The 108,855-nt window shown below is 64.4% G+C and carries 117 protein-coding genes (2 of these 117 running past the window's edge); 50 read left to right on the top strand and 67 right to left on the bottom strand.

Translation table 11 applies throughout. The annotated features are described in order from the left end of the window. The 4 genes in view from LOM8899_RS12725 to LOM8899_RS12710 are tightly spaced (each overlapping or abutting the next) and all read right to left on the bottom strand, a layout consistent with a single transcriptional unit that may run on beyond the window. Positions 1-357, bottom strand: the start of a protein-coding gene (locus LOM8899_RS12725) for an OmpA family protein (RefSeq protein WP_093992584.1). The gene continues 585 nt to the left of window position 1, outside the view; the window shows 357 of its 942 coding nt (coding positions 1-357); it begins with the start codon at positions 355-357; its stop codon lies off the left edge, out of view. Next, entirely contained in the window at positions 354-938 is a 585-nt protein-coding gene (locus LOM8899_RS12720) for a peroxidase-related enzyme (protein WP_093992583.1), read from the bottom strand. Before LOM8899_RS12720 ends, LOM8899_RS12725 begins: the two co-directional genes overlap by 4 nt. Beyond that, positions 913-1,659 (bottom strand): GNAT family N-acetyltransferase, encoded by a 747-nt coding sequence (locus tag LOM8899_RS12715; protein WP_093992582.1) that lies wholly within the window; start codon positions 1,657-1,659, stop codon positions 913-915. The genes LOM8899_RS12720 and LOM8899_RS12715 overlap by 26 nt, the downstream gene beginning before the upstream one ends. Further along, positions 1,656-2,384: a competence/damage-inducible protein A gene (locus tag LOM8899_RS12710; RefSeq protein WP_093992581.1), complete on the bottom strand. Its 729-nt coding sequence runs from the start codon at positions 2,382-2,384 to the stop codon at positions 1,656-1,658. Before LOM8899_RS12710 ends, LOM8899_RS12715 begins: the two co-directional genes overlap by 4 nt. Before the next feature lie 43 nt (positions 2,385-2,427). Here LOM8899_RS12710 and sfsA point away from each other — a divergent pair, with 43 nt between their 5' ends. Both sfsA and map read left to right on the top strand, forming a co-directional pair. Further along, positions 2,428-3,141, top strand: coding sequence for a DNA/RNA nuclease SfsA (sfsA, locus tag LOM8899_RS12705; protein WP_093992580.1), 714 nt, complete (start codon positions 2,428-2,430; stop codon positions 3,139-3,141). Positions 3,142-3,251: 110 nt separating this feature from the next. Next, a complete protein-coding gene (gene map / locus LOM8899_RS12700; RefSeq protein ID WP_093992579.1) occupies positions 3,252-4,058 on the top strand; it encodes a type I methionyl aminopeptidase in 807 nt (268 codons plus the stop codon). 2 nt (positions 4,059-4,060) lie between these two features. Here the strand turns inward: map and LOM8899_RS12695 are convergent, their stop codons facing one another. The 4 genes from LOM8899_RS12695 to LOM8899_RS12685 are packed head-to-tail and all read right to left on the bottom strand — an operon-like array spanning position 4,061 to position 6,418. Beyond that, a complete protein-coding gene (locus LOM8899_RS12695) occupies positions 4,061-4,438 on the bottom strand; it encodes a hypothetical protein (RefSeq protein ID WP_093992578.1) in 378 nt (125 codons plus the stop codon). Then, positions 4,431-4,604 (bottom strand): hypothetical protein, encoded by a 174-nt coding sequence (locus tag LOM8899_RS23410; protein ID WP_168770539.1) that lies wholly within the window; start codon positions 4,602-4,604, stop codon positions 4,431-4,433. The genes LOM8899_RS12695 and LOM8899_RS23410 overlap by 8 nt, the downstream gene beginning before the upstream one ends. A gap of 45 nt (positions 4,605-4,649) precedes the next feature. Then, positions 4,650-5,213 carry an RsmD family RNA methyltransferase gene (locus LOM8899_RS12690; protein WP_093992577.1) on the bottom strand — a complete coding sequence of 188 codons (564 nt, stop codon included), beginning with the start codon at positions 5,211-5,213 and terminating at the stop codon, positions 4,650-4,652. After that, positions 5,210-6,418, bottom strand: a complete 1,209-nt coding sequence (locus LOM8899_RS12685) for an NAD(P)/FAD-dependent oxidoreductase (RefSeq protein WP_093992694.1) — start codon at positions 6,416-6,418, stop codon at positions 5,210-5,212. The genes LOM8899_RS12690 and LOM8899_RS12685 overlap by 4 nt, the downstream gene beginning before the upstream one ends. Before the next feature lie 89 nt (positions 6,419-6,507). Between LOM8899_RS12685 and LOM8899_RS12680 the strand changes: the two genes are divergently transcribed. Further along, a complete protein-coding gene (locus LOM8899_RS12680; protein WP_093992693.1) occupies positions 6,508-6,996 on the top strand; it encodes a peroxiredoxin in 489 nt (162 codons plus the stop codon). A 78-nt stretch (positions 6,997-7,074) separates the two neighbouring features. On the opposite strand, the gene LOM8899_RS12675 is transcribed toward LOM8899_RS12680, so the two are convergent. Genes LOM8899_RS12675 through LOM8899_RS12650 form a run of 6 tightly spaced genes read right to left on the bottom strand, consistent with a single transcriptional unit; the run spans position 7,075 to position 12,902 of the window. Further along, on the bottom strand, positions 7,075-7,371 hold the full coding sequence (locus tag LOM8899_RS12675) for a 4a-hydroxytetrahydrobiopterin dehydratase (RefSeq protein WP_093992576.1): 297 nt from the start codon (positions 7,369-7,371) through the stop codon (positions 7,075-7,077). After that, complete coding sequence (locus LOM8899_RS12670) at positions 7,368-8,558, bottom strand: GNAT family N-acetyltransferase (protein WP_093992575.1); 1,191 nt, start codon at positions 8,556-8,558, stop codon at positions 7,368-7,370. Before LOM8899_RS12670 ends, LOM8899_RS12675 begins: the two co-directional genes overlap by 4 nt. A gap of 31 nt (positions 8,559-8,589) precedes the next feature. Continuing rightward, positions 8,590-9,342, bottom strand: a complete 753-nt coding sequence (locus LOM8899_RS12665; RefSeq protein WP_093992574.1) for a glycerophosphodiester phosphodiesterase family protein — start codon at positions 9,340-9,342, stop codon at positions 8,590-8,592. Next, complete coding sequence (locus tag LOM8899_RS12660; RefSeq protein WP_093992573.1) at positions 9,339-9,803, bottom strand: RidA family protein; 465 nt, start codon at positions 9,801-9,803, stop codon at positions 9,339-9,341. Before LOM8899_RS12660 ends, LOM8899_RS12665 begins: the two co-directional genes overlap by 4 nt. A gap of 55 nt (positions 9,804-9,858) precedes the next feature. Further along, on the bottom strand, positions 9,859-11,157 hold the full coding sequence (locus LOM8899_RS12655; RefSeq protein ID WP_093992572.1) for an HlyD family type I secretion periplasmic adaptor subunit: 1,299 nt from the start codon (positions 11,155-11,157) through the stop codon (positions 9,859-9,861). After that, positions 11,154-12,902 (bottom strand): type I secretion system permease/ATPase, encoded by a 1,749-nt coding sequence (locus LOM8899_RS12650; RefSeq protein WP_093992571.1) that lies wholly within the window; start codon positions 12,900-12,902, stop codon positions 11,154-11,156. Before LOM8899_RS12650 ends, LOM8899_RS12655 begins: the two co-directional genes overlap by 4 nt. Before the next feature lie 218 nt (positions 12,903-13,120). On the opposite strand from LOM8899_RS12650, the gene LOM8899_RS12645 reads away from it, so the two are divergent. The 3 genes from LOM8899_RS12645 to LOM8899_RS12635 are packed head-to-tail and all read left to right on the top strand — an operon-like array spanning position 13,121 to position 14,825. Beyond that, positions 13,121-13,867, top strand: coding sequence for an MlaA family lipoprotein (locus tag LOM8899_RS12645; RefSeq protein WP_245820522.1), 747 nt, complete (start codon positions 13,121-13,123; stop codon positions 13,865-13,867). Next, the gene (locus LOM8899_RS12640) at positions 13,867-14,475 is read left to right on the top strand and encodes an MlaC/ttg2D family ABC transporter substrate-binding protein (protein ID WP_211096200.1); all 609 of its coding nucleotides are present in this window, start codon (positions 13,867-13,869) and stop codon (positions 14,473-14,475) included. Before LOM8899_RS12645 ends, LOM8899_RS12640 begins: the two co-directional genes overlap by 1 nt. Beyond that, positions 14,472-14,825: a hypothetical protein gene (locus LOM8899_RS12635; protein ID WP_093992568.1), complete on the top strand. Its 354-nt coding sequence runs from the start codon at positions 14,472-14,474 to the stop codon at positions 14,823-14,825. Before LOM8899_RS12640 ends, LOM8899_RS12635 begins: the two co-directional genes overlap by 4 nt. A gap of 45 nt (positions 14,826-14,870) precedes the next feature. Here the strand turns inward: LOM8899_RS12635 and LOM8899_RS12630 are convergent, their stop codons facing one another. Next, positions 14,871-17,111 carry a transglycosylase domain-containing protein gene (locus LOM8899_RS12630; RefSeq protein ID WP_093992567.1) on the bottom strand — a complete coding sequence of 747 codons (2,241 nt, stop codon included), beginning with the start codon at positions 17,109-17,111 and terminating at the stop codon, positions 14,871-14,873. A gap of 303 nt (positions 17,112-17,414) precedes the next feature. Between LOM8899_RS12630 and LOM8899_RS12625 the strand changes: the two genes are divergently transcribed. Together LOM8899_RS12625 and LOM8899_RS12620 are read left to right on the top strand one after the other, a co-directional pair. Beyond that, entirely contained in the window at positions 17,415-17,753 is a 339-nt protein-coding gene (locus LOM8899_RS12625; protein WP_093992692.1) for a P-II family nitrogen regulator, read from the top strand. Positions 17,754-17,780: 27 nt separating this feature from the next. Further along, the gene (locus tag LOM8899_RS12620) at positions 17,781-19,160 is read left to right on the top strand and encodes an ammonium transporter AmtB (RefSeq protein ID WP_093992566.1); all 1,380 of its coding nucleotides are present in this window, start codon (positions 17,781-17,783) and stop codon (positions 19,158-19,160) included. 183 nt (positions 19,161-19,343) lie between these two features. On the opposite strand, the gene LOM8899_RS12615 is transcribed toward LOM8899_RS12620, so the two are convergent. The 4 genes from LOM8899_RS12615 to LOM8899_RS12600 all read right to left on the bottom strand — a co-directional run bounded on the left by LOM8899_RS12615 (position 19,344) and on the right by LOM8899_RS12600 (position 22,914). Then, a complete protein-coding gene (locus tag LOM8899_RS12615) occupies positions 19,344-20,528 on the bottom strand; it encodes an amino acid aminotransferase (protein ID WP_093992565.1) in 1,185 nt (394 codons plus the stop codon). After that, positions 20,528-21,394, bottom strand: coding sequence for a 3-mercaptopyruvate sulfurtransferase (sseA, locus tag LOM8899_RS12610; RefSeq protein ID WP_093992691.1), 867 nt, complete (start codon positions 21,392-21,394; stop codon positions 20,528-20,530). Before sseA ends, LOM8899_RS12615 begins: the two co-directional genes overlap by 1 nt. A 133-nt stretch (positions 21,395-21,527) precedes the next feature. Continuing rightward, positions 21,528-21,839 carry a hypothetical protein gene (locus tag LOM8899_RS12605; protein WP_093992564.1) on the bottom strand — a complete coding sequence of 104 codons (312 nt, stop codon included), beginning with the start codon at positions 21,837-21,839 and terminating at the stop codon, positions 21,528-21,530. A gap of 151 nt (positions 21,840-21,990) precedes the next feature. Then, complete coding sequence (locus tag LOM8899_RS12600; protein WP_093992563.1) at positions 21,991-22,914, bottom strand: LysR family transcriptional regulator; 924 nt, start codon at positions 22,912-22,914, stop codon at positions 21,991-21,993. A gap of 91 nt (positions 22,915-23,005) precedes the next feature. Here LOM8899_RS12600 and LOM8899_RS12595 point away from each other — a divergent pair, with 91 nt between their 5' ends. Continuing rightward, complete coding sequence (locus LOM8899_RS12595; RefSeq protein WP_093992562.1) at positions 23,006-23,212, top strand: hypothetical protein; 207 nt, start codon at positions 23,006-23,008, stop codon at positions 23,210-23,212. 9 nt (positions 23,213-23,221) lie between these two features. Here the strand turns inward: LOM8899_RS12595 and smpB are convergent, their stop codons facing one another. After that, positions 23,222-23,698 carry an SsrA-binding protein SmpB gene (smpB, locus tag LOM8899_RS12590; protein ID WP_093992690.1) on the bottom strand — a complete coding sequence of 159 codons (477 nt, stop codon included), beginning with the start codon at positions 23,696-23,698 and terminating at the stop codon, positions 23,222-23,224. 193 nt (positions 23,699-23,891) lie between these two features. Here smpB and LOM8899_RS12585 point away from each other — a divergent pair, with 193 nt between their 5' ends. From LOM8899_RS12585 to LOM8899_RS12570, 4 genes are all read left to right on the top strand, one after another. Continuing rightward, positions 23,892-24,335 carry an ion channel gene (locus LOM8899_RS12585; RefSeq protein ID WP_093992561.1) on the top strand — a complete coding sequence of 148 codons (444 nt, stop codon included), beginning with the start codon at positions 23,892-23,894 and terminating at the stop codon, positions 24,333-24,335. Continuing rightward, entirely contained in the window at positions 24,332-25,534 is a 1,203-nt protein-coding gene (locus tag LOM8899_RS12580; RefSeq protein ID WP_093992560.1) for a winged helix-turn-helix domain-containing protein, read from the top strand. Before LOM8899_RS12585 ends, LOM8899_RS12580 begins: the two co-directional genes overlap by 4 nt. 207 nt (positions 25,535-25,741) lie before the next feature. Further along, entirely contained in the window at positions 25,742-26,311 is a 570-nt protein-coding gene (locus LOM8899_RS12575; protein WP_093992559.1) for a hypothetical protein, read from the top strand. Positions 26,312-26,519: 208 nt separating this feature from the next. Further along, on the top strand, positions 26,520-27,821 hold the full coding sequence (locus LOM8899_RS12570) for a hypothetical protein (protein ID WP_093992558.1): 1,302 nt from the start codon (positions 26,520-26,522) through the stop codon (positions 27,819-27,821). A gap of 25 nt (positions 27,822-27,846) precedes the next feature. Here LOM8899_RS12570 and dapA read toward each other — a convergent pair whose 3' ends face one another. Then, positions 27,847-28,719, bottom strand: a complete 873-nt coding sequence (gene dapA, locus LOM8899_RS12565; RefSeq protein ID WP_093992689.1) for a 4-hydroxy-tetrahydrodipicolinate synthase — start codon at positions 28,717-28,719, stop codon at positions 27,847-27,849. 153 nt (positions 28,720-28,872) lie between these two features. Here dapA and LOM8899_RS12560 point away from each other — a divergent pair, with 153 nt between their 5' ends. The 3 genes from LOM8899_RS12560 (at position 28,873) to LOM8899_RS12550 (ending at position 32,869) form a co-directional block, all read left to right on the top strand. Continuing rightward, complete coding sequence (locus LOM8899_RS12560) at positions 28,873-31,035, top strand: lytic transglycosylase domain-containing protein (protein WP_245820521.1); 2,163 nt, start codon at positions 28,873-28,875, stop codon at positions 31,033-31,035. 213 nt (positions 31,036-31,248) lie between these two features. After that, positions 31,249-32,100, top strand: coding sequence for a hypothetical protein (locus LOM8899_RS12555; RefSeq protein WP_093992557.1), 852 nt, complete (start codon positions 31,249-31,251; stop codon positions 32,098-32,100). 247 nt (positions 32,101-32,347) lie between these two features. Beyond that, on the top strand, positions 32,348-32,869 hold the full coding sequence (locus LOM8899_RS12550) for a winged helix DNA-binding protein (RefSeq protein WP_245820520.1): 522 nt from the start codon (positions 32,348-32,350) through the stop codon (positions 32,867-32,869). Here the strand turns inward: LOM8899_RS12550 and LOM8899_RS12545 are convergent. The 3 genes from LOM8899_RS12545 to LOM8899_RS12535 all read right to left on the bottom strand — a co-directional run bounded on the left by LOM8899_RS12545 (position 32,866) and on the right by LOM8899_RS12535 (position 35,723). Next, positions 32,866-34,167, bottom strand: a complete 1,302-nt coding sequence (locus LOM8899_RS12545) for a TRAP transporter large permease (RefSeq protein ID WP_093992556.1) — start codon at positions 34,165-34,167, stop codon at positions 32,866-32,868. The two genes, LOM8899_RS12550 and LOM8899_RS12545, sit on opposite strands and share 4 nt — an antisense overlap. Before the next feature lie 3 nt (positions 34,168-34,170). Next, positions 34,171-34,695 (bottom strand): TRAP transporter small permease, encoded by a 525-nt coding sequence (locus LOM8899_RS12540; protein WP_093992555.1) that lies wholly within the window; start codon positions 34,693-34,695, stop codon positions 34,171-34,173. A 68-nt stretch (positions 34,696-34,763) separates the two neighbouring features. Beyond that, positions 34,764-35,723: a TRAP transporter substrate-binding protein gene (locus LOM8899_RS12535; protein ID WP_093992554.1), complete on the bottom strand. Its 960-nt coding sequence runs from the start codon at positions 35,721-35,723 to the stop codon at positions 34,764-34,766. 121 nt (positions 35,724-35,844) lie between these two features. On the opposite strand from LOM8899_RS12535, the gene LOM8899_RS12530 reads away from it, so the two are divergent. Beyond that, positions 35,845-39,447 carry a hydantoinase B/oxoprolinase family protein gene (locus LOM8899_RS12530; RefSeq protein ID WP_093992553.1) on the top strand — a complete coding sequence of 1,201 codons (3,603 nt, stop codon included), beginning with the start codon at positions 35,845-35,847 and terminating at the stop codon, positions 39,445-39,447. Positions 39,448-39,584: 137 nt separating this feature from the next. On the opposite strand, the gene LOM8899_RS12525 is transcribed toward LOM8899_RS12530, so the two are convergent. After that, on the bottom strand, positions 39,585-40,466 hold the full coding sequence (locus tag LOM8899_RS12525; protein ID WP_211096199.1) for a DMT family transporter: 882 nt from the start codon (positions 40,464-40,466) through the stop codon (positions 39,585-39,587). Further along, positions 40,466-41,140: a tRNA (5-methylaminomethyl-2-thiouridine)(34)-methyltransferase MnmC2 gene (mnmC2, locus tag LOM8899_RS12520; RefSeq protein ID WP_093992685.1), complete on the bottom strand. Its 675-nt coding sequence runs from the start codon at positions 41,138-41,140 to the stop codon at positions 40,466-40,468. Before mnmC2 ends, LOM8899_RS12525 begins: the two co-directional genes overlap by 1 nt. 48 nt (positions 41,141-41,188) lie before the next feature. Here mnmC2 and LOM8899_RS12515 point away from each other — a divergent pair, with 48 nt between their 5' ends. Next, positions 41,189-42,214, top strand: coding sequence for an NAD(P)/FAD-dependent oxidoreductase (locus LOM8899_RS12515; RefSeq protein ID WP_093992552.1), 1,026 nt, complete (start codon positions 41,189-41,191; stop codon positions 42,212-42,214). Between the two features lie 66 nt (positions 42,215-42,280). Here the strand turns inward: LOM8899_RS12515 and LOM8899_RS12510 are convergent, their stop codons facing one another. Then, positions 42,281-43,075 carry an HTD2 family dehydratase gene (locus tag LOM8899_RS12510; protein ID WP_093992551.1) on the bottom strand — a complete coding sequence of 265 codons (795 nt, stop codon included), beginning with the start codon at positions 43,073-43,075 and terminating at the stop codon, positions 42,281-42,283. A gap of 38 nt (positions 43,076-43,113) precedes the next feature. Here LOM8899_RS12510 and LOM8899_RS12505 point away from each other — a divergent pair, with 38 nt between their 5' ends. Both LOM8899_RS12505 and LOM8899_RS12500 read left to right on the top strand, forming a co-directional pair. Then, on the top strand, positions 43,114-43,551 hold the full coding sequence (locus LOM8899_RS12505; protein WP_093992550.1) for a VOC family protein: 438 nt from the start codon (positions 43,114-43,116) through the stop codon (positions 43,549-43,551). An 8-nt stretch (positions 43,552-43,559) separates the two neighbouring features. Further along, entirely contained in the window at positions 43,560-45,230 is a 1,671-nt protein-coding gene (locus tag LOM8899_RS12500) for a thiamine pyrophosphate-binding protein (protein ID WP_093992549.1), read from the top strand. Here the strand turns inward: LOM8899_RS12500 and LOM8899_RS12495 are convergent. The 8 genes from LOM8899_RS12495 to zapE all read right to left on the bottom strand — a co-directional run bounded on the left by LOM8899_RS12495 (position 45,227) and on the right by zapE (position 50,990). Next, positions 45,227-46,096, bottom strand: a complete 870-nt coding sequence (locus LOM8899_RS12495) for a cobalamin B12-binding domain-containing protein (protein WP_168770538.1) — start codon at positions 46,094-46,096, stop codon at positions 45,227-45,229. The two genes, LOM8899_RS12500 and LOM8899_RS12495, sit on opposite strands and share 4 nt — an antisense overlap. 132 nt (positions 46,097-46,228) lie before the next feature. Beyond that, positions 46,229-46,837: a cob(I)yrinic acid a,c-diamide adenosyltransferase gene (cobO, locus tag LOM8899_RS12490; protein WP_093992684.1), complete on the bottom strand. Its 609-nt coding sequence runs from the start codon at positions 46,835-46,837 to the stop codon at positions 46,229-46,231. 17 nt (positions 46,838-46,854) lie between these two features. Next, a complete protein-coding gene (locus LOM8899_RS12485; protein ID WP_245820519.1) occupies positions 46,855-47,322 on the bottom strand; it encodes a GNAT family N-acetyltransferase in 468 nt (155 codons plus the stop codon). Next, positions 47,319-47,858: an NYN domain-containing protein gene (locus tag LOM8899_RS12480; protein WP_093992547.1), complete on the bottom strand. Its 540-nt coding sequence runs from the start codon at positions 47,856-47,858 to the stop codon at positions 47,319-47,321. The genes LOM8899_RS12485 and LOM8899_RS12480 overlap by 4 nt, the downstream gene beginning before the upstream one ends. An 18-nt stretch (positions 47,859-47,876) precedes the next feature. Next, entirely contained in the window at positions 47,877-48,482 is a 606-nt protein-coding gene (locus LOM8899_RS12475; protein WP_093992682.1) for a nucleotidyltransferase family protein, read from the bottom strand. A 63-nt stretch (positions 48,483-48,545) separates the two neighbouring features. Beyond that, positions 48,546-49,190: a hypothetical protein gene (locus LOM8899_RS12470; protein ID WP_133065027.1), complete on the bottom strand. Its 645-nt coding sequence runs from the start codon at positions 49,188-49,190 to the stop codon at positions 48,546-48,548. A 9-nt stretch (positions 49,191-49,199) separates the two neighbouring features. Then, the gene (locus tag LOM8899_RS12465; protein WP_093992545.1) at positions 49,200-49,703 is read right to left on the bottom strand and encodes a P-loop nucleotide/nucleoside kinase family protein; all 504 of its coding nucleotides are present in this window, start codon (positions 49,701-49,703) and stop codon (positions 49,200-49,202) included. Between the two features lie 219 nt (positions 49,704-49,922). Beyond that, on the bottom strand, positions 49,923-50,990 hold the full coding sequence (gene zapE, locus LOM8899_RS12460) for a cell division protein ZapE (RefSeq protein ID WP_093992544.1): 1,068 nt from the start codon (positions 50,988-50,990) through the stop codon (positions 49,923-49,925). A 122-nt stretch (positions 50,991-51,112) separates the two neighbouring features. Between zapE and LOM8899_RS12455 the strand changes: the two genes are divergently transcribed. The 3 genes from LOM8899_RS12455 to LOM8899_RS12445 all read left to right on the top strand — a co-directional run bounded on the left by LOM8899_RS12455 (position 51,113) and on the right by LOM8899_RS12445 (position 54,493). Then, the gene (locus tag LOM8899_RS12455) at positions 51,113-51,895 is read left to right on the top strand and encodes a HalD/BesD family halogenase (protein ID WP_093992543.1); all 783 of its coding nucleotides are present in this window, start codon (positions 51,113-51,115) and stop codon (positions 51,893-51,895) included. A 160-nt stretch (positions 51,896-52,055) separates the two neighbouring features. Beyond that, positions 52,056-53,291, top strand: coding sequence for an MFS transporter (locus tag LOM8899_RS12450; RefSeq protein WP_093992542.1), 1,236 nt, complete (start codon positions 52,056-52,058; stop codon positions 53,289-53,291). A gap of 203 nt (positions 53,292-53,494) precedes the next feature. Further along, positions 53,495-54,493, top strand: a complete 999-nt coding sequence (locus tag LOM8899_RS12445) for a diguanylate cyclase (protein ID WP_168770537.1) — start codon at positions 53,495-53,497, stop codon at positions 54,491-54,493. Here the strand turns inward: LOM8899_RS12445 and LOM8899_RS12440 are convergent. The 8 genes from LOM8899_RS12440 to mbfA all read right to left on the bottom strand — a co-directional run bounded on the left by LOM8899_RS12440 (position 54,490) and on the right by mbfA (position 61,119). Next, positions 54,490-55,419 (bottom strand): alpha/beta fold hydrolase, encoded by a 930-nt coding sequence (locus LOM8899_RS12440; protein ID WP_093992681.1) that lies wholly within the window; start codon positions 55,417-55,419, stop codon positions 54,490-54,492. The genes LOM8899_RS12445 and LOM8899_RS12440 overlap by 4 nt on opposite strands. Continuing rightward, positions 55,416-56,327 carry an ornithine cyclodeaminase family protein gene (locus LOM8899_RS12435; RefSeq protein ID WP_093992540.1) on the bottom strand — a complete coding sequence of 304 codons (912 nt, stop codon included), beginning with the start codon at positions 56,325-56,327 and terminating at the stop codon, positions 55,416-55,418. Before LOM8899_RS12435 ends, LOM8899_RS12440 begins: the two co-directional genes overlap by 4 nt. Beyond that, complete coding sequence (locus tag LOM8899_RS12430) at positions 56,324-56,947, bottom strand: HAD family hydrolase (RefSeq protein ID WP_093992539.1); 624 nt, start codon at positions 56,945-56,947, stop codon at positions 56,324-56,326. Before LOM8899_RS12430 ends, LOM8899_RS12435 begins: the two co-directional genes overlap by 4 nt. 110 nt (positions 56,948-57,057) lie before the next feature. After that, positions 57,058-57,507, bottom strand: a complete 450-nt coding sequence (locus LOM8899_RS12425; protein WP_093992538.1) for a YaiI/YqxD family protein — start codon at positions 57,505-57,507, stop codon at positions 57,058-57,060. After that, on the bottom strand, positions 57,504-58,334 hold the full coding sequence (gene fghA / locus LOM8899_RS12420; RefSeq protein WP_093992537.1) for an S-formylglutathione hydrolase: 831 nt from the start codon (positions 58,332-58,334) through the stop codon (positions 57,504-57,506). The genes LOM8899_RS12425 and fghA overlap by 4 nt, the downstream gene beginning before the upstream one ends. A gap of 51 nt (positions 58,335-58,385) precedes the next feature. Then, a complete protein-coding gene (locus LOM8899_RS12415; protein ID WP_093992680.1) occupies positions 58,386-59,321 on the bottom strand; it encodes an AEC family transporter in 936 nt (311 codons plus the stop codon). 108 nt (positions 59,322-59,429) lie between these two features. Beyond that, entirely contained in the window at positions 59,430-60,128 is a 699-nt protein-coding gene (locus LOM8899_RS12410; protein WP_093992536.1) for a nitroreductase family protein, read from the bottom strand. Positions 60,129-60,141: 13 nt separating this feature from the next. Next, positions 60,142-61,119 (bottom strand): iron exporter MbfA, encoded by a 978-nt coding sequence (mbfA, locus tag LOM8899_RS12405; RefSeq protein WP_093992535.1) that lies wholly within the window; start codon positions 61,117-61,119, stop codon positions 60,142-60,144. Positions 61,120-61,324: 205 nt separating this feature from the next. Here mbfA and LOM8899_RS12400 point away from each other — a divergent pair, with 205 nt between their 5' ends. Beyond that, complete coding sequence (locus LOM8899_RS12400; protein ID WP_093992534.1) at positions 61,325-61,945, top strand: TetR/AcrR family transcriptional regulator; 621 nt, start codon at positions 61,325-61,327, stop codon at positions 61,943-61,945. 30 nt (positions 61,946-61,975) lie between these two features. Here the strand turns inward: LOM8899_RS12400 and LOM8899_RS12395 are convergent, their stop codons facing one another. The 3 genes from LOM8899_RS12395 to LOM8899_RS12385 form a co-directional block, all read right to left on the bottom strand. After that, positions 61,976-62,707, bottom strand: coding sequence for an NYN domain-containing protein (locus LOM8899_RS12395; protein ID WP_093992533.1), 732 nt, complete (start codon positions 62,705-62,707; stop codon positions 61,976-61,978). Between the two features lie 107 nt (positions 62,708-62,814). Beyond that, positions 62,815-63,867 (bottom strand): serine hydrolase domain-containing protein, encoded by a 1,053-nt coding sequence (locus LOM8899_RS12390; protein WP_168770536.1) that lies wholly within the window; start codon positions 63,865-63,867, stop codon positions 62,815-62,817. Positions 63,868-63,874: 7 nt separating this feature from the next. Then, complete coding sequence (locus LOM8899_RS12385; protein ID WP_093992679.1) at positions 63,875-65,005, bottom strand: S-(hydroxymethyl)glutathione dehydrogenase/class III alcohol dehydrogenase; 1,131 nt, start codon at positions 65,003-65,005, stop codon at positions 63,875-63,877. A gap of 110 nt (positions 65,006-65,115) precedes the next feature. Between LOM8899_RS12385 and LOM8899_RS12380 the strand changes: the two genes are divergently transcribed. From LOM8899_RS12380 to LOM8899_RS12370, 3 genes are all read left to right on the top strand, one after another. After that, positions 65,116-65,412: an I78 family peptidase inhibitor gene (locus LOM8899_RS12380; protein ID WP_093992531.1), complete on the top strand. Its 297-nt coding sequence runs from the start codon at positions 65,116-65,118 to the stop codon at positions 65,410-65,412. After that, on the top strand, positions 65,412-65,714 hold the full coding sequence (locus LOM8899_RS12375; RefSeq protein ID WP_093992530.1) for an I78 family peptidase inhibitor: 303 nt from the start codon (positions 65,412-65,414) through the stop codon (positions 65,712-65,714). Before LOM8899_RS12380 ends, LOM8899_RS12375 begins: the two co-directional genes overlap by 1 nt. A gap of 249 nt (positions 65,715-65,963) precedes the next feature. Beyond that, on the top strand, positions 65,964-66,308 hold the full coding sequence (locus LOM8899_RS12370) for a DUF2794 domain-containing protein (protein ID WP_370739341.1): 345 nt from the start codon (positions 65,964-65,966) through the stop codon (positions 66,306-66,308). 118 nt (positions 66,309-66,426) lie between these two features. On the opposite strand, the gene LOM8899_RS12365 is transcribed toward LOM8899_RS12370, so the two are convergent. From LOM8899_RS12365 to LOM8899_RS12355, 3 genes are all read right to left on the bottom strand, one after another. Continuing rightward, entirely contained in the window at positions 66,427-67,248 is an 822-nt protein-coding gene (locus tag LOM8899_RS12365; protein ID WP_245820518.1) for a C40 family peptidase, read from the bottom strand. A gap of 2 nt (positions 67,249-67,250) precedes the next feature. Then, positions 67,251-68,636 (bottom strand): leucyl aminopeptidase family protein, encoded by a 1,386-nt coding sequence (locus tag LOM8899_RS12360; RefSeq protein WP_093992529.1) that lies wholly within the window; start codon positions 68,634-68,636, stop codon positions 67,251-67,253. Positions 68,637-68,801: 165 nt separating this feature from the next. Next, positions 68,802-69,161: a hypothetical protein gene (locus LOM8899_RS12355; protein WP_133065026.1), complete on the bottom strand. Its 360-nt coding sequence runs from the start codon at positions 69,159-69,161 to the stop codon at positions 68,802-68,804. 210 nt (positions 69,162-69,371) lie between these two features. Between LOM8899_RS12355 and LOM8899_RS12350 the strand changes: the two genes are divergently transcribed. Together LOM8899_RS12350 and LOM8899_RS12345 are read left to right on the top strand one after the other, a co-directional pair. Next, positions 69,372-70,019, top strand: coding sequence for a carbonic anhydrase (locus tag LOM8899_RS12350; RefSeq protein ID WP_093992676.1), 648 nt, complete (start codon positions 69,372-69,374; stop codon positions 70,017-70,019). A gap of 34 nt (positions 70,020-70,053) precedes the next feature. Continuing rightward, complete coding sequence (locus LOM8899_RS12345) at positions 70,054-70,548, top strand: hypothetical protein (protein ID WP_093992527.1); 495 nt, start codon at positions 70,054-70,056, stop codon at positions 70,546-70,548. Between the two features lie 735 nt (positions 70,549-71,283). Here LOM8899_RS12345 and LOM8899_RS12340 read toward each other — a convergent pair. Then, positions 71,284-72,306 (bottom strand): aspartate-semialdehyde dehydrogenase, encoded by a 1,023-nt coding sequence (locus LOM8899_RS12340; RefSeq protein WP_093992526.1) that lies wholly within the window; start codon positions 72,304-72,306, stop codon positions 71,284-71,286. A 154-nt stretch (positions 72,307-72,460) separates the two neighbouring features. On the opposite strand from LOM8899_RS12340, the gene LOM8899_RS12335 reads away from it, so the two are divergent. Further along, entirely contained in the window at positions 72,461-73,708 is a 1,248-nt protein-coding gene (locus LOM8899_RS12335) for a Coenzyme F420 hydrogenase/dehydrogenase, beta subunit C-terminal domain (RefSeq protein ID WP_093992525.1), read from the top strand. A gap of 60 nt (positions 73,709-73,768) precedes the next feature. On the opposite strand, the gene LOM8899_RS12330 is transcribed toward LOM8899_RS12335, so the two are convergent. Further along, the gene (locus LOM8899_RS12330; RefSeq protein ID WP_093992675.1) at positions 73,769-74,422 is read right to left on the bottom strand and encodes a YggS family pyridoxal phosphate-dependent enzyme; all 654 of its coding nucleotides are present in this window, start codon (positions 74,420-74,422) and stop codon (positions 73,769-73,771) included. 236 nt (positions 74,423-74,658) lie between these two features. On the opposite strand from LOM8899_RS12330, the gene LOM8899_RS12325 reads away from it, so the two are divergent. The 4 genes from LOM8899_RS12325 to holA all read left to right on the top strand — a co-directional run bounded on the left by LOM8899_RS12325 (position 74,659) and on the right by holA (position 80,258). Next, entirely contained in the window at positions 74,659-75,711 is a 1,053-nt protein-coding gene (locus LOM8899_RS12325; RefSeq protein WP_093992524.1) for a porin, read from the top strand. 419 nt (positions 75,712-76,130) lie between these two features. Then, positions 76,131-78,743 carry a leucine--tRNA ligase gene (leuS, locus tag LOM8899_RS12320; RefSeq protein ID WP_093992523.1) on the top strand — a complete coding sequence of 871 codons (2,613 nt, stop codon included), beginning with the start codon at positions 76,131-76,133 and terminating at the stop codon, positions 78,741-78,743. Next, entirely contained in the window at positions 78,730-79,230 is a 501-nt protein-coding gene (lptE, locus tag LOM8899_RS12315; RefSeq protein ID WP_093992522.1) for an LPS assembly lipoprotein LptE, read from the top strand. Before leuS ends, lptE begins: the two co-directional genes overlap by 14 nt. Beyond that, entirely contained in the window at positions 79,227-80,258 is a 1,032-nt protein-coding gene (gene holA, locus LOM8899_RS12310) for a DNA polymerase III subunit delta (RefSeq protein WP_093992521.1), read from the top strand. The genes lptE and holA overlap by 4 nt, the downstream gene beginning before the upstream one ends. Positions 80,259-80,364: 106 nt before the next feature. Here holA and LOM8899_RS12305 read toward each other — a convergent pair whose 3' ends face one another. The 4 genes from LOM8899_RS12305 to LOM8899_RS12290 all read right to left on the bottom strand — a co-directional run bounded on the left by LOM8899_RS12305 (position 80,365) and on the right by LOM8899_RS12290 (position 83,972). Beyond that, on the bottom strand, positions 80,365-80,565 hold the full coding sequence (locus LOM8899_RS12305) for a hypothetical protein (RefSeq protein ID WP_093992520.1): 201 nt from the start codon (positions 80,563-80,565) through the stop codon (positions 80,365-80,367). A gap of 331 nt (positions 80,566-80,896) precedes the next feature. After that, positions 80,897-81,109 (bottom strand): hypothetical protein, encoded by a 213-nt coding sequence (locus tag LOM8899_RS12300; protein ID WP_093992519.1) that lies wholly within the window; start codon positions 81,107-81,109, stop codon positions 80,897-80,899. 101 nt (positions 81,110-81,210) lie between these two features. Continuing rightward, entirely contained in the window at positions 81,211-81,855 is a 645-nt protein-coding gene (locus LOM8899_RS12295; protein ID WP_093992518.1) for a YjbF family lipoprotein, read from the bottom strand. Beyond that, a complete protein-coding gene (locus LOM8899_RS12290; protein WP_093992517.1) occupies positions 81,852-83,972 on the bottom strand; it encodes a YjbH domain-containing protein in 2,121 nt (706 codons plus the stop codon). The genes LOM8899_RS12295 and LOM8899_RS12290 overlap by 4 nt, the downstream gene beginning before the upstream one ends. A gap of 151 nt (positions 83,973-84,123) precedes the next feature. Between LOM8899_RS12290 and LOM8899_RS12285 the strand changes: the two genes are divergently transcribed. Continuing rightward, positions 84,124-84,717, top strand: coding sequence for a glutathione S-transferase family protein (locus tag LOM8899_RS12285; RefSeq protein WP_093992516.1), 594 nt, complete (start codon positions 84,124-84,126; stop codon positions 84,715-84,717). On the opposite strand, the gene LOM8899_RS12280 is transcribed toward LOM8899_RS12285, so the two are convergent. Together LOM8899_RS12280 and LOM8899_RS12275 are read right to left on the bottom strand one after the other, a co-directional pair. After that, the gene (locus LOM8899_RS12280; protein WP_093992515.1) at positions 84,714-85,868 is read right to left on the bottom strand and encodes a TIGR03862 family flavoprotein; all 1,155 of its coding nucleotides are present in this window, start codon (positions 85,866-85,868) and stop codon (positions 84,714-84,716) included. The genes LOM8899_RS12285 and LOM8899_RS12280 overlap by 4 nt on opposite strands. Further along, positions 85,865-87,187, bottom strand: a complete 1,323-nt coding sequence (locus LOM8899_RS12275; protein ID WP_093992514.1) for a mechanosensitive ion channel family protein — start codon at positions 87,185-87,187, stop codon at positions 85,865-85,867. The genes LOM8899_RS12280 and LOM8899_RS12275 overlap by 4 nt, the downstream gene beginning before the upstream one ends. An 86-nt stretch (positions 87,188-87,273) precedes the next feature. Here LOM8899_RS12275 and LOM8899_RS12270 point away from each other — a divergent pair, with 86 nt between their 5' ends. After that, complete coding sequence (locus LOM8899_RS12270) at positions 87,274-87,567, top strand: HNH endonuclease family protein (RefSeq protein WP_093992674.1); 294 nt, start codon at positions 87,274-87,276, stop codon at positions 87,565-87,567. Between the two features lie 63 nt (positions 87,568-87,630). After that, entirely contained in the window at positions 87,631-88,020 is a 390-nt protein-coding gene (locus LOM8899_RS12265; protein WP_093992513.1) for a SpoIIAA family protein, read from the top strand. 17 nt (positions 88,021-88,037) lie between these two features. On the opposite strand, the gene LOM8899_RS12260 is transcribed toward LOM8899_RS12265, so the two are convergent. Then, entirely contained in the window at positions 88,038-88,787 is a 750-nt protein-coding gene (locus LOM8899_RS12260) for an SDR family oxidoreductase (protein ID WP_093992512.1), read from the bottom strand. A gap of 127 nt (positions 88,788-88,914) precedes the next feature. On the opposite strand from LOM8899_RS12260, the gene LOM8899_RS12255 reads away from it, so the two are divergent. The 7 genes from LOM8899_RS12255 (at position 88,915) to lpxK (ending at position 96,836) form a co-directional block, all read left to right on the top strand. Beyond that, entirely contained in the window at positions 88,915-90,414 is a 1,500-nt protein-coding gene (locus LOM8899_RS12255; RefSeq protein WP_168770535.1) for a DUF2125 domain-containing protein, read from the top strand. 74 nt (positions 90,415-90,488) lie between these two features. Beyond that, positions 90,489-92,009, top strand: a complete 1,521-nt coding sequence (locus LOM8899_RS12250; RefSeq protein WP_093992510.1) for a DUF2125 domain-containing protein — start codon at positions 90,489-90,491, stop codon at positions 92,007-92,009. A 73-nt stretch (positions 92,010-92,082) separates the two neighbouring features. After that, a complete protein-coding gene (locus tag LOM8899_RS12245) occupies positions 92,083-93,429 on the top strand; it encodes a TldD/PmbA family protein (protein WP_093992509.1) in 1,347 nt (448 codons plus the stop codon). Continuing rightward, positions 93,416-94,192 (top strand): inositol monophosphatase family protein, encoded by a 777-nt coding sequence (locus tag LOM8899_RS12240; RefSeq protein WP_093992508.1) that lies wholly within the window; start codon positions 93,416-93,418, stop codon positions 94,190-94,192. The genes LOM8899_RS12245 and LOM8899_RS12240 overlap by 14 nt, the downstream gene beginning before the upstream one ends. A 128-nt stretch (positions 94,193-94,320) precedes the next feature. Then, positions 94,321-94,566 carry a DUF4170 domain-containing protein gene (locus tag LOM8899_RS12235; RefSeq protein WP_093992507.1) on the top strand — a complete coding sequence of 82 codons (246 nt, stop codon included), beginning with the start codon at positions 94,321-94,323 and terminating at the stop codon, positions 94,564-94,566. 26 nt (positions 94,567-94,592) lie between these two features. Continuing rightward, positions 94,593-95,810 (top strand): 3-deoxy-D-manno-octulosonic acid transferase, encoded by a 1,218-nt coding sequence (locus LOM8899_RS12230; protein WP_093992506.1) that lies wholly within the window; start codon positions 94,593-94,595, stop codon positions 95,808-95,810. Further along, complete coding sequence (gene lpxK / locus LOM8899_RS12225; RefSeq protein WP_093992505.1) at positions 95,811-96,836, top strand: tetraacyldisaccharide 4'-kinase; 1,026 nt, start codon at positions 95,811-95,813, stop codon at positions 96,834-96,836. A gap of 90 nt (positions 96,837-96,926) precedes the next feature. Here the strand turns inward: lpxK and LOM8899_RS12220 are convergent, their stop codons facing one another. Beyond that, positions 96,927-97,598, bottom strand: coding sequence for a DsbA family protein (locus LOM8899_RS12220; protein ID WP_093992504.1), 672 nt, complete (start codon positions 97,596-97,598; stop codon positions 96,927-96,929). A 13-nt stretch (positions 97,599-97,611) separates the two neighbouring features. Next, the gene (locus LOM8899_RS12215; RefSeq protein ID WP_093992503.1) at positions 97,612-98,124 is read right to left on the bottom strand and encodes a DUF721 domain-containing protein; all 513 of its coding nucleotides are present in this window, start codon (positions 98,122-98,124) and stop codon (positions 97,612-97,614) included. A 138-nt stretch (positions 98,125-98,262) separates the two neighbouring features. Here LOM8899_RS12215 and LOM8899_RS12210 point away from each other — a divergent pair, with 138 nt between their 5' ends. Both LOM8899_RS12210 and LOM8899_RS12205 read left to right on the top strand, forming a co-directional pair. Then, positions 98,263-99,264 (top strand): A/G-specific adenine glycosylase, encoded by a 1,002-nt coding sequence (locus tag LOM8899_RS12210; protein WP_093992673.1) that lies wholly within the window; start codon positions 98,263-98,265, stop codon positions 99,262-99,264. A 153-nt stretch (positions 99,265-99,417) separates the two neighbouring features. Next, the gene (locus LOM8899_RS12205; RefSeq protein ID WP_093992502.1) at positions 99,418-100,566 is read left to right on the top strand and encodes an alkane 1-monooxygenase; all 1,149 of its coding nucleotides are present in this window, start codon (positions 99,418-99,420) and stop codon (positions 100,564-100,566) included. Positions 100,567-100,932: 366 nt separating this feature from the next. Here the strand turns inward: LOM8899_RS12205 and LOM8899_RS12200 are convergent, their stop codons facing one another. The 3 genes from LOM8899_RS12200 to LOM8899_RS12190 form a co-directional block, all read right to left on the bottom strand. Then, positions 100,933-102,036 carry a site-specific DNA-methyltransferase gene (locus LOM8899_RS12200; RefSeq protein ID WP_093992501.1) on the bottom strand — a complete coding sequence of 368 codons (1,104 nt, stop codon included), beginning with the start codon at positions 102,034-102,036 and terminating at the stop codon, positions 100,933-100,935. A gap of 87 nt (positions 102,037-102,123) precedes the next feature. Next, positions 102,124-102,756, bottom strand: coding sequence for a ribonuclease HII (rnhB, locus tag LOM8899_RS12195; RefSeq protein WP_093992500.1), 633 nt, complete (start codon positions 102,754-102,756; stop codon positions 102,124-102,126). Positions 102,757-102,963: 207 nt separating this feature from the next. After that, positions 102,964-103,479 (bottom strand): hypothetical protein, encoded by a 516-nt coding sequence (locus LOM8899_RS12190; RefSeq protein WP_093992499.1) that lies wholly within the window; start codon positions 103,477-103,479, stop codon positions 102,964-102,966. Between the two features lie 192 nt (positions 103,480-103,671). On the opposite strand from LOM8899_RS12190, the gene LOM8899_RS12185 reads away from it, so the two are divergent. Further along, entirely contained in the window at positions 103,672-103,953 is a 282-nt protein-coding gene (locus LOM8899_RS12185) for a hypothetical protein (RefSeq protein WP_093992498.1), read from the top strand. After that, entirely contained in the window at positions 103,925-104,629 is a 705-nt protein-coding gene (locus tag LOM8899_RS12180; RefSeq protein ID WP_211096198.1) for a winged helix-turn-helix domain-containing protein, read from the top strand. The genes LOM8899_RS12185 and LOM8899_RS12180 overlap by 29 nt, the downstream gene beginning before the upstream one ends. Positions 104,630-104,684: 55 nt before the next feature. On the opposite strand, the gene LOM8899_RS12175 is transcribed toward LOM8899_RS12180, so the two are convergent. From LOM8899_RS12175 to hemN, 3 genes are all read right to left on the bottom strand, one after another. Then, the gene (locus LOM8899_RS12175) at positions 104,685-105,038 is read right to left on the bottom strand and encodes a hypothetical protein (protein WP_133065025.1); all 354 of its coding nucleotides are present in this window, start codon (positions 105,036-105,038) and stop codon (positions 104,685-104,687) included. Positions 105,039-105,240: 202 nt separating this feature from the next. Then, positions 105,241-105,645, bottom strand: coding sequence for a rhodanese-like domain-containing protein (locus tag LOM8899_RS12170; protein WP_093992495.1), 405 nt, complete (start codon positions 105,643-105,645; stop codon positions 105,241-105,243). Between the two features lie 130 nt (positions 105,646-105,775). Next, entirely contained in the window at positions 105,776-107,131 is a 1,356-nt protein-coding gene (hemN, locus tag LOM8899_RS12165) for an oxygen-independent coproporphyrinogen III oxidase (RefSeq protein ID WP_093992494.1), read from the bottom strand. Positions 107,132-107,182: 51 nt separating this feature from the next. On the opposite strand from hemN, the gene fnrL reads away from it, so the two are divergent. After that, positions 107,183-107,914, top strand: a complete 732-nt coding sequence (gene fnrL / locus LOM8899_RS12160) for a transcriptional regulator FnrL (protein ID WP_093992493.1) — start codon at positions 107,183-107,185, stop codon at positions 107,912-107,914. On the opposite strand, the gene LOM8899_RS12155 is transcribed toward fnrL, so the two are convergent. Then, positions 107,911-108,504 carry a class I SAM-dependent DNA methyltransferase gene (locus LOM8899_RS12155; protein ID WP_093992492.1) on the bottom strand — a complete coding sequence of 198 codons (594 nt, stop codon included), beginning with the start codon at positions 108,502-108,504 and terminating at the stop codon, positions 107,911-107,913. The genes fnrL and LOM8899_RS12155 overlap by 4 nt on opposite strands. A 281-nt stretch (positions 108,505-108,785) precedes the next feature. On the opposite strand from LOM8899_RS12155, the gene ccoN reads away from it, so the two are divergent. Continuing rightward, a protein-coding gene (gene ccoN / locus LOM8899_RS12150; protein WP_093992491.1) for a cytochrome-c oxidase, cbb3-type subunit I crosses the window boundary here: on the top strand, positions 108,786-108,855 show its beginning. It continues 1,532 nt past the right edge of the window; only the first 70 of its 1,602 coding nucleotides appear in the window; it begins with the start codon at positions 108,786-108,788; its stop codon lies beyond the right edge, outside the window.

Below are 108,855 nucleotides of genomic sequence, written 5' to 3'. Positions count from 1 at the left end.
CGGGGCGGGCAGCACCGATGTGGCAAAGCGGAAATCAAAGCCGCCGCACCCCTCGGTCTCGCACTCCAGCAGCGGCTCAAAGCCCTGAGCGAACAATTGATCCCGAAGGGGGGCGAGGATCTGCAAGGTGCTCAGCCCCTCCGCCTCGATCCGCCACGCCTGACGGATGATCGCCCCTTCCAGCGCGACGGCAGGCAAGATGCCCTCGCCGAACGGCTCCAAAGGGACCGCATAACTGCCCAGCGGCGTGGTTTGCTCCATGGTCAGCTCGGCGTTGGAGGGAAACTCCAACGCCTGCGCCCAGCCGATCGCGGGCAGACCAAGGGTCAGAACCAATGCGGGCAGCGCTGATTTCATCGGGCCTGCGTGTGGTAATCGTCGTTGGGGCGCATATCGACAGCCGACGCCATGCGGTTGGACATGTTGTAGAACGACGCCACCGACGCGATGTCCCAGATATCGCGCTCGTTAAAGCCGACCTGGCGCAAGGCATCGCGGTCGGTCTCGACGATGGTGTGGCTGGCAAGGGTCATCTTCTCGGCAAAGAGAAGCATCGCGGACTGGCGGGCATCGAGCGGGGCCACACGCCAGTTCATCACCAGCATCTCACCGAGCTTGGGGTCGCCCGAAAGCTGGCGAACTGCCGCGCCATGGGCGGTCAGGCAATAAAAGCACCGATTCACCGCCGAAACGACGACGGCGATCATCTCGCGTTCCAGCTTGGACAGGCCCGAAGCGCCCAGCATCAGATCGTTGTACATCGCGGTAAAGGCGTTGAGCTTGTCGATATCAAAGGCGTAGGAACGCAGGACGTTGGGGATCATCCCCAGCTTTTCGACGCATTTGTCGAAATAGGCCTGCGTTTCAGGGGGAAGCGGGTCCACTTGCGGCAAATCGAGCGCCGTCGGCGCGTCAGCAGCGAAGGGTGGCTGGGTCATCTTTGGCATCCGTCTTGATCCGGTAGTGATACTGTCCCACAGGCTCCATCCCAAGGGAAGCATAGAGGGCATGTGCGCCCGTATTGGCCTGCGTGACGACAAGGCTGAAGGTTTCGGCGCCCTGCCCCTTGGCCCAAAATGCACAGGCGGTCAGCATCCGGGCGGCCACGCCCTTGCGGCGATGCAGGCCGCTGGTTTCCAAGGCATGCAGCATCGCGTGGGGGCCGTGGCAGGCGACAAAGGCACAGCCCGCGGGGGTGTCGTCGACACGGCCGAGAATGGTGGTCTTGGGGCCGGTCACGCGGTCCATCACGGCCAATCGGGCGGGGCCGATCCCGCCGGCGGCCCAGATCTCGCGCTGCACGGCGAGCGGGGGCCAAACCTCAAAGGTGCTCACCGGCGGCGGCCGCTGAGCGGTCAGGGCCGAGACCGGGGCGACAAATCCGACGACCGGGTCTTTGATCACATAGCCCTCGGCCTCCAACAGGGCGTCGAGGGCGTCGTCACCGGCGCGGATCATGAAGATCTTGGGCTGGCCCAGAGCTTCCATCTCGGCTTCGGCCTGTGGCAGATCGGCGGCGGTCACCGGGGCGGTGATCGTCGCAGCACTCACCCGGCTGCCGCCACCAAGGCCGGTGCGGATGAGAAACGGACCCACCTGCCGGACAGAGGCCGAAGGCCACGTCGCCTCGATGACGGCATAGAGCGTCTCCGGCGTCATTCGGGAAACAGCTCCTTCAAGCGGGTCATGGCGGCGTCGACCTCGGCGGCATCCTGACCCCGGATCACGATATTCGCGCCGTAAACGCCATCCTTCTGAAACGGATAAGAGCCGATCGACAAGGCGGGATACTCGGCGGCCAGTTTGCCCAAGGGACCGGCAATATCGCCCTCACCGCGCTGAATGCGCAGGGTCTGCGAAATCAGAGGGGCGCCTCCGGTCAGGGTCGGCAGCACGCTGGCGACCATCGCTTGAAAGACGGACGGGACACCGGCCATCACGTGAACGTTGCCAAGGATAAAGCCTGGGGCGACGCTGACCGGATTGTCGATCAAGGCGGCACCATCCGGGATGCGGGCCATGCGCAGACGGGCCTCGTTCAACTCGGAGCCGGTCTTGGCGTAGTGGGCGGCCAGCAGGGCGCGAGCGTCGTCGCGAACGTCGATCGGCACGTCAAAGGCAGCGGCGATGCAATCGGCCGTGATGTCGTCATGGGTCGGGCCAATACCACCGCTGGTAAAGACCACGCCATAAGCCGACGACAGAGCCTTGACGGCGGCGACGATCGCGTCGCGGTCGTCGGACACGATGCGAACCTCGCGCAGGTCGATGCCCTGCTTGGTCAATTCGCCGGCGAGGTGGTGCATGTTGGCGTCGCGGGTGCGGCCGGACAGGATTTCGTCGCCGATCACCAGCATGGCGGCGGTCGGGTTTTGGGTGGTCATCAAACGTCTCCCCTCAGGTTTCGATATGGTATAGGACGCGGCCATGCGCTTTGCCACTCCCCTGCTGCCCGCCCGGCTGATCCGCCGCTACAAACGGTTCCTCGCTGATATCGAGCTTGAGGACGGGAGCGAGGCGACCGCGCATTGCGCCAACCCCGGCTCGATGATGGGGCTGGCGATGCCCGGATCGCGGATATGGGTCGAGCCGAACCACGATCCCAGGAAAAAGCTGAAGTACGGCTGGCGGCTGGTCGAGCATGACGGCGGGCATTTCACCGGGGTCGACACCTCGGTGCCGAACCGGGCGCTGAAAGCGGCGCTCATGGCGAACGAGGTCGAGGGGCTAAGCGGCTATGATCTTGTGCGACCGGAGGTGAAATACGGCGACAACAGCCGGATCGACTTTCTTCTGACAGGCGCCGGGCGGCGGGATGCCTATGTCGAGGTGAAGAGCGTGACGCTCTCGCGGCAACCGGGGTTGGCGGAATTTCCCGACAGCGTCACCGCCAGAGGGGCAAAGCATCTGGTGGAACTGGCGCAAATGGCCGGGCTGGGACACCGGGCGGTGATGCTGTTTCTGGTGCAACGAACCGATGCGGAGCGGGTGAGCCTGGCCGGCGACATCGACCCGACCTATGCGCGGGGCTTTGCCGCGGCGACGCGGGCCGGGGTCGAGGTGATCTGCCTCGGCACCCGGATCAGCCCCGACGCGGTGGAGGTCGCTGGGCCTCTGCCCTTCGTCGCGCCGCCTGACTGAGGCTGCGTCGTGAGTTTTTTGGCCAAGATGAAGGGGCAAGACAGCGCCCGGCCTCTGGCACTTTCGCGGGCTGGGTCCTATATAAGGCTGCACATTACTGGAGCAGATCATTGGACGAGCGCAAAGGCCGCCTGACGAAGGACGGCATCAGAATTTACGAGATGAGCGATTTCGCAGGGATGACGCGGGCCGGACGGCTGGCCGCGCAGATCCTAGACGACATCGCGGCGCATGTGTTTGTGGGCCAGACCACCGCAGCCATCGATGCCGAAATCACGCGCATGGTCGACGAGGCCGGTGCGACTTCGGCCACCATCGGCTACAAGGGCTATCAGCACGCCTCCTGCATCTCGGTCAATCATGTGGTGTGCCACGGCATTCCCGGTGACAAGAAGCTCAAGAACGGCGACATCCTGAACATCGACGTGACCGTCATCGTCGATGGCTGGTATGGCGACACCAGCCGGATGTATGTGGCCGGCGATCTCAGCCGCAAGTCCGAACGGCTGATCCAGGTGACCCATGACGCGCTGATGCTGGGGATCGAGGCCGCGCGGCCGGGCAACACCTTTGGCGACATCGGCCACGCCATTCAGAGCTATGTCGAATCGCAACGCATGTCCGTGGTGCGCGACTTCTGCGGGCACGGTTTGGGCCGGGTGTTCCACGCGCCGCCGAATGTGCTCCACTACGGGCGCGCCGGCTCTGGACCGCGGCTTGAGGAAGGCATGTTCTTTACCATCGAACCGATGGTCAATCTCGGACGGCCCGAGACCAAGGTGCTCAAGGACGACTGGACAGCCGTGACGCGCGACAAATCGCTCTCGGCACAGTTCGAACATTCGGTCGGGATCACCGCACAGGGCTGCGAGATCTTCACGCTGTCACCGGCCGGCAAGTTCCACCCGACCTATTGAGCCTAGCGGCCCGGGCCGGGGCGGATCCTGCGGAACGCCTCGAAATTCGGGTCACGCCTGCGCAGATCGGCGACCTTGTCGTCGCTGTTCGGCTCTTGCGTCCATGGCTGAGCGACGATCCCGCCAAAGCGGGCTTCGCCGACATGGACGGGCCGATTGTGGATCAGGCACAAGAGCCCGTAGCTGGAATAGGTCTCGTCCTGCCCTTCGATCTGCCAGACGAAACCGCCGCCCATGCTCTCATTGCCGAAATGCAGCTTGCGCCCGGCGTGATCGACGGCCAGCTCTCTGCAATCATTGCAGAAATGCCAAGGGTAGCGCAGAAACGGTTTCTGCGGCTTCCCGCAGCCGGGGCAATGATGATAGGCGATCTCAGTCATCCCGGGCGAGCCGTTTCCACAGCAGTGAGAGCACCGTCTCACCACCCAAGGGCGTCACGCAATCACCGATCAGGACGGGCGTCGAAAACGGCACCGGGGCGGGCAAAGGCACGTCCTCCGTGCGCGCGGGACGGGCGTCCCATTGGGCAAAGCTGGTATCGGTCATGGGGCGATCCTAGCGGGCCGGACCCGTTTCTCCAAGCAGGTCGGACTAGCCGCCCGGATTGGCGCGCAGCAGCGTGATATGGCTCTCGCCGTATTTGCGATGCTCTGACAGGGTGAAGCCCGGCGGGGCGGGCTGCGGGGTGCGCTCTTCCCAGACGACGACAGCACCGGGGGCGATCCAACCGCCCGCCAAGGCCGCGACAAGAGCCGGAGCGCCCATGCCCTTGCCGTAAGGCGGATCGAGAAAGACCAGATCGTGCGGCTCTCCGGCTCCGAGGGACTTGGCGTCGCGGGCGATCAGTGCCGCATCCCCGGCGCGACCGGCCCGGCGCAGGTTGTCACGGATCAGCCCGCCCGCCACCTTGCCGTCGTCGACAAAGCTGGCAAAGGCGGCCCCACGTGACAGCGCCTCCAGGCCCAGCGCGCCGGTGCCGGCGAACAGATCCAGCACGCGGGCGCCGCTGACCGGATCGCCATATCGGCCGCCCAAAAGCACGTTGAACACCGCTTCGCGCACCCGGTCGGGCGTGGGGCGCAGGCTGGCGCCCTTGTCACCGACGCCGACAGCCGCAAGGGCAAGCCCGCGATGCTGACCACCGATGATCCTCATGCCTTGAGCAGCGCCTTCATGTTGGTCTCGGGGTCGCAGATCACCTCTGGCGACGGGGACTTCCCGGCCTCGATCAAGCGCTTGCCGATCATGTAGTTGCGGGCATCGTTCATCGCGTCCACCGCGATCAACCGGCCACCGCGATAATACCAATGCGAGCGGGCCTCGCCGGTCTCTTTGACATAGACCGCATCGTATCCGGCATTCAGCCCGGCGATCTGCAGCTTGCAATCGTATTGATCCGACCAGAACCAAGGCGCGGGCGTATAGGACACGTCCTTGCCCATCATGCTCTGTGCAGCGACCTCGGCCATGTCGATGGCATTGCCCACGCTCTCAAGCCGGATGCGGTTGCCCTCGAACAGGCAGGAGGCGCAATCACCAGCGGCCCAGATATGCGGATCGGAGGTGCGGCAGTGCGGGTCGGTCGAGATGCCGTTGTCGAGGGTCAGGCCCGCCGCTTCGGCAAGGGCGGTGCCGGGCAGGATGCCCACGCCGACCACCGCGAAATCCACGTCGATCTGGCTGCCGTCCGACAGGGTTGCCCCCGTCACGCGGCCCTCGCCGGTCAAGGCGGTCAGGCCGATGCCTTCGCGCACGGTCACGCCCTGCGCGGTATGCAGGTCGCGGAAATAGTCCGAGGTTTCGGGGCAGGCGACACGCTGGAGGATCCGGTCGGCCATCTCGACGACGGTCACCTCCAGACCACGCTTTGCGCAGACCGCGGCCGCCTCAAGGCCGATATAGCCGCCACCGATGATCAGCACCCGACGGCCCTCGATCAACTCCGGGGCCATCGCGTCGGCATCGGCCAGATCGCGCATGGTGTAAACGCCGGCAAGAGTGCCACCGATGGCGGCAGGCAGGGTGCGGGGGTGCGACCCGGTCGTCAGGGCCAGCGCGTCATAGCTCAGCACCTCGCCATCGGCCAATGTGACGGTGCGGGCGGCGGGGTCGATCGACTCGGCGGTAGCCGACAGGCGCAAGGTGATGTCGTGGTCCTCGTAGAACGCGGCCGGGCGCAGATAGAGGCGCTCCTCCTCCATTTCGCCCAGCAGATAGGCCTTGGACAGCGGCGGGCGCTGATACGGCGGAACAGGCTCCGACCCGACCAGCGTGATCTGCCCGTCAAAGCCTTCGGTGCGCAGTTTGGCCACCAGACTGGCGCCCGCCTGCCCCGCGCCGATCACGACGAAATGGGTCATAAATTTGCATCCTTCCACGTGGTCAATGGCATCTGGCCGCACTATATCTGCGTCAAATACATGTGACGCAAAACCAGAAAGGCCGCAATATGACCATTACCCAAGGTGCCGCTCTCCCAGACGCCACGCTGACCGCCATGGGAAGTGACGGGCCAGAGACCGTTTCGCTCTCCGACAAGGTCAAGGGACGCAAAGTGGTGATCTTTGGACTGCCCGGTGCGTTCACCGGCACCTGCTCCACCGCGCATGTGCCCAGCTTCATCCGCACAAAGGACGCCTTCGCCGCCAAGGGCGTCGACGAGATCATCTGCGTCTCGGTCAACGATCCCTTCGTGATGGGCGCATGGGGTGAATCGACAGGGGCCACCGCCGCCGGGATCACGATGCTGGGCGATGCAGACGCATCCTTTACCAAGGCCCTGGGGATGAACTTCACCGCCCCGCCCGTCGGGCTGTTCGACCGGTCCAAGCGCTATTCGATGATGGTTGAAGACGGCAAGGTGACGATCCTGAACGAAGAAGGCAGCCCGGGCGAGTGCGAGATCTCGGCAGGCGAGACGCTGCTCGGCCAGATCTAAGTCGGCACAACGCAAACGAAAAAGACGACCGCAGGCAACTGCGGTCGTCTTTTGATGTCAGGGGTCCGCCGTTCCGCGTCAGCCCGCCAAATCGTCCATCTTCTTGGCCAGTTTGACGTCCAGATCGGACAATCCGTCCACGTCATGGGTCGCCAGCGTCACCTCGACGGTCTTGTAGACGTTGGACCATTCAGGATGGTGGTTCAGCTTCTCGGCCCAGATCGCCGCGCGGGACATAAAGCCGAAGGCTTCGACGAAATTGGCGAAGGTAAAGGTCTTGTGGATCGCCTCGCGGCCCTCGACCACGGCCCAGCCGTTGTCGCGCAACGGGGCCAACGCAGCATCCAGTGCAGCGCCTGAGAGTTTCTCGGTCATTCCTGTTCCTCCTGAATATGGCGCTTGAACGGGCCATAGCTGGTGAGCACCTCGATATCCTCGTTCACCGCATTGCGCTCGGCCCGCAGATAGCGGTCGACGGCATCACGGAAACCGGGGTCACCGATCCAATGCAGCGAATGGGTCGGCACCGGCATATAGCCGCGAGCGAGCTTGTGTTCGCCCTGTGCGCCCGCCTCAACACGGGCAAGACCGTGCCGAATGGCGAAATCGATGGCCTGATAATAGCACAGTTCGAAATGCAGAAAGGGGTGATGCTCCAGACAGCCCCAATAGCGGCCATAAAGCACGTCGCGGCCGATGAAATTCAACGCCCCCGCCACCGCCCTGCCCTCGCGGACCGCCAGCACCAGCAGCATGTCGTCGCGCAGGCTTTCCTGCGCACAGTCAAAGAATTTGCGGGTCAGATAGGGCTGGCCCCATTTGCGGGCACCGGTGTCCTGATAGAATTGCCAGAACGCATCCCAATGCTCAGGCTCGATCTGATCGCCGGTCAGGGCGATGATCTCGCCGCCAAAGCCTTGGGCGGCAGCGCGTTCCTTGCGGATGTTCTTGCGCTTGCGCGACGACAGATCGGCCAGAAAACCGTCGAAATCGGCGTAGTCATGGTTCAGCCAGTGAAACTGCTGACCGATCCGGCGCATCAGGCCCATCTCGGCACCCGCAATCGCCTCTGCTTCGGTGCAAAAGGTGGCGTGGATCGACGACAGCTGGTTCTGGCTCGCCAGTTGGACAGCGCCCTGCACCAGCGCCGAAATACCCTCCGTCTCGTGGCCGGGCTTGGTCAGAAAGCGGCGGCCGGTGGCGGGGGTAAAGGGCACCGCGATCTGCAATTTCGGATAATAGCGACCCCCGGCCTGCTCGTAGGCATGGGCCCAGTTGTGATCGAAGATGTATTCGCCCTGACTGTGGCCCTTGGCATAGAGCGGGGCGACGGCGATGATCTCGTCCCCCTTCGAGGCGCTGATATAGCGCGGTTGCCAGCCCGAACCGGGGCCGACCGATCCGCTGTCCTCCAACGCCTTGAGGAACCGGTAGGTGGTAAACGGATCGTCCGGCCTGCCGCCGTCGGCCTCTTCGGGGCAGGCGCAGGCATCCCACGCCGCCTGCCCGATTTCGTGCAGGTGGCTATGGGCGGTCACTTCGATGACAGGGGTCTCGGTCATGGTTCGGTACGTGGGCCACGGACGGATCGGGTCAAGCCGGATAGCCCTCAAATGTGACGTTGTCGGCGATCTTGCGGGCCTCGGCCTCGGCCTCCGGCGAGCGAATGGTCCAGCACAGGATCGGCACGCCCTTGGCCTTGAGGGCGGCCACATGGGGGCTGGCCAGATCGGCGGCTTCGTGGCTGATGAAGCTGGCGCCGACACGGCCGAAATCCGGGATCGCCCGCAGATGATTGCAGACCGCGCGGGGCAAGGTCGGGTTGGCCTTGGGGTCATAGCTCTCGGTGGTCAGGCCACGCGGCACGCCCGGTGCGGCCTCGGCCATCACCGCCACCGAATGCGGATTGAACGACATCACCGCAACCGGGCCGGCATAATCGGCCAGAGCCTTGGCAACCGCGCGCTCCAACGGGCCGACATCCGGACCCATCGCCCCGTCCTGATCCTTCACCTCGATCAACAGCGGCACCCGGCCGGCCACGTCGGACAGCACCTCGGCCAAGGTCGGGACCGGCTCGTCGCCTTGCAAGAGGCTCAGCTCCGCCAGTTCGGCCGCCCTGCGGCGGGCAATCGGGCCGGACACCCCCGTCAGGCGGCCAAGGTCATAGTCGTGGAACACCATCGGCACGCCGTCCGCGCTCGGCTGAACGTCGATCTCGATGCCATACCCGGCCGCGACAGCCGCACGCACTGCCGCGCGGCTGTTCTCGGGACGGCGCGCGGCGATATCGTGATAGGCGCGATGGGCAATCGGTCGCGCCAGAAAGGCAGGGGGCAGGGTCATGCTATTTCAAAGATGCCTTCGACCTCGACGGCCACGCCCAGAGGCAGCGCCACCATGCCAACGGCAGAGCGGGCATGACGGCCCTTCTCGCCCATCGCCTCGACAAAGAAGTCGGACGCGCCGTTGATCACCTTGGGGTGATCGGTGAAATCCGCCGTCGAGTTGACAAAGCCGGTCAGCTTGACGACGCGGACCAGCCGCTCCAGATCGCCGCCACAGGCCTTGGAGACCTGCGCCAGAAGCGAGATCGCGCAGCTGCGGGCGGCCGCGGCGCCAGCCTCGACATCCATGTCCTCGCCCAAACGGCCGAGGATCAGGCCATCCGGCCCCTGACTGACCTGACCGGACACATAGACGGTGTTGCCGGTGATCACAAAAGGCACATAGGTCGCCTGTGGTGGCGGGGCGTCCGGCAAGGTCACACCCATTTCCGCCAGTTTGCCAGCAATCGTTCCGTCCATGTCGCGTCTCCTTGTGATTTGCGGCGACGCTACTCCCGAGCGGAGCGAGGTGCAATCAGCCCTCGCGGAATGCCTTGGCAAAATAGTCGGCCAGCGGCTTGAGCAGGTAATCCATCGGGCTGCGCTCCTGCGTGGTCAGAAACGCCTCCACCGGCATGCCGGGGATCAGCACCATCTCGTCCGGCAGGCGCGCGGCTTCGCCCTCGTCCAGAACGATGCGGGCGCGGTAGTAGGACTGACTGGTGTTCTCATCGGTGAAGGCATCCGCCGACACCTGGGTGACGTGGCCGAACAATTCGGGGGTGCGGCGCTGATCAAAGGCGGAAAAACGCAACGCGACCTCCTGTCCGACAAACACCTGATCGATGTCCTTCGGCTCGACCTGAGAGCTGATGATCAGCGGGCGATCCTGCGGGATCACATACATCACCGGCTCCGCGGCCTGAATCACCGAACGAGGGGCAAAGACCTGCATCCCGTAGACGACGCCGCTCACCGGGGACCGGATTTCCAGACGATCCAGCTGGGTGGTCAGGGACCGGCGGCGCTCGGACAGCTCGATCTCGTTGAATTGCAGATCACGAAGGCGGGTGATGGCCTCTTCGCGGCGGACCGTGACGAGGCGAAGCAACTCGATATCCAGCTCGGTGATACGGCCCTCCGCCTCGGCGGCGGCGGCAGCCAGTTCACCGGCCTGACCCGCGATGCTCGCGGCTTCGCGGCGCAGGGCAAGAACACGGGCAACCTGAGCCAGACCGCGATCCAGCAGGCTCTGCTGGCTCTCGAGTTCCTCGGCAAGCAGGGCGAGCTGCTCGTCCAGCGCCGCCTCCTGGGCGCGAATCCCGTCGATCTGATTGCCGATCTGCTCGCGGCGACGGCGCAACTGTTCGCGCTCCTGCTCCTCGGCCTCGATGCGGGCCTCGTACAGGCGGGTCTGGCCTTCCATCAGTTCCGGGGCCACCGGATTGTCGGTCAGGCGGAGCAATTCGGGAAAGTCGATCTCCGGCATGGAATCGCGCTCGGCCTCGAACCGGGCGCGGCGGGCGAGCACCTCGAACAACTGGCCCTCGACGACGGCCAGTTCCGACGCCAGCGCCTCGGCGTCGAGCCGGATCACCACGTCACCGGCCTCGATGACATCGCCCTCCTGCACCAGAATCTCGGCAACGACGCCGCCGTCGGGGTGCTGGATCACCTGGCGGTTCTGTTCCACCTCGATCTGCCCAGAGGCGATCACCGCCCCGGTGATCTGGGCCAGCACCGCCCAGGATCCAAAGCCGCCGACGAGGAGCAAAAGCACCAGCGCGCCCATCATCATCGGGCGCGAAACGGACCACCTCTTGGGGGCGCTCATGTCACACCTGCCGGGCCGGGGGCCTTCTGGATCGCCTTGCGGTTCTTGACCATCTCTTGCAGCACGTCGTCCTTGGGGCCGAAGGCGCGGCGCACCCCGCCCTCGATCATCAACAACAGGTCGCATTCCTGAATGGCGGCGGGTCGATGGGCCATGATGAGCACGATCTTGCCCTCCGCCTTCATCGACTTGATGGCGTTGTTCAACGCCACGCTGCCATCGTTGTCCAGGTTGGAATTGGGCTCGTCGAGGACGAGCATCACCGGATCGCCATACATGGCGCGGGCAAGGCCGATACGCTGGATCTGGCCGCCCGACAGACGGCCGCCATTGGCACTGACCTTGGTGTCATAGCCCTCCGGCAGCTTCAGGATCATCTCGTGGGCGCCGGCCTTCTTGGCGGCTTTGACGACGGCGGCGTCGTCCGGATCGGGCGACAGTCGGGCGATGTTGTCCTTGATCGTGCCGTCGAACAGACCGACGCGCTGAGGCAGATAGCCGATGTGTTTGCCCAAGACATCCGGCTCGTATTGATCGAGCGCCGCACCGTCGAGGCGAATGCGTCCGGCGGCCGGGGTCAGAAACCCGGTCAGAGCCTTGGCCAGCGTCGATTTGCCGGAGCCGGACGTGCCGATCACGCCCACCGCCTGACCGGGCTTCACCGCAAAGCTGATCATCCGCAAGGTGGCGACCTGCTCTCCGGGCAGGATGACAGAGACCTGCTCCACGTCCAGCTGGGCCTTCGGACTGGGCAGCGCGGTGCGGCGGTCGCCCTCCTGCACGGCGCTCAGCAGAACGGTGAGGTTGCGCCAGCCTTCGCGGGCGCGCTGGAACAGGGCCGCCTGCCCCACGATCATCTCGATCGGGGCGAGGGCACGGCCCAGCAGGATCGACCCCGCGATCATCGCACCCGGCGAGAGCTGATTTTGCAGCACCAGAAAGGCACCAAGGCCAAGCATCGCCGATTGCAGCAGCAGGCGGACCGCCTTGATCGTCGCGGTAAAGGCACCGGTGGTGTCGGAGGCGCCGATACTGGCATCCAGCGAATGGCCACGGGCGAATTGCCAGCGGTCGAAGGCCGCCTTGCGCATCCCGAGCGACAGGATCAGTTCGGCCTCCTGACGGATCTGATTGCCCAACTGCTCGGCCTGCATGGTGGCGGAATTGGCGGACAATAGGGGGCGGCGCGAAATCAACTGATTGGCCACCGCCAGCGCAATCAGGATCACGGCCCCGACAAGCGCGAGATAGCCCATCAGTGGATGGAAAATGAAAATGCCCAGAAAGAAGAGCGGCGCGAAGGGCAGGTCGAAGACCGACATCAACGCCGGAGACACGATCAGACGCTGCACCGACTCCAGATCGCGCAGGCCGCCCTGAGCCTCGCGCTGGATACCGGGCATCGTGGCACCGCGGATCGAGGCGGCAAAGACGCGCTCGTCCATTTCGGCCTGAAACCGGGCGCCCACCCGGCCCATGACGCGGCCGCGCACGATGTCGAGCAGGCCCATCATTGCAAACAGAAACACAACCAGAACCGTCAGGGCGATCAGGGTTTCCACCGATCTCGACCCCAAAACCCGGTCATAGACATTGAGCATATAGAGCGGGCCGGTCAGCATCAATGCGTTGACAAAGAACGAGAAAATGCCAACCGACCAATAGAGATGGCGGCTCTTGGCGCGAGCGGCCCGAAGCTCGGCAGCGCCGGCTTCGGTCGACCTCGGGGCGGCATTAGCGACCATTGTAGGCTCCGTCAGTGGGCCGGTTCGGGCAACGGTCCGCCGGTCGAGACACTTTTTGACCCCGGGCGCTGTTGCGCCGGGCGATGCTGTGGCATTGATGGCGGCAAGCCGGGTCTGGGACTCTCGTTCGGATCAAATTGCAGCCTCAACGTCTAATTTTTCGCTAACGAATGCTTATGTATCCCAAACTCACCGCAACTGTCGCAGGAATTCAATCAGTGAAATTCGCTTTGCCCACGGGGCGCGGCATCCTTGCCGTGATCGCGCTGGTCGGTCTGACCGCATGTGTCGGCTATCCCGACGAAAACGGCATTCTCGATCCGTATGAGCCGGTGAACCGGCAGGTGCACGAGATCAACAAGGCGCTCGACAGCGGTATCGTGCGGCCGCTCAGCGAACAGACGGCGGCGATGCCGACAGAGCTGACGCGGCCCTTCGTGAACTTCGCCGACAACGTCGGGCTGCCGGGCAAGGCGCTGAACGGGCTGCTGCAAGGAAACGTGCCGATCCTCGCCACGAACACCATGCGGTTCATCATCAACTCGACCGTCGGGATCGGCGGCCTGCTCGATCCGGCCGGGGCGATCGGGATCACCGAGATGGACACCGATTTCGGAGCCACTCTGTCGGTCTGGGGCGTGGGCGAAGGGGCCTATGTCGAATTGCCGTTCTACGGGCCGTCCACAGAGCGGGACGCGCTCGGGCGGGTGGTGGATTTCCTGATCGATCCGCTGGACCGGGTCGGTCTGGACGTTCAGATCGACTACGGCACCTACGTGCGGGTGGCAGGGCAAGTGATCGAGCGCGGCGAGATCGGCGGCACCATCGACAGCGTGCTCTACGACAGTGCCGACAGCTACGCCCAAGCACGACTAATTTACCTCCAGAACCGCCGTTTTGAGTTAGGAGAGACAGGCGAAGCCACAGGTGACGCCGATTTTGTAGACCCGTTCGAGGATTTCTGATGACCCACAGCTTCACACGACGCCACTTCATGGGAACCGGGCTCGCGCTCGGCGCCAGCTTGGGCACGACGCTTGGCACTCCCGCTCTTGCAATCACCCAATCGGCCGCGCGCTCCCATGTGGACGGGCTGGTGGCCGAGGTGAACGCCGTGATCAGCTCCGGCGCCTCCGAGGCCCAGATGTTGCGGCGGTTCGAGCAGATCTTCGATCGCTATGCCGATGTGCCCACGATCGCCGCCTACGTGCTGGGGGTCGAACGGCGCAATGCGACGCCGGCGCAGCTGACGGCCTTCACGAATGCCTACAAGACCTATGTCGCCCGGAAATACGGGCGCCGGTTCCGGGAATTCATCGGCGGACAGATCGAGGTGCGGGGCGTGCGCGACCTGCCGCGCGGCGTCGAGGTGCAGACCATGGCCGTGCTGGTCGGGCAATCGCCCTTCGAGGTGGATTTCCACGTCGAGGACAGCCGCGGGCGGCCACTGTTTTTCAACATCGTGATCGAAGGGATCAACATGCTGTTGTCCGAGCGGGCCGAAGTCTTGGCCATGCTCGACGCACGCGGCGGTGATCTGAACCGGTTGATCGCAGAACTGCCGCAGACATGACGCGGTGGGGATTGGCGCTCGGGGCCGCCGCGATGCCCGCCCTCGCCCTTGCAGGGCCGTATGACGGTGTCTACCGGCAGGTGGCCAACGCCGAATGCGCGCTTGTCGGGGTCGACGGAGGCTCCATCGAGATCCGCGAAGGGCTGTTCTACGGGGTCGAGATGGAATGCCGGATGACCCGGCCCGTCGACGTGGTGAACATGGACGCCACGCTCTACACCATGCAATGCACCGGCGAGGCCGAAACCTGGACCGAACGGGCGATGGTCATGGATGCGGCGGACGGTGACGGGATCATCATGCTCTGGAACGGCTATGCCTTCCGCTATGACAGGTGCCCCGAATCGTAAGGTGAGGGCCGCGCCATTCGGCGCGATCGCTCACCCTACGGGTACCTAGTTCCCGTTCAGGATATTGTTCAGAACGTTCATTACGGCATCTTCGGTGCTGGATTGGTCGGTCTGCGGGGTCTGCGCCGGGCCAAAGGCGCTCTCCAGCGCGCGGTCGAGCGCCTCGTCGGTCAGCGGTCGCTCAGACGCCGACGGGTCGATCGACTGACCCGCACCGCCCGCCGGTGCGGTCATCGGCAACGGCATCGGCGTCCGGCCCTGCACCACACGCAGCATCGTTTCGCGCCAGATGTCGGCGGGCAGACCGCCACCGGTCACACCGGTCAACGGGGTGTTGTCGTCATATCCCATCCAGACGCCGATCACGTAGTCGGCGGAAAAGCCCACGAACCACGCATCGCGGGCCGCACTCGTGGTGCCGGTCTTGCCGGCCAGCTCCCAGCCGTCAATCGCCGCGCGGTTGCCGGTGCCTTGCTCGACGACGTTGTACATCATCCATGTCAGCGATCGGGCGGCCTCCTCACGGATGACGCGCTCGCCGATGCCGCCGCCGGACCCCATCATCGGCTCGCTGTCGCCCTGCAAACGCAGCTCGACAAGACCGTAAGGGGTGACCGACGAGCCACCGTTGAGGATACCGGCATAGGCGCCGGTCATCTCGATCAGGGTGCTCTCCGACGCGCCAAGAGCCAGCGCCGGCCCGGCGGCCAGATCGCTCTCGATGCCGAACATCGAGGCCACCGTGCGGACGTTCTCGCGACCGACCTGCTCGGAAATCAGCACCGCCGGGATGTTGCGGCTTTCGGCCAGCGCTTGGGTCAAGGTCACTTGGCCCTTGAACTGCCGGTCGTAATTCTGCGGTGACCACGGGCCGGATCCGGGAACGTCGATGGTCAACGGGCTGTCATCGACCAGATCGTTCGGGCTCATGCCCAGATCGAGGCCCGCGGCAAAGACGAACGGCTTGAAGGCCGATCCGGTCTGGCGCAACGCCTGCGTGGCACGGTTGAAGGCGCCCGAGGCGCGGGTGTCGCGGCCGCCGACCATCGCACGAACCGCGCCATCGGCGCTCATCACCACGATGGCGGCCTGCGCTTCCGAGCCTTCGCGAACCTCGTTGGCAAAGACATAGAGCAACGCCTCCTCGGCGGCGGCCTGAATGCGCCGGTCGAGGGTGGTGCGGATGATCACGTCCTCGGTGGTGTTCTGGGTGAAATACGACGGGCCGGTGTCCATCACGTAGTCGGCGAAATAGCCGCCCGCCTGCTCGCGCGCCTCGCTCGACAGTTCGGCGGGGTTGGTGCGGGCCTCCTCGGCGGCAGAGGCGCTGAGATAGCCCTGCTCTTCCATCAGGCCGACGACGAGAGTGGCGCGATCCTGCGAGCGCTGAAGGTTGTTGGTCGGGGCCAGCGAGGACGGAGCCTTCAGCAGTCCGGCCAGCATGGCGGCCTCGGCGGGGGTCACTTCTGCGGCGGAATGCGAGAAGTAGCGTTGCGCCGCAGCCTCGAAGCCTCGGGACCCGGCGCCCAGATAGGCGCGGTTGAGATAGATGGTGAGGATCTCGTCCTTGGTATAGGCGACCTCCATCGCCATCGCGAAGACGGCCTCCTGCACCTTGCGCCACAGGGTGGTGCGGCGGCAATCGGCCTCATAGTCGCGCTCGGTCGGCCAGACGGACTGGTCGTAGGGGCGGCCGAGGCAGAGCAGCTTGGCGGTCTGCTGGGTGATGGTTGAGCCGCCGTTGCCGGACAAGGGGCCCCGGCCTTCGCGCAGGTTGATGCGGACGGCGCTGGCGATGCCCTTGGGGTCGACGCCGGGATGCCAGTAAAAGCGGCGGTCCTCGGTGGCCACCACCGCATTGCGCAGATGCACCGACACCGTGTCGGCGGTGATCATGCCGCCAAACTGGTCGCCACGCCACGCAAACGGACGGCCCTCGCGGTCGAGCAGGGTGACAGAACCGCGGGCGCGACCGTCGACCAGATCGGTCACCGCGGGAAGCTGCATGGCGTAGTAGGTCACGCCAAGGCCGATGATGATCGACGTCACAAGGCCGATGCGCCAGCCGATGCCCCAGACGATGCGCAGGATCCAGCGCAGGATACCGGCAAAGAAACCGAGAATGCGGGCAAAGATGCCCTGTTTCTTGGCGCTGCGGCGCGGCTTCCTGGCCGGGGCCTTGCGGGCACCTGCCTTTTTCTGGTCGGCCTGAGTCGCAGGCTGCGCCTTGGCGCGATAGCGCCGCTCCGCCACCAAAGGGGGCTGCTTTCGTCCATTCCCGCTCATGATCTGCTCTGCCGGTTATGTGTTTGTCCCTGTCCTACAGGCAAAGCGGGCAAATGTCGAAGCGAGATGAGTCGGTGACGCGACGATTTTGCAGTTGCAGCGAAAGCGTTGAAACATGAATGACTTCTAAACGCGCTCAATTTTTAGGCAGCGCGACCAATTTGTGCAAAAATTGTGCAACTACGCCGGTTTTGACCCTTGGAACGGCGGCGCCATCGCTTGAGGCGACCGGGGGATTGGCTCTTTGTGCCTTCAGGCTTCCCGCCCCGCGGGGCGCAAGTGAACACAAGTAAGGGGAACAACGTGAAACTCATCATCGCAACTATCAAGCCGTTCAAGCTTGAAGAGGTGCGCGAAGCGCTCACCTCGGTGGGCGTACGGGGGATGATGGTGACCGAGATCAAGGGCTTCGGCTCGCAGTCCGGGCACACCGAAATCTACCGCGGTGCAGAATACGCCGTGAACTTCGTGCCAAAGGTCAAACTCGAGATCGTCGTGCCGGAAAGCATGGCAGATCAGGTCGTCTCGACAATCGCGACCACGGCCAAGACCGACAAGATCGGCGACGGCAAGATCTTCGTGCTCGATGTCGAAAGTGCGCTGCGCGTGCGGACCGGCGAAATCAACGACGACGCGCTCTGAGCGGGCAAGACAGTAGGAGTGGAACGAATGACAAAACAGAAATACCTGCTCGGAGGGCTGACGCTGGCTCTCGCAGCGAGCATTATCCTTCCGGGAACGGAAGCCTACGCCCAAGAGGCCGCCGAAGAAGCGGCGGTGAGCTCGACGCAGACCGACATGGTCTTCATCATGAACTCGCTGCTGTTCCTGATGGGCGGTTTCCTCGTGTTCTTCATGGCAGCCGGCTTTGCCATGCTCGAAGGTGGTCTGGTGCGGTCCAAGAACGTGACCATGCAGATGACCAAGAACGTCGCACTGTTCTCGCTGGCGTCGATCTTCTACTACCTGATCGGCTACAACCTGATGTATCCGCTGGGAAGCTGGTCGATCGGGTCGGATGAAACCGGCGGCTACCTCGGCATCCTGTTCGCCCCCGGCGTTCTCGAAGCCGTCGGCATCACCGCCGCAGAAGCAGACGACTATGGCTACGCAGCCACCGGTTCGGACTTCTTCTTCCAACTGATGTTCTGTGCGGCAACCGCGTCCATCGTGTCCGGTGCACTGGCAGAGCGGATCAAGCTCTGGCCGTTCCTGATCTTCACGATCATCCTGACGTCGATCATCTACCCGATCCAGGCCTCCTGGAAATGGGGCGGCGGCTTCCTCGACAGCCAGTATGGCTTCCTCGACTTCGCCGGTTCGACCGTCGTGCACTCCGTCGGTGGCTGGGCTGCTCTGGTCGGCGCGATCATCCTCGGACCGCGTATCGGCAAGTATGGCAAGGACGGCAAGGTCAACCCGATCATGGGTTCCAACCTGCAGATGGCGACCTTGGGGACGTTCATCCTGTGGCTCGGCTGGTTCGGTTTCAATGGCGGCTCGCAGCTGGCCATGGGCACCGTGGGCGATGTGGCTGACGTCAGCCGGATCTTCTCCAACACCAACGCAGCCGCAGCCGGTGGTGCGATCACCGCACTGATCCTGACGCAGCTCCTCTACAAGAAGCCCGACCTGACGATGGTCCTCAACGGTGCCCTCGCCGGCCTCGTGTCGATCACCGCAGAGCCGCTGACACCAAGCCTCGGTGCAGCCACGCTGATCGGTGCTGTCGGTGGTGTGATCGTGGTCTTCGCCGTGCCGTTCCTCGACAAGCTCAAGATCGACGACGTCGTCGGTGCGATCCCGGTCCACCTCTTCGCAGGTATCTGGGGCACGCTGGCCGTCGTTCTGACCAACTCCGATGCGACCATCGGCGGTCAGGTGATCTCGATCGTGATCGTGGGTCTGTTCGTTGTGGTGACCTCGGCCATCGTCTGGCTGATCCTCAAAGGGGTCATGGGTATCCGGGTCTCCGAAGAAGCCGAAATCGCCGGTCTCGACACCGCCGAGATGGGCATGGAAGCCTACCCCGAATTTACCAATCGCTGATTTACGACCCGCTGGCACCTCCTTCCTGCCAGCGGATCGCAACCTCGCCCGGGCGTTCGCGCCCGGGTTTTTTTGTGTCTGCCGGTCCGCCGGGATGGCAGGCATGGGGCGCATGGAAAAAAGGCTCCGAAGCGGTTGCTTCGGAGCCTTCTGACGTGACGCGATTGTAGAGGTCGGCGGGGTCTAGATACCCGCCGCGATGATGGCCTTGGCCAGCAGCGGAACGGTCTGGGCATTCAGCCCGGCAATGTTCATCCGGCTGTCACCGACCATATAGATGCCGTGCTCGGAGCGGAGCACCTCGACCTTCTCGGGGCTGGTGCCGAGGCGGGAAAACATGCCGCGATGGTTGGCCAGGAAATCGAACCGGTCGGAGTTGCTCTGCTGGCGCAACTCGTCGGCCAGTTGCTGACGCAGGGACAGCATCCCCAGACGGGTCTCCTCCAACTCGGCCTCCCAATCGGCACGCAGGGCCGGGTCGGTCAGGATCGTGGTGACGATGCGGGCACCGTGGTCGGGCGGAAAGGAATAGTTCTGGCGGTTCAGGAAGGCGAGGGTCGCCTGCGCCTGAGCCACCTGCTCGTCGTCGCGGCCGATGGCCATGAGCAATCCGGTCCGCTCGCGGTAGATGCCGAAGTTCTTGGAGCAGGAGGCGGCAATCAGCACCTCGTCAAAGGCACCGGCGATCAGACGGGTGGCGGCGGCATCCGCGGCCAGACCGTCGCCAAAGCCCTGATAGGCGATGTCGACGAAAGGCATCGCGCCCTTGGCCTTGAGCAGTTCAACGATGTCGTCCCACTGCTCCGGGGTCGGGTTGGCGCCGGTCGGGTTGTGACAGCACCCGTGAAGCAACACCACGTCGCCCTCGGCCACTTCGGCCAGATCCTCCATCAGCCCCGCGAAATCGACACCACGCGTGGCCTCGTCGAAATAGCGGTAGGTGGCGGACTTCATGCCCAGATAGTTGATGATCGACGGATGGTTCGGCCATGTCGGGTTCGACAGCCAGGCGGTAGCGTCCGGCGAGGCGAGCTTGATCAGTTCGAGGGCCTGACGGATCGCGCCTGTGCCGCCAGGGGTGGCCACGGCCGCAACGCGGGCACGCGGGACAGACCCGGCAAGGATCAGATCGATCATCGCATCGGCATAGGCGGGATCACCGGCCAGACCGGTATAGGCCTTGGTCGTCTGATCGGCCAAAATCCGGCGCTCGGCCTCCTTGACGGCACGCATGACGGGGGTGTTGCCCGACGCGTCCTTGTAGACTCCAACACCCAGATCGATCTTGTCGGTGCGGGGATCGGCCTTGTAGGCCGACATCAGGGCGAGGATCTTGTCAGCAGGCTGCGGTTTGAGGCTGTCGAACATCAGGCGTCTCCGGTGGCAATGGGAAGGTCGGGATACATGCCCCATTCGGACCACGATCCATCGTATAGCGAATGCTCCGCCACGCCGAGGCGCTCGAGGGCGAGCGACAGCACGGCCGCCGTCACGCCAGAGCCGCACGAGGTGATGGCGGGCTTTGTCAGGTCGACGCCGGCGGCCTCGAAGATCGGGCGCAACTCGGCCACCGGCTTCATCGTGCCGTCGGCCTGCAGCAGATCGCGGTAGAACACGTTGCGGGCGCCGGGGATGTGACCGGCGCGCAGGCCGGGGCGGGGCTCGGGGGCCTCGCCGCGAAAGCGTTCGGGGGCGCGGGCGTCGATAATGACGTGATCACCCAGCTTGGCGGCGCGGGCCACTTCGGTCACATCGCGCACCATCTGGTTCTGGCGGGTCACGGTCATGTGGCGATCACGGATGACAGGGTCGGCATCGGTCACCGGATGGCCCTCGGCCTGCCACTTGGGCAGACCGCCGTCGAGAACGGCGACATCGGTCTTGCCCATCAGGCGAAACAGCCACCAGACGCGGGCGGCGGAGAACAGGCCCATGCCGTCGTAGACCACCACCTGATGGCCGTCGCCAATGCCCATCGCCCGCATCCGGGACATGAACTTCTCGACCGGGGGCACCATATGGGGCAACTCCGACCGCTGATCCGAGATCTCGTCGATGTCAAAGAACCTGGCGCCGGGGATATGGGCCTCGGCATACTCGGCCTTCGCGTCGCGGCCCATGTCGGGCAGGTAGAAGGAGGCGTCCAAAAGGCGCAAGTCGGGGGATTTCAGATGCTCGGCCAACCATTCGGTCGAAACCAAGGTCTTGGGGTCGTCCTGATCGTGGAGTGTCATCGGCGGATCCTGCTCTGGCGCTGGCGTCACGCGGGTGACGTAACGCCAGTGGGGCGCAGAGGCAAGGCGGCTTTGCGCAAAGGGCGACCACTCGGGCCGCCCTTTGGAAGGTCGTATCGCGGTCGAGCAGGGCTCAGGATTTGGAAATCATGTTCTTGACGACGCCGACGACCGCCATCAACACGCCGCCGCCCACGGCCCCCGAGCCGATCTGCGCGACCAAGGCACCGATATCGGCACCACCCGCAGCTTCGCCGGCAGCCGCCACCATATCACCGCCGCCCGACATCATGCCGCCCAGCAAAGCGCCACCGCCAAGACCGCCGATCGCACCGACGATGGCGTTCACCGCCGGCCCCAGTGACAGGTTCTTGGCCACGCCGCCCGCCGCGGTGCCACCAACAGCGCCCGAAACCAATTGAATGATCAGAGGGAGTAGTTCCATCTTTCTTCCTTCCAGCGGGGCTGATTATTAAACATGAACCGAACGACGGCACGAGCAGCCCCAACCCATGCGGGGCGAACCCTAGCAGAAAACGCAATATATAGATAGGCGGATTGGGATGACCCCCAATTGTTGCCCCATCAAGCGGCGCTCAGGGATCGGTGCCAAGCACCTCCTCACGCTCGGCCTTCAAAAAGGCGGCATAGCGCGGGGCGAAATCGGCGACAAAGGCGCGAACTTCCGGCCTGCGATGGGCGTCCGGGCCGGTTACAAGCCAGACCGAAGCAAAGACCGGGTCGGGCGGATCAAAGCAGCGGACGAGGCCAGACCTCGTAGCGCCGATACGACCCAGAACGCCGATCCCCATGCCGGTTTGAACCGCCGCCGTCACGGATTCGAAATCCTGACAGCGGGCAACGATCTGGTCAGGCGAAATATGAGAAAGCAGCCATTGGTCAGGCTCGCTCGAGCCCTGAAGCCGCTCGTTGATGATAAACTTATGGCCAGCGGCCTCGTCGACGCTGCGGGGGAGGCCGTGGCGGTCGATATAGGCCGGCGAGGCGAAATAGCTGCAATAGACGTCGCCCATCTTGGTGCGAAACAGGCGCTCGTCAGCAATGGACCGGGCATAGCGCAACGCCACATCGGCATCGCCCTTTATCAGATCCACGGCATCCAGCGTCGCGACAAACTCAAATGTCGTGCCCGGATAGGCGTCGCGAAACCGGGCAAGGATCGAGGTCAGGTTCGTGGTCAGCGAATTCGGCGTCATGCTCAGGCGGATCGGGCGAAGCGGGGCGGTGCGCTGGCGGGCGGCCACCTCGCCGAAATCAGCCGCCGCCGCCTCGATCGCCTCAGCCAGCGGCAGCAGGGCATGGGCGGCAACCGTCGGGCGAAAACCCTTGGTCGACCGGTCAAAGAGCACAAGGCCAGTCACATGCTCCAGCACGTCGATGCGGCGCGCAACGGTCGGTTGCGCCATGCCCAGAACCTTCGACGCCGCCAATGTCGATCCCTCGCGCATCACCGCAAGGAACACGCGCACATCCGACCACTCGTGAAAGTCGCTCTTCATTTTTGTAGAGCAGCACAACGACAGCGCCAATACCAGCGTGTTTCGACGGGACGTAGTCTGACATCAGACAGCAAACACCGGAGCCGAGCCCATGATGCCCCTCAACCTGAACACCCCGCTCTTTGGCCAGTTCTTCAGCCGCCGCGTCGAACGGCAGGCCCCCGACGAACCGCCCGAGCATGAAGCCGCGATGGCACAACGCGCCCTGCTGGCGGAAATGATGAGCCGGTCGCCAGAGGCATTTCACAGCGATCTTGATATCACGATGGTCTCAGACCCGTTTTGCGGCGGGCGCTGACGGGGCAGGCTAGCTGTTCTCGCGCAGCAATCGGCCCTTCTGGCGATCCCAGTCGCGCTTGGCCTCGGTGGCGCGCTTGTCGTGGTTCTTCTTGCCCTTGGCGGTGGCGATCTTGAGCTTCACCAAGCCACGGTCGTTGAAATACATGACCAGCGGAACGATGGTCATGCCCTCGCGCTTGGTGGCGTTCCATAGGCGCGACAGCTCTTTCTTCCGAACCAAGAGCTTGCGGCGACGGCGCTCCTCGTGGCCCCAAGTCTTTGCGGGGTCATAGCGGGCGATATAGGCATTGGTCAGCCACAGCTCGCCATCCTCCACGCTCGCATAGCTTTCTGCGATGTTGGATTGGCCGGTGCGCAGGGATTTGACCTCGCTGCCCGTCAGGATGATGCCGCATTCGATATCGTCCTCGATGGCATAATCATACCGCGCACGCCGGTTCTCGGCGATCACCTTGTAGTTCTTGTTTTCGTCTTTCTTGGCCATGATAGAGGTCAGATAGGGGCTGACAGGCGCGCTGTCCATCCCCGCAGCGCAATCGAATGCCGGGCGGCAGAGCACGGTCCGGGCGGGCGCGGGGGCTTCGGGGGCACGGCGGATCAGGCCAGAGCGAGCGTCACGGCAGGGCGCAATGCGACAGGCTCTGGGCAAACCGCGCGGCGCGTTCTAACCTCCGGGCATGGTTCTGCAAATCGCCCTCGGCTCCCTGATCCTCATCGCCTCGATCGTGATCGCCGGAACGGTGTTCTGGCTGATGGAATCGTCGCTCCTGCGGGTCCGGCCCTGGCTGATCCGTAAACCGCATCGGCCCAAGCTGATCGGGCTGATCTGCATGGCCGCGCTCGGCGCGCTCGGGATCGTCACCATCGCGGTCTGGATCTGGGCGCTCACCTTCTGGAGCCTCGGGGTCTTCGACACGCTGGAAACCTGCGTCTACTTCGCGCTCGTCGTCTTCACCACGCTTGGTTACGGCGATCTGCTGCTGCCTCAGCAATGGCAGCTTCTGGGCGGCATGGCGGCGGTCAACGGGCTGATGAACATCGGGCTGCTGACCGCGCTGATGCTCGAGGCCGGGCGCTATGTGCGCACGATCCAGCTCGAAGCCTTGCGAGAACAGTCATGACCCTGCCACAGCTCGGCAACGACGCCGCCCGGCGGCTGTTCCTCGACAGGCACGGGCTGCTGCAAACCGGCGGCGGGCCGGGCAAAGGGGCGGATCTGGCCGGGGTGATCGGCGATCTGGGCTTCGTGCAGGTCGACAGCGTCAACACCTTTGCCCGGGCGCACGATCTGATCCTCTGGGCGCGGCGCGGGCAATACCGGTCGCCGGCACTGGACAGCCTCTTGGCCAAGGACCGCGCCGTATTCGAACACTGGACGCACGACGCCGCCGTCATCCCGATGGATCAGTTCCCGCACTGGCGGCACCGGTTCGACCGCGACGCCGCGTGGCTGCACAGCCGGTGGAGCGAATGGCGGCGCGAAGGTTTCCTCCAGCAGATCGACGAGGTGCGACGGCACGTCCAAGACCACGGGCATTGCACCAGCCGCGATGTCGGCAAGGACGAGGCCAAGGGATCGGGCGGCTGGTGGGACTGGCACCCGTCGAAAACCGCGCTGGAATACCTCTGGCGCACCGGCGAATGCAGCGTCGTGCGGCGGGACGGGTTTCGCAAAGTCTACGACCTCACCGAACGGGTGATCCCGCCGGATGTGCTCAAGGCGCGGACCGACGAACAAGAGACGATCGACTGGGCCTGCAACAGCGCCCTCGACAAGCTGGGCTTCGGCACCTCGGGCGAGCTTGCGGCCTTCTGGGCGCTCGCCACCCCGGCCGAGGCGAAATCATGGTGCGCCGCCGCCCTCGCGCGGGGCGAGATCATCGAGATCGAGGTGCTGGGCCACGACGGCGCGCCCCGGCGCAGCTTTACCCGACCGGGCGTGCTTGAACAGGCACGCGCCCTGCCCGACGCCTCCAGCCGGGTGCGCATCCTGTCGCCCTTCGACCCCGCGCTGCGGGATCGGAAGCGGGCCGAGCGGCTCTTCGGCTTCCACTACCGAATCGAGATTTTCGTCCCCGAAGCGCAGCGGAAATACGGCTACTACGTGTTTCCGGTGATGGAAGGGACGCAGATGATCGGCCGGATCGACATGAAGGCCGACCGAAGCACAGGGGCGCTAAACGTCACCGGCTTCTGGCCCGAACCGGGCGTCAAATGGGGCAAGGGGCGGCAATCCCGGCTTGAGGCCGAACTTGACCGGGCCAAGCGGCTTGGCGGCTGCGACCGGGTGGAGATGACCGATGGCTGGCTGCGGCAGTAATCCGGGCATGGGCGGCGCGGCACACCCGCCAACCGCACCGGGCGGCATAGGCACCTTCACGGGCAAAGGACCGGTCCCATCGGCAAGATCCTGATCCTGACCTGCGCCCTCCTCGCGACGGCTGCGGCGCTGCTCTTCGCCCTCCGGGACGGCCCGTCCGAAACCTTCGCTCTCGGTTACGACGCCGAGGCCTACCCGGCCTGGCCCGTGGTCTATGGCTTGCGGATCAACGGCGCCGCCGATCCGGTGCCCGCGACCGCCCTCTGCTGCATCGGAGAGGGCGCCGGAATAGGCGACGTGATGGGCGGAGGCAGCGGCACGATCACCACGGTGGTGCAGACGGGCGACGTGCCGGAGGTGGTGCTGGACGTGATCTGGATCGAGGTGCACTCCGACATCACCTACGAGGCACGGCTTGGCTTTTCGGCCAATGACATCGCGGGCTGGACCGGCGGCACGATCTTCGTGACCCTGTCGTTCCGACCCGGTGGCTCGGTGATCCTCTATGGCGACGGGCCGGAACTGGCCGCGACGCGACCGGGCAAGGACGTCGACCTGCGCGACGGCGATGACATGCGGGCGTTTCTGCTGTCGCCCGGTCTGGAGCGGGCGCATCGCAGGGCCGACTACAGCGTCCTGCGGCGGGTCTGCGGCACGGTCAATCCCGACCCGCCCAACGGCTTTACCTCCGGCCGGGCGAGCCTTGCCGACGCCACGCTGGCAAGGATCGACGCGACGCGTGACCTCCCCCTGCCCGCCCCCGACTGCGCCGGCTAGACGAGACAAGGGCACGCGCCAAGACGGCCCCCTCCCAATTTCCATTCATGATTCGTCTGATTTCGGATATAAGGGCGCCCATAGGTTCGGCACGATATTGAGCCGGGATCGAGCGTCAAAGCCTCCGCAATTCATCCCCGGCGGCTTGTCTCATATATTGGATCGCGAGAATTTTGCTGCTCGCTTTTGTAGTTAGGATCGTTTCACCATGCGACAGACCGCCTTCAATTTCGCCGCAAACGCCGACAGTTCAGCGGCGATGAACAGTTCACGCACATTGGCAGATTGGAACGTGCTCTTCGGCACTGCCGACGCCGATCAGATCATCGCCGGACCATCGGTCAAGGCGGTGCTTGCCGGGCGCGGCAACGACGTCGTGATCGCCAATACGCCGGACGACCGCTCTTTCTTTCTGGGCGGCCAAGGGCGCGACAGCTATGTGATCGGCGGAGACGGGACGCCGGGCGAAGTCTTTATCGGCTTTGATCCCATGACCTTGGCCAACGGCGGCGGCGATCAGATCATCCTGACGGACTTCAGCGCCGACAGCACGGTCACCGATCTCGGCGGCGGCAGCTTTCAGATCAGCGACACCGACGGAGACACCCTGATCGTCAATACGATCACCCCCGGACGATCGCAGGTCGATGCAGATGCCTTCGCCGACAGTCTCGTGTTTGCCCAAGGCAGCCTGACCGATCTGGACGGAACCGGCGATCTGCCCCGGATCGTCATTGCCGATGACGTCGGAGGAATCCGGCTCACGGACGGCGACGGCGCAAGCACCTTTGTCGTCGACGAGACGGTGCAAGGCGTCGACGCGGGCGGCGGCAACGACGTGATCCTGATCCGCCTCGGCGCAGCACCCGACACCGGCACGCCCTTCGTCTTCTCTGCCGGAGACGGCGACGACGTGGTCGAGCTGCAAGAAGAGCCAATTCTCGATTTCGCCCTTACCGGCGACGAAAACTTCGTCATTGATGGTGGCGCGGGCAACGACACTCTGTCGATAGACCTCGATGTCGACAACCTCGGAGAAATGGCGGTTGATGGCGGTGCAGGCAACGACGCAATCACCGTCGATCTGCGGGGAAGCACCAACGCCTCGATCACCGTCACGGGCGGGCAAGGTGACGACACCTTCATATTCTACAGCGCGGCCGAACCCGGAGGCCCGACCAGCGATCAGCTCGATATGACGACCGTCGCAGACGAGGGACAGGACACGCTGATCGTCTACACCGGCACAACGACGCAATCCGCAGGTGGCCGGGAGAAGTGCTATTTGGACGCCGACGGCACCGACGGGGCGCTGCTCACCCTCGTGCTGCCCGATTTCGGAGACACGGTCGAGGTCTATACGGACGCCGACGGGGCCGTGGTCTTTGTCGATCAGTCAACGGGCGCAACATTCGGATGCTACTTCTGCGACGATAACGATCTGACCGCGCGGGAACTGCTGCAAAGCGATGGCTTCGCAACAGACTTCGACACGATCCTGATCGGCTGACGCCCGGCGCCGTCCGCTCAAGTGCTCAGTTGAGCAGTCCGGCGTGCACCATCGCCGCCCGGACGCCTTCCTTGGCGCCGTCGGTCAGGGGGGCATGGGGCAGACGGACCTCGTCCGAGCACAGGCCCAGCAGCGACATCCCGTATTTCGCACCCACCAGCCCCGGCTCGGCAAAGATCGCCTCGTGGAGCGGCTGCAAACGGTCCTGAATGGCCAGCGCCTCGGCATAATTGCCCGCCAGAGTGGCCTCCTGCAATTCGGACAGCGCCTTGGGGGCGACGTTGGCGGTCACGCTGATGCAGCCGACACCGCCCTGCGCGTTGAACCCGATGGCGGTCGGATCTTCGCCCGACATCTGCACGAAATCGGTGCCGCAGGTGATACGCTGGCGGGGCACGCGGGACAGATCAGCAGTGGCATCCTTGACGCCGACGATCATCGGATGCTTGGCCAGTTCGCCCATCGTCGCCGGGCTCATGTCGACGACGGAGCGGGGCGGGATGTTGTAAATGATGATCGGCAGGCCGCAATCGGCTGCGGCGGTGAAATGGGCGATCATACCGGCCTGGGTCGGCTTGTTGTAATACGGGGTCACGACCAGAGCGGCATCGGCCCCGGCAGACTTAGCGGCCTTGACCAGACGGACCGTCTCGGCGGTGCTGTTCGAGCCCGCGCCCGCGATCACCGGGATTCGGCCCGCGGCGGCGGTGACGACCACTTCGACGACCATGTCGTGCTCTTCGTGGGTCAGGGTCGGGCTCTCGCCGGTGGTGCCGACAGGGACAAGCCCGTGGCTGCCCTGCTCGATATGCCATTCGACCAGCTTTTTCAGGGAATCAACGTCCACTTTGCCGTCCGCAAACGGCGTGACAAGTGCAGGGAAAGACCCTTTGAACATGACGCGCTTCCTTTGATAGTTGGGCGCACCCTGCGCCCGAATGAAATCGCGCGGACACTAGACCGGTTTTCCGGGATTGCCAAGTTTGTGAGTTGCGCCCTGCAACGCACACGCTACCCTCTTGGTTCGAGCATCCCGCCAGAAGGCCCGCCAATGCGCACGCTACTCCTTTGCCTTGCCCTCGCCATGCCGCTGGGGCAGCCCGCCACCGGGCAGACCGCCCCTGTCAGCGGCTTCGTCGCGGCCGCCGAGGCGATCGAGGCCGAGGATTGGGACCTGGCCTATCTTCTGGCCGAAAGCGACGGGGTCGTCGCCCGGGATCTGGTCACTTGGGCGCGGCTCCGGGCCGGGGCGGGCACCTTCGACGACTATCTGCGGTTTCTCGGGGCGCGGCCGGACTGGCCGGGGCTGGACACGCTGCGCAGCCGGGCCGAGCTGGCCATTCCCGACGGGGCGGACCCGGTGTCCGTCGTGGCCTTCTTTGGCGAGGAACTTCCGCAGACCGGGCAAGGGGCGGTGCGGATGGCCGCCGCCCTCGACGCGCTGGGGCTGACGGATCAGGCGCGCGACATGCTGATCGACACCTGGCTGACGCAGGGGCTGACCGATGCCGGACAAGAGGCGATGCTCTCGGCGCACCGGGAATTCCTCGCCCCGCACCACGCCGACAGGACCGACGCGATGCTCTGGCGCTGGCGGACCACCGACGCGGCACGAATGCTCGACCTGATCAGCGATGATCAACGGGCGCTGGCCGAGGCCCGGATCGCGCTGATCCGCAACAGTGCGAACCGGAACGCGCTGGTCGGCGCGGTGCCGGAACTGCTGCGCGACACGGCGGGGCTGGCTTACGACCGGTTCAACCGGCTGGCCGACAGCGGCGATTACACCGACGCCTCGGCGCTGCTGATGGAGCGGTCGGACAGCGCCGCTAGCCTCGGGCAGCCGTTCCGCTGGGCCAGTTGGCGGGCCACGCTGGCCCGGTGGCAAATGCGCGAAGGACGGCCCGACATGGCCTATGCGATGGCCAGCCAGCACCGGATGACAGGCGACGACATCCGCAGCGCCACCTATTCCGATCTGGAATGGCTGGCCGGCTACATCAGCCTGACCTATCTGGACGATCCGGCGCAGGCGTTGCGGCATTTTCAGGCCGTCGAGGCGGTCGTCGATACGCCGATCTCGATCGGACGGGCGGGCTACTGGCTGGGGCGGGCGCATGTGGCTCTGGGCGATGCCGCCGCCGCGGCCGAGGCCTACGGGCGGGCGGCCGAACATCAGACCTCGTTCTACGGACTGCTCGCCGCCGAACGGCTGGGAAGGCCGCTCGATCCGGCTCTGACCGGAGCGGAAGAGTTTCCCACCTGGCGCGGGGCCGAGGCGCTGTCCAGCGATCTGACGCGGGCGATGCTGCTGCTCATGCAGGCCGACCGGCGGGGCGAGGCGATCCTCTTCGTCACCGCTCAGGGGCGCAGCTTCGACAGGGTCGGGCTGGCGCAGCTGGGGGCGATGCTGACAGAGATGGACGAGCCGTTCTTCACCCTCGTCGTGGGCAAGAACGCCGCGGCGCGGGGGATCGTGCTGCCTGCAATCTACTTCCCGGTGCACCCGCTGGCCGAGATGGACCTGCCGGTCGAGCCTGCCTTGGCGCTGTCCATCGCGCGGCGGGAGAGCGAATTCAACTTCGTCGTCGGCAGCCCGGTCGGGGCGCTGGGGCTGATGCAGCTCATGCCGGGCACCGCAGAAGAGGTGGCGGGCGAGCTCGACCTGCCCTATTCGCGGGCGCGGCTGACCTCCGATTGGGTCTATAACGCCACGCTGGGCGCGCGCTATCTGGCCAATCTCGAAGAGCAGTTCGGCAAGAGCCCGGTGATGATCGCGGCAGGCTACAACGCCGGGCCGTCACGGCCCTCCACATGGATGACGCAGCGGGGCGACCCGCGCAAAGGCGAGGTCGACGTGATCGACTGGATCGAGCACATCCCCTTCACCGAGACGCGGAACTACGTGATGCGGGTAACGGAATCGATCCCGGTCTACCGGGCGCGACTGTCGGGAGAAACCGGGCCGCTGCTGTTCACGCAACTGCTGAACGGCGCTGTGCCGTTCATCCGGCCCGTGGCCCGGCCCACCGGCACGGACAGCCAAAGTGACAGCCAAAGCGACAGCGACACCAGCTCAGGCGAAACCGCCCCGGCTCCCGCGCCGGCCACGGCCGCCGATGCCGCGCCTGCCGCATCCATCGCCGCGCCCGCGGCCCCCGCCGCCCCACAAGGCCCGGCGACGATCCGGCCCATCGCGCGACCGGGCGGCTAAGAGCGGAAGGGCAAGTGCGGGCGATGACGGTCAGGGTGGCTCGATCCGCCTGCCCCGCCGCAGCGGCTCCCACCTGCGATGGTGCGACGCCATTTTTGGTTTGATTCCGCGGCAATTCGAAACCAATTTCGGAGTATCGCCGAACTGTTGCCCGGCCTCCCCTTCCCGAAACGGCCGGAACCGTCGCCTGTTGTCGTATCGGGAGGAACAGCCATGTCGACCAAGATGGTCACCAAAACCTGCAATGCCTGCCACGGATCGGGGCGCGATCCGGTCACCGGCAGAGGCAATTGCATGTTGTGCGGCGGGGTGGGCCGACGCAGCGAAATGGTCCTCGATATTCCTCCCGGCCCCAGCGGGTCGTGGGGAAAACCGACGAAAAGCGCCGCGCACAACCGCGCGGACAGCACCGACGTCTCCGCGATCGCCAGTCCTCGGGAAGGCAAGGAACTGGTCAGGTATCAAAAGCGGCTTCAGGAAGGCTCCGTAATCTCGCGGCTGTCGGGAAGCGTCCGAAGCTACCTTCTGGCGAACGGAGAATTCGTCAACACCACGCCGGGGTGGAAGGTCCCGAAACTCGAAAAGATCGCGCGGGCGGAACATTACGAGCGCGTCGACAGAGCCTATGGAAATCTCTGGACCGATGTTCTGGAACAGGCACGGCGCGAACCGGCCCTCGCCGATCTGATACCCGAGGCGGAAGACAGGCTCAGGCACCGCGAGGCCGGCTTGTTTCGGCTGCCGATCCACAAGGGGGCGTTCTTTGCCTCGTCCTCCTACGAAAAGAAGGGGCTGATAGGCACCAAGACCGTCGAGATACCGGTGCGCGACGTCAAGATCGACGAGTATGAGAAATACCTTCGCCGGTTCATTCGATTTGGCTACGCATGGCACCGGCCGCCGCTGAAAGAGACCAAAGAGCCGGACGCGCTGTGGCTGATCAACAATCCGCTGAGCGAGATTCGGCGTTCGCGGTCACGGCACCTTGGGGAAGCCTACATGATCGCCTTCATGCTTCTGCCGCAGAAGGATGCCGGCCTGATCCGGCACGTCTTCTTTCCCTGAGCGGGTTCCCACAAGCACGGCGGCAGGCCGGCCAAGGAAACACAACGAGCCGCATTCATCGCCTCGGCTTTTTGGCAGCGGGCATCGGCCCGGAAGCGGCCGTCGCCTCATCGCAGTGATTGACTGAATGAACGGACTTGACTGGTAACCTTTCGCCGCAAGACAGAAAGATTGAGTTTGCCTGCGGCCCTTTCAAAGCGCTTTTGCCTGCTCTATGTTGGCAAAACACATGCAAATGGATGACAAAATGACACTGAAGCCGGACCCAAAACGCCGTATCGTCTCGTCGCGCCACCTTGCCGAGGGCGAGGGCTGGGAAGCGTCAGAAATCGAGTATGGGATGATCATCGCCTACAACGCCTTCTCGCGCTGGATGACGCGGTGCATGTCGGCGGCGGGCAATACCGACCTCACGCCATTGGAGATACTGGTGTTGCACAACACCAATCATCGGGGGCGGGACAAGCGGTTGTCCGACATCTGTTTTCTTTTGAACATCGAAGATACGCACACCGTCAATTACGCGCTTCGCAAGTTGATGAAGATGGAGCTTCTCTCGTCCGACAAGCGCGGCAAGGAGGTGTTTTACCGCACTTCCAAGAAAGGGGCGGAGCTGTGCGAAGCATATCGGCAGGTGCGTGATCGGTGCTTTCTGGACGGGTTGGCTCACCTCGATCTGACGGGCGAACAGATGCGGGCCATGGCGGCCAGCCTGCGGGCATTGTCGGGACAATACGATCAGGCCAGCCGCGCAGCCGCTTCGCTCTAGTTGCTCATCATGTTGGGCAGGACGGTCACGATCTGCGGAAAGATCGTGATCAGAACGACGCCCAGCAACAGCAGCAGGAAGAACGGAAACGCCGCCTTGGCGATGCGCAGGATGTCGATGCCCGTGAGGCCCTGAATGACGAACAGGTTAAAGCCGACGGGGGGCGTGATCTGGCTCATCTCGACGACGATCACCAGATAGATGCCGAACCACAGCGGGTCGATGCCGACGGCCGTGATCATTGGCATGATGATAGAGGTCGTCAGCACAATGACCGAGATGCCATCGAGGAAACAGCCCAGCACGACAAAGAACAACGTCAGCACCACCAGCAGAGCTGTAACGGACAGGCCCATATCCGATATCCACGCGGCCAGATTGCGCGGCAAACCGGTGAAACCCATCGACACCGACAGGAACGCAGCACCAAGCAGGATCAACGCGATCATGCAGGACGTGCGGGTGGCCGACATGACCGCTGCTCCGAACAGCGCCCAGCTGAAAGACCCGGACGCCCACGCAAGGATGCTCGCCAGGACAACGCCCAGAGCCGCGGCATCCGTGGGCGAGGCGAGCCCGCCATAGATCGCTCCGATGACACCCCCGATCAACAGGGCCACGGGAAGCAGCCGGCGTGAGGCCATGATCTTCTGCTTGAAGGAAAACGACTCGTCGATGGGCGGGATAAGGGTCGGGTTCATCCAGGCACGAACCGCCACATAGCCTGCGAAGAGGCAGATCAGCATAAGGCCGGGCAATATGCCCGCGATGAACAGGCGGGCGATGGATTGCTCGGTCGCCACGCCATAGACGATGAGGATGATCGACGGCGGTATCAAAAGGCCCAGCGTGGCAGAGCCGGCCAGCGTGCCAAGAATCAGGCTTTCGGGATAGCCGCGCTTGGTCAGTTCTGGCACGGACATCCGCCCGATGGTCGCTGCGGTTGCAGCCGATGAGCCAGAGACAGCGGCAAAGATTGCGCAGCCAAAGACATTGACGTGCAGCAATCGACCCGGCGCACGGGCCAGCCACGGGACGAGGCCGGTGAACATGTCATCACTCATGCGGGATCGCAGAAGGATCTCTCCCATGAGGATGAACAGTGGCAGCGCGGTCAGCGCCCAACTGTGCGAATGGCCCCAAAAGGTGGATGCGATGATCAGACCCGATGGCGCATTGGAAAAGAAGACCAGCCCGGCAAGGCCGACAAGCGACAGCGAGACAGCAACCCAAACGCCGCACGCCAGCAGGGCAATCAACAGGCCAAGAAGGGTCAGACCAATCAGAGGATCACTCATGGCTCAGACCTCATCCGGTGTGGAAAGAACGGGCGCACGCGTGCGGATCAAATCGGCCAAGGTGTGAACGACTGCCACCCAGAGCAGCGCAATCCCAAAGGCGGCGACGCTTTGCGGTATCCACAAAGAGACTGGAATGATGCCGGTCGAGACGTCGCCGTAGTGCAGGCTCTCCAGCACGAGAGACGCCATGAACCACGCCGCGTAACCGATGAGGCCAATCGAGATCAGCAGCGCGAAAGCCTCGAACCAGACCTGAACGGCTGGTCGAAATCGGCTAATGACGAGGTTGACGCGGATGTGGCCGCCCGAACGCAGGGTGTGGGCCAAGGCCAGAAACGTCGCACCGGCGAGCATATATCCCGAGAAATCGGCATAGGACGGGATCGTCGATGGCAGGGCTCCGGGGAGAATGCGACCAAAGCCGTTGAGGATAATCTGCGCGCTGATCAACACGCAGATGCACAGGATCAACCCGCCTGCAAGCGCGCCGCAGATGTCGTAAAGTCTTTGTAGGAAACGGTTCATCGAACATTCGCCCTTTCAAGAAAATAGACCGACGACATCGCGTGCCGTCGGTCTGTCAGGGAGGTTTGTCAGTTCTCGTAGGCTTCAAGAACCGCCTTGGCGCTGTCGGATGCGTTGGCATTCCATGTTTCCAGCATCGTCGCCCCGATCGCTCGCAGGCCTGTCACCAGCTCTTCGCTGGGTTCGTAGACGGTGATCCCGTTTTCGGCCAGCGCTGCGGTCATGTCCGTGGCTTCGGCGGCCGACATCTCCCATCCGCGCGCCTGAGCCGTCATGGCGGCGTCCAGAACGGCGGCCTGGGTGTCGGCATCCAGCCCGTCGAACACGCGCTGGTTTACCACGACGATGTTCTTGGGAACCCATGCGTTGATCGGCGTGTAATGCGTCACGAAATCCCATGCGGTGGAGTTCACGCCAGTGGATGGCGAGGTGATCATGGCGGCGACCTGACCCGTGGCGAAGGCCTGCGGAATGTCCGAAGCCTCGATCTGGACAGGGGCCGCGCCGGCGAGCGCCGCAAACTCTTCAAGGGCGGCGTTATAGGCGCGGAAGCGCAGGCCATTGAGGTCTTCGACGGTGGCGATCTCGCCATTGGTGTAGAGACCCTGCGCAGGCCACGGCACCGAGAACAGCGGCATCAGGCCCTGCTCGGCCAAAAGCTCGGTGATAACAGGGCGCTGCGCCTCCCAAAGCTTTGCGGCGTCCTCATAGCTGGTGGCAACGAAGGGCTGGCTGTCGATACCAAAGGCCAGATCCTCGTTGGACAGGGTCGATAGAAAGAACTCGCCAATGGGGACGGAACGGTTGCGCACCGCGCTCTTGATCTCGGAGTGCGGGAACAACGATCCGGCAGAGTGGATCGTGATGTCGAGACCGCCGTCGGTCGCCGCACGAACGTCATCGGCAAACTGAATGATGTTTTGAGTGTGGAAGGTCGAGTCGCCATAGGGCGTCGGCATGTCCCAGCTTTCGGCAGTGGCCGTCGTTGCCATTGCCATGGCGGCTGCGCAGATCAGTGTGTGTTTCATAGTTTTCTCCAGTGTTGGGTTACGTTTGTCCGGTTTGCCCGAATCTGTTCACTTTCATTACATTGACAAATTGTCAGCGTTATACACATAAAGCAACAATAATTTGATTCGAGGGTAGGTCATGGATACAGTAAGCACAAATAAATGGCAGTTCTGGGTGGACCGCGGGGGCACCTTTACAGATATCGTCGCGCGCAAGCCGGACGCGACACTGAATACGCTCAAACTGTTGTCCGAAAATCCCGAGGTTTACCCTGACGCTGCGGTCTATGGCATCAAGTCCCTGTTGGGGCTCGACGGGCATTCCGAAATCCCGGCCGGACAGATTGCGGCGGTAAAGATGGGCACGACCGTTGCCACCAATGCGCTGCTGGAGCGCAAGGGGGAACGGACATTGCTGCTGATCACCAAGGGCTTCGGGGATCTCTTGCGGATCGGCTATCAGAACCGGCCCGACCTGTTCGCACTGGACATAAAGCTGCCAGAGCTTCTGTATGAAGACGTCATCGAAATCGACGAACGCATCGACGCGCAGGGCGAAATCGTTACACCGATGGACCTTCGGACGACACGCGAAACCCTGTCGCGGGCCTACGGGCAAGGCTATCGCTCCGTCGCGATTGCGCTGATGCACGGATATCGCTTCACCGATCACGAGGTGGCCCTGGGAGAGATGGCCGAACAGATCGGGTTCGATCAGGTCTCGCTCAGCAATCGGGTCAGCCCTTTGATCAAACTGGTGTCGCGCGGCGATACGGCCGTTGTCGATGCCTATCTGTCGCCGATCCTGCGGCGCTATGTCGATCAGGTTGCCACGGCGCTGAATTCGGCCTCCGGGGGCTGCGACAGCCTCATGTTCATGCAATCCAACGGCGGGCTGACGGATGCGCGGCTGTTTCAGGGCAAAGACGCCATCCTGTCCGGTCCTGCCGGCGGGGTCGTGGGCATGGTGCGCACGGCGGCCGAGGAAGGGTTCGATCGGCTGATCGGCTTCGATATGGGCGGAACGTCGACGGATGTGTGCCACTACGCCGGCGAGCTTGAACGCAGCTTCGAGACCGAAGTCGCAGGGGTGCGGATGCGCGCGCCGATGATGTCGATTCATACGGTTGCTGCGGGTGGCGGATCGATCCTGTCGTATCGAGACGGACGGATGCAGGTGGGGCCCGAGAGCGCGGGCGCCAACCCCGGCCCCGCCGCCTATCGCCGTGGCGGTCCGCTGACAGTGACCGATTGCAACGTATTGTTGGGCAAATTGCAGCCCAGCCAGTTCCCGTCCGTGTTCGGCCCCAATGCCGATCAGCCGCTGGACGCGATCGCCGTGCGCGCCAAATTCGAAGCGTTGGCGGCACAGATCGGCGGCGGCAAATCGGTCGAAGAGATCGCCGAAGGTTTCCTGCGCATCGCCGTCGAAAACATGGCCAATGCCATCAAGAAGATCAGCGTGCAGCGCGGGTATGATGTGACCAAATATACCATGAACTGCTTTGGCGGTGCGGGCGGGCAACATGCCTGTCTGGTCGCGGATGCGCTAGGGATGGAAAGCATCTTCATCCACCCGTTCGCCGGCGTCCTGTCCGCGTTCGGCATGGGGCTGGCCGATGTCCGCGCGATCAAGGAACATCAGTTCGCACAGCCAATCGACAATATCGACGAGGCAGATCGCGAGATGTCCGCTCTGACACGTCTGGCGCAGGACGAGGTGACAGAGCAAGGCATCGACACCGCTCAGGTGCGCGTCGTCAGGACGGCGCATATCAGGACCGATGGTGCCCATCAGACGCTTGAGGTGCCGTTCGGCTCCGTCAAGGAGATGTGCAGCGCGTTTGAGGCGGCCCATCAACAGCGGTTTGGCTTTGTGCCTGAATACGGGCATCTGATCATCGATCTTCTGACAGCCGAGGCCATCGGCTCCACCGGAGAGAGCGTGACTTTGCCCAATGCGCAGAATCAGAGCCGGTCGGACCTGACGGCAACCATGTTCAGCCAAGGATCATGGATCGACGCACCGCTGGTCGACCGCACGACCCTTGCCGAAGGCGATACCATCGACGGGCCGGCGATCCTGACGGAGCCGACAGGCACCAACGTGGTGGAACATGGCTGGCAGGCGGAATGCACGAAAAGCGGCAACCTGATCTTGCGTCGTGTCGTGCCGCTGGAGCGGTCCGAGGCGATCGGAACGACCGTCGATCCGGTCATGCTTGAGGTGTTCAACAACCTCTTCATGTCCATCGCAGAACAGATGGGCGCGACCTTGGCCAACACGGCCTATTCGGTAAACATCAAGGAACGTTACGATTTTTCCTGCGCGATCTTTGATGCCAACGGTGATCTGGTGGCCAATGCGCCCCATGTGCCGGTGCATCTGGGCTCCATGTCGGACAGCGTCCGCACGGTCTTGCGCCAGAATGCGGGAAACATCAGCCCCGGCGACGTCTACATGATGAACAACCCCTACAACGGCGGCACCCACCTGCCGGACGTGACCGTCATCACACCTGTGTTCGATGACGCCGGACAGACCATCATCTACACCGTCGCCTCGCGTGGGCACCACGCCGATATCGGCGGCACGACGCCGGGGTCGGCGCCTCCCGACAGCCGTCATATCGACGAAGAAGGCGTTCTGATCGACAATTTCCTGCTGGTCAAACAAGGCGTGTTGCAAGACGCCGCCGCGCGCGAATTGCTGGCATCGGGCAAGTATCCGTGTCGCAACATAGAGCAGAACATGGCCGACCTTGCCGCTCAGATCGCCGCGAATGCCACGGGCGTTCAGGAACTGACCAAGATCACCGGCCAATTCGGCCTCGACGTGGTGCACGCTTACATGGGCCATGTTCAGGACAACGCCGAAGAAAGCGTGCGCCGGGTGCTGGATGTGCTGCACGACAGCGCCTTTACCTATCCGCTCGATAGCGGGGCGCAGATCAAGGTAGCGATCTCGGTGGATAAGGCAGCGCGCGAGGCAACGGTGGATTTCACCGGCACCTCTGCTCAGGACCCGTTCAACTACAATGCGCCCAAAGCCATTTGCCATGCGGTCGTGCTGTATGTGTTTCGGACGCTGGTCGGGTCGAACATCCCGATGAACGAAGGGTGCTTGAAGCCGCTTCGGCTCATTATCCCCGAGGGGTCGATGATCAACCCGAACGCCCCCGCCGCCGTGATCTCGGGCAATACCGAGGTCAGTCAGGCCATCGCTGACGCGCTCTACGGGGCTCTGGGCGTGATTGCAGGCAGCCAAGGGACGATGAACAACTTCGTCTACGGCAACGATACCTTCCAGAACTACGAAACGATCTGCGGCGGCACCGGCGCCGGCGACGGGTTCGACGGTGCAAGTGCCGTCCACAGCCACATGACCAACACCCGGATGACCGACCCGGAAGTGCTGGAGACACGGTTTCCTGTGCGTGTGGACGCGTTCTCGATCCGGCGCGGCTCCGGCGGGGCGGGTGCATATACCGGCGGCAACGGGATCGAGCGAAGGCTGCGGTTTCTGGAGCCGATGACGGCGACCGTTCTGTCCTCTCACCGTGAAACGGCGCCCCACGGCGCATCGGGCGGACAGGCTGGCGCTGTGGGTGAGAACGCGGTCATCCGTGCTGACGGCACCGTCGAACTGTTGAAAGGCAACGACGTCGCGCAGATGGAGGCAGGGGACGTGTTCGTCCTGAAATCTCCCGGCGGTGGAGGCTACGGAACGGTGGAGCCATAGGGCGACACTTGCCTGCGGCGTCGGCGCAAGTCGCGACCATCCGGCGCGTAGAGGTGGTGGTGGCTGGCGCGTTTCAGTTGCCCAACGCAGGCATCAAGGGTCGGCGTCAGAATCCCGTTCTGACCGCCGACCCGCAATCAAGGATCAGACGCAATCACAGCGGCCTTTCGCGAGCGCAGCAGCGTGAAGATGCCCGCCGCCACGACGATCAGGGCACCGACCAGAACGTGGGTCTCCAGAGCTTCGCCAAAGACCAGAATGCCGATCGCGGTGGCGAATACCAGCTGGAGGTAGGCAAAGGGCTGGACGGTGCTGGCTTCGGCGACCTCATAGGTCTTGATCAGGGTGAAATGGCCCGCCACGCCGGTGACGCAGAGGGTGGCCATCAGGGCCCAGTCGGGAGCGGTCATCGGCTCCCAGAACCAGATGCCGACGATGGTCATAAACACGCAGCCGACGGTGCCGGTCCAGAAGAACGACGTGGCGGCGGAATCCTTGCGGGCGACATAGCGGTTGAGCAGGCCGTAAAGGGCAAACATCAGGGCGGACAACAGCGGCACCGCGGCGGCGGGGGCAAAGACCGCGACGCCCGGCTGCAGGATGACCAGCACCCCGACAAAGCCGACCGCGATGGCGGTCCAGCGGCGCCAGCCGACCTTTTCGCCCAGAACCGGGCCGGAAAGGACCGCCACGAGCAGCGGATAGGCCGCGAAGATCGCGTGGCTCTCGACCAGACCGAGCAGGGTGAAGGCCAGAACCATCACACAGATCTCGGCGGCCAGAAGCAGCCCGCGAAACGCCTGAAGGACCGGCTGAGCAGTGCTGGCGGCAGCCTTGAGAGAGCCCGACATCCGGGCCGCGATCGCGATGACGAAGGCGGCAAAGAACCAATAGCGGATCATGACGACCATCAGCACGTTGTATTCGCCCGCGAGGTGACGGGAGAGGCCGTCCTGCGCGGCAAAGATCAATGCCGTGACGGTCATCAGCAGGATGCCGAGCCTCGTATCGTTGCGCATCAGGCAGGCATCCTCGCTTGGGTCATATGACGCTTGCGGCCATAGCCCGGAACGCGGGTGACGGTAAAGCCCGCGTCTTGCAAGGCGCGGCGGACATGGCCCGCCGCCGAATAGGTCGCCGCGGTGCCGCCGGGAACCGTATGGCGCGCGACCTCGGCCATCAGGGCAGGCTCCCACAGCTCGGGGTTCTTGGCGGGGGAAAAGCCGTCCAGATACCACGCGTCGGCCCTGAGTGTGCTGGCGGGCAGGGTCCGGCGGGCATCGCCAAGGTCCAGTCTGAGCGTCGGGCCACCTGTAAGGGCGACCTGCGCGGGGTTTTCGGCCAAGCCGCCTATCAAGGTCGCGGCCTTCTCTGCCAGCCCCGGAAAGGCATCGAGGGCTTTGGCCATATCGGGCAGGCTCATGGGAAACGCCTCAAAGCTGTGGAAGGTCAGCGGATGTCTAGCTCCTGCGGCCTCCCACGCGGCCCATGTGACGAGGAAATTCAGGCCGGTCCCGAAGCCCAGTTCGCCGATCTCGATCGGCCCGTCGAACCGGGCGGGCAGGTCATTGCCCGACAGAAACACATGGGCGGTTTCTGCCAGCCCGTCGTCGAGCGAGAAATACGGGTCGTCGAATTGGCGCGAGATCGGGACGTCGGCCCGCCATTCGAGGTCTGCGTGCTGGTCCTGCATCGGTCCTGCCTCTAAGTTGCGCCGCAACAATGAGCGGAAGGGCCGGGAATGACAACGGGCAGACAGAGCATCGACGTGACGATCCGGGGGGCGGGGATTTTCGGCCTGTCCATCGCCTGGGCCTGCGCCCGGCGCGGGGCGCGGGTCCGGGTCGTCGATCCGCACGGGATCGGTGCCGGGGCCAGCGGCGGCATCGTCGGGGCGCTTAGCCCGCATACCCCCGAGAACTGGAACCCGAAGAAGGCCTTTCAACTGGAGAGCCTGTTGATGGCCCCGGACTGGTGGGCCGACGTCGCCTCTGTCGGCGGTGCCGATCCCGGCTATGGCCGGACCGGCCGGTTGCAGCCCATCGCCCACGACAAGGCCCTCGCGCTGGCACACGACCGGGGTCGGCAGGCGGCGGACCTGTGGCAGGGCAAGGCTGTCTGGCAGGTGGTCGCCGCCGACGGACTGTCGGCCTGGGCCCCGCCCAGCGCCTCGGGCTGGCTGATCCATGATACGCTCTCGGCCCGGATCCATCCGCGGCAAGCGCTTGCAGCGCTGGCCCGCGCGATTGCCGCCCGCGGTGGTGAGATCGCCGCCGAAGGGGCCGAGGAGGGCAAGGTCGTCTGGGCCACCGGGCATCACGACCTGACCTATCTGGGCGTCGACGGCGCGGCGCAAAAGGGTCAGGCGGCCCTGTTCGCGCTCTCGGCGCCGGATCGGCCGCAACTGTTCGTGGACGGTATGCACATCATCCCCCATGCCGACGGGACCGTGGCCGTCGGCTCGACCTCGGAGCGCGACTGGACAGACGCAAGCGCCACCGATGCGCTGCTGGAGGCGCTGATCGGGAAGGCCTGCGCGGTGCTGCCCGCCTTGGCCGAGGCGGCGGTGATCGAACGCTGGGCCGGTCTGCGCCCGCGAAGCGCCACCCGCGCCCCGATCATGGGGCTGCATCCCGGCCGCCCGGGGGCGTTCATCGCCAATGGCGGGTTCAAGATCGGCTTTGGCATGGCGCCGCTGATCGCCGAAGTGATGGCCGATCTGGTGCTGGAGGGCCGCGACCGGATACCGGAGGATTTCCGCGCCTGAAGCCTGAGCCTGTGTGCGGCGTCGGATTTGGATATTTGAGACCCAAAGAAGTCAGGGGCCAGTGCCTTAGCCGGCCTCGGCTTGCATACATTGCCGGCCGTCGGGGCCCCGCACCCAGAGGCTGCCGGGGGATTTCCAGCACAGCTCCGCCTCTTGGTGGTGCATCAGCGGTGCCGTGGCCCGGTAGCTGAATTCGGTGAGCCCGCCCAGTTTCGCTGCAGCCAGCAGCATCAGGTTTTGGGCGAGCAGCGGGCCGTGGACGACGAGGCCGTCATAGCCTTCGACGTCGCGGGCATAGGCTTCGTCGTAGTGGATCCGGTGTCCGTTGAAGGTGAGCGCGGAGTAGCGAAACAGGGCGGTGCTGTCGAAGCGCACGGACTGGCGGCTGTCCTCGTCGGTGCGTGCCTGTGGTGGGCTGGGCCGGGCGGCGTCATCGCCGAGGTAGACTAGCTCCTGCCATTCGGTCAGCGCCAGCGCCGACCGTTGCCGGATGTCGTGCCGGACCCGGACGAAGGCCAGCGGCCCGGCGCGGCCGTCCTTGCGGGTGACGGCTTCGATCCGGCTCTCCTTTTGGGCGCGGATGCCTGCGAGGAGCGGTCTGTGCCATTGCAGCCGACCGGCCGCCCACATTCGTCTGGGAAGCCCCAGATCGGGCAGGAAACCGCCCGTCTTTGGGTGTCCGTCCCGGCCCAGGTCGGTGGGCGGATGCGGCTCCCAGAAATAGATCTGGTGGAAGAAGGGCGGCAGCGGATCCCCGTGGCCCAATGTGCCGCCCTGCCCCAGCGTCGCCATGAGGGCCGTCGCCCGCGCCGGATCGAGCGTGTCGGAGAGGGTCTGGCTGGTCGGTCTGTGCTCTGTCATATCTGGTCCATCCTAGCCGCAAGCCGGAGCCTCCGCCAATGCCCCAGATCAGATCGCTCGACCATCTCGTGCTGACCGTGGCCGACCTTGCCGGCACCGCGGAATTTTATACCCGGGTGCTGGGGATGAGCCGACAGAGCTTTACCGGCACCGACGGCACCACGCGGGAGGCGCTGAGCTTTGGCGCGCAGAAGATCAACCTGCATCAGGCCGGGGCCGAATTCCGGCCCCACGCCACCCGGCCCACGGCCGGCTCAGCCGATCTGTGCTTTCTGACCGACACCGCGCTGACCGACTGGCAGGCGCATCTGGCCGCGCAGGGCGTGGCAGTGGAGGACGGTCCGATCCGACGCACCGGGGCGACGGGGCCGATCCTGTCGCTTTATCTGCGCGACCTCGACGGCAACCTGATCGAGATCAGTCAGCCGCTTGCCCTCGATCCGGCTCTGGATCAAGGTGCAGCGACCTACAAATGAGGCATCACATGGCACGGCACGGCGGCAAAATCCTCGCGGATCAACTGGCTCTCTTGGGGGTGCGACGAGTGTTCTCGGTGCCGGGGGAGAGCTTTCTGGCGGCGCTCGACGGGCTCTACGACAGCGGGATCGCCAATGTGGTCTGCCGTCAGGAAGGCGGGGCTGCGATGATGGCCGAAGCCTATGGCAAGATGACCGGACAGCCCGGCGTCTGCTTCGTCACCCGCGGGCCCGGGGCCTGCAACGCCGCCGCGGGGATCCATGTGGCAATGCAGGACAGCACGCCGATGGTGCTCTTCGTGGGGCAGATCGACAACCGGCAGACCGACCGCGAAACCTTTCAGGAAGTCGACTACCGGGCAATGTTCGGCGGGCTGGCCAAGTGGGTGGCGCAGGTCGATCACACCGACAGGCTGCCCGAATACATCGCCCGGGCGTGGCGGGTCGCGCTCGGCGGCAGGCCGGGGCCGGTGGTGCTCGCCCTGCCCGAGAACATGCTCAGCGATCAGGCCGACGTGCCGGATTTCGCGGGCGGCATCCTGCCAATCCAGCAGCCCGACAGGCTGGGCTTTGCGGCGATCATCGACCGGCTGCACAGCGCCAGCGATCCCCTGATCGTCGTGGGCGGGCCGCACTGGGACGCCGACAGCGCCAGCACACTCGCCCGGTTTTCCGAGACAACGGGGATTCCGGTGGCCACGGCCTTCCGGCGGCAGGACTACATCGACAACCGGCATTCGCACTATGCAGGCGATCTGAACGTCGGGATCAACCCGCGTCTGGCGGCACGGGTCCGCGCGGCGGATTGTCTGTTGCTGATCGGCACGAGGTTCGGAGATATCGAAACGCAGGGCTACACCCTCGTCGATCCGGTGCGGCACACCAAGACGATCCTGCATTGCCATGCCGATGTGGGCGAGATCGGACGGGTCTTTGGGGCCGATACCGGGATCGTGGCCACCGGGCCGCAGGCGATCCGGGGCCTGTGGGAGAGCATCCGAAACGACGACCCGTGGCAGGAGTTCACCGGGCAGGCCGCCGAGGCGCGGGCCGATTACGAGGCCTGGGCGACCCCGCAGGAAAGTCCCGGCGCGGTCAAGCAGGAACAGATCATCCACTGGCTCTCGGAAAACCTGCCCGACGACGCGATCCTGACCAACGGAGCGGGAAACTACGCCGCATGGCTGCACCGGTATTTCTGCTACAAGCAGCACGGCACGCAACTGGCGCCGACCTCCGGGTCGATGGGATACGGATTCCCGGCGGCGGTCTCGGCCTCGCTGGAATATCCGGGCAAAACAGTGGTCTGCCTCGCCGGCGACGGCTGCTTTCAGATGACGCTGAACGAGATGTCGACGGCGGTGCAGCACGGGGCCACACCGATCGTGGTGGTGGTGAACAACGGGCGCTACGGCACCATCCGGATGCATCAGGAGAAACACTACCCCGGACGGGTGTCGGGGACGGCGCTGGCCAACCCCGACTTTGCCGCGCTTGCGCGCGCCTACGGCGGGCATGGCGAGGTGGTCGAGGCGACGGCGGATTTCGCGGCGGCCTTCGGGCGGGCGCAGGCGTCCGGCACGCTGGCGGTGATCGAACTCAAGGTCGACGGCGAGGCGCTCGCGACCGGAATGACCCTTTCGGCGGCGCGGGCGGCAGGCGAGGCGGCGCAGGGCTAGACGCCCTCACCCTCGCCCTCGCCTCGGCGGGCGGCATCCTCGGCCTGCATCGTCTCCAGCCGGATGATCGCACGCAATTCGTCGAGAAGCTCCAGCGGCTCCTGCTCGGGGGGAAGCACCCCGTCGACGGCAAGCAGGTCTTGCAGGAAATCCACCTCCGCCACGACCTTGCCGGCCACGAAAATCTTGGCAAAGGGCTGTGTGATGCGCAGCGCCACGATCAATCGGGTCAAGGCACCCAGCGATCTGGCCTGAGCGGCCGAAACGCCGATGATCGCATGTTGCTCGTCGGCGAGGCTGTCGATCAGGTCGTCATGCTCCAGCCCTGTGCGCAGGGTGATCTGCCAGCTCTTGCTGCGCAGGATATCGGCGGCCATCGTGACGCCCAACGTGTGGGTCTCTCCGGGGACGGCGATCAAGAGCGCATGCTGATCGGGAAGCGGTTCGCGGCGAAGGGCGGGCGATTGCAGGCGCAGGGCGCGCATCGCGGAATAAATCCGCCCGGTGGCGACGGTCATGTCCAGAAAGGACAGGGTGTCGTCCTCCCACATCTGGCCCATCAGCCGGGCCGAGCCGGCCAGAGTGTGCAGATAGATCGCTTCGATCGGCACGCCGCTCTTCAGCTCCAGTGTCAGAATGTCGATGCACTCTTCCAAGGTGCCGTCCAGAAGGGTGCTGGTGAACCTCTGCACATCCAGCTCGCTGCGGGACTTGACGGTGCTTTGTTCGGGGCGAAACCGGGCCGCGAGGCGGACGACCACTTCGTCGGCAAGCGACCTGACTGCCTGATACGGCAGAATTTCCTTTGGATCTCCGTCAGAGGCACCGTCAAGCGTGCCTCCACTGGGCTTCGCACGATCCGTCACAACAGGCTCCCCTCCCATTGGTCGACTGGCAAATTTTGGCTGGTCTGCTACCTAGGTCGCTCGTTACATCCGTCCAGTGTCAAAGACGCCGGTCCGTCACTTTATCCTTGTCGCGGCCCCGGCATCGGCGCGTCAGAACTCGACTCCGATCTGCGCCTTGATACCAGAGCGGAACGGGTGTTTCACCAATTCCATCTCGGTCACGAGATCCGCCAGTTCGATCAGATCGTCATGGGCGTTGCGGCCGGTCAGGACGACATGGGTCATCTCCGGCTTTTCCTCCGCGAGGAAAGAGACGACCTCGTCGATGCTCACGTAATCATAGCGGATCGCGATGTTGATCTCGTCGAGAAGCACCATCGTGTTGGACGGGTCGCGGATCAATTCCTTGGCCTTGGCCCATGCGGCTTGGGCCATCTCGGTGTCGCGGGTCTTGTCCTGCGTCTCCCAAGTAAAGCCCTCGCCCATGGTGTGAAACTCGCAGATGTCGCTGAATTTGCTCAAGATCAGATCGCGCTCGCCGGTGCTCATGCCGCCCTTGATGAACTGGACCACGGCGCATTTCATGTCGTGGGCGATGCAGCGGAAAATCATGCCGAAGGCGGCCGAGGATTTGCCCTTGCCCTTGCCGGTATGGACGATGATCAGACCGCGCTTGTCGGTCTTGGTCGCCATGATCTTGTCGCGGGCGGCCTTCTTCTTGGCCATCTTGACGGCGTGGCGCTCTGTGTCGTCGGTCATCTCGGGCATCCTTTGGGTTAGGCGATACGCCTCTGATAAACGATCGCGGTCGGACGATCAAAGCCGGGATGCGCCTCGCGGGCCACCTCGGTGAATCCCATCGCCTCAAAGGCGGCCTGATTGGCGGTCAGCTCGACTCGTGTGCCCAACTCCACCGCCTCAAACCCAAGCGCCCCGGCCCGGTCGCAGGCCAGATCGACCAACCGGCGCGCCCATCCGCGTCTGCGCTCGGACGCGGCGACAGCCAGTTTGCCCAGATACAAAACCGGCGGCTTTGGGGTCAGTATCGCGCAAGCCATCACCGGCACGCCCGCCACCCAAATCTCGGCCTTGCCCGCCGTCTCGGCCAGACCCTCCAAGGTCAGGTCATGCATCGTGGAGGGCGGGTCAACCACCCCGTCCATAAAGGCATATTCGGCGCGGATCAGGGCAAGAACCTCGGCCAACGCCGGATCATCGGGGCACAGGCGACGAAGCGCGGTCACAGGGTCAACTCCACCTTGGTGCCCTTGACCGATCCCTTGACCAGCACCCCCTTGGCACGCAGGCCGGGATACTGGGCGCGCCAATCCATGAAGCGGTCGTTGGAAACAAGGCGGGCCTTCTCGGCCAAAGCGGCCTCGATGACCAGCGGATCGGCAGGCTGACCGCTCGGCGCCAGATGGATCATCTCGGCCCGCACCGGCAGCATACGCGCCAGTTCGCGCGGGCCCATGTGGCGGTTCTGCAGCTTGTATCCGACATTGGCGTCAAACCAGACGACAGGGGAAAACCCGTTCTCCTGCAACTTCGACAGAACCAGTCGCAGCGGCACCTCCGACGGGCCGTCGCCGCCCCAATGCATCACATTCGATCCGTCCACGAAAATCGGCGGCCCGCGCTTTGCGCCCCGCTTTGAGGGCAACGGCGCATCATGCCGAAAAAGGTCTCTCAGGCGTAGAACGAACGCAAGAAGCGAGCCAATCAGCGACCCTACAAGGATCAGACCAAGGACGAGTATCAGGATCTCAAAAGACGGCATAACAAGCACTCACACGGGTCAATCGGGCCAAGCAACAATCTCCAGCTCCGGCCAGACGGCGCTCTGGCGGGCGGCTTTGGCCATATGGGTCTTGCGCCCATCGCGGACCGGGTTGGGGGTCAGGCGAAAGGCAAAGATGTCCTCCAGCCCAAACGGAGCATAGACCTCAAAGCCGTCGGGGCCGAGGCGCATCCCCACCGCGTGGGTCTGGCAGACGAAATTGTCGATGCCGTCGGTGGTCTTGGTCAGCGGGTCATAGGTCTGGCCGAAATGCTGCTCATACCACAGATGCACGCGGGCCTGATTGCGCACCTCGACAGGCGGCACCTCGGCAAAGCAGGCCGAGGCACGGCGGATCGCGGCATCCTCGGCCTCATAAGAGGTGTCCGGGTCGAAATAGAACAGGTCGATATCCTTCACCCCGGTCATCTCCGGGCGGCCGGTCAGATGGTTCCAGACCTGATTGTAGATCGCCCCCGACACGATCCACCAATCGGGCAGATCAAGGGCGCGGGCGGCCTCGAAGGTGCGCATCAATACGGGGCTGGCCTGCACAATCGCGATCAACGCGGCCTCTTGGTCGGGTGCAGGCAGGCCAGAGTAGCGAAGATGCGGCGATGTCATGGTCGAATTTCTTGCCTGATCGCCCAAGGGGGTCAAGCGCCTTCACGGCAAATGGCACCCGGCTCAGGCCAGATCGGCAACGTCGGGGGTGACATGGTGGATAAACCGGCGCAGGCGATGGCTCTTGGGCAGGCCCAAGGTGTAATCAGCCGCCGCAAACACCGCCTCCCACGTTTCGGCATGGATCGGGCCGCCCATATCCACGTCATTCAAAAAACTGACGAAAAGCAGATGTGCGTCAATGCCTTGCTCTCGAAGCCACCATAGAAACGCGATGCGGTTGGCGTATTGGTAATACTGCGCGGTCCAATCGCCAGAGGCAGCAAGACCCAGATCGGCCCGGACCGCATCGAAGGCGCGTTGCACCTGCGCAAGCGACTTGTCCCCCGCCTGCGAAGGCGGCGAAAAGAACTCGCGGACATGGGCTTTGGCCTCGACAAGCACCACTCCGCCGGGCGTCACCCCCAAGGCATCCCACTGCGGCCCGCGCTGCGGCCAGAACGCCTTGAGCGGCGCGGCGAGCGACCCCAGACCAAGGCGGTCGAGAAAGGCGGCATCGCGATACTCGGCATAGTCGTCCTCCGCCAAGGGAGAGACCCACTCGATCGCGGGCAGCGCCTCGGGTCGTAGCAGATGCGGCGCGTGTTCAACCGCCTCCTGTATCCACTTCAGACTGCCGCGCGTGCCCTTTGGACTGACAACCCTCACGATGGCCCCTCACTTGTCCGCTGTTATGCGATGCAACACGATATTGAAGCCCTCGTCTAGCTGAGGCGGCACGAAATGCTTCGAGATTTGGTGGAACTGCGCCTCCGTCGCCGCAAACGGATGATCGCTGGCGGCATTGCGGGCGCGGAGCCGTTCGAGGCACACCGCCTCCGGCACATCCAGATGGTGAAGCTGATGATCCGCACCGGTCTGATCGAGGATGCCCCGCATCCACTGACGCGCCTCCACCGTGTTGGCCTGAAAATCCAGAACGACGCTCACCCCGGCGTTCAACAGCGACGCGACATGCGGGCCAACGACCTGCCGGATTCTCCCAGTGCAGCGCACGAAGTCCGCAACAGAGGTCACCTCCCCCGGATAGAGCGCACTCAGCCACGCGTCCTCGGCAATGACCACCGTGGCCTCCGCCGCACCCAGCTTGGCGGTGAGGGTCGATTTGCCCGAAGCGATCTTGCCGCACATCATGTGCAAAACGGGACGAGGATGGGACATGGCGGCAACTCGATCTGGCGTTGTGGTCTGTCGAATCCCACAGGTGTCGACGCGGGTAACCGGGCAACGGGCCGTCAATCTTCAATGACGGCACCGCGCGGTCCGGTCACACCAGCATACCGACAAACTACACCGACGCGATACCGACGTCACACCGACGGCATACCGCAGCCGATTCTGGGCGATTAACCGTTGAGTCGCGGCACGTCCGAGCGGGCGTTACGCCTCCGGCGCGCTGCCCCAATCGGCGGCCTGCATCTCGTTCAGACGGCTCGCCGTGCGGCCGAACTCAAACGATCCCTCGCCCTCCACATAGAGCATATCCGGCGCCGCCGCAGCCGAGCAAAACAGCCGCACCTTGGCCTCGTAGAGCGCGTCGATCAGGGTGACGAACCTCTTGGCCTGATTGAAGTTTTCGCTGCTCAACTGAGGAATGTCGTCGATCAGAACCACCCGCGCGGCATCCGCCAGCGCAAGGTAGTCCGCAGGGCCCAGGGGCCGGCCGCAGAGGTCATAGAAACTGGCCCGCGCGACACCGTTGTGAAACGCCGGGATCTCGACGTCGCGGCCATGAACCCGCAGGATTTGGGGGTGGGATTGGCCTTGCGTCAGCTCCTCCCAGATCTCGGCCATCGCCGCCCGCGCCTCGGCATCCACAGGCGTGAAATAGCGTTGGCTTCCCTGCAATCTGCCTTGCCTGTGATCGGTTTCACTGGTCAGCTCGACGACTTGACACTTCTCCTTTATCATATTGATAAACGGGATAAAAAGCTGTCGGTTGAGGCCGTTCTTATAGAGATCATCCGGCGGTCTGTTCGACGTGGTCACCACTGTGACACCGGCGGCAAAGAGGCGCTCGAACAGACGGCCCACCAGCATCGCATCGGTGATATCGGTGATCTGCATCTCGTCAAAGGCGAGGAAACGCACCTCGCCGGCCAGCTTGTCCGCCACGGGGGCGATCGCGTCATTGACGCCGCGCTTGCGGGCGGCCCCCATCTCGGCATGGACCCATTGCATGAAGGCATGAAAGTGCCGCCGCTGCTTTGGCACGGACACCTCGTTGTAGAGCAGATCCATCAGCATGGATTTGCCCCGGCCGACCCCGCCCCAGAGATAGACGCCGCGCACCGGCTCCGGGGCCTTCTTGAACAGGCCCTTCTTGACCGGCACCGCCAGTTCCGCTCGCACCCGCTCCAGCGGCGGCAGCACTGCAAGCTGGACAGGATCGGCGGTCAATTTGCCAGCGTCGACGCGGGCTTGATAGGCTTCGTGTAGCGTTTTCATGGCCCCTCCCTAGCGCGGCAATCGGGCAGGGAAAAGGCCCAGAGGCGGCAGGTCGGTTTTCCGATGGTCAGAGAGGGATCTGCGGCTCTAAGCTGGCCGCAGCACCTTGAAAGGAGCCGCCCGTGGAATCCCTGATCAACCTCGACGATTTCCCCCTCGATGCCCAAGGCTCTTCCGGTTGGACCGCGCTCGTCGAACGCTGCAAGGCTGCACTTGCCGCCGAGGGGATGTTCAATCTCGAAGGGTTCCTCAAACCCCAAACTTGCAAGGATATTCTCCACGATCTGCGGCCCAGGTTCGCCACCGAAGCCTTCACCCACAGCCGCAGTCACAACATCTATTTCCGCGATACGGTCGACGGTCTCGCCCCGGATCACCCGGCATTGCACAAGGTGACGACCGTCAATCACACGCTCTGCGCTGATCAGATCGGCGGCGGGCTCGACCAACTTTACCGCTGGGCGCCGTTCCGGGCGTTTCTGGCCGCCGTCATGGACAAACCGGCGCTCTACGAGATGGACGACGCCTTGGCGCGGCACAACGTCATGGCCTACCGGGCGGGCGAGGGGCTGAACTGGCACTTCGACCGCTCTGAATTCACCACGACCCTGCTGTTGCAGGCCCCCGACGCCGGCGGCAGCTTCGAATACCGCAGCGATCTGCGGACCGAAACGGACCCTAATTTCGACGGCGTCGCCAAGTTGTTGCGAGGCCACGACCCGGCCAAGCGCAGCCTCAGTCTGGCCCCCGGTACGCTCAACGTCTTTCGGGGCAAGAACACGGCCCACCGGGTGACCCCGGTCAAAGGCGACAAGGATCGGATCATCGCGGTGTTCTCCTATTTCGAGACGCCCGGTGTGCAGTTTTCGGCCAAGGAAAGGCTCGGGTTCTATGGCCGCACCTAGGGCGGTCATACCCGACGACGTCCCCACGCCCGCCCGTCGTCTGCCGCGCCGACCATATCGGGACGGCGGCGGTCACAGACCACGCCTTCCGCGCCGGATCTGCAACTGAGGCCCTCCGCGGCCAATTGACAAGCGGTTCGAACCGCGCTCCTGTCAGAGCATGTCACGCCCTGCCCCCCTCTTCTCGCCGGTCTTGCTGGCCAGTTGCATTATTCTGATCGTCTGCTTCGGGGTGCGCTCGGCCTTTGGGGTGTTTCAAATCCCGATCGCCGAGGAGTTCGGCTGGCTGCGCGCGGAATTCTCGATGGCTATCGCCATTCAGAACCTCGCTTGGGGGATCGGGCAGCCGATCTTCGGCGCACTGGCCGAGCGGATCGGAGACCGCAAGGCCATCGTGATCGGCGCCCTCACCTACGCGGCGGGACTCTTGCTCTCGACGACTGCGACCACCCCCGGCGCACATCAGTTCTACGAGATCTTCGTGGGCTTCGGCATCGCGGGGACCGGGTTCGGCGTGATCCTCGCCGTGGTCGGACGGGCCGCAAGCGCCGAAAACAGGTCGATGGCGCTGGCCGTCGCCACCGCCGCCGGATCGGGCGGGCAGATCTTCGGACCGCCGCTGGCCGAGTGGATGTTGTCGATAATGGGGTGGCAATCGGTCTTCGCAATCTTTGCGGTGATGATCCTTGGCTCGCTGCTGGCGTTGCCATTCATGCGCTCGCCGGAAGCCGCCAGCAAACTCGAATTGCAGGAAAGCATCGGGCAACTGCTGACGCGCGCCTTTAAGGATCCGTCCTATACGTTGATTTTTCTGGGATTCTTTTCCTGCGGCTATCAACTCGGCTTCATCACCGCGCATTTCCCCGCGTTCATCACCGAGATGTGCGGACCAATTACACCGGGTGGATTTCTGGCCGGAATGGGGATTACAACCACCTCTGCACTAGGGGCGGTCGCAATTTCTCTAATTGGTGTATTTAATATCGCGGGCACTCTCTTGGCCGGTTGGGCCGGAAAACGCTACGCCAAGAAGAATCTGCTGGCCTTCATCTATACCGCGCGGACCGTGATCGGGGTGTGGTTCATCCTGACCCCGATTACACCGCTCAGCGTGGTGATCTTTTCCTCGGTCATGGGCAGCCTCTGGCTGGCGACCGTGCCGCTCACGTCCGGGCTCGTCGCGCATCTATTCGGTCTGCGGTATATGGGCACGCTCTATGGAATCGTTTTCTTTTCGCACCAATTGGGCAGCTTTCTCGGGGTCTGGCTGGGCGGCAGGCTCTATGACGTGACCGGAGATTACGTGCTCGTCTGGTGGATCGGGATCGCCGTGGGTGCCTTCTCCGCCGTCATCCACCTGCCGATAAAAGAGACAAAACAGGCCGTTCCAATCTAGACTTAAACTGTTCTTGTCTTTGAGAAAAATTTTGTCGAATTTGCGCCCCGTTCGGGTAACTCACAATTAAGGATAGTCTTTGTATTTATTCTCCAGTTTCTTGGAGGGTAATTATGCCGGATCTCTCAGCAGTACTCCAACTTGTTCAAGCCCTTATTGCGGGGTTGCTGGCATCGAGTTACGGGGTGCTCAGTCGAAGGATTGTGAACCAATACCTTTTGTCGCTGACAATGGGCGCATTGTTCGGGATGGTGGCAATGATTTCCATGGTGACGCCGATCATCATCGGCGAAGGCGTGATCGTCGATCTGCGAAATCTCTTTATCGGCGTGTCCTTCGGCTACTTTGGCTGGATCGGTGGCGCAACCACCCTTGGCATTTCCATCCTCGTCCGGATGGCGATTGGCGGCGACGGTGCTTTGTCCGGGATCGTGGCAATGACGATGGCCGGGGCCGGGGGGATGGCCTGGCGGCAGTGGCTGGAGCCTGACCTGTCCTGCCCGCTCAAATCCCATCTCGCCTTGGGAAGCCTGATCACCTTGTCCCTCGGTGGCGGTTTCCTGCTGCCAGAGCCGTCGCGATCGTTTCTGCTGATCGAACTCGGGCCCACGTTGGCGTTCTGCTATGTTGGCGGCAGCGTGATCCTGGCTGGGATGCTGCGGCGGGAAATCCTGATGATGAAACAGCACGCCGCGCTGCAACTCGATGCCCAGACGGATCCGCTCACCAATTTGCCAAACCGGCGCGGGATGCAGAACATCCTCTCCGGTGTCTGCGCCAACAAGAACAGCAAGGACGCGATGGCGATGCTCTGCTTTGACATCGACCGTTTCAAGCAGATCAACGACACCTACGGGCATATCGCCGGGGATGCCGTGCTCCGCGAGGTGACCAAGCGGGTCAACGGCTGCCTGCGGGCAAGGGATCATCTGGCCCGGCACGGCGGAGACGAATTCGTCGTGCTTCAGACCGGGCTGACAAAGGAACAGGCTTTCGCCGTGGCGGAACGGTGCCGCAGCGCCGTTGCGTCAACTCCGGTCGCAATTGGAGAGATGAAGATCGACGTCACGATCAGCATCGGCGTCTATTGGGTGCCCGATTACCATGAATTCGACGCTCTGTTCGCCCGGGCTGACGAGGCGCTCTACAAGGCCAAGCAAGACGGGCGCAACGTCGTCCGCGTCTACATGGAGGCGGCCTAGCGCGACCCCCAGCTTTCGCGCAGAACGTCGCGCAGCACTTCGAGAACGGCCTTGGCGTGGGTGTAGATCATGCCGTGGCCCGCTCCTTCGACGACCTCTTGGCGGGCATTGCGGTTCAGTTGCGCCAAACTGCCCAGACCGCTGATCGGAATCACCTTGTCATCCGCGGCCCAGATCGCCACCACCGGCACGTCCTCGCGGCCCAGGCGCTTGTGCTCTTCCACCAGACGCGTCGCCAAGAGCCCGCGCCGGCCGGCCAGAACCGCGGGGAAAAACCCCTTGCGGCCGGTCTCGCGCAACTGGACCACGTCCATATCGGGCACGTCGGCATTCGGATCCTTGCCCAGCAGGATCGCGGCGCGCATCCGCACAGGCTCGTACACGCCGTGCAGCCAATCGCCCACCACGGGCCAAAGCCGCATGAAACGGTGAACCGGGTCTTCCTCCATATCCAGCCCTGCGGGGGCCAGGAGGATCACCCGCGTCACCCGTTCGGGGTGACGAGCGCCAAAGGCGGTCGCGATCGCGCCGCCCAGCGAATAGCCGACGAGGGTCACGTCGTCGGTCAGGCCCTGATCCTCGAGCAGGTCTTCCAACTGCTGAACAAAGAATTCGGCATCCTGACGGCCCGGCACCGATTCCGACCAGCCGCGCCCGAAGAGGTCATAGACCAGCACGCGATAGCCAAACCCGGCAAGGCCCCGGCCCACGCCTTCCCAGACGTCCAACGGGGTGGTCAGGCCGTGAATCGCCACCACCACCGGGCCGCGCACTGGGCCGATCCATTGATAGTGGGTGCGGCCCTGGCTCAGTTCGGCAAACTGTCCGGTCGCCTCACGCGGATCGGGGTCACTGCGCCGTGCCTCCAGCACATAGGGCAACGCGATGATTGCCGCCAGAATCGCAATCAGAACCAGCCAGATCATCGCGCCCTCCAAGCATCGAGGATATAGCGGCTGACCATCAAATCCAGATGCGCGCCGCCACCATTCTTGAATACAGTGATGTCGTCATTCTGACGGGTGAATGCGGCAAGATTGCGAAAATCGGCCGTAATGTCCGTGGCGGCGATCGCGCCGGAGGCGATCGGGGCGATCAACTCGCCGATATGCTCGACGGTGGTGCCCAGCGCATCCACGAAAATCCGGCCACGGGTCATCACCTCGTCGTCGGCCTCGCGCATGTCGGGGCGATAGGCCCCGATCAGATCGACATGCTGGCCGGGGCGCAGCCACGCCCCGTGCAGCACCGGCTCCGAGGACATGGTCGCGCAGGCGATGATGTCGGCTTCGGCCACGGCCGCCTGCAAATCATCGGCGACACGCACGCCCGGCACTTCGGCGGCAAAGCGGGACGCGCCCTCGGCAGAGCGGTTCCAGATGGTGAACTCCGCCCCCGGAAAGCCTGCGCCGTAGGCCTCCACCAAGGATCGGCCCACGGTCCCGGCGCCGACGATCAGGATTTTCCTGCTGTCGGGGCGGGCCAGCCGGGTCGCGGCCAACAGACTGTCGCCGGCGGTCTTCCACTTGGTGACGAGGTGGAAATCGACCAAGGCCTCTAGGGCGCCTGTCTCGTCCGAGAACAGGTTGACCGCGCCATTCACCATCGGCCGGCCCTGCGCCGGGTTGCCGGGCATGATCGTGCAGGCCTTGACCGCAACGCCCATCCCGTCGATCCATGCCGAACGATTGAGCAAGGTGTCGGTGCCACGATAGAGCAGGACGTCCGCGATCTTCGGCTCCGGCAGGTCATGGCCCGCCGCGATGGCGCGGGTCAGATCGATCCAGTCGAGGCAGGCCTCGCCCTCGGCAAATGGGATAACGGTCAGGGTCATGTCGCATCCTCCGCATCCAGCAGGCCGTCGGCCACGAGGCGCGCCGCCCAGCCCTTGGGGCCGTCGAACAGGTGGGTTTGCCAGCCACGGACTTCGGCGGCAGCGATGTTGTCGGCGCGATCATCAGTGAAGAGCAAGGTCTCCGGGCGCAGGCCGCAATCCTCCTCGACCATGCGGTAAATCTCGGCCTCCGGCTTGATCACGCCCATATGGCCCGAGATATAGCGGCGGTCGAATTCTTCGAGAAACGGATAGTTCGCCTCACCGATCTCGAAGGTCTGGATGCCGAAATTCGACAGGGCAAACACCGGCACGCCCTTGCGGCGCAATGCGCGGAGCAGGCGGACCGAATGGTCGATCACAGGGGCGGCCATCTCGATCCAGCGGTCGTGCCACATGCGGATCTCGGGCGTCCAGTCCGGCCACAGCTCTGCCTCGGCATAGACGGTCTCGCGGAAATGCGCGCCGCGATCCACCTTGTCGTTCATCGCGTGCAGATCGATGGCCGCAAACATCGCCTCACGGCGCTCGCGGCCGATGGCGCGGTCATAGAACCGCTCGGGCTGCCACTCGATCAACACGTTGCCAATGTCAAAGATCACCGCTTGCGGCTTGGTCATGGGGTCTGCCTCTTTACTGCACCCGCGCAGTCTAGCGGCAGGGCCATTCCGAAGGAAAGCCTTTCGGCGCCCGAACAGTCGCCCGGTCAGACGCCGGGTCAGACGCCCGATCAGACATCAGTGGCGGCCGCGCGCACTTCGCGCTCCAGCGTATCCAGAAACCGGGCCCGATCCGCCTTCGAGAACGGACGCCCCCCACCCTGCCGGAACGGATCGGCGGCGCGCAGATCGGCCATCAGATCGCGGCTCGCCAGGATGCCGCCGATGTTGCGGGCGTTCAGAACTTCACCGTTATGCTTGACCACCCGGGCACCCGCCTCGATGCAGCGGGCCGCCAGAGGAATATCGCCGGTAATCACCACATCGCCCTTTGTCGCGCGGTCCGCGATCCACATATCGGCCACATCGGGGCCATCCGGCACGATGACGGTCTCGACCAGCGGGTTGGGCTGCGGGCGGATACCGCCGTTCGAGACGACGAACATCCGCAACCCGTGGCGGGTCGCCACCCGTTCCGCCTCGGCCTTCACCGGGCAGGCATCGGCATCCACATAGATCACCCGTAAAGCGCCTCTGCGTGGAACCCGATATGGTCTTCCATGAAGGTCGAGACAAAGAAATAGCTGTGGTCATAGCCCTTTTGCAGACGCAACGTGGCCGACTGGCGGCGGACGGCGATGGCTTCGGCCAAGGCTTCGGTCTTGAGCAGATCGCCAAACTGGTCCGAGGTGCCGGTGTCGATCAGCATCGGCCCGTCGAAGCCGCGGGATTTCATCATCAGCGTCGCGTCATGCTTGGCCCACGCCGCCTCATCCGCGCCCAGATAGGCGGTCAGCTGCTTGCGGCCCCATTCGGACTGGCTCGGGTTGCAGATCGGCGCAAAGGCCGAGACCGACCGGAACCGGCCCGGCAGGCCCATCGCCAGGGTCAGCGCGCCGTGGCCGCCCATCGAATGGCCGGTGATGCCCTGACGCAGCGGGTCCACCGGAAAGGTGCCCTCGATCAGCGCCGGCAATTCCTCGGCCACATAGTCCCACATCTGGTAATGCTCGGCCCAGGGATCCTCGGTGGCATCGACATAGAAACCAGCGCCCTGGCCCAGATCATAGGCCTCGTCGTCGGCCACGCCCTCGCCGCGCGGAGAAGTATCGGGAAAGATCAGGGCGATGCCCTCGGACGCGGCCCAGGCCTGCGCCCCGGCCTTGACCATCGCGTTCTCATGGGTGCAGGTCAGGCCCGACAGATACCACAGCAACGGCACCGGGCCGTCCTCGGCCAGCTCCGGCAGGAACAGGCCAAAGGTCATCTCGGTGCCTGTGGCTTCGGACGTGTGGGAATAGACGCCCTGCACGCCGCCAAAACTTCTGTGTTCCGAAACTGTTTTCATCGCATGAACTCCGTTTGCTTGCCCCGTTCAGGGCTCGGGACCGGGCCTACCTCAGGGCATGAAGGTTGTCACCCATGCGATGACGGCCGAAACGGTCAGGATGCTGAGCGTGGTGGAAATAAAGATCGACGCCGAAACGCGATGCGGGGCCACGCCGTAGTGCTGGGCGAGCATATAGACGTTGCCCGCCACCGGCAGCGAGGCCGACGCGATCATCACAGCCGCCGCATAGGGCTCGACCGGAAAGACAAGCAGCGCCATCACCGCGACGGCCGCAGGATGCAAAACCAGCTTGCCAAAGGATAGCCACGCCGCCACGGCAATACGCTCCGCCGATTTCGTCGCCAGCGACGCGCCGATGGCAAACAGGGCTCCGGGCGTCGCGGCCGCGCCGAGGATCGAGACGAATTGCCAGATCGGCTCCGGCACCGGCAGGGTCAGGGACGACACCGCCAAACCGACACAGATCGACACGATCATCGGGTTCTTCAGCAAACCCACGCCAATGGTGCGCAGAATGCCGAATGACATCCGGCCGTCGCGGGCCCCGGTGATCAGGATCACGATGAGCGATCCGAATATGATCAGATCGACCGCCAGCATCATCATGATATGACCGATCGCCGCCTCGCCCATCAGCAGGGCCAGCATCGGTATCCCCAGAAACCCGATATTGCCGATCGCCACGCATTGCGCCTCGACAGCGGCTTCCTGCACGCCCCGGCCACGGGCAAGGGCCACAATCGTGCCCAGCGCATAGACGGCGCCCGTTCCGATCAGATAGGCCCAAAAGAACGACCAGTCGAACAGCTCGCCCAGAGACAGGTTTGCCGAAAAGCGAAACAGCATGGCCGACAGGGCAAAATAGAACACGAATTTCGTCAGATAGGCGGTGGCTTCGGGCGAGAAGAACCCCGTCCGGCCCGCGCCATAGCCAAGGCCGATGATGCCGAAGAACGGCAAGGTCTGCAAAAAGACCTCGATCATCGCGCACCCCGGCAGGACGACAGGACGCACGGCCCGCTTCTTTTGGCCCCAAATACGGCCTCGCTGCGGATTACGGCCCCGAGATACGTCTCCGGTGAAGCGCCCCCCTCACGCACCCCGAAACACCGTCATGATCTGATCGAGCGGCTTCTTGCGCTTGGCGACCTCGGGAACGGTCGCGGTCTCGGAGGGATAGCCCACCGGCAGGATCATCACGGCCTTCTCGCTGGCGGGCCGGCCACACATCTCGGGCAGGAATTTCATCGGGTTCGGGGTGTGCTCCAGACAGACCAAGCCGGCGTGATGCAGGGCGGTGATCAGCATGCCGGTCGCGATCCCGACGCTCTCGGGCACATAGTAATTCTTGTAGCGCTCGCCGTCCTCCGTCACGCCGTAGCGCTGGGCAAAGACCACGATCAGCCAGGGGGCGTCGGTCAGGTGGGGCTTGCTGGCGCCGGTGCCGATGGGCTCCAGAGCGGCCAGCCATTCCTCGCCGCCGCCGCCCGCGTAGAAGTCCTTCTCCTCGTCCTCGGCGGCGGCGCGGATGCGGGCCTTCATCGCCGGGTCGGAGATCGCCGCAAAGTGCCAGGGCTGGTGATTGGCCCCCGACGGGGCCGTGCCAGCCGCAGCGATGGCGGCGGCAATGACCGCTTCGGGAACCGGCGTATCAGCATAATCGCGGACGGAATGGCGGCGGCGCATATAGGCGAGAAACGCTTCGGCCGCGGCAACGGCGTCCTCCGCGGGCAGTTGCACCCTGTCGGGCAAGGGCAATGGCTGATAGGTCACGTCACCCTTGCGATACATTCCGTCGGTCCCGTTATCCGCTGCCGATCAACGCACCGGCGGCAAAGACCAAAGCACCGCCAAGAACCACTTGCAAGGCCGCGCGGATAAATGGGGTGTCCATAAACTTGTTTTGGATCCATGCGATGGCCCACAATTCGACAAAGACGACGATCATCGCGATGGCTGTTGCGGTCCAGAAATGCGGGATCAGATAGGGCAGCGCGTGACCCATGCCGCCGATCGTCGTCATGACGCCGGAGGCCAGACCGCGCTTCCACGGGCTGCCGCGTCCGGACAGGACGCCGTCGTCGTGAGCGGCCTCGGTAAAGCCCATGGAAATGCCCGCACCCACACTGGCCGCCGCGCCGACGAGAAAGGTCGTCCAAGTGTCTTGGGTGGCAAAGGCCACGGCAAAGATCGGGGCGAGGGTCGAGACAGAGCCGTCCATCAACCCGGCCAGACCGGGCTGCACCCATGTCAGGATGAATTGACGACGAGCGCCTTCGTCCTCCTTGGACTTGGTGTCGGGATCGAGATGGGTCTCGACGAGGTGCTCGGCGGTTTTCTGGTGGCCGGCCTCGGCGGCGGCCAGATCGCCAAGGAGCTTGCGCGTATCGGCGTCGGAGGCGGCCTTGGCGGCGGCCAGATAGAATTTCTCGGCCTGCGCTTCCATCGCCTCGACTTCGGAGCGGATGGCCTCGATGCTCAGGTTCTCGACAAGCCAGACCGGGCGGCGGGCATAGTATCCGGCAACGTGTTCGCGGCGGATCAGGGGGATCACATCGCCAAACCGCTTTTGGTGCAGGGCGATCAGGCGCTGGCGATGCTCGTCCTCCTCCTCGGCCATGCCGTCGAAGACGGCGGCAGAGGCGGGAAATTCGGCGCGGACGCGCTGGGCATAGCTGCGGTAAATGCGGCCATCGTCCTCCTCGGACGAGATCGCGAGCGCCAGAACCTCCTGTTCGGACAGGTCGGAGAAACGACGGCGGGACGAGAAACCGGGGATCATGGGAGCCTCACTTTGGAATGATTCTAAAGTAGTCAAGGACACGGCAAAGGCAAGGGCGCAAACGCCGGCGGCGCCTGCGCCCGGAACAGCGGCGAAGGCAAGCGGTGCTGACGGCGGACAAGGGCCGCTGCATGCGATCTGGGGCGCATATCGCTTGCCGGAACTGAACCGTCTCGTTTATCGTTGAGGTCACAGGAGGAGACAAATGCCGGACGGAGCATGCAACAAGGTCAGACGCGGGCGCAAGTTCGACCAGGTGCTTGCGGGCGCGCGGGACGTGTTTCTGTCCGACGGCTTCGAAGGCGCCAGCGTCGACGAGATCGCCCGCCGGGCGGGGGTCTCGAAAGCCACGCTCTACAGCTATTTCCCCGACAAGCGGCTGCTCTTCATGGAGGTCGCCAAGGCCGAATGCGTGCGGCAGGCGGATCAGGCCGTCGAGAAAATCGACATGTCCGCCCCGGTGCGGCACGTGCTGATCGAAGCGGCTCAGCAGATGCAGCGCTTCATCACCTCCGACTTCGGGTTGCGGATCTTCCGGATCTGCGTGGCCGAAAGCGAACGGTTTCCGACCTTAGGGGCGGAATTCTACGAAAGCGGCCCGGCGCTCGTGCGCAACCGGCTGATCGGGTTCTTCAAGACGGCCGCAGAGCGGGGCGAACTGAAGATCGACGACTTCGACCTTGCCGCAGACCAGTTTCAGGCATTGTGCAAGTCCGACCTACGGGAACGGTTGATCATGCAGGTCGTCACCTCCGTGTCCGAGGCCGACCGAAAGCGGATCACCGACGCCGCGGTCGACCTGTTTCTGGCGCGCTACGGGGCCTGACGGCGGGCGCGGGGGGCATCTCCGGAAATCCTAGTCGACGCGACGGACCAGCAACTGGTTGCCGTCGCCGCGCTTGGTCTCGAACACCTTGAGGTCTTGGACCAGATCGCTCAGCTTCTTGTGGCCATATGTCCGGGTGTCGAAATCCGGATTGGCAGCCGTGATGTATTGACCCAAGGTGCCGAGGGCATACCACTCCTCCTCTTGGTCAATCGCATCCATCGCACGAATGATCAGGTCGCGGGCTTCGAGAAGCGGCGCTGGGGTGGGCTTTGTCTGAGGCTTGTCCTCCGACCGGGCCTGATGCGGCGGAGCCGAACTGCCGCCGAGGTTTTCGAGAAAGATGAACCGCTTGCAGGCCTTGCGGAACGCCTCGGGGGTCTTTTGCTGGCCGATGCCATAGACGTCGAGGCCCTGCTCGCGGACGCGGCTGGCGAGCCGCGTGAAATCGCTGTCGGAGGACACCAGCACGAAACCGTCGAACCGTCCGGTGTGCAGAATGTCCATCGCGTCGATGACGAGGCTGATGTCGCTGGAGTTCTTGCCCACGGTATTGGCGGGCGAATGATGCGGGACGAGGCCGTGCTCGGCCTGCACCTTGTTCCACCCGGCCATCTGCTGGCTGGAGAAATCCCCGTAGCACCGACGCACCGAGGCTTCGCCGAGGCTCGCGATCTCTTCAAAGATCGCGCCGGCATGCTTGGGCGAGGTATTGTCCGCGTCGATCAGCACGGCAAGAAGCGGGCGGGCGGTGTTGGGCATGGTCTGACCTTTCAGGGGCGTCGTGCGATGGTCCCACCCATGTCGTGCCGGTATCGCGGGCCGGGCACGTCGGATGGATATTTTTGACCCAAAGAAGCAGGGGCCGCTTAGACCACTGAGTGGGCGATGGCGTCCAGGATGGCAAGCTCTTCCGCACGGAGTTGGTCGCTGTCGTCCTCGAGCGGCAGGCCGTTCAACCCGTAGGTGAAGGCCAGATCACGCTCCGCATCATACCAGACCCCGCCTATGAAACCATAGGCATTGGCAAAATGCCCGATCAGAGGGCGCGGATAGAATTCCGGTGCATCGAAGATTTGCAACCCCGCTCCATAGCTCTCGAAGACCGGCGTCCGGCCGTCCTCGCCCGACCAGAGCGCGGTGGCGTCCATCTTTGGCAGCGCCTGCGCCAAGGTCAGGCAATCGGCCAGTGACGCCCGCAGCCCGCCTTGCGCCGAGAATTGGGTGACGTCCTGCGCCCAGCGGTAGGGGCTGAGCCCATGCCCCGAGCCGTCTAACCGACAAACGCCGCTGTCCGCCACCGCGTCGTCGATCTGGGCGATCAGACTGTCGCCGTCGCGCCGATAGGTGGCGAGCCGGTCGCGCCGCGCCGGCGCCGGCACGCCGGACCAGTTGAACCCCGCACCCATGCCCAAGGGGCCGAGCACATGCCTCGCCGCCAGTTCGTCGAACCGTGCGCCGCCCAGCGCCTCGGCTGCGGCGGCCACGAGGATGTAGCCGAGGTTGCAATACTCGGCACGCTGCCCCGGCGGGGTCTGGGTGAAGCAGCTCGTCTCGGCGAGCCAATCCTGCAGCCGCACGCCGGGCGGGATGAGATAGCCCGCCGCATCGGTCAATCCCGCGCTGTGGCTGAGCACATGGGCCAAGGTGATCGGCTGATCCGGGAAGGCCGGGTTGCGCAGGGCAAAGCCCAGAACCTCTCCGATATCCCGATCCAGATCGCCGCCCGCCACGGCCATGAGCGTCTGGCCCGTCACGATCTTGGAGATCGAGGCGACCCGATACATCGTGCGCTCTGTCGCGGCGAGACCTGGGGCCGTGGCGATATGAAAGCGCGATGGCGAGGCTCCGACCCGGATCCCCACCGCCGCAAAGGCAAAGGGCGGCGCAAGACGGCCCGTCAAGGCGTCGAGCGCGGCCATTGGCGGATCAGTAGACCACGACCGAGCGGATGCTCTCGCCCGCATGCATCAGATCAAAACCCTTGTTAATGTCGTCGAGGGCCAGTTTGTGGGTGATCATCGGATCGATCTCGATCTTGCCCTCCATGTACCAGTCGACGATCTTGGGCACATCTGTCCGGCCACGAGCGCCGCCAAAGGCGGTGCCTTTCCACGTGCGGCCAGTGACGAGCTGGAACGGACGGGTCGAAATCTCGGCACCCGCAGGGGCCACACCGATGATGATCGATTCGCCCCAGCCGCGGTGGCTGCATTCCAATGCCTGCCGCATGACGTTGACGTTGCCGGTGCAGTCGAAGGTGTAGTCGGCCCCGCCGATCAGATCGCCCCGACGCTTGGTCATGTTGACGATATAGGGGACGATATCCTCGCCGATCTCGGTCGGGTTGATGAAATGGGTCATCCCGAATTTCTCGCCCCATTCCTTGCGATCGTTGTTGATGTCGACGCCGATGATCATGTCGGCACCGGCAAGGCGCAGGCCCTGCAACACGTTGAGGCCGATCCCGCCGAGGCCAAAGACCACGGCGGTCGAGCCGACCTCGACCTGCGCGGTATTGATGACGGCGCCGACGCCGGTGGTCACACCGCAGCCGATGTAGCAAATCTTGTCGAAGGGGGCGTCTTCGCGAACCTTGGCCAGCGCGATTTCGGGCATGACGGTGTGGTTGGCAAAGGTCGAGCAGCCCATGTAGTGCAGGATCGGATCACCGTCCAAGGTGCTGAAGCGGGTGGAGCCGTCAGGCATGACGCCCTGACCCTGCGTGGCGCGGATCGAGGTGCAGAGATTGGTCTTGGGATGCAGACAGCTCGGGCATTCGCGGCATTCCGGGGTGTAGAGCGGGATGACGTGATCGCCGGGCTTGAGGCTGGTGACGCCCGCGCCCACCTCCAGCACGACGCCCGCGCCTTCGTGGCCCAGAATCGCCGGGAACAGCCCTTCCGGATCGGCGCCGGAGAGGGTGAATTCGTCGGTGTGGCAAATGCCGGTGGCCTTGATTTCAACGAGAACTTCGCCAGCCCGGGGGCCTTCGAGGTTCACGTCCATCACTTCCAGCGGCTTGCCTGCGGCAATGGCGACGGCGGCTCGGGTACGCATTTTGATGATCTCCTTGTTGTTGGCGACACGTTCCGCGAAATGGCCGAGAAGTTCAACCTTCCGCGCACGGCCACTTGCCAAAACTTGGCCGGATCACGCATGATGACGGGATGACCAGATTGACTTTCCCCATACTCGCCGTCGTCCTGGCCGGCCTGACCGCCGGCTGCACCGAAACGCCCGGATCGGGGCCCGCGATCTGTATCGCGGAGTCCTATCAGGACCTTGTCGGAGGCAGCGAGCGAGACGCGCTCGATACCTTGGTCGACGTCGTGCTCTTCAGCACGAACGAGATCGACATCCGCTACATCCGGCCTGGAGATGCGGTGACCGAGGATTTCCGGCCGGAGCGGACGAATATCGAACTCGACGGCAACGACATCGTCACGCGGGTCTATTGCGGCTGATGGAACGGCGGGCGGGATCATTCGCTGTCTTCGGGCTTCTGGCCCTGCTTGCGGCTTGTGCGCCCGGAACGGCGCCGACGCCGCCCGGCCCCGCGATCCCCGCGGTCGAAGACGACACCTGCGGGGCGGCGCCCTATGCCCGGCTGATCGGGCAGGACGCGACCGCGCTAGAGCGCGAGTTGATCATGCGGCAGGTCAGGGTGATCCGGCCGGGCATGGTGGTGACGATGGATTTCAGCGCCCAGCGGATCAATTTCGAGATCGACGACAACAACCGGATCGCCCGTATCTATTGCGGCTAGGCTGACGATTTCGGGGGGCGGTCAAAGACCAATAACGACAAGTTCCCCCGGCATGATGGCCTGGGTGGGGGCAATAAACCGCCACACCGGGGGTGCTTGTCGCATGGATCATGATTGCCCGACAAATGTGGTCGGAGTTGGCACGCAAAGTGGCAAACCCGTGATCATTTCCGGTCAATCTCCGGGCAGAGGCAGGTTTGTGACGCCGAAACGCTTGATCTGGACCGCGATTGCCGCAAGTCTGAGAGCATGAACATGCTCCCGCCACAGCCGCTTGGCCCGCAGTCGACGCCCGATCAGGTGGCGTTTCACCGCACCGAACTCGGGCCGATCCTGTCGCTCTATGGCCGGATGGTGGCCGCCGGGGAATGGAGGGACTACGGCATTTCCTGTCTGCGCGACGTGGCGGTGTTCTCGGTGTTTCGCCGAACCGCCGAGAACCCGCTCTACCGGATCGAGAAACGGCCCAAGCTGCGGCTCAAGCAGGGGCAATATGCGGTGATCGGCATGGACGGTCAGGTGCTCAAGCGGGGCAACGAACTGCGGCAGGTGCTGCGGGTGCTGGAGCGCAAGCTGATCCGATCCGTCGAGTGAGGGCAGCGGGGAGCGCCCCCCGAGCGGCGTGACCTCTGGGCGGTCGCGCGGGAAATCCTTCGGATTTGCGCCAAGGCGCCCGTATTTTTGGCCAAAAGAAGCCCAAGGACAGTTCGGATCAGAGCCGTTTGCGCGAGATGACCTCTCCATCGCCCTGTGCCTTGATCCGCAGGATCGCGGCGTCGATCGGCTCGTAGGCGACGGCCATGTGGTGGGCGTTGGCATGGAGCAGGGTGTCGGCATCGACGAGCATCCCGATATGCCCCTTCCACCAGTAAAGATCGCCGCGTTGGCGCGGGGCGTCGGGGGACAGCTCTTGGCCCAATGCCGTCCGTTGCAGATCACTGTCACCCGGACAGGGGATATCGCAGGCGGTCAGCGCCGCCTGCACGAGGCCGGAACAATCGATCCCGAGGATCGAATTGCCGCCCCAGAGGTAGGGCACACCAAAGAACAGTTGCGCCACGGTGGCAGGGTCGGTGAACGACCTGTCGAGCGGGCGCAGGTGCTTCTTGGGGATATAGCCGTCCGGCGTTTCCCACATCTTCTGCCGCTCGGCCGTGACGGTGACGCGCGCGCCGAAACTCAGATGCGCCAGATCGGCGGATTTGAAGCTCTCGGTCTCGTAGAGATGCGTCGCGGGGGTGCTGACCCGGTGGGTGGCCGGGCGCGGGTCGGCGATGTCACTGGCGCGCAAGTAGCCGACGTAGCCGTCCTTGTCGGCCTGCACGAAGGCAAAGCCGTCGCGCTCTTCGAACACGGTGATCGTCTCGCCCCAGATCAGCTGCCGGTCGCGCCCCTTGCCGGGCGTTGCGCACAGATCGGCCACCGGCACGGCGATGCGGGCAGGGGTGCCTTGGGTGAACCGCTCCGCCTCGACCTTGCCCGCCAGAGACATCGCCGCGACCCGCCCATTGGCCGGGGTCAGCCGCCTGTCCACGGTCAGAGGCCCAGCAGGTCGGGCAGCGCCTCGAGCAACGCCCGCGCGCCCATGCCGACGCCGCCCTTGGGGCGGGCGGGCGCCGCGGCCGGCTGCCAGCCGTAGATGTCGAAATGCACATAGCGGTCGGGGGCAAAGCGGCGCAGGAACAGCGCCGCCGTGATCGACCCTGCCATGCCGCCGCTCGGGGCGTTGTCGAGATCCGCGATGCCGGGCTCGATCATCGCTTCGTAGGGGTCGTGGAAGGGCATCCGCCAGACCGGGTCGCGGCTGGCCTCGGCCCCGGCGACGATGGCCTGCGCATCCGCGTCGTGCTGGGCAAAGAACGGCGCCAGATCGGGGCCGACGGCGACCCGGGCCGCGCCGGTCAACGTTGCCATCGACACGGTCAACGCGTCTCCCCCCTCGGCGGCGAGGGCCAGCGCATCGGCCAGAACCAAGCGGCCCTCGGCGTCGGTGTTGTTGATCTCGACCGTCTTGCCATCGCGGCCGGTCAGCACGTCTCCGGGGCGGAAGGCATCTGAGCCGATCGCATTCTCGACCGCCGGAATTAGCACCCGAAGACGCAGCTTCAGCCCCAGCGCCATGATCATATGGGCAAGGCCCAGCACCGTGGCCGCGCCGCCCATGTCCTTCTTCATGAGACCCATCGACGCGCCGGGTTTGATGTTGAGCCCGCCGGTGTCGAAGCACACGCCCTTGCCGACCAGCACCAGCGCCGGACCGGCCTCACCCCAGCGCATGTCGATGAGCCTCGGCGCGCGGTGCGGCGCGGCGGCGCGGCCGACCGTGTGGATCAGCGGGAAATTGGCGGCGAGCAGATCCTCGCCCGTGGTCACCGTCATGCTCGCGCCATGGCTCTTGGCCAGGGTCGCGGCGGCGGCCTCCAACTCGGCAGGACCCATATCGTTGGACGGGGTGTTGATCAGATCGCGGGTCAGCGCCTCGCCCGCTGCGATCGCCTCAATCCGGGCGGCGTCGACGCCCTCGGGCGCGACAAGCTCCGCCGCCGGCGCACTGGCCGATTTGTAGCGGGTAAACCGATAGCCTTCGAGCAGCCAGCCAAGCGCGAACTCGGCCCGATCGGCCGAAGCGGGCGCGTCTGCCAGATGGTAGATCCCCTTGGGCAAAAGGCTCGCCGCCTTGGCGGCCAGAAACCGGCCTCGGCGCTGGGCTTTTGCATCGCCAAGACCCACGATCGCGGCGACAACCCGGCCATCCGGGCTGGGCAGAGCGATGCACTCGCTCGGGCCGGCGGCAAAGCCCTGCGCCTTCAGCCATGCCTGCGCGGCGGGATCGAAGCCATCGCTGATCGAGGGCAGACCCTCGGGATCGGTGATATACAGGGGGATGCTGTCGGGGCTGGCGGCGGCAAAGGCGAGGGTCATGGGATTCCTTGAAGCTCAGGCCCTCTCCGTCGGGGCCGCCACAGAGCGTAACGTCCTGATCCGCGGCTGCAAGACCCCGTCTGGCCCCTGCCCCGGCCTACGTCCTCCGCGGGTCTGCCCGTGCTCCTGTCGGCCCCCTTTTTGCGCCCGACCCCGGCCGACGGGTCAGTGCCCGGGCAGGCTCATCGCACCGACCTCCGACATGACGATTTCGCCAATCCGGCTCAACCGGGCGACGGTGGCGGCCAGCGCGGTGGCATTGGATTGTTGCAGGCAATCCAGCACGTGATCGGCGGCGCGGCGCATCTCGGGCAGGCCCACCTCCATCGACAGGCGGCGAATGCGGCGGGCCGCGACGGCCATCGCCTCGAACCCACACGCGGCATGGGCGATCGCCACGGCATGGATCTGATGGGTCAGATCCTCGTGGGCACGGGCGATCGTGGCACCGGCTAGCTTCGGCCCCAAGGCGGCATGCAGCCGAGCGAGCGCCTCGTAGTCGACGCGAAGATCGGTCGTTGGCATCAATCGACAAACCGCCGGGGCGCCGGTCTGCCAGTTCATATCGGGTGTGGGGCTGTGTTTCATATTGGCAAAGTTAGCGCGAGAAAGTTCCTCAATGGTTGCCAAGCGCGGGAAGAGTCATGCAATTATTGCTCGAAATTCCCGAAAATGCGGCCTATCCGAAAGGCCGTGACCATCGTTCGGAACCAAGCCACTCTGGAAAGTGACAAAATGACCCTCGCCAAACCTCTGCCCGAATACCTTGTTCGCCGGTATCACGGCTGGAAAGCCACCACCTTTGCCGAGAACAAGGGCTGGTACAAAAGGCTGGCCGAAGACGGGCAAAGGCCGCGCGCCATGGTGATTTCGTGCTGCGACAGCCGGGTGCACGTCACCTCGATCTTCGGGGCCGATCAGGGCGAATTCTTCATTCACCGCAACATCGCCAATCTGGTGCCGCCCTATGCGCCCGACAGCGATCACCACGGCACCTCGGCGGCCGTCGAATACGCGGTGCGGACGCTGCGGGTGAATCACCTGATCGTCATGGGGCATTCGGGCTGCGGCGGGGTGCAGGGCTGCTACGACATGTGCTCGGGCGACGCCCCCGAGCTCGAGGAAACCAGCAGCTTCGTCGGACGATGGATGGACATTTTGCGGCCCGGCTTCGAAAAGCTCGAGGCCGGCGACAGGCAGGATCGGCTCACCGCGCTCGAGAAAACCTCGGTGCTGATCTCGATCGAGAACCTGATGGGCTTTCCCTTCGTGCGCGAGGCGGTCGAAGACGGAACGCTCACCCTGCACGGGGTCTGGAACGACATCGCCGACGGCAGCCTCGAAAGCTACGACCCCGAGACAGACCGGTTCGTCGCGATTTAGGGGAACATTAACCAGCCTCGGTCCAATCTGAGGCATGGGATATCGCACCGTCACAGTCCATCTGCCCGAATCGCTGCTCTGCGCCGCAGAGGCGATGGCGCATGGCGAGGCGATCTCCGTGGCGCAGCTCGTGCGGCAGGCGCTGGCGGGCAAGGTCGGGCACGACGCGCAGGCCGATCAGGCGCATCTGCACCGGGTGTTGTCGCTCAAGGGGCGGCTGACCGGGGAATTTACCGCCGCGCGGTCCTGGTCCGATCTGCAATCGCGACTGCGGGCGAAGGGCTACTTGCTGATCGAGGCCGGCGGCGGGCTCACCCTCGCGACGGCGGGCGACGAAACCGCGCTCTGCAGGGCCTCCGAACTCGGGTTCGATATCGCGACCCTGATCCGCAAGTTCGGAACCGGCTTTCCCGGCGCTCGGCATGCTTGGCTGTCGGATCGGCTGCACACCGGCGATGACGAGGCGGACGACGACTTCGACGTGATCGACTGGTCCGACGGCCACGCAGGCAGACATCCCTCCGCCTAGCATGTAGGACGTCCCGCCATGTGTCGGCAGGTGGGGCCTTAACTGGCCTGATGCAGGGGTAGCCCCGGCTTGACGCCCCTCCCAAAGCGTCAAGCCGGCTTGTGTCGAGCCACTCGTCGCAACCGCGCCTTCCCCATCTAGAGGGCGGCAGCAACCAGAGGCCCAGGCCAGTGCCGCCCTCTGTGAGGCAGGGCCACCCGCAGGAGCAATCGGTTCCCGTCCGAGCTACACTGCGTAACCCAATGCTACACCAGCACCGAACCGAGATAAGGACCGCGAAGGCACAGCCCGCCGCGCAAATGGACAGAAGCGACTATCCTTTCGGATAGGAGCGGGCTTGCGCTCCGCCCGAGCACCAACGCGCACCGGATCAAACGCGCAGCATGCGAGACCAAGACAAGGCAAGAGAGGCGGGAAAGACCCCGAAGACTGCCCCGCCCCAACCGGCTGTTTCGCACGTCGATGCCTGCGTCACGCAACTGCCCCGGTTCAGGGAATGGCAGCACGAAGCGGACACTTCGCACGTGCCCACGCATAGGCGCTGGCCTATGAACTGTCCGGAAAAGGCCGGCCCAAACGTTTCAAAGGTACCGAACGCCGGATTGGATCACCCGGTGGCGTAGGGCAATGCATCATGCCAATGCGCGTAATGACGGGCCGGAACATTCCCGGCCCCGCAACGGACGGTGCGTTCGGCGCTGAAAAGGCTCCACTAGAGCCTTTTCCGGGCGCACCTCACCCTTTCTTAAGACACTTCTGCCCGAGAACCTCGGCGATCTGCACCGCGTTCAGCGCGGCCCCCTTGCGCAGGTTGTCGGACACGCACCACAGGTTCAGCCCGTTATCAATGGTCGGGTCCTGCCGGATGCGGCTGATGTAGGTGGCGAAATCGCCGACGCATTCGATCGGGCTCACGTAGCCGCCGTCTTCGCGCTTGTCGACGACCATGATGCCGGGCGCTTCGCGCAGGATATCGCGGGCCTCGTCCTCGTCGAGATGCTCCTCGAACTCGATGTTCACCGCCTCGGAGTGGCCGACAAAGACCGGAACGCGGACGCAGGTGGCGGTCAGCTTGATGTTCTTGTCGAGGATCTTCTTGGTCTCGACGACCATCTTCCACTCTTCCTTGGTCTGGCCATCCTCCATGAACACGTCGATATGGGGGATCACGTTAAAGGCGATCTGCTTGGTGAACTTGGTCGGCGGCTTGTCGTCGGTGGGGTTGTAGATGCTCTTGGTCTGATCCCAGAGCTCGTCCATGCCCTCTTTGCCCGCGCCGGAGACGGACTGATAGGTGCTGACGACGACGCGCTTGATCGTGGCACGGTCATGCAGCGGCTTGAGCGCCACCACCAATTGCGCGGTCGAGCAGTTGGGATTGGCGATGATGTTCTTCTTGGAATAGCCCATGACCGCATCGGCATTCACTTCCGGCACGACCAGCGGGACGTCCGGGTCCATCCGGTAGAGCGAGGAGTTGTCGATCACGACGCAGCCCTGACCGGCGGCAAGGGGGGCGTATTTCTTGGTCGCTTCCGATCCCACGGCAAACAGGGCGATATCCCAGCCGGTGAAATCGAAGGTGTCCAGATCCTTCGTCTTGAGCGTGCGGTCCCCAAAGCTGACCTCAGAGCCGAGCGACCGGCGGCTGGCCAGCACGGCAATCTCGTCAATCGGGAATTCGCGCTCGGCCAGAATGTTCAGCATTTCGCGGCCGACATTCCCGGTGGCACCGACAACAACTACTTTATAGCCCATGGGTCTCGCATCCTTCTGCAATCGCTGGCGCTATAGATCATGCCGGGGACAGGTGAAAGGGGGCACTGCGTCCAGGGCCGGTGAAACGGCGGCGGAGCAGAGCAATGTGTAAACCAAACTGGACAGATCGGTCAGAGCGCCTACACTGCCACGGATGACGCATCACCCCGGCCACACCCTGCCCGCCACGCCCGTCTTCGCGGCGCCAGCCCCGCGCGGGCTCTGCACCGATTGCGGGTTGTCGCGGATGCGCAACGCCAAGGACTGCGGCAAGGCGTGCCAGTTCATCAAGCCGGACTACCCCGAGTCCGAGACGCGGGTGCACGGGCGCGCGGCGCAAACCGACGGAGACGAGCGATTCTTCGGGGTCTCCACGGTGATGCACAAGGCCGCTCTCGTTCCCGCGCGCGAGGGGGCGCAGTGGACCGGGCTCACAACACGGCTGGCAGAACGGCTCTTGCAGACCGGCAAGGTCGACGCCGTGCTCTGCATGGTGCCGGATGCAAAGGACCGCTGGAAACCGCAGCCCGCCATCATCACCGACCCGGCCGCCATGGCGCGGGCACGAGGGATGCGGATGGGTTACGCCCCGCTCTTGGCGCTGCTGGAGCCGGCCCGCGCGGCCGGGCACAAAAGACTCGCCGTGATCGGCATTCCCTGCCAAATCTACGCCCTGCGTCAGATTGAGGCGCAATTGGGGTTCGAGCGGATCTACGTAATCGGCACCCCCTGCTCGGACAACACGACCACCGAGAACTTTCACGAATTCCTCGGGCTGCTCAGCGACGCGCCCGAAACAGTGACCTACCTCGAATTTCGGGCCGACTATCATGTCGAGCTGCGATTCGACGACGGGCGGCGCGAGGCGATCCCCTTCCTCAAGCTGCCGCTGTCCACGCTGCGGCCGGACTTCTTCCCGCTCACCTGCAAGACCTGCGTGGACTACACCAACCGGCTGGCGGACATCACAGTCGGCTACATGGCGGGCGAGGGAGAGCAGTGGCTGATCGTGCGAAATGCCCGCGGGCAGGAGATGCTCGACGGGCTGAAAGGCGAAGTACGGCTCGCCGCGCCCGGGAGCAAGGGCAACCGGGCACCCGCGGTAAAAGGCTTCGTCGCCAACACCAGACGTGCGGCGGGCGGGCTGCCCCTGCGGCGAATGCCCGACTGGTTGCGGCCCATCGTGGCGTGGCTGCAACCGCGCACCGGGCCGCGCGGGCTGGAATTCGCACGCGCGCGCGTAGAGATGAAGGCGGTGGAAACCGTTCTGCACCTGCGCAGGTCAGGCCGCGCCAAGATGAAGAACATGGTGCCGGATCACGTCTGGGCTCTGGCCCGCGCCTATGATCTCGCCGCGGAGCCGGGCGAACGGCCGGCCCAGTCACCGACGGGCAAAGACTAGCCGCCCGTCCGGCTTCTTTTGGCCCCAAATACGGCCGCCGGAGGCGGAAACCGCGGCAGATCACCCCGCGACCCGCTCCCCGAATATCGCAGAGCCCACCCGCACATGCGTCGCACCATGACGAATCGCGGTCTCGAAATCGCTGCTCATCCCCATCGACAGCCCGCTCAACCCGTTTCGCGCGGCCATCTCGGCGAGCATCTGAAAGTGCGGCGCCGGATTGTCCTCGGCGGGCGGGATGCACATCAGCCCCACCACGGGCAGGTCCATGCCCCGACACTCCGCGATGAATTCATCGGCCTCGGCGGGCAAGACGCCGGCCTTCTGCGGCTCCTGCCCGGTGTTGACCTGAACGAACAGGCTCGGACAATCGCCTCGCTCCTGTGCGAGGCGGGCCAGCGTCCGGGCGAGCTTGGGGCGATCGAGGGAATGGATCGACTGGGCGAGGTCCATGGCCTGGCGGGCCTTGTTGGTTTGCAACGGCCCGATCAGATGCAGATCGATTCCCTCGTAGCGCGCGCGCAGGTCCGGCCACTTCCCGGCGGCCTCCTGAACCTTGTTCTCCCCGAAAATCCGATGGCCCGATTCTAGAATCGCCACCACCCTTTCGAGCGGTTGAACCTTCGAAACCGCGATCAGGGTCACATCGGACGGGTCCCGGCCCGCATCCCGCGCAGCACCGGCCATACTGGCCTGAATTGACTCGAGCGACACGGCAGCCTCCTGTTTTAGCAGCACTATATCATGTTGATTGAATTATAGCATGGCCGCGCGGAACGACCATAGTTGGCAGGCTCAAGGCCGTTGTGTGTCCCTGTTGCATCATTTCTTGGGCGTGGGTCCGGCCCAAGGCGGTTCTACTTGAGTGTGCAGGCGGTTAGGCGCAAATACATCATCAATGCTAGTTGGACTGGCATTCTTGGGAATGCAAAAAACACGAGGATATCTCCATGAACCGCATCCTTCTCGCCTCGGCTTCGATCTTCGCCCTCGCCGGCGCAGCATCTGCCGAAGTTACATTCGGTGGCGACGCCACTCTGGGTTATAACGACGAAGTCGAAGGTGGCTTCTACTACGGTGCCGACCTTGTCGTCACCATGACGCAGGAACTGGACAACGGCCTGTCCGTGTCCGCAACCGGCGACATCAACTTTGCTGACGACGACGGCGACACCACTCGCGGTTCCGACCAGCTGAACACTTCCTACGTGCTGACCCTGTCTTCCGACATGGCAACACTGTCCTTCGGTGACGTTGACCCGGTCGGCGACGCAATCTGGTCCGGTGTTTCCGGTTCGGCTGTTGCTGGCTTCAACGACGGCGACGTGCACTTCGACACCGCTAACTTCGACGCCATCCTGCGCGGCGACGTCATGTACTCCGGCATCAACGCCTACGTTTCGTTCGGTGTTGACACCGACGGCGACGCACCGGAAGAGTTCTCGGCCATGCAACTGGCAGCAACCGGTTCCTTCGGCATGTTCGGCTTCATCGCCGCATACCAGGAAGAGTTCGCTGGCACCCCCGAGATCATCGCTGTGGCAGCTACTGCTTCCGTTATCGGCGCTGACATCAAAGTGGCCTACGAAGACGACGGCACCGAGAGCTCCTACGGCATCGGCGCTTCCTACCCCGTTGGTCCCGTCACCCTCGGTGGCTACTTCACAGCCAACGACATTGCTGACGACTCCTACGGCGTGTCCGCTGACTACGCTTCCGGCCCGATCGCAGTTGCTGTCGCTTACGACAACGACGCAGGTCAGGAAGATGTCTCGCTCGACGCTTCCTACGACGTCGGCAACGGCATCACCGCTCTGGCCGGTGTTGCAGCTGACCTGACCGGCGAAACCACTGCCTACTACGTGGCTGGTGAAGTCGATCTCGGCGGCGGCGCTTCCTTCCTGCTCTCCTTCGCAGATGACGAAGGCGCAGTTGCAAACGACGAAATCGGTGGACCTGAGTACAACCAGGGTCTGACCGCAGCTCTGTCCTTCTCGTTCTAATCGAACCTGAAGTCAGTTAGGATCGAGCCGCCCTTCGGGGCGGCTCTTTTCGTTTGGGGGCTCGGTACTCGGCACGGTATTCGGCACAGCATCCGGCGCGGTATTCGGCACGGCTCCCGGCGCGGGCCAAACCCATGCCCAAAAGGGCCATAAGACTTGTGACCCTCCGCCCCCTTCGCTACACATCTGGCCAACACAGCAACCCCGTGGGGAACAGACGTTGACGGCCACATCCGCAGCCATTGCCACCCGGACGATACTGGCAAAGCCCGGCCCGAGGCAGCGGGCGCGTGGCGGGCACATGCGCCTATCTAAGGCGGCCAGCGCGCCTTAAGGCCGCTGCCCGCCCGATCCTACCGACACATCGGCCCGCACCGCGCACGGATGGGCCAGACCCTCGCCTTTTCGAAAGAACCCAAATGTCCACTTACGACCCCGCCCAAATCGAAGCCAAATGGCAAAACACCTGGAAACAGGAAGGCACCTTCACCGCCACCCGGACAGAGGGCAAGCCCAAGTATTACGTGCTCGAGATGTTCCCCTACCCGTCGGGAAAGCTGCACATGGGACACGTGCGGAACTACTCGATGGGCGACGTCATCGCGCGGTACAAGCTGGCCACCGGGCACAACGTGCTGCATCCGATGGGCTGGGACGCCTTCGGGATGCCGGCGGAAAACGCGGCGATGGCCTCGGGCGGGCACCCCAAGGACTGGACCTACGGCAATATCGCCGAGATGAAGGCGCAGATGAAGCCGCTCGGCTGGTCGCTCGACTGGACCCGCGAATTCGCCACCTGCGACCCGGAGTATTACGGCCAGCAGCAGGCGCTGTTTCTGGACATGCTCGACGCCGGGCTGATCACCCGCAAGAACGCCACCGTGAACTGGGACCCGGTCGATATGACCGTGCTGGCCAACGAACAGGTGATCGACGGCAAAGGCTGGCGCTCCGGGGCCGAGGTGGAGCGGCGCGAGCTGACGCAATGGTTCTTCAAGATCTCCGACATGGCCGACGATCTGCTCGCCGGGCTGGACGGGCTGGACGATTGGCCGGCCAAGGTGCGGCTGATGCAATCCAACTGGATCGGCAAGTCGCGCGGGCTTCAGATGGCGTTCAAGCGGTCCGACGGGGCCGGCGAGATCGAGGTCTACACCACGCGGCCGGATACGCTGATGGGGGCGTCCTTCGTCGGGATCTCGCCCGATCACCCGCTGGCCAAGCAATTGGAAAGCAGCGATCCGAAAGTCGCGGCCGCCTGTGCCGAGATGCGCAAGGGCGGGACCACGGCCGAGGCGATCGAGGCGGGCGAAAAGCTGGGCTTCGATACGGGGCTCACCGTCGATCACCCGCTCGATCCGAATTGGAAACTGCCGGTCTGGATCGCCAACTTCATCTTGATGGACTACGGCACCGGGGCGATCTTCGGCTGCCCGGCGCATGACCAGCGCGATCTGGATTTCTGCCGGAAATACGGCCTGCCCGTCATCGACACCTTCGTGGCGCTGTCCGAGCGGGTCGGTGACCCGGCCGATGCAGACCCGAATGCGTCCAAATTCTCGATCCAGCCCGGCGATCTGCGGACCGTGCCGGAGGGCGTCACCGACACCGCCTTCGTCCCGCCCAAGACAGAGCCGGTCAAATGGATCAACCACTTCGCCGGGCTCGACGTGGCCACCGGGCAAGAGGCGATCGACGCCACCATCGACTTCGCCGAAAAGGCGGGCTGGGGCAAAGGGCGCACGCAGTTCCGGCTGCGCGATTGGGGGCTCAGCCGCCAGCGGTACTGGGGCTGCCCGATCCCGGTCGTGCATTGCCCGGATTGCGGCGTGGTGCCCGAAAAAAAGGAAAACCTGCCCGTCGAATTGCCCTACGACGTCAGTTTCGACATCCCCGGCAACCCGCTCGACCGGCACCCCACATGGCGCGACTGCTCCTGCCCGAAGTGCGGGGCGGCGGCACAGCGTGAAACCGACACGATGGATACTTTCGTGGATTCGTCGTGGTATTACGCCCGCTTCACCGCGCCCCATGCCGACACGCCCACCGTGGCCGAGGACGCGGCCTACTGGATGAACGTCGATCAATATATCGGCGGCATCGAACACGCGATCCTGCACCTGCTCTACTCGCGGTTCTTTGCCCGGGCGATGCACAAAACGGGCCACCTGCCCGCCAGCGCCATCGAGCCGTTCGACGCCCTCTTTACCCAAGGGATGGTGACGCACGAAATCTACAAGACGACCGACGACAAGGGCCGCGCGGTCTACCACCTGCCCGAGGATGTCACCGACGGCAAGCTGGCCGACGGCACCGAGGTCGAGATCATCCCCTCGGCCAAGATGTCGAAATCCAAGAAGAACGTGGTCGACCCGGTGAACATCATCGCCAGCTTCGGGGCCGATACCGCCCGCTGGTTCGTCCTGTCGGACAGCCCGCCGGAGCGGGACGTGGAATGGACGGCATCGGGGGCCGAGGCCGCGTTCAAGCACATCTCGCGGGTCTGGACGCTGTCCAACCGGATCGCCACGATGGACCAGTCCGCCGCGGGCACCGGCGACCAGGATCTGCTCAAGACCATGCACAAGACGATCCACGACGTGACGATGGGGATCGAATCCTTCGGCTTCAACGCCGCCATCGCCAAGCTCTACGCCTTCACCGGGGCGCTGCAAAAGTCCAAGGCGGGCTATGCGGCGCAACGCGAGGCGGTGATGACGCTGGCGCAGCTCATGTCGCCGATGACGCCGCATCTGGCCGAGGAGATCTGGGCGCAGCACGGCGGCGAGGGGCTGATTGCCACAGCCGCCTGGCCCAAGGCCGATCCCGCGATGCTGGTCGAGGATACGGTGACCCTGCCGATCCAGATCAACGGCAAGCGGCGGTCCGAGATCACCGTCGCCGCCGATCTGCCTAAGGCCGAGGTCGAGGCGCTGGCGCTGGCCGACAAGGCCGTCGTGGCGGCACTCGACGGTGGCACGCCGAAAAAGCTGATCGTGGTGCCGGGACGGATCGTGAATGTGGTCGTCTAGGCCCCTCCTCACCCGGCGGGCTGCCGTTCTGTGCGGCCTGCTGGCGCTGGCGGGCTGCGGCTTCGTGCCCGCCTACGGCACCGACGGCACGGCCAGCACCCTGCGCGATCAGGTGTCGGTCAGCGGGCCGGATACCGTCGCCGGCTATCGGATGCGGACGCGGCTGCAGGACCGGCTGGGGCTGCCCGGCGGCACCGCGCGGTTCGGGCTGAGCACCACGCTCCAGATCGATCAGGAAGGCGCCGCGATCTCTTCTGACGGGGCGACGACGCGGTTCAGCCTTGCGGGGACTGCAGGTTATCAACTGCGCGATCAGACCACCGGAGAGATGATCAGCTCCGGCACCGTCGACAGCTTTACCGCCTATTCGACCACCGGCAGCACCATCGCCGCCGAGGCCGCGCGCGAAGACGCGATCGACCGGTTGGCGGTGATCCTCGCGGACCTGATCGTCACCCGGCTCATCGCCTCGGCTCCGGCCCCATGAAGCTCTCGCCGCGCGACGCCTCCGCCTATTTCCGCAAGCCCGATCCAGACGCCACCGGGCTTCTGATCTTCGGTGCGGATACGATGCGGGTGGCGCTGCGGCGGCAAGAGGTCATCGCGGCGCTGATCGGGCCGGAGGGCGAATCCGAAATGCGGCTCACCCGGATGAACGGGGCAGAGCTGCGCAAGGATTCGGCCCTGTTGTCCGACGCGATGCGGGCGCAGAGCTTCTTTCCCGGACCACGGGTCGCCTTCGTCGAGGAAGCGACCGACGGGCTTGCCCCCGTGATCGGGGCCGCGCTCAGCGAATGGCAAAAGGGCGATGCCCAGATCATCGTCACCGCCGGCCAGCTCACCGCCAAATCGGCGCTGCGCAAGGTGTTCGAAGGGCACCGGACGGCCTTCTGCGTCGGGCTCTATGACGAACCGCCGAGCAGCGAGGAGATCAAGCAACTCCTGGCGCAGGCCGGGCTCACCTCGGTCAGCGAAGAGGCCGATTCGGCGCTCGTCTCGCTGTCGAGGAGCCTCGATCCGGGGGATTTCAGGCAAACCATCGAAAAGCTCGGGCTCTACATGCACGGCAGCGCCGAATCGGTAAGCGCACAGGACATCGTCGCCTGCGCGCCGCAATCGGCCGAGGCAGAGCTCGATACGCTTCTGGGCATTGTGGCGAACGGAAAGGCCGACGAGATCGCGGACGTGCTGCGCAGGCTCTATGCACAAGGGACTCAGCCGGTGGCGCTCTGCATCGGCACTCTGCGGCATTTCCGGGCCCTGCATACCGCGGCCAGCGACCCGGGTGGGCCGGGATCGGGTATCGGCCGGTTGCGGCCTCCGGTCTTCGGGCCACGGCGGGATGCGATGATCGGACAGGCGCGGCTCTGGGGGCGGGACAGGCTGGAAACGGCAGTCAGCCTGCTGATCGACACCGACCTGCAACTGCGGTCCACCAGCAACGCCCCGGCTCAGGCGCTGGTCGAGCGGGCCCTGATTCGGCTTGCGATGATGGGGCGGAACGCGGCGCGCTGACGGCACGCCCGCGGCAAACCCCTAGCGCCAAACGAAAAAGACAGCCCCGAAGGACTGCCTTGATCTGATAGCCTCGGTCGCTGAGACCGGACGATCTCCGAAAGACTTAGTCTTCTTCGGACAGTGCCAGAGCGGCCAGTGCTGCGAGAGCAACAACGGGCACAACCCAGCCCCAGGAAGAGCCGGAAGCTTCTTCGATCATGACGACGGGGGGCTCAACGATTTCCATCGCGAAACCGCCAGCCATAGCGGAACCAGCAACAGTGGTGGCGATTGCAGCAGCAATCAGGGTCTTGGTGAGGCGCATGTCTCTACTCCAGTTGATAAACAAAGCGTTATGTCGTCTATATCGGCATTGAATGAACGACTCAAGGCAGTTGTCCAAGAGTGAGACGCCTCGATTGCGAAACGAGGTGCAAGCTCTCGCAAAAATGCAACAGTATGGCGCGATTCAGGTGTTTCTGAGGCCGTCAGACCGGCTCAGTCTGGGCCAAACCAGGGCGACACCATGCATTCAGCGGTGGGACAGAGGGCCAAACAGGCCGCGCTCTTCCCTTTAGGGTAGTATTTGGAGCCTTGGGGCCGCATGTGATTCCCTCATAGGGAGAATGCGGCCCGCAAGGAGTATTCAGATCGTCTTAGTCTTCTTCGGACAGTGCCAAAGCTGCCAGAGCGGCGAGTGCCACGACAGGCACAACCCAGCCCCAAGAGGAGCCAGCGGGCTCGGGCTCGACGTAGACGGGAACGATCGGCGGCTCGACCATCTCGGTCGAGAAGCCACCGGCGATGGCCTGACCGGACAGGGTTGCTGCGGTCAGAGCGGCGATAGCGAGGGTCTTTGCGGCACGCATTTGGAAAACTCCTTTGTTGGCGGCTACATATAGCACGGTGTTAAACTATCCACAGGCACCACTCAACGAGGATCAATTCGACGTCGCGTCCGACGCGCGTTTTACAGGCTATTGTTGCGCAAATAGGCAACAGTCTGCGACACAAATTGCCGAGCAGCGATGATTGTCCCTGTATTATCAACAAAATAGCGGTTCTCGAAGCGAATCCACTGATTTTGGCAGGTCTCTGTCATAAGCAACAAAGTTTCCTTGCGAACGCCCAGATCCACCTCCTCGGGGCCGACTCGGACGACGGCACAGTCGTAGGTTTCGGTGCGAATCTGGTCGAGGGCATCGATATAGTCGTGCTGTCGCTCGGTGGTGCCGCCGCCGTTGCGCAGGGCGGCGCGAACGCCGGCGGTGTTCGCCGCGATCAGATCGTCGCCCAGCCCGCGGGTCGCGACCAGCAGCCCGTCATCGAGCGTGATCGAATAGCCCGACTCGCCGATCCAGGTCCGGACATCGCCGTTGGCGTTGACCTCGCGGGCCAGCCCCGCGATGTCGCGGCCCGACACCTGCACCAGAATGAAGGCGTCCGGGTCGGCGACCACGTCATCGGGGCCAAATCCCAGACTGTCGGCCATGCTCGGGGCCGCAGGGCCACCGACCACGTTGCCCACCATGCCCGCCGCGCCGCTGATCGCGGAACAGCCCGTCATCGCCATCAGCGCCATCGCGGCGACCGTCTGCTTGATCATGCCGGTCATCTCCAAAACCGTCCCCAGCCGTCTTCGAGGGCGTCACGGTGGCCATCGCGGACCACGTCATAGAGCCGCCCGTCAACGACAAGGCGCTGCCCGTCGTCGCGGGTAGATGCGCCGAGGCTGGTCGACAGATCGCGTTGGGTCGGTCGGCCCAGCACGAAATCGACGGGCACAGTGATGCGGACACCATAGTCGATGCCTTCGGACATATCGTCAAAGGTGGTTTCGGTCAGCGTGGCAGAGGCCCCGACCCGCCAGCCGTTCTCGAAGGTCCGGTCCAGCGTCAGGGTCGCGCCCCAGTCTCCGGCCAGATAGCGGCCCACGTCGATCTGACCGTAGAACCCGGTGTCGAACTGATAATAGACCGATCCGTGGCCGGTCAGCACTTCGTAGTCGCGAAACGCGAACTGGCCGTCAAAGTCGCGCTGCACCACGTAGTTCAGCTCGGCACCGACGCCGAAATTGCTGCTCACCGGCTTGTAGAGCAACTCGGTCGAGATACCGCCGTACATCGGCTCAAGCAGACCGGCGGTCAACCGGCTATAGAGGTTCGGCGCGGGGCGTCCGAAATGCGCCAGCGTCAGGGTCGGGATCGTTGTCGTGCCCTCTTGGGCATAAAGGGGCGCATTGCGGCGCACCGGATACAGCTCTGCATCGTCGTCGGCCACGAATACGGCATCCGACGCGGTGTTGACCAACTGCTGACGCACAGCGCCTGAGAGCACCAGATTGGGCATGATCGCATAGCTGGCGGACAGTTCGGCCCCGCCGTTCAGGCTCAGCCCGGCGTCGCTATCGGGATCGCCATTGCCGTCGACCAGCCCGACATAGGGGGCCAGCCCCCACTCGAACCGGTCCGCACCGGGGGTGGCCGGGGTCAGGCCAGACCGCGGGCCAGCATCGGCAAAGACGGCGCGGGCGAGCAACGCCTCGGTGCCGCCGGACACGGTCTCCAACGCCTCGAGGTCGGTGCGGCGCAGCGTCACCGCAGACATCGGTATGCCCTGCGACGTCGGCTCCAGCGTGATCAGTTCGATCGAAGGCGGCAGGCCTTGGGTCAGGATGCGGGCCACCCGGCCCATCGCCTGCGCCTCGGCGCGGTAGCGGGTGTTGATATAGCGGACCCGCGCGGTGGTGTCGGTCAGCTCCAGATCGGTGAGCACGATGCCCTCGGCGGTCAGGGCGCGAGACAAGGCGCGGGCGACGGTCGCCTCCGGCATCGCCGTGCGATCCCACGCGCCGGTGCGGGCGGCGACTGGGCGCACCGCCACTGGAACGGGCGCGGATTCGATGCCCGCGCCCATCGGACGCTCGTTGGGGTTCATCGTCACCGTGGCCATCAGACCAAAGGTGTTGCCGTAAAGGTAGGAGGCGCCCACCTGCACGCCCGGCAGCGGAGTCCATGCAAGGCCGAAATTCAGCGGCGAATCGCGCTCGACAAGGCCCAACGCCGTCTCGCGCTCCGAGGTGTCTGAGGAATACTCGGCCTTGATCGTCCAGTTGTCGGCCAGCGAATACTCGACACCGCCGAACAGAGCCATATCGCCACGGAAATACTGTTCCCACGGATCGACATCGTCGCCCTGCGGTCGGGTCTCGTAATCCGCACCGAGCGGGTTGGAGATGCCGTCCAGCGTGCCAAAGCGGCCCCAGCCCAGACCAGCGGTCACGCGCAGGCTGTCGCCAAAGGTCTTGCTGGCCACGATATATTCCGCACCGAACTGGCCGGTGCCGAAAACGTCCTGAAACCCGACAGAGACAGAGGGGCGATACTGGCCCTCGTCGAGCAGGCGATAGCGCAGATCGAAGCTGCGATCGACATAGGTGCTCTCGACGGGATTGCCGGGCAGGCTGAAATCCTGCGTCGCGGCAATGCGGTAGCTTGTGGACAGGCGGTCGGTCACCTGAAAGGTCAGGGTGCCGATGGTCTGGCCGGGCAGGAAGGTCACCGTGGCGGACAGATTGCCCTCCGGGGCGCTCAGCGCCACAGGCATCTCCAAGAGACCCGGCGTGCCGTAAATCGTCGAGGTGATGCCACGGTCCTGCGCCAACGCAGGGGCCGCCGCCAATAGTGCCGCGACGCTGACCGCCGCCTTGGCGCTGATCGCCTTGCCTGACATGATATGGCCCCCCATATGCCCCACCGGTATTGTCTTTTGCGGGCCACCTTAACCGCATCCACAGGGCGGTGCAAAGCAGGTCGCACGCAACGATGCCAGTTGTGTTGCTCCCGCCGCGCAGGGCAAGGTCGGGGCGACAGAAGGAGCAGACATGACCTACCACGTATACGGCGGCGTCCGAAGCCGCGCATTCCGGGTTCTCTGGGCGCTCGAAGAGCTGGGGCAGAGCTACGAGCAGACGGCCTCGGCGCCGCGCGCGCCCGAAGTCGTCGCCCTGAACCCGAGCGGAAAGGTGCCGGTTCTGGTGGCCGACGGCACGGCGCTCACCGATTCCACCGCGATCGTCACCTATCTGGCCGACAAGCACGGGCAGATCACCTTTCCCGCCGGAAGCCTCGAACGGGCGAAACAGGACGGGTTCACCCAGATGGCGCTCGACGAGCTCGACGGCACGCTCTGGACGGCCTCGCGGCACAGCTTCGTGCTGCCCGAGGAGATGCGGGTGCCAGAGGTGAAACCCTCGCTGAAATGGGAATTCGCGCAAAGCTGCGCCCGGATCGCGGCGGGCTTCGAGGGGCCGTTCCTGATGGGCGAGACCTTCACCGTGGCCGATATCGTCTTCGGACATTGCCTCGGCTGGGCGAGCGTGGCGAAATTCTCGCACGATCAGCCGGTGCTGCAAGACTACCTCTCGAGGCTGCGGGCGCGGCCGGCCTATCAGGCGGCCCGGTCCAAAGAGAGCTAGGCGCGGGTCGCCAGCGCGGCCAGCGCCGCCGCCCGGCCGGTGGCAAGACAGGCCGAGATCAGGTAGCCGCCGGTCGGCGCTTCCCAATCGAGCATCTCGCCGCAGGCAAAGATGCCCGGCCGCGCGCGCAATTGCCAATTCGTCAGAGCGTCAAAGCGCAGCCCGCCCGCCGTCGAGATCGCCTCGTCGATCGGGCGCGGGCCCAGATGGCGGATCGGAAGGGCTTTGATGACGTGCGGCAAATCGGTGCCGAACGGACGGCCAAACTCGTTGAGCAGCGCCATCCGCGCCCCCGACAGGCCCAGCACCTTGCGCAGATGATTGGCCACGCTGGTCTTGCCGCGCGACCGGGACAGGCGCTCGGCCACCGCCTCGGTCGACAGGTCCGGGCAGAGGTCCACGACCAGCGGCGCGCCCTCGCGGACGGCGCGGCTGACGGCATAGACGCCGCCGCCCTCGATGCCGCGGGCCGACAGGACAAACTCGCCCCGGCTGGTGCAATCGCCCGCGATCAGCGCGCATCCCTTCACCGGCTGGCCGAGCACCGCGTCCATATGCGGCGACCAGTCGACGCGAAATCCCATGTTCGCTGGCTGGAACGGCGCCACCTGCCCCGGCATGGCCTCGGCCCACGCCCCGTCAGAGCCGAGGCACGCCCAACTGGCGCCGCCCATGGCCAGCACGGTCAGGTCGGGGCGCTCACGAACCGGGCCATCCGGCGTGTCAAAGGCCAAGGCCTCCGCGTCCCACCCGGTCCAGCGCCAGCGACGGTCGAGATCGACGCCCAGCGCCTGCAAGCGGGCCAGCCAAGCCCGAAGCAGCGGCGAGGCCTTCATCACGGTCGGAAAAACCCGGCCGGTCGAGCCGGTAAAGACGGTCTGGCCAAGGCCCTCGGCCCAGTCGATCACCGCCTCCGGGCCGAAATCAGTCAGGACTCGGGTCATCTCCGCAGGGATAGGGCCAAAGGCCGCCAGAAACGCGGGCAGCGGCTCGGCTTTGGTCAGGTTGAGGCCGGATTTCCCGGCCATCAGGAACTTGCGGGCCGGCGAGGGCATCGCGTCGGCGATCCGCACAGAGACGCCCGCCCCGGCCAAGACCTCGGCCGCCATCAGGCCCGCCGGGCCGGCACCGATGATGCGAGCCGTGGTCACGCCGGCTTGGGCGCGGGCATCTGCCCTTTGATCTCGACGACACGGTGCGGATAGGGGATCTCGATCCCGTGATCCTTCAGGGCGTTCCACACGGCAAAGAGCACATGGCTCTTGTATTTGTTCTTGCCGTCGTCGATGCCGTTCACCCAATATTCGACGGCGAAATCGATGCCGCTGTCGCCAAAGCCGACAAGCTCGCAATCCGGGCCCTCCGGCTCGGTCAGCACGAAATCAAGCGCGGCGACGGCCGGGTTGATGATGTCGGGAATGCGGTTGATGTCGGTGTCATAGCTCACCGAGAACGCGGCCTCATAGCGTTTGGCGCTGCCGGAATCGCTGTAGTTGACCACGCGGGTGGTGATGAAATCCTCGTTCGGAACGACGATCCACTTGCCGTCATAGGTCTCGAGGATGGTGGCGCGGGCCATCATCTTGATGATGATACCCGCCTCACCGCCATCCAGTTCGACATAGTCGCCGACCGTGGCCTGCCCCTCGACGAGAAGGATCACGCCAGAGATGAAGTTCGACGCGATCTTCTGCAGGCCGAAACCAAGGCCGACACCGATGGCACCGCCCAAGACCGCCAGCGATCCGAGGGGGATGCCGATGATGCTCATCAACAGAATGAACGCGACGGCAAAGATCGTGAACTCGATCGCCTTGATGATCAGCTGCCGGATCGCCGGACGCATCTGCTGCTTTTCGATATAGGTCGCGGTCTGCTGGTTCGACCAACTGCCGAGCCAGAACAGAATGCTGCCCGCAATCACGCCGCGCACGATCGACATCAGCGAAAAGCGGATGTTGCCCACGCCCACGACGGTCTCGGTCAGCCACAGGGACACCGGGTCCAGCAGGCCAAGGGCATAAAGCGCGGCCACCGGGACAAGGACAAAGCGGCCCAGCGCGTTCAGGAACGGGATGGTGATGATGTCGCGCACCAGAATGCGGGCGGCGATGAACAGAAAGATGCGCTTGCCAAAGGCGATGACCGCGCCCGATCCGAACAGGCTCCGGGTAATCTGCTCGCCCAGCGCGGTAAAGGCATAGGCAAAGAGCGGCAGCAGCAGCGGCACGAAGATCAGCAGAAAGCGACGGGCCTTCGAGAGCATGGTCTCCGACCCGGCGGTCGGGGTCAAAACCCCGGTCAGACGAGCGCCCACGATGCGGGCAACCACCACGGCCAGAAACCAAGAGGCGAGCAGGATGCCAAACTGCGACCATGCGGCCGGAGACAAGAGCCAGCTCTTGGCCAGGTCCCAACCCGGTTCGACATAGCCCCAAGCCTGGGCCACCAGTGGATTGTCAGTGAGCATGGAGTTGCCTTTCAGCGCCGAGACGCCACCTTGTGACGCATAACCGCCTGTCCAGACAAGCCCCCGCCCGCAAAACCGGCCCGCCAATGCCCGATCCCACCTGCCCGCTGTGCCTGCGCCCGATCCCGGCGAACGTGCCGCAAAGCCTTCACCACCTGATCCCCAAGCTCAAGGGCGGCAAGGGCGGGCCGACGGTTCTGCTGCACCACATCTGCCACAAGGAAATCCACGCCACGCTCAGCGAGGCCGAGCTGGCGCGGCTCTACAACACCCCCGAAGCCCTGCGGAGCCACCCCCGGCTGGCGAAATTCGCGGCTTGGGTAGCGAAACGGCCGCCGGACTTCCTCAGCCGGGTGCCGGGAAAACGGCGCAAGGGTTGACCCAGATCAAACCCTTGGACCGCCCCACCTGTTAGGTTCCTCTCATCCAGAGGAGGAGCCGCCATGCCCGTCACCTATGTCGAAGACCCGGAAACCAAGACCGTCGAATTCACCGTCGACGGACACATCAGCCGCGAGGATTACGACAAGATCGTCGAACCGATGCAGAAGTTCATCGACACCCACGGCAAGATCAAACTGGTCGAGGTGGTCAAGGGGTTCACCGGGTTCGATCCGACGGTGATCCTGCCGGGGATGTTCTTCGACATGCGCAACATCATGCACATCAGCCACGTGGCCGTGGTGTCCGACATCGCGTGGTTCAGCCCGTTCATTCAGGCGGCGAGCGCGGTCAGCCCGATCCAGATGCGCAGCTTCACGCTCGCACAGATCGACGCCGCCCGGCGCTGGGCGGCCGATCCGGAGGCGCATCAGCACGACGGACCGGTCTAGGGGGCCGGCCCCGAGGCTCAGGTCAGGCCCAAGCGGTCGCGGATCTCGGGCTGGCGCAGGGATATCTCCTTGCCCAGCCACTCGTCTGCATCGGGCGTGGCCATCCACATCAGGCACTTGGCGACCCATTCGGGGGGAATGTGATCCTCCCATTGCAGCTGGCTGACCGGGTTGATGCCGCTGGCCTTGATCTCGCGCTGCATTTCGGTGGCGACGGTGCCGGGGGACAGGCCGATGGCGCGGATACCGGCCTCGGCATATTCCTTGTGGAGCATCTGGTTGAGCATATGGGCGCCGGCCTTGGAGGAGCAATAATGCGACCACCCCTCCACCGGGCCGTGGGCCGCACCGGAGGAGATCGACAGGATGGCCCCTTCGCCCTGCTCCAGCATCACCGGCAAGGCGGCACGCATCCCGTGGAACACGCCCTTGAGGTTGATGTCGATGATCTTGCCCCAAGCCTCGGGATCGGCCTCGGCCATATGGGAAATCGGCTCGATCGCGCCGGCATTGGCGATCAGAACGTCGAGGCGGCCGAATTCGGCCACCGTGGCGTTGATCGCGGCTTCCATCTCCCAATAGCGGCTCACGTCGCAAGGGATGGCAATGGCGCCCGGCCCGATCTCGCCGGCGATCTGGGCGATCCGGTCGCCGCTGCGGGCGACGAGGGCCACCTTGGCCCCGGCATCCGCAAAGGCGCGCGCAGCCGCTTCTCCGATGCCACGGCTTGCGCCCGTGATCACCACAACTTTGCCCGTCATATCCATGTTTTTGCCTTTCTCGTCTTTTATCAGCCCGGAACCGCGCTTAGGTTCGGGTCAAGATTTCCTGACCTTGACCGAACCGGCGGGGCAATGGAAGCTGGCGACGCATTCAAACGGGAAGGAATTAGAGATGAAAGCATTCGCAACGAACGGAACCGCGACCTGCATCGCGGCCTTGCTGACAGCCGGTGCGGCAAGCGCCGACGTGACGGCACAAGAGGTCTGGGACAACTGGAAAGAAGGCATGTCCGTCTACGGGCAAGAGGGGATCACCATCGGATCGGAAACGATGGTCGGCTCCAGCCTGACGATCACCGATCTGACCATGGAAATGTCCGAAGACGGCACCTCGATCACGTCGACCATCCCGTCGATCGTATTCACCGAACGGGGCGACGGCACGGTGTCCGTGGTGATGTCGGAAAGCTATCCCGTCACGATCACCGGGGCACCGGGCGAAAGCGCGACGATCAACGTCACGCAGACCGGGATCGAGATGGTCGTGTCGGGCGACAGCAGCGCCATGACCTATGATTTCACCGCCAACCGGATCGGCGTCTCGGTCGACGAGATCCGCGACCGGGACGAAGTCGTGCCCGCCGAGATCCTGCTCAACATGAACAACGTGACCGGCAGCTACACCACGAGCTACGGCGACCTGAACGTCATCAGCTACGACATGGACGTCGGCGGCGTCGACATCCTTGTCGATGTGAACGACGAAGCCGAAGACCTGCTCGTCAACTTCTCCGGACAGATCGCGGATCTGGCCGTCGAAGGCGAAATGGGGATGCCGGCGGATATGGATTTCGACGCGCCCGAGTCGATGTTCATCGACGGGTTCTACCTCGATGCAGGCTACAGCTTCGGCCAATCGGCCTATCTCTTCGCCTTCGAAGAGGGCTCCGACATGGCGAACGGCACCGCGAGCCTGGCGTCGGGTGCGCTGGAGCTGAGCATGAACTACGACGGGATCAGCTATTCCAACGCGCTGACCGAACTGGCCGTGTCCTTCTCGGGCAGCGAAGTGCCGTTCCCGGTGGACCTGTCGCTCGGCGAATACGGGGTGAACATTGCCCTGCCGCTCAGCCAGTCGAACGCGCCCAAGGACTTCTCCGCCTCGTTCAAGCTGGTCGATCTGGCGGTCAACGACATGATCTGGAGCATGGCCGATCCCGGCGGAGTGCTGCCGCGTGATCCGGCCTCGCTGATCATCGCGCTCTCCGGCTCCGGCAGCCTGTTCTACGACCTGCTCGATCCGGCGCAGGCGATGGAGATCGCGCGGGCCGACATGCCCGGTGCGCTGAACAGCCTGACGCTCGATGAGCTGACCGTGCAGATCGCCGGTGCCGAAGTGCTCGGCGACGGCAGCTTTACCTTTGACAACAACGACCTGACCACCTTCCCCGGCGTCCCCCGGCCCGAGGGTGAGCTGAATGTCGCGGTCAACGGGGCCAACGGTCTGATCGACAAGCTGACCCAGATGGGTCTGCTCCCCGAAGAGCAGGTCATGGGTGCGCGGATGATGATGGGCGTGTTCGCCACGCCGGTCGGTGACGACATGCTGACCTCCAAGATCGAGGTGAACGATCAGGGTCACGTCATCGCCAACGGACAGCGGCTGCAATAAGCCGCGGCTACAGGACGAACAGCGCCGCGCGAGGACATCCCCGCGCGGCGTTTTTGATTGCAAAGGAGCCTCCCATGACCCGTCTGTTGTCACTTCTCAGCGCCAGCACCGCGCTCTGCTGGGCGATCCCGGCCGCCGCGCAAATCACGGCCGAAGACGTCATGGCGAACTCCGATGCGCTCTACGCGGCTTACGGCGCGACCCGGTCGGCCAGCACGTCGCGCGACGGGGCGGTGGTGACGGTCACGGCGGAATCGATCGACTGGGCGCTGCCCATGGGGATCGGTGAGCTCAGCGTCACCCTGTCCGACTATACGCTGGAGGAAAACAGCGACGGCAGCGTCAGCATCGTCTACCCGGCCGGGTTTTCCGCGCGCCTGTCGGGGCGGATCCCCGGCGAGGGCGACGGCAGTATCGTGATGGAGATCGGGCCGGACGCGATCACCACGCTTGCCTCGGGCGATCCCGGGGCGATCAGCTACAGCACGCGGACCGAAGCGGTCGTGATGACCATGGGCGAGGCGCAGGTCTCCGGCGCTCCGGACATCGAGGTGAACATGACGCTCGCCATCGACAGCAGCGAAACCCTGACCCGGGTGCTCGAAGACAGCCTGACGGTGGTGTTCAGCGAAAGCAGCATCGGGGCCATGACGACGGACTTCTCGATGCAGAGCGGCGACGACTTCTCGACCCGGTCCGAAGGGCGCTACGGGCCGAGCACCTCCACGATCAACATGGGGTTGATCCCCGGCGGGGCCAGTCTCCTCAATCTGGGCACGGCGCTGCGGGACGGGATGTATATCACCGGCGGTTCGACCTCGACGGGCAACGAGACCTTCACGGAATCCTTTGCATCCGGCAATCTGGTCGACCGGCAAACCATCTCGACCGGTCCGGGCGAGGCCCGGTTCAGCTTCGACCAGAACGGGATCAGCGTCTTTGGGGCGAGCAGCAACCTGCTGGCCAATATCGAACAGCCACTGGTGATGAGCCCCGAGATCGGCTTTGACGTGGCGGAGTTCTCCGGCGGCTTCGAGCTGCCGCTTCTGGCCGATACCGGTGCGCAGGATTTCAGCTTCCAGCTGTCGCTCAATGATCTGCGGCTCGGGCCGTCGATCTGGAACCTGTTCGATCCGGACAAGGCGCTCGACCGAAGTCCCGGCGACTTTTCCATCGTGATCGAGGGAAGCGCGATCAACAAGGTCGACTGGCTGGACATCCTGTCGCTCGAAGGGCTGAATTTCGACAACGAACTGCCTATCGATGTCACTTCGGTCAGCCTGTCGGACCTCACCGTCGCGGGGCTGGGAGCGCGGATCAGCGGCCAAGGGGCGTTCACCTTCGACGCGGGCGATACGGTCACCTATCCGGGGATGCCGCGGCCCACGGGCGAGGCGGCGCTGGAGGCCTCCGGGCTGAACGGGATGATCGAGGCGCTGGCCGATCTCGGGCTGATCCCCACCGACGCGCTCTTCGGGCTGCGAATGGGGCTGGGCATGGTCACGGTGCCCGGCGACGGGCCCGATACGCAGGTCTCGCGGATCGAGCTGACGCAGGACGGCAAGATCATCGCCAACGGCCAGCAGCTGCGCTGATCGACGGCACAGACCTTGCCCAATCGGGGCCGAGGGGCTACCTCGGCTCTAACGACGTGTCAAAGGACAGACCATGCCGCACAGCCTCCCTGATCTTGCCGACCGTATCCTGAGCGCCGCCCAAAAGGCAGGCGCCGAAACCGCCGATTGCGTGGTCGTCCAAGGCACCTCGATCTCCATCGACGTGCGGGCGGGCGCGTTGGAACAGGCCGAGCGGTCCGAAGGGATCGACATCGGGCTGCGGGTGTTCGTCGGGCAGCAACAGGCCAATGTCTCGGTCTCCGACGCCTCCGACGCCACGATCAGCCGGATGGCCGAACGGGCTGTGGCGATGGCGCGGATGGCACCCGCCGATCCGCACGCCGGTCTGGCCGATCCGGCGCAACTGGCCACCGACACCGACAGCACCCGGCTCGAGCTCTACGACGACACCGACGAACCCTGGCCCAGCGATCTGGAACAGGACGCGCGCACCGCCGAAGCCGCTGCGCGGGCGGTCGACGGGGTGACGCAAATCGACAGCGCCTCGGCAGGCTACGGACGGCGACAGATCCATCTGGCCACCAGCAACGGTTTCTCCGGCGGCTACGCGCGGAGCGACCGGGGGATCTCCTGCGTCGCCATCGCGGGCGCCGGCACCGGGATGGAGCGGGACTACGATCACGACAGCCGGATCTTTCAGGCCGACCTGCGCAGTGCCGAAGAGATCGGGCGGATTGCCGGGGAACGGGCGGTCGCGCGACACGGGCCGCGCAAGCCCAAGACCGGAACCTATCCGGTACTGTTCGACGAACGGATCTCCTCGGCGCTGATCGGCAGCCTGCTGCAGGCGTCCAACGGGATGATGATCGCACGGGGGTCCTCGTGGTTGCGGGATGCGCTCGGCGAACAGGTGCTGCCCGACGGGATCGACCTGATCGAAGACCCGCACCGGGTGCGGACCGGCGGCTCCAAGCTGTTCGACGGCGAAGGGCTGCCGACGCAGCGGCGGGCCATCGTCGAGGACGGGCGGCTGACCGGCTGGACGCTGGATCTGGCCACCGCCCGGAAACTGGGGCTCCAATCCACCGCGAACGCCGCCCGCGGAACAGGGGGGCCGCCCTCTCCGCAGATCAGCAACGTGGCGCTGACCCAAGGCAGCGCCAGCCGGGCCGATCTCGTCGCCCAGATGGGGACCGGGCTGCTCGTCACCTCGATGATCGGCTCCACGATCAACCCCAACACCGGGGATTACTCGCGCGGGGCATCCGGGTTCTGGGTCGAGAACGGCGAACTGGCCTACCCTGTCGCGGAATGCACCGTCGCCGGAAACCTGCGCGACATGCTGCTGCGGATCGTGCCCGCCAACGATGCCCGCGCGCACCTCAGCCGGGTCGTGCCGTCACTCTTGATCGATGGATTGACCCTTGCAGGGGAATGATCTGGCGCTCCTGCAGGACGCCGCCAGAGAAGCAGGGAAACTGGCGCTCCGGCACGCGATGAAGACGCCGCATGTCACCGACAAGCCGGGCGGGGCCGGGCCTGTCACCGATGCCGATCTGGCCGTCGACGCGCTGCTCAAGGCGCGGCTGACCACGGCGCGGCCGGACTACGGCTGGCTGTCCGAGGAAACGCCCGACAGCGACGCAAGGCTGACGCACCGGCACACCTTCATCGTCGATCCGATCGACGGCACGCGGTCGTTCATCGCGGGGACAAAGGACTGGGCGCATTCGCTAGCCATCGCCCGCGATGGCGTCGTGGTGGCCGCGGTGGTGTTCCTGCCCTGCCACAAGGCGCTCTATGCGGCCGAGATCGGCGGCGGCGCCACGCTCAATGGCCGGCGAATTCAGGTCAGCAGCGTGTCCGACATGGGCAGCGCCAAGGTGCTCACGGCCAAGCCCACGATGGAATCGCAGCATTGGGCCACCGGGCAGGTGCCGCCCTTCCAGCGAAAGTTCCGGTCCTCGCTGGCTTGGCGGATGTGCCTCGTCGCCGAAGGCGCCTTCGACGGCATGGTCACGCTGCGGCCGACATGGGAATGGGACATCGCCGGCGGGGCGCTGATCCTCTCCGAAGCCGGAGGCACCGTGACCGACAGGACCGGCCAGCCGCTGCAGTTCAACAACGTGATGCCGCAAACCAACGGTGTCGTGGCCGCGCCGACCGATTTGCACCGGCAAATTGCACATGCGTTAATCTAGGCGGGCGAGACTGTCCGCCAGCGACCCTCGCATCCCGGCCAAGCCTTGACCGGACCGGGCAATTCCGTAGGTTGCCTGCAATTCCGCATCCAGGGGCGCACAGCGCCCGAACAACCGGAGAAATCCCCATGGCCCAACGTCTGCACCTCGTTTTCGGCGGCGAACTCGTCGACCCACAATCCAGCGTGTTCCGCGATCCGGACGAGATCGACATCGTCGGGATGTTTCCCAACTACGAATCCGCTCTGGCCGCGTGGAAAGGGGCCGCGCAGAGGACCGTCGACAACGCGCACATGCGCTACTTCATCGCGCATATCCACCGGCTGCGCGACGAAGAGCGCGAGGCCTCGCCCACCGAAGAACTCGGGAACTGAGCGCGGCAGCGCCGGACTGGAATACCATGGCACAGCCCCGCACCCTGTCGTCCTTCCTCGCGCTGCGGCGTGGGGCGACGGATGCGGACAGAGCCGCGCAGAGCGACGGCCGCGACACCAGCCGACCCAAGGGGCCGCTGCTCTGGGCGCATTGCGCCGAGCCTGACCGGCTGGGGGCGCTGTCGGACCTGGTCGACAGGCTCCGGGCCGAGGGCGACCGGCTGAACATGGTGCTCACCCTGCCGCCCGATCTTGCGGGGGAACTGCCGGTGATCGACGGGCTGAGCGTGCTGCACGCCCCGGTCGATCACGCGCGGGCGGTGCGGGGGTTCCTCGATCATTGGAAGCCCGACGTGCTGCTCTGGCTCGGCGGGCCGCTGCGGTCGGTGCTGCTGGGCGAGGCGCGCAAGATGGCGATGGTGCGGATTTTGGCGGCGCTGGACGAAGACGCGCCGCTGCTCGAAGGGCGGCTCTGGCTGCCGGGGCTGGCGCGATCGGCGCTCGACAGCTTCGATGCGGCGCTGGTCACCGACGCGGCCTCCGGGGCGCGGCTGCGGCGGGCGGGGATGAGCGAAGGGCGGATCACCGTCGCCGGCCCGTTCGAGCCGGGCAGCGCCGTCCTGCCCTATATCGAACGCGACCACCGCGAGCTTGTGGCGCTGCTCGGGCCACGGCCGGCATGGCATGCCGCAAACGTGCCCACGGCCGAGCTTCCGGCCGTGATCCGCGCCCACCAGATCGCCAGCCGACGGTCGCACCGGCTGCTGCTGATCCTGTCCACGCCCGACCCCGACGCCGCCGAACCGCTGATCGCGGCCGAGGGGCTGAGCTGCGCCAACCGGATCGCCGGGGCCGATCCCGACGCCGGGACAGAGGTGCTGCTGACCGACACGGCAGAGCCGGGGCTGTGGTATCGGCTCGCCGCACTCAGCTACCTCGGCGGCACCTTCACCGGTGCGCCCTGTAGCGATCCGTTCGAGGCGGCAGCGCTTGGCTCCGGGCTGCTGCACGGCATCCGGACCGCCAACCACGAAGCGCATTTCGACAGGCTCACCGCGGCGGGCGGCAGCCGGAATATCAGCCATCCCGATGATCTGGGCAACGCGGTCGAAACGCTGCTCGCCCCGGACAAGACCGCGGCCATGGCCCACGCCGCGTGGGAGGTCACCTCCGCCGGGGCAGAGACCAGCAATCAGGTGGTCGCGCTGATCCGGTCGGCGCTCGACCGGGCGGAGGAGCGGTAGGTGCAGGCCCCCGGCTTCTGGTTCCGGCCGCCCGATGCGCCGGGGGTGCGGGCGCGGATGCTTGCGCCCCTCGGGGCGCTCTACGGGGCCGCCACCGCGCGGCGGGTGGCGCAGGCGGGCGGCTACAAGGCGAGCGTCCCGGTGATCTGCATCGGCAACGTCAACGTCGGCGGCACCGGCAAGACGCCGACCGCCATCGCTCTGGCCAACCGGCTCATCGGCTGGGGGCTGAGGGTGCACATCGTCACTCGCGGCTATGGCGGACGGCTTAGCGGGCCGGTGCAGGTGATCGAACGAACGCACCGGGCCGACGACGTGGGCGACGAACCGCTGCTGCTCGCCGCCTTCACCAGCACATGGGTCGCCAAGGACCGGGCCGCCGGGGTCAGGGCCGCCGAAGCCGCCGGGGCGGAGGTCATCCTGCTCGACGACGGGCATCAAAACCCCAGCGTTGCGAAAGACCTAAGCATCGTGGTCGTCGACGCCGCGCGTGGGTTCGGAAACGGCAGGGTGCTGCCCGCCGGGCCGCTGCGCGAGCCTGTCGGCGCGGGCCTCAAGCGGGCCGATATCGTGCTCTCGATCGGGCCGGGGGCCGCCCAGCGCAGCTTTGCCGATCTCTGGAGCACAGCGATCCAGCCGCTGCCGCATGTGACAGGGGCGCTCAAGCCGCTGGCGATGGGGCTGCCTTGGCAAAACCTGCCGGTGCTCGCCTTCGCCGGGATCGGGCATCCCGAAAAATTCTTCGCCACGCTGCGGGCCGAAGGGGCCAACGTGGTGCGCGGCGAGGCGCTCGAAGACCACCAGCCGCTGACGCCCGCACTGATGCAACGACTCGAAACCGAGGCGCGAAGCCTCAACGCCCAGCTTGTGACCACCGAGAAAGACGCCGTGCGGCTGCCCGACGACTTCCGGGCCAAGGTGCTGACGATGCCGGTGCGGCTCGAACTGGCGGATTGGACGGCCATCGACGCGGCGCTGGACGGGCTGAACCTCCGGCCGCGTGCCCCGACGGCGGGCACCAAATGAAAAAGCCCCGACCAGCCAAAGGGCAGGTCAGGGGCTTGTGATCAAACGCCAGAAGGCAGGCCCGGCCAAACGGCCGAGCCAAAGGAGCCCTTACTGAGCGGCGAGACGCTCTTCGATCAGTTCGGACAGATCGGCATAGCTCATGTTGGAATACTTGGTGCCGTCGATATAGAGGGTCGGCGTCGAGGTGACGTTGTCACGCTCGGCGTTCTCCTCGAACCACGCCACGAGGGTCTGCGCGGTGGTCGCATCCGACATGCAGGCGTCCAGCTGCTCGGCGTCGATACCGGCGGTCAGGCCGATGCGGCGGAGGTTTTCGGCAATCGCGGCGGGGTCTTGGCCACCGGCGATCCACTCTTGCTGCTGCGCATAGAGGATCTCGGAGATGCCGAAGAAGCGCATCTCGCCGCCACAACGGGCCATCATCGACGCCCACAGGCCAAAGCGGTCAAAGTAGACTTCGCGGTAGACGAAGCGAACCTTGCCGGTGTCGATGTAGTCGGCCTTCAGCTGCGGATACTGGTTGCCGTGAAACGCCGCGCAATGGGGACAGGTGTATGAGGCGTATTCGATGATCTCGACCGGGGCATCGGCCTCGCCCTGCACCATGTCGACGATCGAGCTCGTGTCGATCTCTCCGGCATCCTGGGCGAATGCGGCGCCCAAAAGCGGCTCTCCGGCGGGGGTCGGCTGGGTCAGAAACCACGTGCCGCCCAAGGTGGCGGCCACGGCCAATGCTGCGACGGGGAGGAATTTATTCATCAGGTTTGGTCCTTTAGCTAGACTGCTTGCGCAGCACATTGGTGGCCAGAGCCTCGAGGGCAAGGCGCAATTCGTCGTTTTTTACGGGGCCAACCACGGCAGTCGCGGCGGCAGTCAATTCAGGGCTCGGCGGGGCCGGAGTGGCCTTGGCCTTATGACCAAAGGCCACCTGCCCGTCGGAAAATCCGGTCGGCGCGGTCTGGGTGACGCGCACCCGGCTGATCGCGCGGTATCCGTAACAGGCATTCACCTTGTCGCGGATCTGGTCCTTCTGCATCTCCAGCATCGGGGCCTGCGCGCCGGTGGTCAGCACCGTCAGCGTCGCGCCAAAGCCTTCGCGGCCATAGCCGATCTTCACAGGACGGGCGATTTGCGCCACCGATGGCCCTACGATCTCTTCCCAATGGGTCAGAAGCCGGGTCTCGGCAAAGCCGCGGGTCTCGCTGGCCGTGCGGATACGGCTCTGCACCAGCTTCGAAGCTGCGGCAAATCCGTATGTGCTGGTCTGTTTCCGAGGCGTTTTCATGCTAGGTGGCATTCTAAAGGATAGGCCGGACGAGGCCAGCGAAACCGGTGACAAGAGGCATAAACATTGCGTGACGGTTTATACAGCGGTGTAATCTCCGAATTGCTCCTGTCGTGGTATGACGACAACGCCCGCGTGATGCCGTGGCGGGTCGGCCCGGCCGAGCGGGCGGCGGGGCAAAGACCCGATCCCTACCGGATCTGGCTGTCCGAGGTGATGCTGCAGCAAACCACCGTCGCCGCCGTGCGCGACTACTTCGTGAAATTCACCACGCTCTGGCCCACGGTGCGGGATCTGGCCGCCGCCGAGGATGCCGAGGTCATGGGCGCTTGGGCCGGGCTCGGCTACTACGCACGGGCGCGGAACCTGCTGAAATGCGCGCGGGCGGTCGTGGCCGATCACGGCGGCGCGTTCCCGACCAGCCGGGACGGGCTGCTCACCCTGCCCGGCATCGGCCCCTATACGGCCAGCGCCATCGCCGCCATCGCCTATGACGAAGCGGCCACCGTCGTCGACGGCAACGTCGAGCGGGTGATGGCGCGGCTGCACGACGTGCACACCCCCCTGCCCGCCGCCAAACCGGAGCTTACCGCTTTGGCGACAGAGCACACTCCGGTCGAGAGGGCCGGCGACTACGCCCAATCGGTGATGGACCTCGGCGCCACGATCTGCACCCCGCGCAATCCGGCCTGCGGCATCTGCCCGCTGCGCGACCCCTGCGCGGCGCGGATCGCCGGAACTGCGCCCGACCTACCCAGGAAGACGCCGAAAAAGCTCAAGCCCACGCGGCATGGCATCGCCTATGTCGTGCGGCGGGACGACGGGGCGTGGCTCCTCGAAACGCGGCCGCCCAAGGGGCTGCTCGGCGGGATGCTCGGCTGGCCAGGCAGCGACTGGGGCGACGACCCGGCCCCCGCTCCGCCGCTCGAGGCGGACTGGACGACGCTGCCCGCACAGGCGCTGCACACCTTCACGCACTTTCACCTCAAGCTGACAGTGCAGACCGCCACGGTCGGGCCAGAGGCCACGGCCAACCGGGGGCAATTCGTCGCACAGGATCAATTCCAGCCCGCAGACCTGCCCACCGTGATGCGCAAGGTATTCGACCTGACGCGGCAAGAGCCGGATTTATGGGGGTAATCGGGGCGGTCCGCGTCCAAATTTCGGCCACAAATCCGGGCTATGCTGCACGGCGACAAACCCGCGATCCGCGCCGGAGCCCGAGCGCGACTGTTCCCTTTGGGCGACAGCGGGATTAACCCTATACTCACCGGCCCGAGATAGAGGCAAAACATGACGACGATACCCAAGCCCAAAGCCGCCGGCATCGGCAGCCCGCTCCGGGCGCTGCCGTTCTGGCTGTCTCTGATGCTGATTCCGCTGGCGTGGTTTGCCGCGATCCAGGGGGGCTGGGCAATCGTGCTGCTGCCGGTGTCGACATGGTATCTGTTCGCGGCGCTCGACGTCCTGCTCGGGCTCAACACCGAAAACCTCGACACCGAGACCGAGGATCGGGAACTGACGTGGTATCGGGCGATCACCGTGATCTGGGCACCGCTGCAATTCCTCACGCTGTTCGGGATTCTGGCCTATGTCACGCAGACCGATCACCAAAGCCTGCTTTGGGAATGGGCGCTGTTCGTGGCGCTCGGGGTGATGTCGGGCACCATCGGGATCAACTACGCCCACGAGTTGATGCACCAAAAGCCGAAATGGGAACGAACGCTCGGGGATATCCTGCTCGCGATGGTGCTCTATTCGCATTTCCGGTCGGAACACATACTGGTGCATCACCGCTATGTCGGCACCCCCCGGGATGCGGTCACGGCGCGCTACGGCGAAGGGTTCTGGCGGTTCTTCGGGCGGGTGCTGCGGGAAAGCCCGGTCTCGGCCTTCGAGGCAGAGGCGGCGATGCTGGCGCGCAAGGGCAAGCCCGCCTCGGCGCTGTCAAACCCGTTCTGGCGCTACGGCGCGCTGCAACTTGGGTTTCTCGGGCTGGCCTTCTGGATCGGCGGGCTCTGGGGGGTGTTCCTGTTCGGGACGCAGGCGTTCTGGGCGATCTGGCAGCTCGAGCTTGTGAACTACGTCGAACACTACGGACTGACGCGCGAACATCTGGGCGATGGCAAATACGAACACGTCAAGCCGCACCATTCGTGGAATTCGGCGCACAAGGCGACGAACTGGCTGCTGATCAATCTTCAGCGTCACTCCGATCACCATTACAAGCCCGACCGGCGGTTCCCGCTGCTGCAAAACCGCGCGGTCGACGAGGCGCCGCAACTGCCGTTCGGCTACGCGGTCATGACGGCGGCGGCACTGGTGCCCCGGCTCTGGCGACGGGTGATGAACCCGCGCGTGCAGGCGTGGCGGTCCACCTATTATCCGCAGATCGAGGATTGGTCGGCCTATACCGCAGGCAGCAACCCAAGACCGCGCTAGGGATACGCCCCGCGTCGCGGCGGAAATCCCGACGCATCGGGGCCTCGGGGGCGGCAACGGATCGCGCCAAGGCACCGTTCGGTGAGCGTTCCGCAAACGCACCGCGCCTTGTGTCCGCAGCCAATGCAACCACAAGAGTTCCCTCCAACCGCACGACAGGCAACGCACGCCGGCTTCATCCGCCGAATACCGAAAACGATACCGACGGCATACCGACGTCAGACCGACGCGATACCGCAGCCCCGTTTCGGCGCGTTAACCTTTCGATTCGGGCGGTGGGCAAAGCAAAAAACCCCGCCGGTCCTTTCGGACGGCGGGGAAGTCAGATGCCGTGGAGTTGGCCACAGGCACCGGCGGTAACCTCGTTTAATTCTCGCGCATCTCCGCGCGAACCTGCTGGCGCAGCAGGTCGATAGGGACCTGTTTGCCGTCGCGCTTGAAGTGCCAATATGTCCAACCATTGCAAGAGGGTGCGCCCTCCAGATGGGCGCCGACCTGATGGATGCTGCCCTTCACGTCGTCGCCGATCAGCGTGCCATCGGCGCGGACCTTGGCGGTCTTGCCGCGGGGGCTGACAAGCATCTCGCCGGGGCGCAGCATGCCACGCTCGACCAGCACACCGAACGCGACCCGCGGCTCGGCCCGCTTCGAGGTGCTGACGGCGATGCTGTCGCTGTCGAATTTGCGAACGTTTTCAATGCGCTTCTTGGCCACCTTGCGATAGGCTTCCTCGCGCTCGATGCCGATGTATTCACGGCCCAGCATCTTGGCCACGGCACCCGTCGTGCCGGTGCCAAAGAACGGGTCGAGCACCACGTCCCCGGCATTGGTCGTGCCCAGAATGACCCGGTGCAGCAGGCTCTCGGGCTTCTGTGTCGGATGGGCCTTGTCACCCGCATCGTCCTTGAGCCGCTCATGGCCGGTGCAGATCGGCAGAACCCAGTCCGACCGCATCTGGATGCCTTCGTTCAGCGCCTTCAAGGCTTCGTAGTTAAAGGTGTATTTCGCACCTTCGTCACGGCTCGCCCAGATCAGGGTTTCATGGGCATTGGTCAGGCGTTTGCCGCGGAAATTCGGCATCGGATTGGATTTGCGCCAGACCACGTCGTTGAGGATCCAGAAGCCCTGGTTCTGCAGTTCTGCGCCCATGCGAAAGACGTTGTGATAGCTGCCGATGACCCAGATCGCGCCATTGGGCTTGAGCAGGCGTTTCGCGGCGGACAGCCAGTCGCGGGTAAAGCGGTCATAGGCCTCGAAGCTGGAGAACTGGTCCCACGCATCGTCGACCGCATCGACAAGGCTGTTGTCCGGGCGATGCAGGTCGCCGCGGAGTTGCAGGTTATACGGCGGGTCGGCGAAAATCAGGTCGACCGACGCCTCGGGCAAACTGCGCATCACCTCGATGCAATCGCCATCAATGATCGTGTTCAAAGGAAGCGCCACAGCGCCCCTGTCTTTCGTCTTTGTCATTGTCTGCCTCTGTCCCGGCGCATTGCGCGCTCATTGGTTGTCCATAGGATGGGCACAGGGCGAATCGCTGTCAAAAACTTTATTGAATCAACGACTTGTCATTTTTCCTTGATACAAGATATTGTGGACCGGCTTGAACGACCGTCTATGGTGTGGGGTTACGCCTAGATTTTGAAGCGCCAGCTTATGAGCCTTTGACGGATAGCCCGCATTGGTTTCCCATCCATAGCCCGGATGCTGTTGCGCCAAATCCACCATCAGCGCGTCGCGCCTTGTTTTCGCCACAATCGAGGCCGCCGCGATACTGACCGAACGGGCATCTCCCTTCACGATCGCCTCGGCCGAAATCGTGAGATCGCGGGGAATGAGGTTGCCGTCGATCAGGCAATGGTCCGGCACGGCCGCCAGGGACTCGATGGCGCGACACATGGCCAAATGAGAGGCGCGCAGGATGTTGATGGCGTCGATCTCTTCGACAGTGGCGATGCCGACGCCGACATCGGCCAGCTGCAAAATCTCGGCACAAAGAGCGTCCCGCCGCTTCGCGCTCAAAACCTTGCTATCGTTCAATCCCTGCGGCACACGCGCCGGATCGAGGATCACAGCGGCGGCGACCACCGGTCCGGCCAGCGGGCCGCGACCCACCTCGTCCACGCCGGCCACCCGGCCAAAACCGCGCGCACGAGCGGCAACTTCGAATTCGTCATCTGGTCCCTGCATGCCACCACCAAGCAGACCGCAGCCAAAGGTGCAACGGCTTCAGCTTCTTTGGGTCCGAAATATCCCGGGGTCTGGGGCAGAGCCCCAGTCGACCTCGCCGGGGGCCTAGAAAAGAAAATAGGGGCGAGAGGCCTTGTCCAGCCCTCCCGCCCCCAAGAGGACGCCACACAACTGGGGCAAACTGTGCGGCGCCACTGCTCGACCGGACTACCGCCCGGCCAACCTGTAGCCCGCGTCTCCGAGGCATGTCGGATCAAAGCCGCGGACGATTCCATTTCGGGTATGCAGGGCGACGCCGCACCGGTTCGGCAAGGCGCGGACATCCACACCTTCGGCGTCGAGACAGCGGGCCTCCATCAGGCGCACGTCGCCACGATTGACCGTCACCGTCTGCAGGCACGCCAACGGCAGGTTCGATACCGTCGGACGGGTGGGGGTCTGAGGGTTGTGCGGATGCTGCGGGGCCTGTCCATGCGACGGCATGATGATGACTGGGCCGTTGTTGATGATGATCGGGCGGCCCGGGTTGTTTGACCGAGCCGACTCATTGGCCTGGGCGGAGTGCGGCACCCCTATAGGCACGTAGGACGAGGCGCTGTCATGGCGCGAGTCGGCGGCAACCGGGCCCGAGACCGTCGCTGCCGCCAGGATCAGCGCGGTCAGCGGCGCCAACAGGCCATGTGCGTTGCCCTTGCGGGCCGTCTTCTTCGGGTGGCTGGTCATCGTTCATGCCTTTCTGTGGAGGAAACCGCTCAAACGCAGATAATGCGCCGTCACGGGGTCCGTTTGCTTGAAGGCATCTGGGGGCACCCTGCTCAGACAGACAATAACAGCGCTCTGTTATCAGCTATCAGGGGGGCACCGCCGAAAGGGCTATTGAATAGCGTAGGCACCTCGCGGCATGATCGAAACATCATGAAACATATCCTCGCCAGTCTCATCGCCCTTACCTTTGCCGCCTCGGCGGCACAGGCTGCCTGCTATGCCGATTACAAGGCCAAGCAAGACGATCCCTTGCGCCTGCACTACGGTGTCGTGCAAATTGCCGGTGACTGCTCGGTCGCCAACGCCGAAGCCGAACTGAGATCAAAGCTTGCCCGCGACGGCTGGCAGCTTCTTAACGTGCTTGGAGTGTTTGACGACGCCGGGCTTGCCGAAAGGAGAGAGAGTGCAGGAGATTACTACCTCCGCTATTGAGGCGCGCCAAGCCGGCAACCGGATCGTGATCGGAGGGATCAGTGCCATCGTGCTGATCCTTTTGGTGGCGGCGGTGCTCTTGTTCTTGAACCTGCCCGATGCCAATGCGTTCAACGCACGGGTCGAACAGCTCTTTGTCGAGAACAACGATCTGACCACGCAGGCCGAAATCAAGCTACTCGAAATCCTGGCGCAGTCGGGCACCGCCTTCTCGGCGACGCTCGACAGCTACCGGTTCGTGATCTTCGTACTTCTGGTTTTCTCGACGGCGCTTCTGATCGCGGCGGTGGCGTTTCTGGTCATGCTGATCGGCATGAACCGGCGGATGGGCCAGATCGAACGCAAGGGGATCGAGGTCAACTCGCTGATGATCGCCCGCGAGCAGAACACCGTGCTTCTGAACAACTTCGAATTCAAACTGACCGACGCGGCCATCGAAACGCTGTCTGTGCTGGCCGAAGCACGGATGGACGATGAGGTGTTGTCAGGCGCCGAGATCGAAGGCGTCATCTCTGGCAGACCTTCCGTCGATTGTGACGAGGCCGCGGGCGCCACCCGGATCAAGCGGCTCCGCGATACCCTGGGCAACCAGATGGTCAGCGAACTGCTCGTCAAGAACATCGCCCGGCGCGGCTATGTCCTGGCGATCGACAAATCGGTCATCAGGATGGTCTGATGACCCGGCGGGCGCGAGGGCAGCAGCGATGCGAAACAGCCCTTCCCGCCAAGGCCTACTGCAAGCGCAGAAACAGCGGATCGACCCTGCGCCAGAAATGCAGCAGGTCTTCGGCCACCGAGGGGATCTGCCCCATGGACTGCAAAGCATGCACATCCGCCGAGATCAGCGCAGACAACCGATAGCCCAGCGGGATCACCGGATCGTCTGCGGCACCGGGGCCAAAGCTGTCTTCGATCGCCTCGGTCGCAGAGGTGACGGCATAGACCAGCGCCAGCGCCGGTTCGCCCGGCCAGCGTTCGGCCATGCGGCGCACCATGGCCCGTTTTCGCTGGTTGCTTCCCGACAGCAGCTCTTCCATTGCAAATTCGATCATCTGATCAATCGACGCGTCTCTGTCTACTGCCACCGCTGGTCTCCTTGGCCATGCTGCTCGTTTCGAAACGGCAATACTGCCAGTTGCCTTCAAGAGTCTTGGTTACTATTACAAATTGATTAACATGAGTGGTAGTTTGGACAAACGGGTGGGCGAAGTCACTCGGGAACGTTGCGCCGGGCAGCCCCTCGGCAATCCGCCGCTTCACCCCGCTTTGCACCGCCGCCAAAGCCACTCAGCCCTGCCTTTTCTCGACAGGTTCGATCGGACCGCCAGCGTCGGCCCAGCCGGTAAAGCCGTCCTTCAGATGCGCGGCCTCGAAACCCATGTCCTGCAAGGTGGCGACCGTCAGCGCAGAGCGCCAGCCCGAGGCACATTGAAACACATAGGTCTTGTCCTGACCGAACTCCGGCTTGAAATAGGGGCTGTCGGGGTCGACCCAGAACTCGATCATGCCACGCGGCGCGTGCACGCTGCCGGGGATCGCGCCGGTGCGCTGGCGCTCGCGAATATCGCGGATATCGACAACCACCACATCGGGGCTGGAAAACAGATCGAGCGCCTCGGCTGTCTCGACCTCGCGGATGCGCGCCCGCGCATTGGCCACCATCTGCGCCGATGTCAGTTTGAGTTTCGTCATGCAGCCCCCGTTGTCCTGCCTCCAGTCTGACGACAGGAACAGCGGCCCGCAATGCAACCTAAGTACAGGTGACGGGGGATTGACCTATGAGAACTCGCCCTTTTCGGAATAACCCGGCAAGAGCAAGGCGCTAGATCGCGGCCGAGTGGGCGGTTTCCGCATGGGCGAATTTGTCGACGAAGCTCGCGATGACGCGGACGAGAGGCTTGGCCTCCTCCTTCATCTCCAGCCCCGCTTCGCTGATGAAGAAGCAATCGGGGAACCGGTTCATCAGCGAGACGACCGTTTGGCGGATCACGCTGGACTGGCCGGGGAAACTCTGGCGAAGGCTCTGTTCGCACACCGAAAACCGGCACATCAGATCTTCGACGATCCGCGCGACCAAGCCATCCGACTGGGTCATCTCATAGCCCTTGTGGCCGGCCAGACCGCCACCGAGGATTCGCTCCTGATAGGCCGACGTGGCGGCCGCATTCTGGATGTAGCCCAGCGGAAACCGCGAAATCGACGATGCGCCCAGGCCGATCAGGGTCGGGCAACGGTCGTCGGTATAGCCTTGGAAATTGCGCCGCAGCCGGCCCTCCGCGGCGGCGATGGCCAGCCCGTCTTGAGGCAGCGCGAAATGATCGATCCCAATGGGGACATAGCCTTGCCCGACCATCACGTCATGCGCGATTTCAGCGAGGTCGAATCGTGCCTCGGCACCGGGAAGATCCTCCGAGCGGATCATCACCTGCCGCTTCGACATCCACGGCACATGGGCATAACCATATATGGCAAGCCGATCCGGGCACAGCGCGGTGACGCTGGCCAGCGTGTCGAGAAAGCTCCGCTCGGTCTGGTGCGGCAGACCATAGAGAAGGTCGAGATTCAGCCCGATCCCGCCCGACCGGCGCAGGATTTCGACGACCCGCTTGGTCTGGACGAGGCTCTGCTCGCGGCCAATGGCTTTCTGCACCTCCGGGGCGAAGTCCTGCACGCCGAGGCTGGCGCGGTTCATGCCAAAGGCAATCAGGGTATCAAGCAGCGAATCAGACGCCTCCGTCGGGTCGATCTCCACCGAGAATTCGAAATCCGGCGCCGGCTCGAAGGCGGCAAAGACATCCGTCAACAGGCGGCTCATCGTCTCCGAGGGCAGGATCGTGGGAGTGCCGCCGCCCAGATGCAAACGGCCCATCCGAACGCCTTTCGGCAAGGCATGGCGCACCACCTCGATTTCCTTGCGCAAGACATCGACATAGGCATCGACCGGGCGCATCGTCTTGGTTCCCTGGGTGCGGCAGGCACAAAACCAGCACAGGCGCTTGCAAAACGGGATGTGGATATAGACCGAGATGTCCGACCCGTCGGGCACGGCCTGCAACCACTCAAGCTGGTGGCGCTGGCCGACACCACTCTCGAAATGGTTGGCCGGCGGATAACTGGTGTAGCGCGGAACCTTTGCGTCAAAAAGTCCGTGCTGGCGAAGGTGGTCGATCTTATCCATAAGGTTGTATAACGTGGCCGAGGATTCAACGACTTTGATTCAGATCAACACATGACAGTTCCGCACCTCACCGCCGTCAAATGCAGCGAATGCCCGATCCGGCACCGCGCCGTCTGCGCACGCTGTGACACCGACGAGCTCGACCGGCTCGAAAGCATGAAGACCTACCGCAGCTTTGCGGCGGGCGAGGCGATCCTGTGGCGCGGCGAGCCGTTGGAATTCGTGGCCTCCATCGTCTCTGGCGTGGCGTCGCTGTCCAAAACGCTCGAAGACGGGCGCACGCAGATGGTCGGCCTCCTGCTGCCCTCCGATTTCATCGGCAGACCCGGCCGGTCCGAAATCGAATTTGACGTCACGGCGACCAGCGATGTGACGCTGTGCTGTTTTGACCGCAAACCCTTCGAGAAACTGGTGGACGAGACGCCGCATGTCGCGCACCGGTTGATGGAACTGGCGCTCGACGAACTGGATTCCGCCCGCGACTGGATGCTGCTGCTCGGGCGCAAGACCGCGCGGGAAAAGATCGCCACCTTCATCGAAATGCTGGTCCGGCGCTCCGATCTACGCAATGCGCCGAACAACCATACCACCGTCCTGCCGATGACCCGCGACCAGATCGCCAACTACCTCGGGCTGACGCTCGAAACCGTCAGCCGGCAGTTCAGCGCCCTCAAGAAGGACGGGATCATCGATTTCTCCGACCGCAAGAACCTCGTCGTCAAGAACCTGTTCGCGCTGCATCAAGAAACAGGCGACGATTCCGACGGCGGCGTGCTGGCCTAGGCGCGCCCGGCACCGAACAGGACGGGCATCGACATGCCCTCCGCCGCGAAATCAAAGTCGGTGCGCACTTCCACATCGCGCAACCCCGCGTTGCGAAGCGCCGACGTGACGCCGGTCAGCGACAACCCATCCTCATCGCCCTCCGCGGCCTGCCAGTCCCATTGCACGAACTGTCCGCCGGGCCGGAGCAACCCGGCCAGCTTTGCCACCGCCGCCGCATAGTCCGGCAAAAAGCCACAGACCGAGGAGGCATAGATCAGATCGTACCCCGCGCCCGGATCACCCGCGCCCGGGAATCCTTCGGCAAGGATATCGGCGTGAAGCGGGCGGACGTTTGAGATGGCCTTGGCCGTCAAGACCGCGATCATCCGGTCCGACGTGTCGACAGCGACGACCTCCTGCACATGGGGCGCGACCTTCTCGGCCATCAGGCCGGTGCCACAGCCGAAATCGAGCACCCGCCGGCCGGCCCAGTCCGGGGCGCGGATATCCAGATGCGCGATCAGCGAGCCAAAGGCGAGTTCGGCATAGCGTTTGACGTTCGGGTCGTCGTCCCAGCCTTCGGCGTGGTCATTCCAATCGTCACCCATGGCGATCTCCCTTTTCTGACCGGCCCCTTGTCCGGGCGGCGGCCCCTGACCATATCAACTGCGCAAGACCATGGCGATCCACGCCGCGTCAGGGATCCGGCCGCCCTGGCGGTTCCGGGTCTCGACGCCAAAATAGATATTTCCGAGCAACGGCTTCGGTAATCTCTCTGATTCTGGCATCACATTGATTCAGATCAATGTGATGGGCCAGCGTGGTTTCTAGAAGTCCTCAAGAACGAGAGCGCCCTGTGCGACTCTCGGCGAACGTGAGGGCTGTATTAATGGACTATTTCAAACTCCTCCTTTTGGGGCTGATAACGCTGTTTGCCGCTGTGGCAAGCAGCTGGGGGC

The sequence above is a fragment of the Flavimaricola marinus genome (genome assembly GCF_900184895.1).
Lineage (GTDB): Bacteria > Pseudomonadota > Alphaproteobacteria > Rhodobacterales > Rhodobacteraceae > Flavimaricola > Flavimaricola marinus.
This window is presented reverse-complemented; position numbering and strand designations above follow the sequence as displayed.

Bases quoted from the DNA above. Each gene is read 5' to 3' on its own strand.
- LOM8899_RS12660 (WP_093992573.1), bottom strand. From the start codon at position 9,803: ATGGACGGAACGATTGCTGGCAAACTGGCGGAAATGGGTGTGACCTTG.
- dapA (WP_093992689.1), bottom strand. From the start codon at position 28,719: ATGTTCAAAGGGTCTTTCCCTGCACTTGTCACGCCGTTTGCGGACGGC.
- LOM8899_RS12375 (WP_093992530.1), top strand. From the start codon at position 65,412: ATGGAACGGCGGGCGGGATCATTCGCTGTCTTCGGGCTTCTGGCCCTG.
- LOM8899_RS12515 (WP_093992552.1), top strand. From the start codon at position 41,189: ATGACAACGGGCAGACAGAGCATCGACGTGACGATCCGGGGGGCGGGG.
- LOM8899_RS12290 (WP_093992517.1), bottom strand. From the start codon at position 83,972: ATGTCAGGCAAGGCGATCAGCGCCAAGGCGGCGGTCAGCGTCGCGGCA.
- LOM8899_RS12400 (WP_093992534.1), top strand. From the start codon at position 61,325: ATGCCGGACGGAGCATGCAACAAGGTCAGACGCGGGCGCAAGTTCGAC.
- LOM8899_RS12715 (WP_093992582.1), bottom strand. From the start codon at position 1,659: ATGACGCCGGAGACGCTCTATGCCGTCATCGAGGCGACGTGGCCTTCG.
- LOM8899_RS12190 (WP_093992499.1), bottom strand. From the start codon at position 103,479: ATGACCAGCCACCCGAAGAAGACGGCCCGCAAGGGCAACGCACATGGC.
- cobO (WP_093992684.1), bottom strand. From the start codon at position 46,837: ATGACCGACGACACAGAGCGCCACGCCGTCAAGATGGCCAAGAAGAAG.
- LOM8899_RS12210 (WP_093992673.1), top strand. From the start codon at position 98,263: ATGCCGTGGCGGGTCGGCCCGGCCGAGCGGGCGGCGGGGCAAAGACCC.
- LOM8899_RS12430 (WP_093992539.1), bottom strand. From the start codon at position 56,947: ATGACCAAGCCGCAAGCGGTGATCTTTGACATTGGCAACGTGTTGATC.
- LOM8899_RS12710 (WP_093992581.1), bottom strand. From the start codon at position 2,384: ATGACCACCCAAAACCCGACCGCCGCCATGCTGGTGATCGGCGACGAA.
- LOM8899_RS12415 (WP_093992680.1), bottom strand. From the start codon at position 59,321: ATGATCGAGGTCTTTTTGCAGACCTTGCCGTTCTTCGGCATCATCGGC.
- LOM8899_RS12200 (WP_093992501.1), bottom strand. From the start codon at position 102,036: ATGACAAAGACGAAAGACAGGGGCGCTGTGGCGCTTCCTTTGAACACG.
- LOM8899_RS12295 (WP_093992518.1), bottom strand. From the start codon at position 81,855: ATGACCGGCATGATCAAGCAGACGGTCGCCGCGATGGCGCTGATGGCG.
- LOM8899_RS12245 (WP_093992509.1), top strand. From the start codon at position 92,083: ATGCCGCACAGCCTCCCTGATCTTGCCGACCGTATCCTGAGCGCCGCC.
- LOM8899_RS12555 (WP_093992557.1), top strand. From the start codon at position 31,249: ATGTCGACCAAGATGGTCACCAAAACCTGCAATGCCTGCCACGGATCG.
- leuS (WP_093992523.1), top strand. From the start codon at position 76,131: ATGTCCACTTACGACCCCGCCCAAATCGAAGCCAAATGGCAAAACACC.
- LOM8899_RS12435 (WP_093992540.1), bottom strand. From the start codon at position 56,327: ATGACCCTGACCGTTATCCCATTTGCCGAGGGCGAGGCCTGCCTCGAC.
- LOM8899_RS12510 (WP_093992551.1), bottom strand. From the start codon at position 43,075: ATGACAGAGCACAGACCGACCAGCCAGACCCTCTCCGACACGCTCGAT.
- LOM8899_RS23410 (WP_168770539.1), bottom strand. From the start codon at position 4,604: ATGACCGATACCAGCTTTGCCCAATGGGACGCCCGTCCCGCGCGCACG.
- LOM8899_RS12260 (WP_093992512.1), bottom strand. From the start codon at position 88,787: ATGGATATGACGGGCAAAGTTGTGGTGATCACGGGCGCAAGCCGTGGC.
- LOM8899_RS12390 (WP_168770536.1), bottom strand. From the start codon at position 63,867: ATGGCCGCGCTCGACGCCTTGACGGGCCGTCTTGCGCCGCCCTTTGCC.
- LOM8899_RS12720 (WP_093992583.1), bottom strand. From the start codon at position 938: ATGACCCAGCCACCCTTCGCTGCTGACGCGCCGACGGCGCTCGATTTG.
- LOM8899_RS12540 (WP_093992555.1), bottom strand. From the start codon at position 34,695: ATGAACCGTTTCCTACAAAGACTTTACGACATCTGCGGCGCGCTTGCA.
- LOM8899_RS12620 (WP_093992566.1), top strand. From the start codon at position 17,781: ATGACAAAACAGAAATACCTGCTCGGAGGGCTGACGCTGGCTCTCGCA.
- LOM8899_RS12600 (WP_093992563.1), bottom strand. From the start codon at position 22,914: ATGAAGAGCGACTTTCACGAGTGGTCGGATGTGCGCGTGTTCCTTGCG.
- sfsA (WP_093992580.1), top strand. From the start codon at position 2,428: ATGCGCTTTGCCACTCCCCTGCTGCCCGCCCGGCTGATCCGCCGCTAC.
- LOM8899_RS12360 (WP_093992529.1), bottom strand. From the start codon at position 68,636: ATGACCCTCGCCTTTGCCGCCGCCAGCCCCGACAGCATCCCCCTGTAT.
- LOM8899_RS12345 (WP_093992527.1), top strand. From the start codon at position 70,054: ATGGGATATCGCACCGTCACAGTCCATCTGCCCGAATCGCTGCTCTGC.
- LOM8899_RS12220 (WP_093992504.1), bottom strand. From the start codon at position 97,598: ATGAATAAATTCCTCCCCGTCGCAGCATTGGCCGTGGCCGCCACCTTG.
- lptE (WP_093992522.1), top strand. From the start codon at position 78,730: ATGTGGTCGTCTAGGCCCCTCCTCACCCGGCGGGCTGCCGTTCTGTGC.
- LOM8899_RS12395 (WP_093992533.1), bottom strand. From the start codon at position 62,707: ATGCCCAACACCGCCCGCCCGCTTCTTGCCGTGCTGATCGACGCGGAC.
- LOM8899_RS12535 (WP_093992554.1), bottom strand. From the start codon at position 35,723: ATGAAACACACACTGATCTGCGCAGCCGCCATGGCAATGGCAACGACG.
- LOM8899_RS12630 (WP_093992567.1), bottom strand. From the start codon at position 17,111: ATGAGCGGGAATGGACGAAAGCAGCCCCCTTTGGTGGCGGAGCGGCGC.
- LOM8899_RS12370 (WP_370739341.1), top strand. From the start codon at position 65,964: ATGAACATGCTCCCGCCACAGCCGCTTGGCCCGCAGTCGACGCCCGAT.
- LOM8899_RS12300 (WP_093992519.1), bottom strand. From the start codon at position 81,109: ATGCGTGCCGCAAAGACCCTCGCTATCGCCGCTCTGACCGCAGCAACC.
- LOM8899_RS12685 (WP_093992694.1), bottom strand. From the start codon at position 6,418: ATGACCCATTTCGTCGTGATCGGCGCGGGGCAGGCGGGCGCCAGTCTG.
- LOM8899_RS12465 (WP_093992545.1), bottom strand. From the start codon at position 49,703: ATGTCCCATCCTCGTCCCGTTTTGCACATGATGTGCGGCAAGATCGCT.
- LOM8899_RS12665 (WP_093992574.1), bottom strand. From the start codon at position 9,342: ATGACCCTGCCCCCTGCCTTTCTGGCGCGACCGATTGCCCATCGCGCC.
- LOM8899_RS12270 (WP_093992674.1), top strand. From the start codon at position 87,274: ATGCCCGATCCCACCTGCCCGCTGTGCCTGCGCCCGATCCCGGCGAAC.
- LOM8899_RS12690 (WP_093992577.1), bottom strand. From the start codon at position 5,213: ATGAGGATCATCGGTGGTCAGCATCGCGGGCTTGCCCTTGCGGCTGTC.
- LOM8899_RS12585 (WP_093992561.1), top strand. From the start codon at position 23,892: ATGGTTCTGCAAATCGCCCTCGGCTCCCTGATCCTCATCGCCTCGATC.
- LOM8899_RS12285 (WP_093992516.1), top strand. From the start codon at position 84,124: ATGACCTACCACGTATACGGCGGCGTCCGAAGCCGCGCATTCCGGGTT.
- LOM8899_RS12265 (WP_093992513.1), top strand. From the start codon at position 87,631: ATGCCCGTCACCTATGTCGAAGACCCGGAAACCAAGACCGTCGAATTC.
- LOM8899_RS12170 (WP_093992495.1), bottom strand. From the start codon at position 105,645: ATGACGAAACTCAAACTGACATCGGCGCAGATGGTGGCCAATGCGCGG.
- LOM8899_RS12680 (WP_093992693.1), top strand. From the start codon at position 6,508: ATGACCATTACCCAAGGTGCCGCTCTCCCAGACGCCACGCTGACCGCC.
- LOM8899_RS12185 (WP_093992498.1), top strand. From the start codon at position 103,672: ATGAAACATATCCTCGCCAGTCTCATCGCCCTTACCTTTGCCGCCTCG.
- LOM8899_RS12350 (WP_093992676.1), top strand. From the start codon at position 69,372: ATGACCCTCGCCAAACCTCTGCCCGAATACCTTGTTCGCCGGTATCAC.
- LOM8899_RS12305 (WP_093992520.1), bottom strand. From the start codon at position 80,565: ATGCGCCTCACCAAGACCCTGATTGCTGCTGCAATCGCCACCACTGTT.
- LOM8899_RS12570 (WP_093992558.1), top strand. From the start codon at position 26,520: ATGCGACAGACCGCCTTCAATTTCGCCGCAAACGCCGACAGTTCAGCG.
- LOM8899_RS12235 (WP_093992507.1), top strand. From the start codon at position 94,321: ATGGCCCAACGTCTGCACCTCGTTTTCGGCGGCGAACTCGTCGACCCA.
- LOM8899_RS12440 (WP_093992681.1), bottom strand. From the start codon at position 55,419: ATGATCTGGCTGGTTCTGATTGCGATTCTGGCGGCAATCATCGCGTTG.
- fghA (WP_093992537.1), bottom strand. From the start codon at position 58,334: ATGAAAACAGTTTCGGAACACAGAAGTTTTGGCGGCGTGCAGGGCGTC.
- LOM8899_RS12340 (WP_093992526.1), bottom strand. From the start codon at position 72,306: ATGGGCTATAAAGTAGTTGTTGTCGGTGCCACCGGGAATGTCGGCCGC.
- LOM8899_RS12560 (WP_245820521.1), top strand. From the start codon at position 28,873: ATGCGCACGCTACTCCTTTGCCTTGCCCTCGCCATGCCGCTGGGGCAG.
- LOM8899_RS12595 (WP_093992562.1), top strand. From the start codon at position 23,006: ATGATGCCCCTCAACCTGAACACCCCGCTCTTTGGCCAGTTCTTCAGC.
- LOM8899_RS12605 (WP_093992564.1), bottom strand. From the start codon at position 21,839: ATGGAACTACTCCCTCTGATCATTCAATTGGTTTCGGGCGCTGTTGGT.
- mnmC2 (WP_093992685.1), bottom strand. From the start codon at position 41,140: ATGCAGGACCAGCACGCAGACCTCGAATGGCGGGCCGACGTCCCGATC.
- LOM8899_RS12500 (WP_093992549.1), top strand. From the start codon at position 43,560: ATGGCACGGCACGGCGGCAAAATCCTCGCGGATCAACTGGCTCTCTTG.
- LOM8899_RS12215 (WP_093992503.1), bottom strand. From the start codon at position 98,124: ATGAAAACGCCTCGGAAACAGACCAGCACATACGGATTTGCCGCAGCT.
- LOM8899_RS12525 (WP_211096199.1), bottom strand. From the start codon at position 40,466: ATGCGCAACGATACGAGGCTCGGCATCCTGCTGATGACCGTCACGGCA.
- LOM8899_RS12255 (WP_168770535.1), top strand. From the start codon at position 88,915: ATGAAAGCATTCGCAACGAACGGAACCGCGACCTGCATCGCGGCCTTG.
- holA (WP_093992521.1), top strand. From the start codon at position 79,227: ATGAAGCTCTCGCCGCGCGACGCCTCCGCCTATTTCCGCAAGCCCGAT.
- LOM8899_RS12655 (WP_093992572.1), bottom strand. From the start codon at position 11,157: ATGAGCGCCCCCAAGAGGTGGTCCGTTTCGCGCCCGATGATGATGGGC.
- LOM8899_RS12675 (WP_093992576.1), bottom strand. From the start codon at position 7,371: ATGACCGAGAAACTCTCAGGCGCTGCACTGGATGCTGCGTTGGCCCCG.
- LOM8899_RS12480 (WP_093992547.1), bottom strand. From the start codon at position 47,858: ATGCCGTCTTTTGAGATCCTGATACTCGTCCTTGGTCTGATCCTTGTA.
- LOM8899_RS12695 (WP_093992578.1), bottom strand. From the start codon at position 4,438: ATGACTGAGATCGCCTATCATCATTGCCCCGGCTGCGGGAAGCCGCAG.
- LOM8899_RS12670 (WP_093992575.1), bottom strand. From the start codon at position 8,558: ATGACCGAGACCCCTGTCATCGAAGTGACCGCCCATAGCCACCTGCAC.
- LOM8899_RS12475 (WP_093992682.1), bottom strand. From the start codon at position 48,482: ATGACATCGCCGCATCTTCGCTACTCTGGCCTGCCTGCACCCGACCAA.
- rnhB (WP_093992500.1), bottom strand. From the start codon at position 102,756: ATGCAGGGACCAGATGACGAATTCGAAGTTGCCGCTCGTGCGCGCGGT.
- smpB (WP_093992690.1), bottom strand. From the start codon at position 23,698: ATGGCCAAGAAAGACGAAAACAAGAACTACAAGGTGATCGCCGAGAAC.
- LOM8899_RS12205 (WP_093992502.1), top strand. From the start codon at position 99,418: ATGACGACGATACCCAAGCCCAAAGCCGCCGGCATCGGCAGCCCGCTC.
- LOM8899_RS12275 (WP_093992514.1), bottom strand. From the start codon at position 87,187: ATGCTCACTGACAATCCACTGGTGGCCCAGGCTTGGGGCTATGTCGAA.
- LOM8899_RS12250 (WP_093992510.1), top strand. From the start codon at position 90,489: ATGACCCGTCTGTTGTCACTTCTCAGCGCCAGCACCGCGCTCTGCTGG.
- LOM8899_RS12155 (WP_093992492.1), bottom strand. From the start codon at position 108,504: ATGGGTGACGATTGGAATGACCACGCCGAAGGCTGGGACGACGACCCG.
- LOM8899_RS12505 (WP_093992550.1), top strand. From the start codon at position 43,114: ATGCCCCAGATCAGATCGCTCGACCATCTCGTGCTGACCGTGGCCGAC.
- LOM8899_RS12635 (WP_093992568.1), top strand. From the start codon at position 14,472: ATGACGCGGTGGGGATTGGCGCTCGGGGCCGCCGCGATGCCCGCCCTC.
- hemN (WP_093992494.1), bottom strand. From the start codon at position 107,131: ATGGATAAGATCGACCACCTTCGCCAGCACGGACTTTTTGACGCAAAG.
- LOM8899_RS12550 (WP_245820520.1), top strand. From the start codon at position 32,348: ATGACACTGAAGCCGGACCCAAAACGCCGTATCGTCTCGTCGCGCCAC.
- mbfA (WP_093992535.1), bottom strand. From the start codon at position 61,119: ATGATCCCCGGTTTCTCGTCCCGCCGTCGTTTCTCCGACCTGTCCGAA.
- LOM8899_RS12545 (WP_093992556.1), bottom strand. From the start codon at position 34,167: ATGAGTGATCCTCTGATTGGTCTGACCCTTCTTGGCCTGTTGATTGCC.
- fnrL (WP_093992493.1), top strand. From the start codon at position 107,183: ATGACAGTTCCGCACCTCACCGCCGTCAAATGCAGCGAATGCCCGATC.
- zapE (WP_093992544.1), bottom strand. From the start codon at position 50,990: ATGAAAACGCTACACGAAGCCTATCAAGCCCGCGTCGACGCTGGCAAA.
- LOM8899_RS12650 (WP_093992571.1), bottom strand. From the start codon at position 12,902: ATGGTCGCTAATGCCGCCCCGAGGTCGACCGAAGCCGGCGCTGCCGAG.
- LOM8899_RS12380 (WP_093992531.1), top strand. From the start codon at position 65,116: ATGACCAGATTGACTTTCCCCATACTCGCCGTCGTCCTGGCCGGCCTG.
- LOM8899_RS12325 (WP_093992524.1), top strand. From the start codon at position 74,659: ATGAACCGCATCCTTCTCGCCTCGGCTTCGATCTTCGCCCTCGCCGGC.
- LOM8899_RS12230 (WP_093992506.1), top strand. From the start codon at position 94,593: ATGGCACAGCCCCGCACCCTGTCGTCCTTCCTCGCGCTGCGGCGTGGG.
- LOM8899_RS12385 (WP_093992679.1), bottom strand. From the start codon at position 65,005: ATGCGTACCCGAGCCGCCGTCGCCATTGCCGCAGGCAAGCCGCTGGAA.
- LOM8899_RS12410 (WP_093992536.1), bottom strand. From the start codon at position 60,128: ATGTATCGCAAGGGTGACGTGACCTATCAGCCATTGCCCTTGCCCGAC.
- LOM8899_RS12615 (WP_093992565.1), bottom strand. From the start codon at position 20,528: ATGTTCGACAGCCTCAAACCGCAGCCTGCTGACAAGATCCTCGCCCTG.
- sseA (WP_093992691.1), bottom strand. From the start codon at position 21,394: ATGACACTCCACGATCAGGACGACCCCAAGACCTTGGTTTCGACCGAA.
- LOM8899_RS12355 (WP_133065026.1), bottom strand. From the start codon at position 69,161: ATGCCAACGACCGATCTTCGCGTCGACTACGAGGCGCTCGCTCGGCTG.
- LOM8899_RS12640 (WP_211096200.1), top strand. From the start codon at position 13,867: ATGACCCACAGCTTCACACGACGCCACTTCATGGGAACCGGGCTCGCG.
- LOM8899_RS12450 (WP_093992542.1), top strand. From the start codon at position 52,056: ATGTCACGCCCTGCCCCCCTCTTCTCGCCGGTCTTGCTGGCCAGTTGC.
- LOM8899_RS12335 (WP_093992525.1), top strand. From the start codon at position 72,461: ATGACGCATCACCCCGGCCACACCCTGCCCGCCACGCCCGTCTTCGCG.
- LOM8899_RS12530 (WP_093992553.1), top strand. From the start codon at position 35,845: ATGGATACAGTAAGCACAAATAAATGGCAGTTCTGGGTGGACCGCGGG.
- LOM8899_RS12580 (WP_093992560.1), top strand. From the start codon at position 24,332: ATGACCCTGCCACAGCTCGGCAACGACGCCGCCCGGCGGCTGTTCCTC.